Consider the following 101,061-nt stretch of genomic DNA (forward strand, 5'->3'; position numbering starts at 1 on the left):
CTGCGTGGCCAGCACCAGTGATTTCACCGGTCTCAATCTCCAGGTTAGGGATTGCGTCCGCGCGAGCGCCTTCGGTCAGAATCAGGTTGTTGTTGGTCTCGTAGGTATCTGTGCCCTGTGCATTAGAGCGGATCAGGACATCGCCGACCCAGCAAGTACGGGCCTCATTTTCCTTAGTACCCTGCAGTGCGCCCTTATATAGGACGTGGGAGCGGCAATTAGGAACGGAGTGATCCACCAGCATGCGGTTCTCAAAGTACTGGCCTTCGTCAGCGAAGTACACGCCCAGCAGCTCTGCGTCGCCACCTTGCTCGGTGAAGTTCACGCGAGGCACGATGCGTACCACCTCGCCGCCGAAGATGGCGGAGTTGTGGCGCAGCACAGAATCGCGGCCGAGCTGGGCAACGTGGTTGGACAGGTGAACCGCATCGTCTTCCCAGTCAACGTCAAGGACGACGTTCAAGTGAGCACCATCGCCCACGATGAACTCTACGTTATCTGCGTGGGTGCCGGAGCCTACGTACTTCAAAATAACGGTGGCTTCCGCGTGATGGCCTACCTCGATGGAGGTGGCTCCAAAGGAAGTTACGCCCTCGCCCTTGCCGGTATAAGTAATGACGACAGGCTCTTCCACCTGGGTCTCGGCGTCAATGGTGACGACCTGGCCTTCAGACATGGAGGTCCACGCCTGTGCCGCTACGCGATCAGATGGAGTGCCAACACGGCCCAGACGCTCGTCGTCGCGAGCGACGGTCTCAGAGCTTACGCCTGGGTGCTCGCTCACGGTGACATCCTGGGCTACTGCCTCTGCAAACTCTCCATTGTGCAGGCCACGGAGTTTGCGCAGGGAGACAAAGCGCCACACCTCATCACGTCCGTGTGGCACCGGGAAGTCCTCCACGTTGGTAGAGGTAAAGACGTCACCCTTGGTGATCTTATCCGGATTGAATTCGTTCGAAGCGACCATTTTCTTTAGCCGACCGATCCTTCCATTTGCAGTTCGATGAGGCGGTTGAGCTCGAGGGCGTACTCCATCGGCAACTCCTTGGCAATCGGCTCAACGAAGCCACGCACGATCATCGCCATTGCTTCTTCTTCCGCAATGCCGCGGGACATCAGGTAGAAAAGCTGCTCCTCAGAAACCTGGGAAACGGTTGCCTCATGGCCCAGGGTGACGTGGTCATTGCGGATGTCGTTATACGGGTATGTATCCGAACGCGAAATGTTGTCAACCAATAGCGCATCGCACTCGACGTTGGAGGTGGAATGGTGCGCATTCTGGTTGACCTGCACTAGGCCGCGGTAGGCAGCGCGGCCACCGGCGCGAGCCACCGACTTAGACACAATATTGGAAGAGGTGTGCGGGGCCATGTGGGTCATCTTGGCGCCGGTGTCTTGGAACTGGTTCTCACCAGCGAAGGCAACGGAGAGAACTTCGCCCTTGGCATATGGTCCGGTCATCCACACGGCTGGATATTTCATGGTGACTTTGGAGCCAATATTGCCGTCAACCCATTCCATGGTGCCACCCTCTTCTACCTTGGTGCGCTTGGTTACCAAGTTGTAGACGTTGCTGGACCAGTTCTGAATGGTGGTGTAGCGGCAGCGGCCGCCCTTCTTCACGATGATCTCCACTACCGCGGAGTGCAGGGAGTCGGACTTGTAGATAGGAGCGGTACAGCCCTCGACGTAGTGCACGTAGGCATCCTCATCAACGATGATGAGGGTGCGTTCAAATTGACCCATGTTCTCCGTGTTGATACGGAAATAAGCCTGTAGCGGAATATCCACGTGCACGCCCTTTGGCACGTAGATAAACGAGCCACCGGACCACACGGCAGAGTTCAAAGCGGAGAACTTATTATCGCCGGCAGGGATAACAGTGCCGAAGTATTCCTTGAAAAGCTCTGGGTAGTCACGCAGCGCGGTGTCGGTATCGACGAAGATGACGCCTTGGCTTTCTAGGTCTTCACGAATCTGGTGATAGACAACCTCAGACTCGTACTGAGCTGCCACACCGGCAACAAGGCGCTGCTTCTCGGCCTCCGGAATGCCCAACTTATCGTAGGTGGCCTTGATGTCATCCGGGAGGTCTTCCCACGTCTGGGCCTGCTCCTCGGTGGACTTCACATAGTACTTGATCTGGTCGAAGTCGATGCCAGACAAATCCGCACCCCAAGTGGGAACGGGCTTCTTATCAAAGATGTTGAGTGCCTTCAGGCGCTGATTGAGCATCCATTCCGGCTCGCCCTTCTTGGCAGAAATATCGCGTACTACATCTTCATTCAAGCCGCGGCGAGCAGAAGCACCAGCCGCGTCCGAGTCGTGCCAGCCGTACTCATATGCACCAATGGAATCAATGATTTCATCATCGGTCATCTTGTTCTCGGGTGCCGATTGTGCCTGGGTCATGACTCGCTCCTTTCAGTATTTGTATTAACGGGTGTCAAGGGGATGTTCGTGGTACAGATTCCGTGGCCCTCAGCGATGGATGCCAACGGCTGTACGTGCTTGCCTAATAGAGCAGAAAAGACTTCCTGTTCCGCCTCACATAGCTCCGGATGCTCGGCCGCCACGTGGGAGACCGGGCAATGATGTTGACAAATTTGCACTCCCTGACCAGCGCGGTCCACCGTGGCGGCATACCCGTGCTCGTCTAAGACCTCTGCCAGCTTACGCGCCACATCCTCGACGGATTCGCCCTCATCTACTAGGGGACGAACATCAGCAACGAGGCGCTCAAAGCGGACTTTGGCAAAGCGCTTTACAGCCTCAGATCCGCCGACGGCGCGCAACGCCGTCAGGGCCTCCGAGGCCAAGTCATCATAGGCGTGACCGAATTGTGCTCGGCCACGATCGGTGAGGCGGAAATGTTTGGCTGGTCGCCCGCGACCAGAACCGCTGCCCGTAGCGCCACGGGCGACAGGACGGCGGCGTACGACCTCCGTTAGTTCCTCTTCCACCAAGTTGTCTAAGTGCCGGCGAATTCCAGCAGCAGAAAGGCCAAGGCGTTCGCCCAAGTGAGAAGCAGTAACGGGCCCGTCCTTTAAGAGCAAAAGCATCACTTGGCGGCGAGTATCACCATCCGTTGTGCGAGATTCCTTAGCCGGTTTCGACGAAGTTACAACGCGCTGAGGTGTGCTCATGTCGGGACCTCCCTTCGTGCTTCACTCACTTATAGTCATCCTGCGACGTCTACCTTGTTTCCCAAGAGTCACGCCACACTACAACTAGGCCTTCTTTATTAGACAACACTAGTGTTCCTTAATTCATTCCGGAATGCCACCATTATCCGATCTTCGGCGTGGCACGGGGGTGGTCAGGACCCCACTTGGTCGTTCATATCCGTGCTGCGTGCACTCTACGGACGGGCCCACTGGGGCTAATAGGAAGGATTCGCGTAAGGTCTTATGCCATGACAGGCAAAATCCGCGGCTTCTTATCCGGCGTAAAAGCTGAGCTGCCGCAGTTGGGCACCGCTGGTTCTCGGTCTGCTCGCTTGCACGCCGAGGACACCGGAGCTGCGGAGCCTGATTTTCGTTTTGATTTTGTCCCCGCCAACGCGGATGGCCTGAAGCGCACCACCACCGCGCAGTGGCGAACTTTCTTCATCCTGCGCTGGGTCGGCACCGTAGGTTCCCTACTCATCGCTTTCGGCGCGTTAGGCGCCGGTGCGCTTCCGGTGGTGGGCAACCCTTATGACAACGTCCCTTTTGGCTCCCTTATGCCCCGCATGCTGCAGACCTCTTCAGCCATTGTCATGGTGGGAGTAGGCCTGTTGGTCTCTGCCTGGGTTTTCCTCGCCCCCTTTGCGGGAACTCCACTGCGCCAACCCCAGCAAGGAGCTGCCACCCCAACGCGCGCTCGTCGGCTTGTAACCACGCACCAACTGTGGCGCACGTGGGCCGGTTGGGTCATCCCGCTGATTTTTACCGCCCCTCTTTTTACCCAAGATATTTATTCCTACTTAGCTAACGGTTCCATCGTGGCGCAAGGCATGGATCCTTATTCGGCAGGCCCCGTACAACTACTCGGCGCCGGAAATGAGCTCGCGCGCTCGGTACCGTTTATCTGGGCCAATTCTCCCTCCCCCTATGGCCCGGTAGCGCTGGGGCTAGCGGGCATGGTGAGCGTAATTACCTCTAATTCCATTCTTTTGGGGGTTATCGCCCATCGGCTGCTTTCCATCGCCGGCATCATCGTCGCTGGGTGGGCCATCAGCCGTCTCGCGCGGAGGTGCCACGTATCTCCGGAGTCCGCGCTCTGGCTCGGCATCCTCAACCCGTTGACCATCTTGCATCTGGTTGGCGGAATCCATAATGAATCCATCATGCTAGGCCTGTTATTGGTGGGCATGGAGCTCGGACTTCGCGGCGTCGACAGTCTAGAAAAATCCAAGTCCAGCGCCTATCTAGCCTTGGCAGCCTCTGGTTTTTGTCTCTCGTGCGCTGGAATGGTCAAGGTTACCGGCTTTATTGGACTAGGTTTCGTCGGTATGGCCTACGCCCGTCACCTCATTGACAAAGAAGGCACATCACGCTGGAAGGCCTTGGCTTTCGCGATCACCCTTCAGCTTGTGGTTTTGGTGGCCTCCGTGGCGCTCATCAGTGCTTGCACCGGAATTAGCCTGGGATGGATTACCGGACAAGGCGGCGCGGCTTCTATCCGCTCATGGCTTTCTACCTCCACCGCCGTAGGTGTCGGCGCAGGATTTATCGGGATGCTACTCGGGCTTGGGGATCACACGGAAGCTATCCTCACCGTTACCCGCACCTTTGGTGTGCTCCTGGCAGTAGCCTTCATGGCCCGCATGCTCTTTGCTACGCTACGCGGCCGAATCCACCCCGTCGGCGGACTGGGCACCGCTTCCCTAGTGCTTGTCATCTTCTTCCCCGTAGTCCATCCGTGGTACATCCTGTGGGCGGTACTACCTTTGGCCGCATGGGCCAATCGGCTCATCTTCCGGTTTTGCGTCGTAGCCTATTCCGCAGCGATGAGCTTCTTTGTTTTGCCGCGCGGCCTCGGCCTTCCGCCAAGCACCATCATCGTCATCTATGTTTGTGCCGCCTGCACATTCGCTGTCATTGCCGCCCTGTGGTGGGTTGCAGCGCGCCGTAGCGGAATCCGTGTCCTAAACTAGTCCCACGTGAATTCGATTTCCGCCGACCGCCCAGCCCTCACCTTGAATAACGTGGTGAAAAAGTATGGCTCCACCACTGCCGTCAATGGACTGAGTCTTAGCGTTGCCACAGGTGAGGTCTTTTGTCTCCTCGGCCCCAATGGCGCTGGAAAGTCCACGACAATTGAGATGGCAGAGGGCTTTATCCATCCCACTAGCGGCACTATCGACGTCCTAGGGCTCGACCCAAGTAGCGAGCCAGATAGTGTGCGTGAAAAGGTCGGCATCATGTTGCAGGGCGGCGGCTCCTATTCCGGCATCCGCGTGCTAGAAATGTTGGAGCTTTCCGCCCGCTATAGCACCCACCCAATCTCCCCACAATGGCTATTAGAGACGTTGGGGCTTGAAGGCGTGGCTCGCACCCCGTATCGCAGACTTTCGGGTGGACAACAGCAACGCCTATCGCTCGCCCTGGCGATCATCGGCCGGCCCGAGTTGGTTTTTCTCGATGAACCCACCGCAGGTATGGACGCACAGTCCCGTCTGGCGGTCTGGGACTTAGTTCGAGCACTGCGCCGCGATGGCGTCACCATCATCCTTACCACCCACCTAATGGATGAAGCGGAGTCGCTGGCAGACCAAGTGGCCATCATGGATCATGGCCAGCTGGTAGCCCATGGCACCCCCGCAGAACTTACTGCACAGACGGACTCGGCAGGATTGAGTTTCAGCACCGATATCGACGTTGACATGGAGGCATTGGCCGCGGCCGGAATTAAAGCCACCAAATCCCGGCCGCTGCATTACCGGTTGTCCCAGACCGGCACGCCGGAGGCTATCGCCACACTCACCTCAGAGCTCGCCCGGCAAGGAGTCTTATTGCGGTACTTAGATGCGGCCCACCGCAACTTGGAAGAGGTATTCCTTGACCTCACCGGCCGCCACTTGCGCAGCTAGCTTCGACCCGCATCAGTTTCATTGTCCATCAACGGTGTCAAGGAAAGAAACCACTTATGAGCACTACCTTTACCCCGGGTACTTTTACCCCCGCCCCCAAACGGGCTAGCGCTGGGGCCATGCTGCTGGCCCAAGGAACGATGGAGGCAAAGCTCATGCTGCGCCACGGCGAGCAGCAATTGCTAAGCGTTATCATCCCGCTAGCCATCCTCATTGGTGCAGCCCAATTGGAGTCTTTCACAGGGCATGGCCTTCACGAAGTTTTTCCCATGGTGCTTGCAGTAGCGGCCACTTCCGCAGGCTTTACCGGCCAAGCCATTTCGCTTGCTTTTGACCGGCGCTACGGGGCCCTTAAACGCACCGGCGCGTCCGGAGTGCCGGCGTGGGCCATTATCGGCGGCAAGATTGTGGGAGTACTCACGATGGTGGTCTTCCAAATCCTCATCCTAGGCATAGCGGCTTATATTTTAGGTCTGCGGATCAGCGTGGGTGGAGTGCTACTGATGCTCCTTTCCCTTTTCTTTGGCGTTGCAGCCTTTACCGCCATGGGGCTGTTGCTCGGCGGCACCCTCAGCTCCGAGGTTGTGCTTGCGTTGGCCAACCTCATCTGGTTCTTCCTCCTCGGCGTGGTCGGGTGGACCCTCTACTCCCAGGGGCTTGGCGATAATGGGCCCCTCAACGTGGTCCCGACCGTGGCTCTAGCAGGCGCGCTTACCGACGCCTCCAATTCCGCCTTTCCCGGCCTCGAGCTCCTGTCCTTAGTGGGCTGGCTCGCCGTCGCGTCGTTCGCGGCGGTCCGTTGGTTCCGCTTTGATGGCTAAATGTGACTTTTGTCCGGTTCCTTTCGAAACCAGAGTAATTTTTATGTCCGAAATCTCCCGACTAGTAGGATGCTATGCGTGAATTACTGGACAAAAATCAAGCGCTTTTTTAAAGAAGCCGCCCCTACACTGCAGCAGCAGCGCCTCATTGCGCTCATCCTCCTCCTGTGTCAGGGAGGCATCACCGTGTCTGGTTCCATTGTCCGCGTGACCGGCTCGGGACTGGGTTGCCCCACCTGGCCGGAGTGCCAGCCTGGTTCCCTCGTCCCCATGGAAGGTGCCGCGCCAGCGCTGCACCAGGCTATCGAGTTTGGTAATCGCCTGCTGACTTTCGTCGTTACTGCGGCTGCGGTCGCCGCCGTCATTGCGATGCGAATGGCGCGACGCCGTGCAGAGCTCAAGGTGTACGCGTGGCTCAACGTCGCTGGCATCGTACTCCAAGCAGTCATTGGTGGAATCTCTGTCCATTTGGACCTGCGTTGGTGGTCTGTGGCTTTGCACTTCCTTCCTTCTATGCTCTTAGTATGGCTGGCAGCAATGCTCTATTCCCGCATCTTGGAGCCCGATGATGGAACACCACGGGCTCGATTCCCCCAAGCGATTCGCTTGCTTGCCGCGGTCGCTACCGTTGCCCTCAGCATTGTGCTCATCACCGGCACTATGGTTACCGGATCGGGCGTTCACTCCGGGGATTCCGGGGTAGGAATGGAAGGCCGACTACAGGTAGATACCGAGGCCATGGCCGTCACTCACGCTATGTGCATGTACGTCTACCTAGCACTCACCGTGGTTACCGTCTTCCTGCTCTATAAGAACCGCGCCCCACAGGACGCGAAGAAGGCGGGCTGGGTCCTCATTGCCTGCATCCTTATCCAATGGGCCGTAGGCGTCTATCAGTTCTATATGAGCATTCCGCGCTGGACGGTTCCTTTCCACATTGGACTATCCTCCTTCGTCACGGCCTATACCGCGCTACTGTGGGCGCACGGCGTACGCCGTACCGGTGGCACCACGGATCTCACCACCGGCTCTCCTAGCGGCGATGAAAAGTACGCGGCACGCCAAGCCTCCCTAGAAGCAGCGCGTGCGACCGTTTAACCCACAGCGCAACCAGCCGGCCGAAGTACTGCACTCGGCCGGCTTTTTGCGCTAGCCTGGCTATATGCACGCAATTCAGGTCACAGAAACCGGCGGACCAGAAGTACTTCGCTATACCGAAGTTCCCGCCCCCACCCCTAAAGACGATGAGGTATTAGTAGACGTCATCATGGCCGGCGTCAACTACATCGATACCTACTACCGGGAGGGCATCTACAACGCGGCTACTCCATTCATTCCGGGATTCGAAGGTACCGGGCGAGTCGTCCACGACCCGAAGGGAAAAATTGCTGAAGGCACAATGGTGGCGTGGAACCAAGCCTTCGGCTCCTACGCCGAGCAGGTCTGCGTCGCACGCGAGGGACTAGTGGCAGTACCGGATGATTTCCAACCTGAAGTTGCTGCATCCATGTTGCTCCAGGGAATTACCGCGCACTATCTGGCGCACGGGGTTTATCAATTGGGCGAAGGCGCTTCCTGCCTGATTACCGCTGGCGCCGGCGGCGTGGGGCAAATCCTCACCCAGATGGCGACGTCGCTAGGCGCTACCGTTTATACGGTGGTGTCCACAGATGAAAAGGAAGAACTATCCTACGCGGCTGGGGCGGATAAGGTTTTCCGCTACGGCGATGGACTCGCCGAGCAGGTCCGCCGATACAACGGTGACAAGGGCGTCGACGTGGTTTATGACGGCGTCGGCAAAGCCACCTTCCAGGAGTCACTCGAAGCAGTACGCCCGCGCGGCACCGTCGCGTTATTTGGCGCTGCCTCTGGTCCGGTTGAGCCTATCGACCCGCAGCTACTAAACAAGCATGGATCCATCTTCCTAACTCGGCCCTCCATCGGCGCATGGACGGCCCAAGAAGGCGAGTTCCAAATGCGTGCCCAAGCCGTTGTCCAAGCCGTCATTGATGGGGACCTGAGCTTTAATGTCACAGCCTCCTACCCATTGGCAGAAGCTGAAGCGGCCCACCGCGACTTGCAGGAGCGCAAGACTACCGGTTCCATCGTTTTGCGCGTGAAAGACGACAGCATCAGCTAAGACTAGACCCACCGCCTACAGCTAAGGCGCGAGAGAAGAGCTGCATTCCTTCTCTCGCGCCTTTTCTCCCCACCCCTTAGACGGGCGAGACGCCATTAGAATAGCGCGGCAGACCAGCCCAGCATCCGGCCTAGTGGTTCCCAGCCCAAGACCGCGTCGATGGACAAGCCAATAAAGAGGACCGAAAGGTAATTATTCGAGTAAATAAACAAGCGCATCGGCTTGACCTTAGCGCCGTTCTTTACTCCCTTATGCAGGCGGATAGCCATCCACAGGAATACTGCTCCAGAGACGACTGCTGCAACTAGGTAAATCCACGATGTAGCGGGAACAATAAGAAGGGTCACGATAACCGTGCCGACGGTGTACCAGACAATCTGACGAGTGACTTCCTCTTCGCCTGCCACCACGGGCAGCATCGGCACGCCGGCCTTGCGATAATCTTCCTTATACTTCATAGCCAGCGCCCACGTGTGCGGCGGAGTCCAGAAGAAAATAATGAGGAAGAGCACCACTGCCTGCCACCAGCGGTCAGGCTCTCCTTCCGGAGCGTTATCCCTGATAACCGCCCAGCCGACCATTGCCGGCATACAACCTGCAAGGCCTCCCCAAACAATGTTTTGGGCATTGCGCATCTTCAAAAACTTGGTGTAGACGAATACGTAAAAGATGTTCGTCAGCACCACGAAGAAGGCTGCTAGCCAAGAGTGGGCTAGGATTCCTAGCCATAGCACGGAGATAATGAGCATTACCCACGCAAAAATTGCCGCATTTCGTTTGGAAATCTTTGCCCTAACGAGTGGCCGCGCCCTAGTGCGCTGCATCTTTTGATCCAACTCGTAGTCCACAACGTTATTGAACGTGTGGGCGGCGGCAGCGCCCATCCAGCCGCCGAAAATGGTAGACACGATGAGCCAGATATTGTCTGAGACGGCCTCTACGCCGCGCTGGGCTTGGAGCATCGCCGGGATTGCGGCCACGAGGAGGAGCTCAATGATCCTCGGTTTCGTTAGCGCAAAATAGGCCTTGATGGTCTCCAAGGAATTCCTCCACTATCTGAACGTTGGTGAACTGTGCCTCGCGCATCTCCTGCGCGCGGTCACCCCTAGCGGTCGCACATGCCCGTGAAAAAGTTCCAGTTCTCTCACTCACATTTTTAGGCGCAGGCGCGAGAGGTTACAGACCTATGGCCGCTAGATTTGGCGCACGCTCTTGCGTGCTCGCGCGCACCGCTTAGCCATGCCAGCATACCGGTTATGCCTGGCTTTCTATAATTGCGCACCGCCGGTTAAAAAATTACTAGACTGAATAAAGTTGAGTACTTTTTGCCTAGACGTAAGCGAGGCTTTCCGTGTCGAAAGATAAGTTGTCCCCAGAGCTCCAATCTATGGTTAAGCGCCGTTATCCGGAGGATTGGTCGGAGTTTGACACCCGCGCCGTCGACACCGTTCGAGTACTAGCCGCTGATGCCGTGCAAAAATGCGGTTCCGGCCACCCGGGTACGGCGATGTCTCTCGCTCCCCTTGCCTACACCCTGTACCAGCGCGTCATTAACCATGATCCCGCTGACGTGCACTGGGCCGGCCGTGACCGGTTCGTCCTTTCTGTTGGACACTCTTCCCTTACGCAATACATTCAGCTCTACCTGGGCGGCTTTGGCCTAGAGTTGGAAGACCTCAAGCAGTTGCGTACGTGGGGTTCGCGCACCCCAGGCCATCCCGAGGTGCACCACACCGACGGCGTAGAAATCACCACTGGCCCTCTTGGCCAAGGCCTAGCTTCCTCCGTAGGCATGGCCATGGCGGCGCGTAAAGAGCGCGGCCTTTTTGACCCAGAGGCTCCCGCTAGCGAATCACCCTTCGACCATTACGTCTACACCATCGCCTCCGATGGCGACCTGCAAGAGGGAGTTACCGCCGAGGCCTCTTCCCTGGCTGGCACGCAAAAGCTCGGCAACCTCATCGTTTTCTGGGATGATAATCGCATTTCTATTGAAGACGATACGAATATTGCCTTCAATGAAGATGTGGTGGCCCGATATGAGGCCTACGGCTGGCACGTCCAAACGGTGGAATCCGGAGAGGATGTTGTAGCAATTGAGGAGGCTGTTAAGGCGGCTCAGGCTGAGACCGATCGTCCTTCCTTTATCCGCGTTAAGACCGTAATCGGCTACCCCGCACCGAATAAAATGAATACCGGCGGCGTCCACGGGGCTGCGCTGGGCGATGACGAGGTAGCCGCCACAAAGGAAGTCTTGGGCTTTGATCCGGAGCGCAGCTTCCATATCGATGAAGAAGTCATCGCGCATACCCGAAAGTTGCGTGAGCGCGGCGCAGAAAAGCACTCTGCGTGGCAAGAGAAGTTCGACGCATGGGCTGCGGCTAATCCGGAGAATAAGGCGCTATTCGACCGCATGAATGCGCGCGAACTGCCGCAGGATTTCGATGCAGATCTGCCGACGTGGGAACCTGGTGAGTCTTTGGCTACCCGTAAGGCTTCTGAAGCTACCATCCAGGCCTTGGCCGCATCCCTCCCAGAGATGTGGGGCGGATCTGCAGACCTTGCCGGTTCTAATAACACCGTGATTAAGGGCGCGGAATCCTTCGGCCCTGCAGCCATCACCACCGATATGTGGTCGGCTCAGCCCTATGGCCGCAACCTGCACTTCGGTATTCGCGAACACGCAATGTCCGCAATCATGAACGGAATTGCGTTACACGGCAATACCCGTGTCTATGGCGGCACCTTCCTCATCTTCTCCGAGTACCAGTACCCCGCTGTGCGCTTGGGTTCGCTGATGTCCACCGATACCTACTATGTATGGACCCATGACTCCATTGGTTTGGGAGAAGACGGCCCAACCCACCAGCCGGTCGAGACCCTTTCCGCTCTCCGCGCTATCCCGAACCTGTCCGTTATTCGCCCGGCAGATGCTAATGAAACCGCACAGGCATGGGCTGCTGCCCTCGAGTACAAGGCTGCCCCTAAGGGCCTCGCTTTGAGCCGCCAGGGTCTACCGGTGCTGGAAGGAACGAAGGAGAAGGCACGTGATGGCGTCCGCCGCGGCGCTTATGTTTTGGTGAAAGCGTCCAAGGACGCCCCAGACGTCATCCTCATTGCTACGGGCTCTGAGGTGCAGCTTGCCGTCGCCGCCGCCAAGGAACTAGAAGCAGCTGGAATCGCCACCCGCGTTGTCTCCGCACCGTGCCTCGAATGGTTCGATGAGCAAGATGACGCGTATCGCGAATCCGTGCTCCCGAGCGCCGTGCAGGCCCGTGTGTCTATCGAGGCCGGTATCGCGATGCCATGGCACAAATACACCGGTTCCTTCGGCCGCACCATCTCCATTGAGCACTACGGCGCGTCTGCCCCTGCGGGCGAACTCTTTGAGAAATTTGGGTTCACCACCGCCGCGGTCGTTGAAGCGGCGCAGGACTCCCTAGCCGCTGTGAAGAAGTAAATCTCCAAGCCTGGATAAGGATAAAGCATGAACCACATTTCCGAACTTGCCCAGCTGGGAACCTCAACCTGGCTCGATGATCTGTCTCGTGAGCGCCTAGTCTCGGGCAATCTCGAGGAGGTCATTTCCACCAAGTCTATCGTGGGAGTGACCACCAATCCCGCGATTTTCGCCGCGGCCATGACCAATGGCACCGCCTACGACGCTGAGCTTTCTACGTTGAAGGAAGCCAAAGCCTCCGCAGATGAAGCGGTGTACGCATTGGCTATCGAAGACGTCAAGAATGCTTGCGATCTCTTTGCGGATATTTACTCTTCTACCGATGGAGCAGATGGGCGTGTCTCCATCGAGGTTGACCCGCGAATTTCTGATGACGCTACGGCTACCCTCGAACAGGCGCGTGAGCTGTGGTCCAAGGTGGATCGCCCTAACGTGATGATTAAGATTCCGGCCACCACCGGCTCCCTACCTGCAATTGAGGATGCCTTGGCTGAAGGAATCAGCGTCAATGTCACCCTGATCTTCTCCGTGGATCGCTACCGCGCCGTCATCGAGGCCTTCCGTGCCGGCCTCAAGCGCGCCGCTGAATCCGGCAAAGATGTATCGTCTATCCATTCCGTTGCTTCTTTCTTCGTTTCCCGCTTGGATACCGAAGTGGACAAGCGCTTGGAGGCCATTGGCAGTGAGATTGCTCTGGCACTGCGCGGTAAGGCGGGCGTCGCCAATGCACAGCGCGCTTATGCACTCTTCCAGGACGCCCTGCTTGACGACGCCGACCTACCAGAAGGCGCCCACCTCCAGCGCCCATTGTGGGCTTCTACCGGAGTGAAGAACCCAGATTACCCAGCCACTATGTACGTTTCTGAGCTGGCCGGTCCGCATACCGTCAACACAATGCCGGAAAAGACCATTGATGCGGTTCTCTCGGAGGGCAATCTCCACGGCGATACGCTCTCCGATAGCCGCGAGGCAGCAGAGGGCGTCTTTGCCCAGCTAGAAGAGGTCGGCATTGATTTCGATGACGTCTTTGCGGTGCTGGAACGCGAGGGCGTGGATAAGTTTGTTGCCGCGTGGAATGAACTGCTTGCTTCCATTGAGCAACGACTAGCGTAAACTAGCCTTGTGACTTGTGCCCCGCCGAGAAATCGGCGGGGCATTCTGCCGCAAGAATATTAGCGAGCTAAAAGCCCCATAAACTCAGGAAGGATTCTTCGTGACCGACTCAGCCGCTTGGGTCAACCCCTTGCGCAGTGCCAGCGACAAGCGATTGCCGCGAATCGCAGGACCCGCGGGCATGGTCATCTTCGGTGTAACCGGTGACCTAGCATATAAAAAGCTTCTGCCCGCGATTTATGACCTAGCGAGCCGAGGTCTCCTACCCGCTGGCTTTACACTTGTGGGTTATGGTCGCCGTGACTGGGACAAGGTTGCATTCTGCGACTATGTTCGCTCGGCCGTTGTAGCAGGCTCGCGCACCGAGTTCAATGAGGATGTATGGCAGCATTTGTCTCAGGGCATCGAATTCGTTCAAGGTTCCTTTGATGATGCTGGCTTCGACCGCCTCTCTGCCCGCTTGGGCGAGCTAGATCGCGAGCGAGGCACCGGCAGTAACTGGGCGTACTACCTATCCGTTCCCCCAGAATTCTTCTCCAATATCTGCCACCAGCTTGAGCGCGTGGGCATGGCCAACTCCGTTGAAGACTCATGGCGCCGGGTCATCATTGAAAAGCCTTTCGGCCACGACCAAGAATCAGCGCGCAAACTCAATGAGATTGTCAACGCAGTCTTCCCTGAGTCCGCCGTGTTCCGCATTGATCATTATTTGGGCAAAGAGACGGTCCAAAACATCATGGCATTGCGCTTTGCCAATCAGATTTTTGAACCAATGTGGAACGCCCACTATATCGATCACGTCCAGATCACCATGGCCGAAGACATCGGCCTAGGCGGCCGCGCTGGTTACTATGACGGCATCGGCGCGGCACGAGACGTTATTCAAAACCACCTGCTTCAGCTTTTGGCACTTGTAGCGATGGAAGAACCATCCTCTTTCGAGCCGGAGGCGCTGCAAGCAGAAAAAGTGAAGGTACTGCGCGCTACCCACGCCGTTCACCCTCTCAACAAGACCACTGCTCGCGGCCAGTACTCCGCTGGTTGGCAGGGCTCCGAATTTGTCAAGGGTTTGCGCGAAGAAGAGGGTTTTGATCCAGAGTCAACTACGGAGACCTACGCCGCCTGCACCTTGGAAGTCAACTCCCGTCGCTGGGGAGGAGTACCTTTCTACCTGCGCACGGGCAAGCGCTTGGGACGCCGAGTGACCGAGATTGCGCTGGTTTTCAAAGCGGCGCCCAATCAGCCATTCGTCGATGGCCAGACCGATGCGCTGGGCAGGAACGCAGTTGTCATCCGCGTACAGCCTGATGAAGGCGTAACCATGCGCTTTGGCTCCAAGGTGCCCGGCTCCACAATGGAGGTTCGCGACGTCAACATGGACTTTGCCTATGCTGAGGCCTTTACTGAGGAGTCTCCAGAGGCCTATGAGCGATTGATTTTGGATGCGCTTTTGGACGAGTCTTCGCTCTTCCCCACCAACGAAGAGGTAGAACTTTCGTGGTCGATTTTGGACCCCATCATCGATTACTGGGCCGAGGCAGGACAGCCGGAAGAGTACCGTGCTGGCACCTGGGGGCCGGAATCCGCCGATAGAATGTTGCGCCGCCGGGGCCACTCCTGGCGCCGCCCATAGGAGGGACGCAGACAATGATTATCCCATTGCCCAACACCACAACGCGCGAGATCTCCAAAAAGCTCGTGGAGGCGCAGGAGCATTACACCCTCACTACTGGGCGCGTACTCACCCTAATCGTGGCGGCCCGCGAGGAGGATGACCTGGAAAACATTCTCGCCTCCGTACGCGATGCCTCCCACGAGCACCCATCGCGAGTATTGGTGGTTGTCACGGGAGACCCACAAGCAGAAACGCACCTCGACGCGCAGCTGCGGGTGGGCGGTGAAGCTGGTGCCTCCGAGATGGTCATCATGAAGCTCCATGGCGCTCTGGCAAACCAAGACGAGGCAGTGGTCACTCCGCTGCTTCTTCCTGATACTCCCCTGGTTGCCTGGTGGCCTACCCTGTGCCCACCCGACCCGGCCTCCAGCTCGGTGGGAAAGCTGGCTCAGCGCCGCATTACTAATGTAGCTTTTGACGGACGTGTCACCGGCGAAGATCTTCGCACGCTATCAGCCGGCTATACGCCCGGCGATTCCGATATGTCTTGGGCTGCCATTACCTTGTGGCGCGGTGTCGTCGCCTCCGCCCTAGACCGCCGTCCTCACGAACCTGTGAAGTCAGTCGAAGTGGCTGGACCCGCCGGGCATCCGGCTCCGGATTTCGCAGCCGGATGGCTCCTAGACCGTCTAGCAGTTCCCGTTCAGCGCACTGTGGCCGAATCCCAGGAGTCCTACTTCCCGGTGACCCATTTGCGGTTTAACCGCGAGACAAGCCACGTGGACGTAGACGTCGTCGATGAACGCACGGTACGTGTGTGCGTTCCGGGCTCCCCGGATTCCTTAGTGAGCCTAAGTAAGCGCTCCCAGGCGGAGGTTCTCTCAGAGGAATTGCGCCATTTGGATGCCGATAAGACATATGCCCAAGCGCTTCGCGGGCTTGCCCAGGTAGGCTACAGTAAGCACTAAAATGGCTTAACTCCGAATCTTTGCAAAGGATAGCGATACATAATGGTCACTCTTCACCGCGTAAGCGATGTGGATGAGCTTATTTCCCAGGCCGCATTGAAGTTCGTGGATACAGTAGCGCGTATCCAAGCAGCCGGAGGTGGACTCCACCACGATGGTGTAGCACGAGTCGTCCTCACCGGCGGTGGAGCCGGAATCGGCGTCCTCCACGAGCTCGCTCGTTTAGACTTCGCGGCGCAGCAACAGGGTGAAAACTTTCCCGCTCAGCGCATCGATTGGTCGCGCGTTCACGTCTTTTTCGGCGACGAGCGCAATGTCCCCGTCTCCGACCCAGATTCTAATGAGGGCCAAGCACGCAGTGCCCTGCTCAATCACGTAGATATCCCAGACCAGAATATTCATGGTTTTGATCTGGGCGCGGTATCCATGGAGGCGGCGGCGAGTGCGTACGAGCCAGAGCTGAAGGAATTCGCCCCTAATGGATTCGATCTACACCTACTAGGTATGGGTGAAGAGGGCCATATTAATTCCTTATTCCCCCATTCTGCTGCAGTCCGGGAACAGGAGGAGCTGGCTGTTCCCGTGCATGATTCTCCTAAGCCGCCAAGCGAGCGAATTACCCTTACTCTTCCCGCTATAAACAAGGCCGAGCGCATCTGGTTACTCGTGGCCGGCGAGGCCAAGGCAGAAGCGGCAAAGCACGTTGTTGAAGGCGCTGTAGCTGAGGAATGGCCGGCGGCCGGCGCGCAAGGCAGAGAGGAAACGATTCTGTTTCTTGCAGACGACGCCGCATCCCAGTTATAGGCAGAAAAATCGCAGTGTGCGCGCAGCCCCACGCCGCACCTAGCGCTTGACGCAAAAGCGCCGGTACTCCTTCCCCACTTCTAGTTCCCACAGGGAACTAGGCGGTAGGAAGGCGGTGCCGGCGCTTTCGTTATCCTAGTTCGAGGCTTAAGCGAATGCCTGGATTAGGTTTAGGCCCACGATGCACGCAAGCCAGATGATAACCATGACGATCGTGTAGCGGTCCAGGTTCTTTTCCACGACGGTCGAGCCGGAAAGGTTCGACTGCACGCCACCGCCAAAGAGACTGGACAGGCCGCCGCCTTTGCCCTTGTGCAATAGCACGAAGATGGACATCAAAATAGCAGCGATGACCAAGATGATTTCCAGTGCCAAGACCATGAGGATAATCCTTATTTCTAACGTGCGCCTGCGGTTGACTCTTGCCACCCGCTAGCGCGGATTCGTACTTTTCGCTTTGCGTCCAGCAAAGCAATCACACCGGCCCACTGTACACGATGGCGCGGGCTGGAACCATTCCAACCCGCGCCGCCGCGCGAACCTGTAACAGGTGATAACTCCTGTTAGCTCAGGGCATTGGCTGCATTGGCAGCCAACTTGGCAAACTCCTCGCCCACCAGGGAGGCGCCGCCAATAAGGCCGCCGTCTACGTCCGGCTTGCTGACGATTTCTGCAACAGAATCAACCTTGACGGAACCGCCGTAAAGAATGCGGATTCCTGCCGCAACCTCTTCTCCTGCAAGCTCCTTCACCAGCTCACGGATGGCTGCGCACACTTCCTGGGCGTCGTCTGCGGAGGCTACCTTGCCGGTACCAATGGCCCAGACTGGCTCATATGCGATGACGGTCTTGGCAATCTGCTCTGCGCTTAGACCAGCCAAGGAATTGCGGGTCTGGTTAACCACGTAGTCGACGTGGGTTCCTGCCTCGCGCACAGCCAGTGGCTCGCCTACGCACACGATGGGGCTGATGTCATTGTCCAAGGCTGCGGTAGCCTTTTCTGCGACCAGCTTATCGGTCTCGCCGTGGTACTGACGGCGCTCCGAATGGCCCACAACAACCCAGCTGCAGCCGAGCTTGGCCAGCATCTTGCCAGATACCTCGCCGGTGAATGCTCCGGATTCGTGCTTAGAGATATCCTGCGCGCCGTAGGTAATCTGCAGCTTATCGCCCTCTACTAGGGTCTGGATGGTGCGGATATCAGTAAACGGGACCATATAAGCCACGTCGACCTTTTCGTAGTAATCCTTGGGCAGGGAAAAGGCGAACTTCTGAACGGAGCCGATGGCCTCGACGTGGTCGAGGTTCATCTTCCAGTTACCTGCGATAAGTGGGGTACGTGCCATGGATTCTTCCTCTCTTTCTGGCAAGTTGATCAGGCGATTTTAGGACTCAAGGACGGATACACCCGGAAGCTCCTTGCCCTCAAGGTACTCCAGGGAGGCGCCGCCACCGGTGGAGATGTGGCTAAAGCCATCCTCATCCAAGCCGAGCATGCGCACAGACGCAGCAGAGTCGCCGCCACCGACTACAGAGAAGGATCCGTTATTTGCAGTGGCGTCGATAATAGCCTGCGCTACGCCAGCGGTGCCCTTGGAGAAAGCCTCCATCTCGAATACGCCCATTGGACCATTCCAGAAAACGGTCTTGGAAGATGCGAGAACCTCCGCAAAATTCTCCACGGACTTCGGTCCAATATCCAGGGACATCCACCCCTCTGGAATGCTATCGAGCTCGACCACCTGAGTTTCCGCATCTGCTGCGAACTTGCTTGCTGCAACGAGATCAACCGGGAGAACTAGCTTGTCGCCAAAGCGCTCGAGGAGGTCCTTGCAGTTATCAATCTGATCTTCCTGCAGGAGAGACTCCTGCACGTTGTAGCCCTTAGCGGCCAACAAGGTGTAGCACATGCCGCCGCCAATGATGACCTTGTCCGCCTTACCAGCCAGCGCTTCAATAACACCGAGCTTATCCGAGACCTTAGCGCCACCCAGAACAACGACGTACGGATGCTCTGGTTCCTTGGCCACGGTGGAAAGAACCGAAAGCTCCTTTTCCACTAGCTTGCCTGCGTAAGCGGGCAAGCGCTTTGCGACGTCGTACACGGATGCCTGTGCACGGTGGACAACACCAAAGCCATCAGAGACAAAGGCACCATTATCGGCCGCCAGCGCCACAAGCTCGTCGGCGAACTTGCCGCGTTCCGCCTCATCCTTGGAAGTCTCGCGCGCGTCGAAGCGGACGTTTTCCACCAGCATTACGTCGCCATCATTGAGGCCATTCGCCCGCTCATGAGCATCCTCCCCAGTGACATCGCCGGCCAAGGCAACGTACTGGTCAAGCGCCTCAGATAGGGCCTCTGCTACTGGAGCCAGGGAGTACTTGGCGTTTACCTCCCCCTTGGGGCGGCCCAGGTGGGCAGAGAGAATCACCTTGGCGCCGCCCTCTACCAGGGCCTTGATGGTAGGCAGAGAAGCATTGATGCGACCTGGATCAGTAATATTTCCCTCTTCATCAAGGGGAACATTGAAATCGGAGCGAACGAGGACGTGGCGAGATTCAACGCCTTCCTTGAGGAGATCGTCAAGAGTCTGGAAAGCCATTATTTACTCCTTAATAATATTGGATGGATTAAAGGCTATAGATATAAGAATACCGACCGCGACGCAACGCCGTTTAGGCTTGCATCGGGCCGGAATCTCACTGCTAGAGCTCTAGTTTAGAGCTTGTCTGCAACCAGGTTGGTCATGCGGACGAGCTGGGAGGTGTAACCCCACTCGTTGTCGTACCAGCCCAGGACCTTGACCAAGTTACCGTTGGAGACCTTGGTCATGCCGGAGTCGAAGATGCAGCCGTGCGGGGAGGTGACGATATCGGTGGAAACCAGCGGATCCTCGGTGTATGCGAGGGTGTCCTTGAGCTCGCCTTCGGCAGCTTCCTTCAGTGCGGCGTTGATTTCCTCGGCAGTGACGTCGCGAGAAGCGGTGAAGGTCAGGTCGGTTGCGGAGCCGGTGATAACCGGAACGCGCATAGCGTAACCATCCAACTTGCCGTCCAGCTCAGGCAGAACAAGGGATACAGCCTTAGCGGCGCCGGTGGAGGTAGGAACCATGTTTACAGCAGCGGCACGAGCGCGGCGTGGATCCTTGTGCGGAGCATCCTGAATACGCTGGTCACCGGTATAAGCGTGAACAGTGGTCATCAGGCCCTTTTCAATGCCGAACTTGTCATTGAGAACCTTTGCCATCGGCGCCAAGCAATTGGTGGTGCAGGATGCTGCAGAGATGACGTTGTGGTTTGCCGGGTCATAGGAGTCAGAGTTGACGCCGTAGACGAAGGTGGCGTCTACTTCCTTGCCCGGAGCGGAGATGATGACCTTCTTGGCGCCAGCCTCGAGGTGAGCCTTGGCATCATTGCCGTTGGTGAAGCGGCCGGTGGACTCAATAACGAGGTCGACGTTGTACTCGCTCCACTTCAGCTCCTTCGGATCCTTCTCTGCGGTTACTACGATGCGGTGCCCATTGACGGTAATGGATTCATCGTCGTGGGTGATCTCGCCATCGAAGCGCCCCAGTACGGAGTCGTACTTCAGCAGGTTAGCCAACGTACCGTTATCAGTCAGGTCGTTTACTGCAACAACTTCGAGGTTGTTGTCACCCTGAGCGACTGCACGGAAAAAGTTGCGGCCAATGCGGCCAAATCCATTGATACCTACGCGAATAGTCACTGTATTTCTCCTCAAAGAGTCGAGTAAATGTGTGTACGGGCATTTGCGCGGGTCCTTCGATGAATTTCTAATTTGAGAAGCGCCCGAGCGGTTTCCCTTACATTGCCGATACTACCGAGCCTTTTTGGTCAGTGCAGTCCCCCAGCACCCTTGAGAACTATTGGATGACAGAATATCCAAAAGGGCGTACACTCTTTCCGATTCTTTTGATTTCCAGCTAACATACCTGCTGGATAAGCCCGAACAGGTGGGATCATGTTTGATTAACAATGTTAACGTGAAATTTATCACTCGGACCGTCTGAGCGTTAGGGTCGCCCCTCCCCGGTCGCAAGGTTTCGTCCAGCCTTGCCGCTAGATATCAAAACGACCAAATTGTTTCTGTCACGCTCATCACACGATATGCTTTCTTTACTCACTGGTTCACATAAGCGTTTCGGGACATTAGACCTGTTCTAGCGCAGACGTTGGCCACCGTGAGAATGCTTCAGGTGCCCGTATCTCTTAATTCGGGCAAGACCACCGTAGAAACCAAGGACTTCTCTTGTTCGAAATAAATACCTCTGCTGTGGGTGACAGCCTCGGGCTTACCGCCCTGGTGGCGATTCTCCCCCTCATTGCATTCTTTATCATGCTGCTTGGCGTTAAAGCACGCGCACATACCTCAGGCGCCGTCGCCCTTGCAGTATCCCTCATTATTGCTATCGTCGGCTTCTCGATGCCAGTAGATATGGCTTTGTCCTCCGCCCTGCGTGGCGGGCTGTTCGGACTACTCCCCATCGTCTGGGTAATCATTACGGCGATCTGGTTTTATGAAATCACCGTTGCTTCCGGGCGTTTCGAAGACCTGCGAAAGACCTTTGACCTTCTGGGCGATGGCGATATTCGCATCCAAGCCATCCTTATCGCCTTCTGCTTCGGCGGTCTATTGGAAGCTCTCGCCGGCTTTGGCGCCCCCGTTGCCATTACTGCGACGATGATCATGGCGCTTGGCGTTAAGCCGCTGCGCGCAGCCACCGTAGTTCTAATTGCCAATACTGCCCCGGTTGCATTCGGAGCGGTCGGCATCCCAGTCACCACCGCTGGCGAGGTCGCCGGACGCAGCGCCGAGCAAACCCATGACATTGCAGCACTTATCTCCTTGCAGGTGCTGCTCATCGCCGCCATCGTTCCTTTCCTCATTGCCTTCATCTTGGACGGTATCCGCGGTGTTAAGGAAACCGCCCCGGCAGCCGCAGTAATCGGCGTTTCCTTCGCCCTGGCCCAGTGGCTGGCCGCAACCTTCTTTGCTTACCAGCTCACCAACGTCATCGCCTGCATCGTTTCCCTGGGCTGTGCCTTCGCTTTCCTCCGGGTATGGAAGCCTAAGGGTGTCAAGGAGTTGCGTGAGCGCCTCGAGCTGCCCGCAGCCGAGTCCACCACTGATCTCAACGGTCGCCGCATCTGGATGGCGCTGCTTCCGTACGCCGTTGTCACCGTCGTCTTTGCTGTGGCAACCGCCGCTCCAGCCATCTTTGGATTCCTCAAGCTCCACTTTGCTTGGCCGTTGCTGGATAACGCGATTGTCGACGCCGAAGGTAACCTCATGGACACCAGCTTCAGTTTCAATGTCTTTGGCAATCCTGGTACTCTCCTGCTGCTCTCGGGCATCATCGTTGCGGTTGTCTACCACTTCTTCAACGAAAATGGCCGCTACGACTTGAGCTTTGGGCAGCCGGTCCGCGCTTTCGGTGACGTCGTCAGCCGCATGAAATTCTCAGCACTCACGATCATCCTGGTGCTGGCCTTGGCTTATACCATGAACTACTCTGGCCAAACTATTGCTATTGGTGAGTTTGTCTCTTCTGCCGGCGGTATCTTCGCACTGTTTGCTCCAGTCTTGGGATGGATTGGCACCGCGGTTACTGGCTCCGATACCTCTGCCAATGCCCTATTTGCCAACCTGCAGGTAGCAGCCGCAGAACGCATTAACGTAAACCCAGACCTCATGCTGGCTGCCAATACCGCAGGCGGCGTCGTGGGCAAGATGATTTCCCCGCAGTCTCTTGCTATTGCGGCCACCGCCGTCAACATGGAAGGCAAGGAATCTGTCATCCTCAAAAACGTGGTGGGCTACTCTGTGGCCTTCTTGGCTGCGGTGTGCGTCATCGTATTCTTGATGACTAACGTCCTAGGATTCCTCGTGCCCTAGCTCGACCTAGCTGGCCCTCTGCCAGATAGCGGTCCGAGAGTAAAAGTATCCCCGCAGGCCGGCTACCGCTTCGGTACTCGGTCTGCGGGGAGCTTTGCGTTTTCGGGGTCTCGGAGTATTAGGACTCGTTGAACAGGTCGTCTGTGATCGCTTGGTTGGTATCGGGAATATCCAGCTCTTCTGCTCGCTTATCGGCCATAGAAAGCAAGCGTCGAATACGACCCGCTACCGCGTCCTTAGTCATGGGAGGCTCAGCCAAGCGACCCAACTCTTCTAGGGAAGCCTCGCGGTGCTGCACGCGCAAGCGTCCTGCATCTGCGAGGTGCTCGGGGACATCATCACCTAGGATCTCCATGGCGCGGTCAACGCGTGCTGCCGCTGTAACCGCGGCGCGAGCCGAGCGGCGAAGGTTCGCATCATCGAAATTGTCCAAACGCCTGGACGTATCGTGTGCCTCCCGCTTGACTCGCTTCTTTTCCCAGGCCAATCGAGTCTCCTGCGCGCCCATACGGGTAAGAAGCGCCCCAATGGCATCGCCATCTCTTATAACCACGCGGTCCTCGCCGCGAGTTTCCTTAGTTTTGGCGGAAATACCTAGGCGGCGGGCGCACCCTACCAACGCCAACGCAGCTTCCTGGCACGGGCAGGTTACTTCAAGCGCAGAGGAGCGACCTGGCTCCGTGAGGCTACCGTGTACCAAGAAAGCTCCACGCCATGCTGCCTCGCTATCGGCGACGGTACCGGAGATAACCTGCGGTGGGAGCCCTACCACCGCATGGCCGGAGCGAGTGATAAGGCCTAAACGACGCGTCAGCTCCTTCGCACCAGTGGAAATGCGCACCGTTACCCGGGTTTTCTTCGTGGTCCCTGCCGGACCGGCTACGTGACTATCAGCGGAAATGCCATAGAGATCATCTAGTGCAGTGATCACGCGCCGCGCAATCGCATGGCTTTCTAATTCCAGCTCATAAGACATACTGTCGCCGTATATATCCGGCTCGCCAGCAAAGCGCAGCATCGCTGCTAGTTCGGCAGCGCGAGCGGACTGGCGTGGCACAACGACAGCCGTCAATTCTTCTTTGACCTGATCGGTCAATGGTGTGGTCACCTAGTTCGCCCCATTTCTTTTCTCACAGTCACAAAGTATGCCTGCCGGCCCGAGCATCGCTCGAGGCCCAGTGCGGTGAAAGGATTTCTGACATCATACCGCGCGCGCTCGGTCACCGCGCAGTCGGCCAAGGGCGACTACACGCACGCTAGCAGAAAGAATCAGCGCCGATTCGTATCACTATTGCTGCGATATTCAGAGTAGAGCTCCAAAAGTGCCGCAGATAGCTTTTCAGGATCGTGTTTATTATTGCTGCGGCCACTGTCATCAACTTGGCTTACATCAGCGAACGTTGCGCGGGCCCCCAGGGACTGTGCGGCGCGCTGAATATATACGCGCTCACTATCAGTGGGCAACGCCGCCTCATCTACCAGAATGCGGTCAATCCGCAGTTTCGGGGCATGCTGAGCGAGGACATGCAGATGACGCTCTGCCGAAAAACCGTGTGTTTCACCCGGCTCGGCAGAAAGGTTCAATACAACTACGCGCAGCGCATCTGAAGCAGAGATTGCCTCCACGACCTGCGGCACGAGAGTATGCGGCAAGACCGAACTAAACCACGAACCCGGGCCGATAGTAATAAGGTCCGCGCGCTCAATGGCATCGAGGACATCCGGATTCGCACTAGGACGCTCCGGCACGATACGCACTCGTCGCACCTGCCCCGGTGTAGAAGCAACCGCAACCTGGCCGCGGACTTGGCGCATGACACGGGGGTCGTCGTCAAGCCCGGCCACCTCCGCCTCAATCTCTAAAGCTTGGTTGACCACGGGGAATACCCGCCCCTGGGAATTGGTAAGCTCTGCGATGGTATCCAACGCGGCCTGGTAATCACCGAGCACATCGGTCAAACCTGCAATCATTAGATTACCCACCGCATGCCCCGCCATTGCACCGCTGCCTTTAAAACGGTGTTGCAAGGTACGCGCCCAAAGATCACCCACCGGGTCACTATTAGCCAACGCAGCTAGCGCCATGCGTAGATCTCCAGGTGGAATTATTTCCAGTTCGCGGCGCAATCGGCCAGAGGAGCCACCATCATCTGCAACCGTAACAATGGCGGAAATATCGGCTGCTCCGCTCAATCGTGCGGACAGAAGGGTCTGATAAAGTCCATGGCCGCCGCCTAGGCAGACCATGTGTGAAGGTTTGGTCATAAAAGCGTTAAAACTCCTGTGCTCTAGCCTCGAGCAATATCCCTATGCAAGGTGCTGACGTCCAAAGTGTTATTGTCCCGCAACCGCGCCGCAATGGCCTCTGCAACGGCGACGGAACGGTGGTGGCCTCCCGTACAGCCCACACCCACCGTGATGAAATTCTTGCCCTCGTGCCGGTAGCCATCCAACATGGTGGAAAACATCTGCAAGAAATTATCAACGAATTCCTGTGCCGCTGGCTGTGAGAGCACATACTGGGCAACCGGCTCATCTGTGCCGCGGTATCCACGCAACTCAGGTACCCAATAAGGATTGGGCAGGAAGCGCACGTCTACCACCAAGTCTGCGTCGCGGGGTGAGCCGTTTTTGAATCCAAAGGACTCAACAGTCACATGCTGCTTTTCATTTTGCATCTCACCAAACGCTGCCTCGATAGCGCGGCGAAGATCATGAATGGATAGGTTGGTGGTGTCAATGATGATATCGGCCTGTGAACGCACATCTGCTACTGCTTGGCGTTCGCGTTGAATGCCTACTTTGAGGGTATCGCCCTCCTGCAACGGGTGGGTGCGCCGCACCGAATCAAAGCGGCGAATAAGCACATCATCACGGGCATCCAGAAAGAGCACAGTGGGCTTCATATTCAATTCCGTAAGCTCATCCATAATCTCTAGAAGAGACCCTGGAAACATGCGCGAGCGCACGTCCGTTACGGCTGCGACTTTGCTCACCGGAGTTGCCTCTTGGTTGCACAACTTGAGCAGATCCACTATGGCGCGGGGCGGAATATTGTGGGCCACATAGTAGCCCTTGTCCTCAAATACTTTGGCAGCGGAACTCAACCCGCCGCCGGACATGCCGGTTATCAAAATGGGCGGAGTTTCGAAATGCGTCATGCCCTTCAGTCTAGCGCTTTAAGATTCGCCTCTTCTAGAAGAATGCTACTTATTTGCCCGTGGAATCGTGCAAGCTCTCGTACACGGTTTGGGCTAGTTTCGGCCCGAATCCGTTTACCTCACAGATTTCCTCCACTGTGGCGGCCTTCAGCTTCTTCACCGAACCGAAATGCTTCACTAGATCCGTGCGCCGCTGCGGGCCCAGCCCAGGCACGGAGTCCAGCACGGAAGAACGCATCCGCTTAGAGCGCTGCTGGCGGTGGTACGTGATGGCAAAGCGGTGGGCTTCATCGCGAATTTGCTGCAGGAGGAAAAGCGCTTGCGAGTTTCGCGGCAAAATGACTGGCTCGTCATCGCCGGGAACCCAGATTTCCTCGAGTCGCTTGGCCAAGCCCACCAAGGTCACATCCACAATACCCAGCTCATCAAAGACTTCTTGGGCTGCGGCCACCTGGGGCGCGCCGCCATCCACGATGAAAAGCTGCGGTGGATAAGCAAAGCGGCGGCCCGCCTCAGCTGACTCTTCCGCGATTTTTTCTTCCGCAAACGAAGACTCTTCTACTTCCTCGTCCGGATGCGCCAGCTTATCTTGCTTATGGCGCTTAAACCGACGGCGAGTGATCTCTGCAATGGAGCCAACGTCATCCGAACGGCCGCCGCCAGCCGCTTCCTTGATGAGATAGCGCCGATAGTCCGATTTTTTGGGCAGGCCATCTTCAAAGACCACCAGGGAAGCAACCACATCCGTGCCTTGAATATGCGAAATGTCGGTACATTCAATGCGCAACGGAGCTTGCTCCATACCCAGAGCTTCTTGAATATCCTGCAATGCTGCCGAACGGGCGGTGAGATCGCCTACTCGCTTGAGCTTATGCTGTCGCAATTGCTCCTTGGCGTTTTTCTCCACCGTGGCCATCAGCTGCTTCTTATCGCCGCGCTGAGGAACCCGCAGGTCTACCTGTGCTCCGCGTAGCTCTTCTAAGAGTGCGACGACTTGCTCTGGTTCATCTGGCAAGGCCTGAACCAGAATTTGGCGTGGGATGACGTGCACGCGGCGGGATTTCATGTGGGATTCCTGATCCACCCCGCGCCGCTTTACGTCAGCGGCAAGAGCTGCGTCCTCGCGCGCTTCCTGCTGCTCGCGCTCTACTGCATCGGAATAGAACTGGATGAGGAAATTTTGCACCAATGCGGGAAGCGCCGGATCAGGCTGGCCTTCTTCCAAGGGCTCCGAGCTAGCTTGATCGCCTGCGCGTTCTACTACCCATCCGCGTTGACCGCGAATGCGCCCGTCACGCACATGGAAAATCTGCACCGCTGCTTCCAGCTCATCGGAGTTAAAAGCAATGAGATCGGCATCTGTATTGTCCGTAAAGACCACAGCCTGCTGTTCCATGATCTTGTCAATCGCGCCCAAGTCATCACGCAGGCGCGCTGCACGCTCGAATTCTAAATTCTCGGCGGCCTGCTCCATGTCCTGGGTGAGTTTGCGACGCACGGAGCCGGTATTGCCATTCATAAAGGACACCAGCTCATTGACTGTCTCGCGGTGGTCTTCTTTGCTCACGCGGCCGATGCAGGGGGCATCACACTTGCCGATATAGCCCAAAAGACACGGACGGCCAAGCCGCTCGTGCCGGTTATATACTCCCTTAGAACAGGTGCGCATGGGAAAGACCCGGGTGAGCAAGTCCAAGGTCTCGCGTACGGCCCAAGCATGGGAATAGGGACCAAAGTAGCGCACGCCTTTGCGGCGCGGACCACGGTAGAAAAACGCGCGAGGAACCATTTCCCCGACTGAAACCGCGAGCATAGGATAGGTTTTATCATCGCGGTACATGACGTTGAAGTGGGGATCAAAGCGCTTGATCCACGTGTACTCCAACTGTAGGGCTTCAACCTCGCTGGCTACTACCGTCCACTCCACCGAGTTGGCAGTGAGGACCATTTGGCGCGTGCGCGGGTGCAGCTGCGTAATGTCTTGAAAATAGTTTGATAGCCTAGCGCGCAGGTTTTTGGCTTTGCCCACGTAGATAACGCGGCGGTTTTCATCGCGGAACTTATAGACGCCCGGGTCGGTGGGAATTGTTCCCGGAGCCGGGCGGTAGGTAGTGGGGTCAGCCAATTGTTAATCCTGTGGCATGTACTTGGCTTCCACGTCGCGGAAGCGGCGGACATTGTCGATGACGGTGTCCTTATCGCCAGACTGCAGAGCCCAGATTGGGACAAACTCGAACTCGGGCAGTTCAAGGCGCGCCATCCGCTGGCCTACGGGGAAGGAAAGGCCGTAGACCACCTGCCACGGATAAAACCGGGTGCCCACGATATTGCGGACCTCTACCCCATCCTCATTGGCGCGCAACCGCGGCCGGTTGAGGGCAATCCAGGATAAAACGGAAATTAGAACACCGACGCCGGGGAAGGCGAATTTATCAATGGTGGTCACGTGCGCGCCGGTAAAGGACACATCCAGGGTGATTCCCATGAAGATATGGATGGCCATCACGAGGAGCACCCAGGCGATTGCCACTTTGCGCAAAAAGGGCGAGGTAGCCGTAAATTCCCACGGCTTAGACGTGGTCTGTGCGAAGGGATCGGCACTGGTATAGGCCAATACTTCGGCGTCGCTAAGCTGCGGGCTTCGCTGCGAATTCTTTGGGGCCTGCGCCTCATTCATGTGCATACTCCTCTGGGGCGCCCCGCCGTTCACCTTGGTGGGAATGCGCGGCGCGCTGACGGATCGCTAAAGGTTATTTTTCTGCTGCGTTAAGTCTACGCAACTGCAGCGCGGTATCTAAAGCCGCAATCATCGCCTCGGCACCTTTGTTTTCTACCGAGTCTGCGAATCCAGCGCGGTCAATGGCCTGCTTTTGGTCGTTGACGGTAAGGACGCCATTCGCCACGGGGGTGGATTCATCGAGTGCGATGCGGGTAAGCGCCTGGGTCACGGAATCGCAGACATAGTCAAAGTGAGGCGTTCCCCCACGGATAACGCAGCCTAGAGCCACCACGGCATCGTAGGCGCGGGCCGCTGCCTGGACCACAACGCCAAGTTCCAGCGCGCCGACTACTCGGTATTCGGCTACTTCGGCGCCATTATCGGTAGCGGTCTGCACCGCCTGGGCGTGGAGCTGATCACAGACCTCCGCGTTCCACGTAGCAGTAACCACGGCAACGCGCAGTCCACTGCCATCCACCTGGGCGATTTGGGGTAGGCCTTCTTTACTCATCGTTGTCCTCTCACCTATACGTCAACGTTCTACTTATGTTCAGCATCCCACCGGGCGACCTGCGGAAGATCGTGGCCCATGCGGTCGCGCTTTGTACGCAAGTAATCAATATTATCTGCGTGGGCTGGAGTTGCGAGTGGGGTGTGGTGGCTAGCATCCACCCCAAAACCACTCAGCCCCTCGCCCTTGTGCGGGTTATTAGTCAATAGGTTCGCAGATTCTATGCCGAGATCGCGGAGGATTTGGCCGGCTACGGAATATTCCCGCGCGTCCTCGGGCAACCCCTGTTCGAGGTTGGCATCGACGGTGTCCATACCCGCATCCTGTAGGCGATAGGCTTCCAACTTATGCAGCAGCCCAATGCCACGGCCTTCCTGGCCGCGTAGGTAAATAACCACACCACTGCCCTGCTGGCTGATAAGGCGCATGGACTCGTGCAGTTGCGGACCGCAATCGCAGCGCCGCGAGCCAAAGGCATCACCGGTAAGGCATTCCGAATGGACACGCACCATGACATCGCGAGCGCCGCGCAGTTGGGCAGGGTCCCCCGCTACCAACGCAACGTGCTCCTGGCCGTCGATGTCATGACGGTAACCAATTGCAGTGAAGTGGCCGTATTCGGTGGGAAGCTGGGTGCTTACCTGGCGGGTGACCTGAGTTTCATGATGGCGGCGCCACTCGATGAGCTGCGCAATAGAAATCATGGCCAGCCCATGCGTATCGGCAAAGCGGCGCAGTTCCGGCGAGCGAGCCATGTCCGTGGGATCATCTTCGGAAACGATCTCACACAGCACGCCCGCCGGGCGCAGGCCCGCCAAACGGGCCAGGTCAATGGAAGCCTCAGTATGGCCGTCGCGCTCCAGAACGCCGCCTGGACGAGCGCACAATGGCACCACGTGGCCCGGGCGGGTGAATTCGCCCGGAGTGGTGGTGGGGTCGGCCAAACGACGGATGGTTTCTGCGCGCGAGGTCGCAGAAATACCGGTGCTGCCCGTAGCTGCGTCTACGGTCACCGTGTAGGCAGTGCCCCGTACATCCTGGTTGACTGCCAACATCGGCGGCAGGTTCAGACGCTTGCAATCTTCTGGCAGCAATGGTGCACAGATATATCCAGAGGAATACCGCACCATGAAGGCCACGAGTTCCGGGGTTGCTAGCTCCGCGGCGAAAATCAGATCGCCTTCATTTTCGCGATCCTCGTCATCGATGACAACTACCGGCTTACCAGCGGCGATATCCGCGATGGCCTGGTCGATGGAATCAAGACGGATAGAATTATCACTCGCGCTCATAAGGTAGCAGTCTAGTCCTTAGCCCTAGGGGGTAGAGCTTCGGGGTGAAGCATCTTTTCTACATACTTAGCTAACACATCCACCTCGAGGTTCACCTCTCCTCCCACTGGCAACGAACCATGGATGGTATCGCGCAATGTGGTGGGGATTAGAGAAACCTCGAACCAGTCTGCGCCCACAGCGCTGACAGTCAGAGAGGTACCGCTGACGGCGATGGACCCCTTTTCCACAACGTAGCGATTAAGCTCGGCGGGCAGGCTAAACCTAAGAACATCCCAGTTCTCAGAGCTAGTCCTGCTCTGGAGAATAGCGGTGCCATCCACGTGGCCTTGCATGATGTGCCCGCCCAGCCTAGTGGTGGGAAGCACAGCCGGTTCCACGTTGACCGAGTCACCTTCTGCCAGGTGTGCCAGCGCGGTGCGGTCAAGGGACTCCTGCATCACGTCTGCGCAGAATACATCTGCAGAAAGTTCCGCCACGGTAAGGCATACGCCGTTGATGGCAATGGAATCGCCCAGTTCAGCCTCCGCGACGGTACGCGGGGCGAGAATACTCAAGCGCAGTGCGTCTTCCTGGGGTTCCACTGCTGCTACGGTGCCTAATTCTTGAACTAGCCCAGTAAACACTTCTAACCTTTCTAGTTATCTGCTCATCCGAGCGTCTAGCGCACGTATTCAATAAGAACATCATTACCCAACGCCTTCATTCGCACGCGTTGGAAACGGGTGGCCTCAGACAGCGTCTGGGTCACGGGGTGGGCAAGCACACCGCGGCCTTCACCTAGCAAAAGTGGCGCGATATAGGCGGAAATGGCATCGACCAAATCAGCCTTGAGAAAGCTACTGGCGAGCCCAGCGCCACCTTCTACGAGGACGTCGCGGGCCCCGCTGGCATAGAGCTCAAATAACGCTTTTTCGATACTGTCGTATTGCTCGTACCCCAACTCGCGCAGGTGGCTGGCTGCATCACCGGCCGATTCCAAATCACGCTTGCCAATAATCACGCGGCGCGGCTGATGCTCGCGCAGGCTCCCATCGCTAAAGCGCGCAGTAAGCGAGGGATTATCAGCCAGCGCCGTGCCGGTGCCTACCACGATGGCATCGCGATGAGCTCTATCGGAGTGCACCCAGTCGCGCGCTGACTCGCCTGTTATCCATTGGCTTGTTCCATCGGCCGCGGCCGTAAAGCCATCCAGCGTCTGCGCAAATTTCAAGGTGACATGCGGCCTGTGAGAGCGTACAGCAAAGAGCCAGGGCGCTAAGGCGTCATCGGCGTGCGGGGGCCGTTCTAGCTTGCCGACGCCCACTCCAGCCTCCGCCAATACCCGTGCTCCGCCGGCAGCGTGCGGGGTGGGGTCGGCGTGGAGGTAGTACACGTGCGCCACGCCGGCATCGATAAGCGCCTGCGCACACGGACCCGTACGGCCCGTATGCGCGCAAGGCTCCAAGGTGACCACAGCCGTGGCCCCGCGTGCCTTGTCTCCTGCCTCGCGCAGCGCCATGACCTCAGCATGTGCGCCACCTACGGGCTGAGTAGCGCCGACGCCCACTACCTCACCGGCCGCGGACACGATGACCGCGCCCACCGGTGGGTTCGGGCTCGTGGTTCCGCGAACCTCAGCGCCTGCGTCCATTGCGCGAGCAAGCGCTGCGGAAATGATGCTGTCCTGCAACTGCTCTCCCACTAGACACCCGCCGCCAAATTGCGCAATTGCTCTACCGTGCTGGTGGGATCTTCCGCCTTAAATACGGCCGAGCCTGCGACAAACGCATCGCATCCAGCCGCGGCGGCCGCCTCGATGGTCTCTGGGGAAATTCCGCCATCAATCTCGATGACGGTATTCAGCTTCTGCTCATCAATGCTGCGGCGCAGCAGACGAACTTTCTCCAACATCTCCGGCATGAACTTCTGCCCGCCGAAGCCAGGTTCCACGGACATGACGAGTACCTCATCGAAGTAGTGCAGCTTATCCAGCCATGGCTCAATAGCGGTGCCAGGCTTAATGGAAAAGGCCGCACGCACACCCAGCCCTCGGATGCTCTGAGCCAAGTCCACTGCCGCTTGCTCATCGGCAACAGCTTCTACGTGGAAGATAATGGTATGCGCGCCGGCCTTGGCATAAGTCTCCACCCACTTCTCGGGCTCCTCAATCATGAGGTGCACGTCCAATGGTTTATCAGTTAGCCGATGGACCGTAGCCGTGATATCTGGGCCGAAGGACAGGTTGGGCACAAAGTGCCCATCCATAATGTCCACGTGGACCCAGTCTGCGGTATCAATTGCCGTCAGTTCCTCGCCCAAACGAGAAAAATCAGCGGCCAGGATGGAAGGGGAAATAATCGGTGCGGACATGCCCACCAGTCTATCGCGATTAGTCAGCGGCGCGGCGCAATGCGGCAAAGAACATGGCATCCGTACCGTGCCGGTGCGGCCACATCTGCACGGATTTTTCGTGCCCCACATCGCCCATATCCGGAATGAGCGCGTGTGCGTCTAGCTCCGTCGCGCCGAGCTCTCGCACCGCGCGGTCCACGATGCCACGAGTCTCGCGCAAATCTGGCGAACACGTGGAATAAATGACCACACCGCCAGGACGCACCAAGTGCAACGCGGAGGACAAGAGCTCGAATTGCAGTTGATTGAGCTCGGCTATATCGGACTCAGACTTACGCCAGCGCGCCTCGGGCCGGCGACGCAGCGCGCCTAGTCCGGAACACGGGGCATCGACAAGCACGCGGTCAAACCCCTTACCCACGCCTGGATTGCGGCCATCTGCCACATGGACGTCTACAGGCAAATCGCTGACCGTTTTTTCAATCAGCGCCGCACGGTGCGGGGAGACCTCCACCGCATCAACATGCGCGGAGTCGATGCGGGCAAGCGCTCCCATCAAGGCTGCCTTTCCGCCCGGGCCAGCACATAGATCCAACCATCGGCCAGTGTCTTCGCCTTCCAGCGGCGCCTCGCATACCGCCCGGGCAATCAGCTGCGAGCCCTCATCTTGAACGGCCGCCAAACCCTGGCGCACCGGTTCCAATTGGCCGGGGTCTCCGGAGTCCATGTACACGGCATAAGGAGAATAGCGTCCCTCCTCGTTTCCGGTCATAAGCGCCAATTCCTCGGCCGAAATCTCTCCGGGACGCGCCACTAGGTGTACGGACGGCCGGTCAGAGTCCGCCGCAAGGGCGGCCTCCAGCTCCCCTAGGCCCAGCACTCGGCTAAAGGCTTCCGCAATCCAGGTGGGATGGGCATGTTTAAAAGCAATTCCAGCAATTTCCCCCTGTGGGGCGAGCTTATCCAGCCATACCTTGGCCGGCGTCCGCGTAATGGTGCGCATAATGCCATTGGCAAAGCCCTTGGCCTTAACCTCACCGGCGGCCTCCACCAAGCGAACGGTGGTATCAACGGCCGCATGGGGCTCCACGCGGGTATAGAGGACTTGATAGGTTCCCAAGCGCAGGGCATCAACCACAGCTGGCGATATCACCTCGAGACCACGCGAAGAACACTCTGCAATAACGGCATCTACGACACCAAGGGTGCGCAGCGTGCCGTAGGTGATCTCGGTGGCAAAGGCAGCGTCGCGCCCTTTGAGCTTCTGCTTACGCAGTGTCTTGGGCAAAATGAGGTTAGCGAAGGCATCGTCATCGCTTACCCTGCGCACCACGTCAAAGGCCACCGCGCGCGGCGCATCCACTCCTGCGGCTCGCGCCGCCTGAATCAGGCCGCCATCTTGGCGCTTAGCCGATCGGTGACCATGGGCATTGGCCTGACGCCCCCTCTTGTGGCTGCCACGGCCGCTTTGCTGCTGCCGCTGTGGACGGCCACCGCGGCCTTTCGAACCACCGGATTTTTGAGAGTCGTGCGGCTTGCCCTCTGGCGACTTATCGCTGGATTTGCTGCGCGAACGAAAACCACCACTCACTGGAACTTCACCTCGACATCCTTGCCCAGTCCGCGGGCCCAATCGGCCGCATTCATCATTTTCTTCCCCGGGGGCTGGATTTTACCCAATTGAACCGGCTGGGTCCCAGTACCGACGAACACGGCATTCTTGGCGATGTGCAACTGCCCGGGCTCCAGTTCCTGTGCAGCCGGGCTAGACTCATCTGGGTGGCGGACTGGACCAATTTTCACACGGGCTTCATCCCACATAGTCCATGCACCAGGCCCTGGGGTATATGCCCGAATATGCCGGTCGATGGCAAAAGCAGGTTGAGACCACTCCACGCGAGCCTGCGCGGTAGAGATTTTGTGGGCATAAGTCGCCTCGCCCTGCTGCGGCTGTGCCTCCAGCTGGCCTGCCGCCAGGCCATCCATCGTGGCGACAAGTAAATCGCCGCCAGAATAAGCAAGGCGGGTTAAAAGATCATCGGCGGTATCAGTATTCTTGATTTCCTCCGTCACGGTGCCTAGCACTGGGCCGGTATCTAGGCCTTCTTCAATGCGGAACGTCGATGCGCCGGTAATATCATCACCGGCGGCGATGGCAGCCTGCACAGGTGCCGCGCCGCGCCAGGCCGGAAGCAGGGAAAAGTGCAGGTTGACCCATCCATGTTGCGGAAGCTCTAGCAAGTCCTTGGTTACCAGATTGCCATAGGCCACCACCGGAATTGCTTCCGGTTTCAACTCCCTTAGGCGGGCACGCAGTGCCTGCCCATCCTCCGAGTCAGGCCGCAGGGTAGTTGGGGTCAGTACTTCAATGCCGTGTTCTTGGGCTAAGGCTTTCACCGGGCTGGGGTGAAGGGTGCGGCCGCGGCCCTTCTTAGCGTCTGGGCGAGTAATTACCGCCACCACCTCGTGCGACGAGGCAAGCAGCTTTTCCAAGGCCACAACGGCTGGCTCAGGGGTACCGGCAAAAATGATCCGCATGCGGGGAAACTCTCCTCTTAATGTCGTTCAGATTACTAGGCTACAACGCCGCGGCACTGCCGCCGCAGTAAGTGGGCTAAGAGGCGTTAAACCACTCAGCTGCACGGATGGCGCGCATAGCATCTTTTCTCACCGCAGCCTCGAGACGCTGCAAAAACAGCACCCCATCGAGGTGGTCCGTTTCATGCTGGATACACCGAGCCATCAGGCCTGATGCCACCATGGATACAGGGCGTCCCTCAATATCCTGGCCGGAGACAAAGACCTGGTTGAAGCGGGTGGTTTCCGCACTAATGCCGGGAATGGAAAGGCAACCTTCCGGTCCCATTTGCTGCTGTTCCCCAACCGGAGTCCAGATCGGATTAACTATGGCCCCACGCAAGCCAGATTGGGTATGCGAGCAGTCATAGACAAAAATTCGCTTGAGGATGCCTACCTGATTGGCAGCTAGCCCTACTCCCCCGGCATTTTCCATGGTCTCGAGCATATCGTTCGCCAAGGCCCGCAGGCCGGCATCAAATTTATTGATTTCCTCCGCGCGGCTGCTCAATACAGGGTCGCCGTAGACACGGATCTCTCGAAGGGACATAGCACTCACACCTTTCTGATGGCACCGAGACCAAGCCGGCCGACGATAGCTGGTTTCCTCAGTCGAGATTAGCGCATTGTCATTGTCTACCTTTTACGGCTATCCCACATGGATGGGGTCAACTACGATACGAAGTGGCAAGTCATCCTTGCGGGCGCTGCGCGCCGCATTGGCGCTGCGCAAAGCACGCCCCAGTTGAGCTCTGGGCCCCAGCGGGGTGCGGACTACCAACCGCTGTGGTGGACCAAAGCGCCCGCTATCATAGTCGCCGGGCAAACTATGCTCTGGTGGAAGGGGAACTGGGCCCAAGATCTCCGCATGCTCCGGCAGATCCACAAGCTCGGCAAAGCCATCCAAAGAGGCATCCGCGCCGTCAATGGCGGCGAAATGCACCGCAGGCGGAAAGCGTACTTCGCGTCGAGCAGCTAGCTCTGCTGCCGCGGCGCCCACCATATCCCAGCGCAGGAAATGCTGGACCACCGTGAGAGATTCATCAGCCGCCAGGATTACCCGTCCGCCTTTAAAATGCGGCTGCACCAGCGTAGCCGCTTGCGCCCACTTCGCTAGAGTATCCTCAGTGGCGCGCAGATCCTGCCGGTTAAGCAATGCCCCGGCGTCCAAAAGCAGTGCCGCACCATAGGCACCATCTTTTACTTTCGGCTCGGCGCCTGGGGTGGCAATGACTAGCCCTGGAGTATTCTCCACCTCATCGAGCACCTTGTTTCCACCCGAGACCACCACCCGGGTATGGGGAAAGGCACGGCCCAATTCCTCCGCGGTGCGCTCCGATCCCAAGACGATGGCACGCAGGCGCGGGGAACCACATTCTGTGCACCGATGCCGCGCTTCGATTCGGCCGCACCAGCGACAGGTAGGCATTCCCGCCTCTTCAGCGCCGCCTTCGCTTGCCGACGTCCCCTTAGGCGGCAACCCCAATGGCCCATTGCAATGCCGACAACGAGCCGGTGCACGGCACTGGCCACACGCCAATATGGGAGCGTATCCCTTACGCGGTACCTGGACCAGCACCGGTTCTCCCCTATCCAGCGCCTGGTGGGCTGCCTGAAAGGCCTGTGCCTGCACTTTTGTGGTGCCACCCTGTAGATCGCGGCCGATCGATAGCCCGTATGGCCCCACGGCTTCAATAGCCGGGCAACGCGCGCCGATGGTTTGCTCTTTGGCCACCACATCATGCGCCCAACCTGATTCTACGAGGAGCTGCGTTTCCGCCGTCCGCGAATGGTTTGCCAGGACCATACTGCAGCCTTCGAAAGCAGAGCGGGTGGTCAGCACTTCCCTGGCGTGAACATAAGGCTTGAGGTTATCGACTAAGTTATCGTTGCCATCATCCAGGATCACCACCAGTTGTAGGTCTTTGACGGGGGCAAAGGCGGCCGACCTAGTACCTACTACCACGCGCGCCTGGCCCACTAGCGCCGACAGGTAACGGCGGTAGCGAGCCTGCGGGCCCATACTATTGGTGAGCACCGTAATCTGCTTCGGTCCAAGCACGCGGCGAAGAGCGGAGTCTAAGGCATCAACATTCTTTTGGTCTGGGGCGACTAGGAGCACCCCGCCTCCCCCTAGCGCTACCTTGGCCGCGAGCGCGGCCAGCGCATGAGCCCAATCATCACCCGGGGCGATCTGCCAGCCGGCGCGAGCGAGCTTGCCGCCTAGAATCGAATCTACGAAGGCTTCGCCATGCTGATAGGCCGACCATCCCGAAAGGTCAGGCTCGCTCGTGGTGCCGAGTTCCTCCCAGGGGGTCTCTAAATCGGATTCCTCTGCTTTGGCGTGGCGCGGCGGAATAGCGGAGCGAATAATGTCCGAGCGCACTCCCCCATAGCGGTCTGCTAGGGCGTCGATAAGCCGGGCAATCTGCGGCGGATAAACCTGAAACGGTGAGATAATGCGCTCAATAAAGCGCAGGTTGCCGCCAAATTCAGAATCATGCAGGCGCTCTAGCACTATCGCATCAACCAAGCGGCCATTAAAGCGGATGCGAACCTTAACACCTGGCTGAACTTCCTGCGAATCGTCCTCTTCGACAAGGTAGTCAAAGCCCCGGTCCAGGTGAGCGACCCCCAAAAGTGGCAACACCCGCGCAACCGGTTTCCGGGTGGCGGGTGTTTTCTTAGGCATAGGCCTAGATTCTACAGACCGGCGGCAGCACGCAAAGCTTCCACTCGGTTCAATTGCTCCCACGGCAGCTCAACGTCGGTGCGGCCAAAGTGACCGTAGGCCGCAGTCTGCGCGTAGATGGGGCGCAGCAGGTCGAGCTCGCGAATAATCGCGGCCGGACGCAGGTCGAATACCTGATTTACCGCAGCCTGGATATTCGCATCGCTAAGGCCTTCCTTGGCAGTACCGAAGGTCTCCACGTACAGGCCCACCGGCTTAGCGCGGCCAATTGCATAGGCAACCTGGACTTCGGCACGATCTGCCAAACCAGCAGCGACAATATTCTTAGCCACCCAGCGCATGGCATAGGCAGCAGAGCGGTCCACCTTGCTCGGATCCTTGCCGGAGAAAGCACCGCCGCCGTGGCGAGCCATGCCACCGTAGGTGTCGACGATGATCTTTCGGCCAGTAAGGCCAGCATCGCCCATCGGCCCGCCAAGGATAAAGGAGCCGGAGGGGTTGACCAGCAGCGTCGTGTCTTCGGTGTAGAACTTGTCTAAGCCGGCGTCCTTGATAACCCACTCGAGGACCTCGCTGCGCAACGGGCCTTCCAACCAAGCGCTATCGACCGCGGCATCATGCTGTGTAGAGATAACGACGGTATCTAGATGGGAAGGCTCGTTGTCGTCGGTATAAGCAAAGGTCACCTGAGTCTTTCCATCCGGGCGCAGGTGATCGACAATGCCTTCCTTGCGCACCTGCGTCAGGCGGCGGGACAGGCGATGTGCCAAGGCAATGGGCAAGGGCATAAACTCGGCAGTTTCATTAGAGGCATAGCCGAACATCAGCCCCTGGTCACCAGCACCAGCGGTATCGTTTTCAGCGTCATAATCCTCATCATGAGCACGAGCCTCCGTAGAGTTATCCACGCCAGCACCGATTTCTTGGGACTGCTCGCCGATGGCGATATTCACGCCACAGGTATTGCCGTCAAAGCCCACCTCGGACGAAGTAAAGCCGATGGACTTGAGAGTATCGCGAACTAGCGCCGGGATTTCTACGTAGGCATCGGTGCGCACCTCACCCACTACGTGGACCTGGCCGGTGGTTACCAATGTTTCCACAGCGACGCGGGATGCTGGATCCTTTTCCAGCAGGGCATCAAGGATGGCGTCAGAAATGGCGTCACAAATCTTATCGGGATGACCTTCCGTAACGGACTCGCTGGTAAAAAGACGAGTTGCCACTGCAGCGTTATCAGTCACAAAAACTTCCTTCGTGCTCGCTATTGATTCAATGCTGTGGGGTTTTCTACGCCCAAGCCTAATACCCAACAAGCCTAGACCAAGCGGTCTATAAATGCAATTTTAGTTGTCTACCCGTGAAACATTTCATTCACAGCGGAAAGGATCTGTGCGGCCACAACCTGTTTAGAGCCATGCTCCACGCGTTGAGGCTCAGAATCGGGCCGCAAAATCCATCCTTCATTCGACTTTTGGCCAAAGGTCTTTGCCCGACCGACCTCATTAGCCATAAGCACATCACAGCCTTTGCGAATAAACTTTTCTTGGGCGTATTCCAAAGCCGACTTGTGGGCATCCCCCGTTTCGGCGGCAAACCCTACAATCACGCAGTCTGCGGGAAGCTCTGAGCGCTCGCGCGCGGCGACCAACCCTTTGAGTACATCCGGGTTTTCCACCAAATGAAGAGTCGACAGCGCCTCGTCCGCCTGTCCCTTCTTCATCTTTGATTCAGCTATCTCCGCGGGGCGGTAATCAGAAACAGCGGCGGCCATAATCACCACGTCCGCATCGCGTGCCTCCTCGTGCATCGCCTCCTCCAATTCACGCGTGGAGACAATTCGGCGCACCTTCGCGCCAGAAGGCACAGGAAGCTGTGCAATATTACCGGCAACGAGGGTGACATCTGCCCCCATTTGGGCCGCCCATTCTGCAAGCGCGAACCCCTGCCTGCCAGAAGAGCGATTGCCCAAGTATCGCACCGGATCCAGTTCTTCCTGGGTTCCACCGGCTGATATGACTACCTTCTTTCCCTGCCACGTATGTTGTACTCGGTAACCCGCTAGTTCTGTACGGATGATTTCTGCGATCTGCTCCGGCTCTGGAAGGCGACCTGGTCCAGAATCTTTGCCAGTCAAACGCCCATGGGCAGGCTCGATTACGGTAATACCGCGACGTCGCAAAGTAGCGACGTTGTCCTGTGTAGCCGGGTTGTGCCACATTTCCGTGTGCATGGCTGGGGCAACGATAACTGGGCACGTGGCTACCAACACGGTCGCTGTAAGCAGGTCATCGGCCCGCCCTGCAGCCAACCGTGCGATAAGGTCCGCAGTTGCCGGCGCAATAACCACCGCATCAGCATGCTGCCCCACATTGACGTGCTGGACCTCGTCCACGGCCGAAAAAACACTGGTGGAGACTGGATGACCAGAAAGGGCCTCAAAAGTAGCAGCACCCACGAAGTTCAAGGCGCTTTCTGTGGGGACGATGCGCACGTCATCGCCGGCTTCCTTAAGTTCGCGCACAAGGTGGCAAGCTTTGTAGGCAGCAATGCCGCCGGCGACGCCCAGGACAATATTGCGAGAAGTATCTTTATCAGTCACACCGCACGATGCTACCTGGCAGCATAGAGAAAGGCTCCACCCACCGCGACGGTAGGTACACCCTAAACCGGGATGCACGTCCGTCACGGCGCGTGGAGCCTTGCAGCTATTACACGCTTGCGCTAGTTACTTGCCTTCCTCATGGTCAAGCAGACCAGCGTCAATCTCGCGCAATGCGATGGACAAAGGCTTTTCGCCTGGCTCTGGAGTAACCAGCGGGCCTACGAACTCGAAGACACCTTCATCTTGCTCTTGGTAGTAGCTATTGATCTGGCGTGCGCGCTTAGCGGCAAAGATGACCAAAGCGTACTTAGAGGAAACCTTGTCCAAAAGCTCATCGATCGGGGGATCAGTAATACCGATCGGATCATCAAATACTGGCTCCGCCTTTGCGGCTTCAGTGTTAGAAGGGGTGGTCACGTTAGTCACATGCACCTTTACATTGATTGAAGATGGTCAAAAAGAAGGTCTATGCCTGCAGGATATCACTAATGGCAGCTACTGCCTCGTCCAGATCCTCGTTCACGACGACGTGATCGAACTCGTCCTGTGCGGCTAGTTCCTCATGCGCAGTTTGCAACCTACGGTCAATGACGTCTTGCGGCTCGGTACCGCGGCCGGTGAGCCGCTCCACAAGTACCTCCCATGACGGGGGCGCCAAAAAGACCAGGTCTGCCTCCGGCAGAGCTTTCTTAACACTCCTAGCACCCGCGAGATCAACCTCTACGAGTACCGGGCGGCCTGCGGCCAAAGCTTCCTCCACCGGCTGGGCGGGTGTTCCAGACCGCTGCAATCCACCGTGGATATCTGCCCATTCGAGCATCTCTCCGGCGTCGATTCGCTGCTGGAAGGTTTCTGGGGTGACGAAGAAATAGTCGACACCGTCCTGCTCCCCGGGGCGAGGCTGACGCGTGGTCATAGACACGCTGAAATAAAGCCCCTCGACGTCACTGCGCAGACGCGAAACTACGGTGGATTTTCCCACTGCGGATGGCCCCGCCAGAACGACGAGGCGACCGCGTGCAGTTGCGTCAGCCATGGTTGTGACTATTCGCCGTAGCCGAAACGCTCGAGCAGAGCACGACGCTGACGCTCACCCAAGCCGCGCAGACGACGGGTCTGAGCGATCTCTAGGTCTTCCATGATTTCCTTAGCCTTGACCTTGCCAACCTTCGGCAGAGCCTCGAGGAGTGCAGAAACCTTGGTCTTGCCGATGATCTCATCGGTCTCAGCCTTTTCGAGCACGTCCTTCAGGTCGGTCTCGCCACGCTTGAGTGCAGCCTTGAGCTCGGCGCGAGCCTTGCGGGCCTCAGCAGCCTTTGCGAGAGCTTCCTTGCGCTGCTCATCAGTCAACTTTGGAAGGGCCACGGGTTTCCTCCGATTCATTAGATTGATTCTGTTACGTCTAGTACTTAGTACCAGATTACGGTTGCCTTACGCAGTAAATACACTGCGGAAAGTCATCAATAACCTTCGGACAAACCGACTTCTGGCAATCCTAGCACTGCTCATTGAACGGTGACGATTAGCGGGTCCAAAAGCACGCCTATTTTAGCACGTCACCGCGCATGCTTTAAACAAAGTACCAGGTAAACGGCGCAGCCGTTAATCGGCCACGCCGTCTCATTTAGTCCCGGAACTCTTCTGCTACCCGAACGACCGATTTACGCAGGTCAGCTACATCAGGGCCCTGCTCCAGCACTGCGCGGGACACGTTCGCAAATCCCAGGGACGGACGAGCAGAAACAATACTGTGCACCTGCTCTGGACCAGCTCCTTGAGCACCAACGCCAGGCAGAAGTACCGGGCCATTGAGTGCATCGAGGCGCGGGGGATTGTCCAAGGTAGCGCCAACGACTACCCCGATATCTCCCGGACTACCGGTCTTGTGTGCCGCTACATTGTAGGAAGCGCATTCATCGACCACGCCCTGCGCGATTGTGCTCTCCTCGCCTACTGGCACCGCCTGGATTGCGCGCGCCTCTGGGTTGGAGGTAGCCGCCAGGACCAAAACTCCGCGGCCGGTCGCCTCGGCCTTAGCAAATACAGGCCCCAGCGCCCCGACGCCCAAATAGGGCGACACGGTAACGGAGTCCGCACGCAGGGGCGAAGCCTCGTCTAGCCACGCATCTGCGTAGCCGGCCATGGTGGAGCCAATATCGCCGCGCTTGGCATCTGCAACGGTCAGGCACCCCACTTCTCGCAGGGCCGTCAAGACGTCCTCGAGGACCGCGAAGCCCTGCGAACCAAAGCGCTCGAAGAAGGCAACCTGCGGCTTTACCAAGGCGGCGGTATCGCTAAAGGCTTCTACGCAGCGCATGCTGAAGGTCCGCAGACCATCAGCCGTGGGCTCCAGTCCCCACTTTTCCAGAAGGTACGGATGCGGATCTATACCCACACAGAGGCGACCACGCTCCTGGCCGGCTGCCTCAAGCAGCACGCCGAATCCTTTAGTTTTGTGGGCCATGCTCAAGCTCCTGAAGCGCGCGCACCTGCAGGTTGCCAATGCGCATAGCTTCGATGCCCTGGACTGCTGCGGTTACGCCTTGCACGGTGGTCACCAGCGGGATCTCCATGTGCACGGCCGCGGCGCGAATATCGTAACCGTCGTGGCGCGCACCTGCAGAGCCCGCTGGAGTGTTGAGAATCCAGTCGATTTCACCGTTGAAGATCTTATCCACGATGGACTCTTCGCCTTCTTTAGCCTCGGAGACCTTGGCGGCAACCTCGCACTCGATGCCATTGCGGCGCAGCATCTGCGCCGTACCGGCGGTAGCGACGATGTTGTAGCCCATGTGGGCCAAGCGCTGGATCGGGAAAATCAGGGTGCGCTTGTCGCGGTTGGCGACGGAGACGAAGATAGTGCCCTCCGTAGGCGGCACGGCAAAGGCAGCAATCTCGCCCTTGGCATAGGCCGCACCAAAGTTGGTCGCCAGGCCCATGACCTCACCAGTGGATTTCATTTCCGGCGACAGCAGCGTATCGAGCAAGCTGCCATCGGGGCGACGGAAGCGGTTAAATGGCAAGACCGCTTCCTTGACTGCAATCGGGTGCTCCAGCGGCAGGGAACCACCATCATATTCGGAAGGAATCATGCCCTCGGCGCGCAGCTCTGCGATGTTAGAGCCCATCATGACGCGAGAAGCTGCCTTAGCTAGAGGAACGCCGGTTGCCTTGGAAACGAACGGTACCGTACGGGAAGCACGTGGGTTGGCCTCGATGACGTAGAGAATATCGTCCTTCAAGGCGAACTGAACATTCATCAGGCCCTTGACTCCAATGCCCTCTGCTAGAAGCCGGGTGGAGGTGCGGACCTTTTCAATGTCCTCTGGTCCCAGCGTCATAGGCGGCAGAGCACAGGAAGAGTCACCCGAGTGGATGCCGGCTTCCTCGATGTGCTCCATCACACCGCCCAGGTAGACCTCGTTGCCGTCGCAGAGTGCGTCAACGTCGATCTCGATGGCGGAGTCTAGGAAGCGGTCCACCAAGACCGGGTGGTCCGGGGAAAGCTCGGTAGCACGCTCGATGTAGTCTTCCAGCGCCCTTTCGTCGTAGACGATCTCCATTCCGCGGCCACCCAAGACATAGGACGGGCGGACCAATACTGGGTAGCCGATGGAGGAGGCAACCTCGCGCGCCTCAGCAAAGGAGGTGGCAGTACCATACTCTGGCGCCGCCAATCCTGCCTCGTCGAGGACCTTGCCGAACTCGCCGCGGTCCTCAGCGGAATCAATAGCTGCAGGGCTGGTGCCAACAACGGGAACTCCTGCTTCCTCCAGACGCGCCGCAAGACCCAGCGGAGTCTGACCGCCGAGCTGGACGATGACGCCCGCGACATCACCGGAAGCAGCCTCCGCGTGGTAGACCTCCATAACATCCTCGAAGGTCAACGGCTCGAAGTAGAGACGGTCCGCGGTGTCATAGTCGGTAGAGACGGTCTCTGGGTTGCAGTTGACCATCACGGTCTCATAGCCCTGCTCGGATAGCTCGAGGGCGGCGTGTACGCAGGAATAGTCAAACTCGATACCTTGACCGATGCGGTTCGGGCCAGAGCCCAAAATGATGACCTTGCCCTTAGAGCCTTCCGGTGCCGGGCGGACCTCGGTCTCGGCATCCGGATCAAGCTCATAGGTGCTGTAGTGGTATGGGGTCTGTGCCTCAAACTCGCCGGCACAGGTGTCAACGGTCTTGTAGACAGGGCGAATGCCCATGCGCCAACGCAGGCTGCGTACGCCATCTTCACCGTTGAATTCGGGGCGGAGGGCGGCAATCTGGGCGTCGGAAAGCCCAAAGACCTTGGCTTCGCGCAGCAGTTCCTCGGTGAGCACTGGGGCATCGATAAGCTCCTGGCGGAAGGCCACCAAGGTGGACAGCTCAGCAATGAACCACGGGTCAACGCCAGAAGCCGCATGGACCTCGTCTACCGACGCCCCGAGGCGCAGAGCCAGTTCAATGTCGTACATGCGGCCTTCGGTCGGGCGCTCCAGATCCTTGAGCACGGCCTGCAGGTCAGTGGAGCGCTCACCGGCGAAGTACTCATCTGGCTTGGTCCAGAAGCCATTGGGCTTGTTTTCCAAAGAACGCATGACCTTGTTCAAGCCCGCGATGTAATTGCGGCCGATACCCATGGCCTCGCCCACCGACTTCATGGTGGTGGTCAAGGTGTCATCGGCGCCCGGGAACTTCTCAAAGGCAAAGCGTGGAGCCTTGACAATGACGTAGTCCAAAGTGGGCTCGAAGGCAGCTTTGGTCTCGCCGGTAATGTCGTTTTGTACTTCGTCCAAGGTGTAGCCGATGGCGAGCTTGGCAGCCAGCTTCGCAATCGGGAAACCGGTGGCCTTGGAGGCCAACGCGGAGGAACGAGACACGCGCGGGTTCATCTCGATGACGATGATCCGACCGTCTTCCGGATTTACTGCGAACTGGATATTGCAGCCGCCGGTATCGACGCCGACCTCGCGAATAATAGCGATGCCCAAGTCGCGCATCTTCTGGAACTCACGGTCAGTCAGGGTCAGTGCTGGGGCAACCGTAACGGAATCGCCGGTGTGCACGCCAAGGGCGTCAACGTTTTCGATGGAGGCAACAACCACGACATTGTCATCGCCATCACGCATGAGCTCGAGCTCGTATTCCTTCCAGCCAAGGATGGACTCCTCAATTAGGACATTGGCCTCGGGGGAGGCGGCCAGGCCGCCGCCGGCAATGCGGTCTAGGTCCTCATTATTGAAGGCCAGACCAGAGCCCAGACCACCCATGGTGAAAGAAGGGCGTACAACTACGGGCAGTCCGAGCTTGTCGACGGTCTCGTGGACCTCATCCATGTTGTGGCACACTGCGGAGCGGGCGGACTCGCCGCCGATGGAGGCAACGATATCCTTGAACTTCTGACGGTCCTCGCCACGCTCGATGGCGTCGATATCGGCACCGATGAGCTCAATGCCGTACTTGTCCAGGATTCCTTGACGGTCCAGCTGAACTGCAGCATTCAGGGCGGTCTGGCCACCCAGGGTGGCCAGCACGGCGTCGATGGGGTGTCCCTCTTCGCGCTCCTTGACCAAAATCTTCTCGATGTATTCCGGCTCAATGGGCTCGACGTAGGTGTGGTCTGCGAACTCGGGGTCCGTCATGATGGTGGCCGGGTTGGAGTTGACCAGGGTTACTCGCAGGCCTTCCTCCTTGAGCACGCGGCAGGCCTGGGTGCCGGAATAATCGAACTCGCAGGCCTGGCCAATGACGATCGGGCCGGAGCCGATGACCAGGACGTGGTTGATGTCGTTGCGCTTTGGCATAGTTATTCTTCCTCTTCCTGGTTGTCTACTTATTCGGGGTGTGGTTAGTCATCAGTTCTTCGAACTGATCAAAAAGTGGGTTGGCGTCGTGCGGACCCGCTGCAGATTCGGGGTGATATTGCACCGAGTAGGCCATGCCGTTCTTCAAAGCAACGCCCTCCACCGTGTCGTCATTGAGGCAGATGTGGGTAATCTGCGCGGGGCCAAAGTCCGTAGCGAACTCGGCGTCCTTATTGTCTAGGTCATAGCCCTCCGGCGCCTTGAGTGCGAAGCCGTGATTCTGGGAGGTGATGTCGATCTTGCCGGTCACGTTATTGCGCACCGGCACGTTGATGCCACGGTGGCCGAACTTCATCTTGTAGGTGTCCAGGCCAAGCGCGCGGCCCAGAAGCTGGTTGCCAAAGCAGATGCCGAAGAACGGGATCTTGGCTTCGAGCACCTGCTTGATGATGCCCACCATTTCGTCGGCCGTAGCTGGGTCGCCCGGGCCGTTGGAGACGAACACGCCATCCGGGTTATAGGACTGCACCTTGTCAAAAGAGGTATTTGCGGGCACGACGATGGTTTCGATGCCGCGTTGGGAGAAGTAGCGCGGGGTTGCGGTCTTAACACCCATGTCGAAGGCAACGACGGTGTATTTCTTCTCCCCTACGGCCTCAACCGTGTACGGCTCGTCGGTAGAAACCTCCGCGGCGAGATCGGCGCCCTCCATAGAGTCCTGGGACTTAACTTCCTCGAGCAGCTCCTCTACCGGGCGCTTCGCATCTGCTCCGGAGAAAAGGCCGGCGGCAATGGAGCCGTAGTTGCGCAGGTGGCGTACCAAGGTGCGGGTATCGATGCCGCGAATACCGATGACGCCCTGCTTTTCCATCTCTTCACTCAGGCTGCGCTCTGCGCGCCAGTTGGATACGCGCTGCGCGAGGTCACGGATAACGAGGCCAGCAACCCAAATACGGTTGCCGTGGGACTCATTATCCTCGTCATTCCACCCGGTATTGCCAATATGCGGCGCTGCGGAAACCACAATCTGGCGGTGGTAGGACGGGTCCGTCATGGTTTCCTGGTAGCCGGTCATCGCCGTGGTAAATACGGCCTCACCCAAGGTGGTGCCGGTGGCACCAAAGCCATAACCGCGGAAGGTGCGCCCGTCCGCGAGAACGAGGATTGCTGGGGTTCTATCAGTCACGTCGTGGCCTTTCTCTGCCATATAGGTGGTCTCAGTGTGCAAGGTTAGTCTTCTTCGGAGGCTGCCAAGTCAAAAGTGACGGCGCCACGCAAAATGGTGTGGGTAACGCGGGCGCCGAACTCTTCACCTGCATAAGGGTTGTTTTCGGACTTGGATGCCAGCTTGGAGGAATCAGAAACCCAGTGGTGGTCTGGGTCCACAATGGTCAAGTTAGCTGGCTCGCCTTCTGCGATGGGACGGCCATGCCCCGGCAGGCGGGTGATTTCTGCAGGGCGCTCGGACATGACGCGGGCGACAAAGCGCCAATCGGCCAGCCCGGTCTCGACGAAGATTTTGGCGATAACGGCCAGGGAAGATTCCAGGCCCAACATGCCTGGGCGGGCATTTTCAAACTCCACGCACTTGTCTTCGGAGCCGTGCGGGGCATGGTCAGTGGCCACGCAGTCGATGGTGCCGTCGAGCAGCGCCTGGCGCAGGGCTTCGGTATCGCGCTTCTCGCGCAACGGCGGGTTGACACGGAAGAGGCCATCGTAGGTGCGCAGCTTGTCGTCGGTCATCAACAGGTGGTGCGGGGTGACCTCAGCGGTCAGCGGGATGTCCTGCTCCTTGGCCCACTTGAGCAGCTCCACGGTGCCCAGGGTGGAAGCGTGACAAATGTGCACGCGATTGCCATAGTCGCGCGCCAAGAGTGCATCGCGGGCCACAATGGATTCTTCCGCCACGCGCGGCCAACCGCGCAGGCCTAGCTTGGCTGCGGTCTCGCCTTCGTGCGCTGAAGCACCGCCGGTCATGCGGTCGTCCTCGGCGTGCTGAGCCAGCAGCACATTCATACCCTTGGCGTATTCCAAAGCACGACGCATCAGCTGCGGATCCTGGACGCATTTGCCATCATCGGAGAACATGCGCACCTTGGCATCCGAGCGAGCCATCATGCCGAACTCTGTAAGGGTCTTGCCTTCCAGGCCCTTGGTAATGGAGCCCACTGGGTGGACGTCGCACAGCGCCAGTGCTTGGGACTTCGCCCACACGGATTCCGCGATGATTGGCTGATCGGTTACCGGGTTGGTATTGGCCATGGTGAATACGGCGGTAAAACCACCCTTGGCAGCCGCCTTCGAACCGGTCTCGATGGTTTCGGTGTCCTCACGGCCGGGCTCGCGCAGGTGCACGTGCATATCTACGAGCCCCGGTAGAAGAACGTTGCCGTCGCCATTGATGACCTTAGCGTCTTGTGCCTCCACGTCACCGCCAATGGCCGAAATAACGCCATCTTTAACCAGCACATTGGTGGGCTCGCCTTCACCGTACAAGCGCACATTCTTAATCACGAGTGGGGATTCCGCCGGCGCGGAAAGGCGACCGGTTTCCGGGTAAGTAGTCATTTTCTCTCCCTAAGGTTGATTGCGGGTCGCGGTATTAAAAGCCGGCGTTTTCGCCATTGGTCAGCAGGGTAAACAGCACCGCCATGCGGGCGTGCACACCGTTGTGTACCTGCTGTAGGACGGCGGTTTTATCCAAATCAGCCACGCCATAGTTGATCTCCATGCCGCGCAGCATAGGGCCAGGGTGCATGACAATGGCGTCTTTGTGCATTGCCGCCGCGCGGTCCTTGGACAAGCCAAAGAGGTTGGCGTATTCGCGGTGGGATGGGAAGAAGCCGCCATTCATTCGTTCTTGCTGCACGCGCAGCATCATCACGACATCGGCCTCGGCGATCTCTGCATCAAAGTCATAGGACACGCGCACTGGCCACTTATCTACCCCAAAGGGCATGAGGGTAGCTGGACCTACAAGGGTTACCTCAGCACCGAGCGTGGTGAGCAAATCCACGTTGGAGCGCACCACGCGCGAGTGCAGGCAATCGCCCACAATCTTTACTTTGAGACCAGCAAAGCCTTGCTCGCCGTGCAAGCCAAGTCGTTGGCGCATGGTTACCGCATCAAGCAGTGCCTGCGTTGGGTGCTGGTGGGCGCCGTCGCCCGCGTTAATAACGGATGGGCCCTTGCCCTCAGGGGCTACCCACTGAGCGAGCTGCTGCGGAGCGCCAGAAGAAGGGTGACGCATAATAATTGCGTCTGCTCCAATGGCGGCCAGGGTAAGGCCAGTATCTTTGAGGGACTCGCCCTTTTTCACTGAAGAATTAGAGGCAGACAGGTTAATTACGTCTGCAGACATCCATTTGCCGGCTGTTTCAAAGGAGGAACGGGTGCGAGTGGAGTTTTCATAAAAGAGCGTATAGATGGTGCGCCCGCGCAAGGTGGGAAGCTTTTTAACTTCGCGGCCTTCGAGGGCCTCGCGGAAGCGATCTGCTTCATCCATCAGGCCGATAATTTCAGACTTATCGAGCTCCGCCATATCGATGAGGTGCTTCATGGTTATGCCTCCCCCTTCTCAGTGCCTGCGGCATCGAGGTTGGCGGCGGCTCGGGTCAGCACGACCGCATCTCGACCGTCAATCTCACTATTATATACGGTGACGTCTTCTTCTCGCGCGGTAGGCAGGTTCTTGCCCACGTAATCTGCGCGGATGGGAACCTCGCGGTGGCCGCGGTCTACCAGGACTGCGAGCTGGATAATGTCGGGCCGGCCCACGTCGCTTAGCGCGTCAAGGGCGGCGCGAATGGTGCGGCCGGAATACAAAACATCATCAACCAGGATGACAATCGCGTTATCGATACCACCGGTAGGAATGGTGGTGGGTTGCAATGCGCGATGCGGCTTATTGAGCAAATCATCGCGGTAGAGGGTGATATCGAGGGAGCCCCATGGGACTTCTACCCCGGAAAATTCTGCGATCTTAAGTGCAAGACGCTGTGCTAGCGGCACGCCACCAGAGGGAATGCCAAGCAGAATGACCCGCGGGGCCTCCGCGGAATCGAGCGCCGTTTTTTCAATAATCTGGTGCGCGATGCGTGCAACGGTACGCGAGACATCATCGGAGCTTAAAAGCTCCAATTGTTTCGCGGTAGCGTTAGTTTCACTCATCGTGACCTCCTTCCCCGCCTCACGGTGCGGTCTTTAAAGGATGCCGGTAGATGGTCTCAAAAGTGTCTAGGGTGTTAGACACAAGATACTTTAGCACTCCACCCGCCATTCGGGTGCGGCAACCCAGAAAGGTACTTCGACGGTGAGTTTTTCCGCACAGCACGTCGTCCCTGCTCCGCGCACAGATGTCTGGGCCTGGCATACCCGCCCGGGTGCCCTCACCCGGCTCAACGCCCCGTTTGCCTTTATGACCCCAGTGCAACAGGCAAAGAACCTGGGGAATGGCACTTCCATTCTGCGCTTGCCGGGCGGCCTGCAGTGGAAGGCCCAGCATGTGTTGTCTCGTTACCAGGAGGGCTATTCCTTTAGTGATGAGTGCGTCAATTCCCCGCTGCGCCAGCTGATCCAGTGGCGCCATACGCACACTTTTGCCGAGGATCCGGCCGGTACCCGGGTAACGGATGAGGTGGACACGCGGGTTCCTTCCGCCGCATTGAAATCAGTCTTTGCTTATCGTCAGCATCAGCTGATTGAAGACTTTGCTTTCTTCAAGCGCCTGCGCGATGCGGGACTTAATATCCAACCATTGACCATTGCGATGACAGGTTCGCGCGGCAGTGTCGGCACGGCGCTTACTGCGCAGCTACGCACCGCCGGCCATACAGTGATCCAACTCGTGCGTGGTAAGGCGGGCAGTGGCCAACGCCATTGGAATACCAACTTCCCCGATCCGCACTTATTAGACGGCGTGGACGTCCTTGTCCATCTTGCTGGCGAGCCCATCTTCGGCCGGTTCAACGAGGAGCACAAGGCTGCTATCCTCGATTCCCGCGTGGGCCCCACCGAAAGCCTAGCCCGACTGGCGGGGGCTACGCCTTCCGTGCACACCATGGTCTGCGCCTCCGCCGTGGGTTTTTACGGCGCTGACCGGGGCGATGAGATTCTCACTGAGGACTCCGCGCCTGGCGACGGCTTCCTCGCTAATGTCGTGCGCCAGTGGGAGGGCGCCTGCGAACCCGCCCGCGCAGCGGGCACCCGCGTAATCAATATCCGCACCGGGATCGCTATGGCGGGCAACTCCGGGCTTTTGCCCCTCTTGCGCGCGCTCTTTTCGACGGGCCTGGGTGGCCCCTTTGGCGATGGCAATTTTTGGTTTAGCTGGGTTGCCATCGATGACCTCACGGATACCTATTTCCGCGCCATCGTGGTTGATTCGCTTTCCGGCCCGGTTAATGCGACCTCCCCCAATCCTGTACTCAATAAGGATTTTGTTGCTGCATTGGGCAAAGAGCTCCACCGACCAGCTATTGTGCCTGTACCTTCCTTTGGTCCTGCGCTTTTGCTCGGGCGCGAGGGCGCCCAGGAGTTAGCCTTGGCAGAGCAACGCGTAGCACCCACCGTGCTCACCCAGCTCGGTCATACCTTCCGCTACCCCACTATCGATGCCGCCTTGGCGCATGAATTGGGCGGCGAAAGCCTGGTGTAGTTGCGGTCAGCCGCCCCCCAGCAGGGAGCCGTGGAAAAAACGTTCCTAGGGGCGGACCACGCAGCCGTAATTCACTAAACCGGCAACAACTCTGATGCCTCCCCGACCACGCTGACTAGCAGCATGTCGCGCGCACGCGAAGCCGCAACATAAAGCAGCGCACGCTCGCGCTGCAGCGCTTCGTCGGCTTCGGCGGGGGCGAGCCCTTTAAATAGGTAGCGCTGAGGGAGGGCCTCGGCGCTGACGTCGAGGAGGATGACGTGCGTGAACTCTAAGCCTTTGGCATTGTGCATCGTCATGACTGCCACTGGGCGCTCCGTGGAGGTGCGGCGGCCAGCACTGACGGCTACGTCGTGCTCACCCAATTGGCGGGCAATTTCTTCACCACGCTGATTGGTGCGGGTAAGTACGCCGATGGAAACATCTTCTTCGCCTTGGGTCCAGTCCTTGATGTGCTCAGCCAACCTTGCTGCTTCCTCTGCTTTGGACGCCGAATGCAGCACAATAGGTGCAGGCCCCTGGCGCACTGAGTGGTACCCGGTGAGCTCATCCACGTCCTCTTCAGAGTCCACCCATTCGGTTCCCTCCAGAATCGCGGTGGCATAGCCTAAGTTCTGCGCGGTGGTGCGATAGTTCACGCGCAGCTTCGAGGAAGCGCGCCCGCGGGTTTCGATCCCATAGTTGCGCAGTACGAGGCGCTGGCCGTAGATGCGTTGGTGGGAGTCTTCGGCAATGAAGATGTCATTCGGGCCGCGCTTGGCCACCGCGCGTAGGAACTTCCAGTGGCCGGCATGGAAGTCCTGGGCTTCGTCGATAAGCACGTGATCAAACATGCCTTCCGTGCCGGTACGGTGTTCCACAATGTGCGCCGCCACCGCCGCTGCGGCAGGATAGGTCAGCCGGGAAATGGAGGCGCATCCGTCATGGAAGTACTCCACAATCGCCCACACTGCCTTGCGCTCAGCCCTGGTCAGTGGTGTACCCCGGCCAGTGCGGCGCGCACGCAAGTAGGATTTTTCATCCTTGATTCCCTGCGTCAGAATCACAGCGGAATACTCCTGGGAGAGGAATGTCGGGTGGGACTTCTCAGTCGGTAGCTTTCCGCCTTTGAGCTCTGCTGCTTCTTGCCATAGGCGCTTTTCCTCGACGCCATCTAAGCCACTGGGGAGGAAGTCCGCCTCAATGCCCAACGCATCCTTCAACGCTGCCGCGCGCTCGGTGGATTGTGCGTTCTTAAGCACGCTAAAGACCAGCGCATCGACACCGCTAATCCATAGCCCCGGCGCGCCATGCACGGGGGCCTCCAGGAAGGTGGGATAGAGCTCGTTCATCTGTGCCTTGAGCGCGGTGGCGAGCTCCCGTGTGTAGGTGGTGAGGAAGACTCGGGCCTTAGGATTCTTCTTGAGCAGGTGCTTCGTGCGGTGCACCACCACCACGGTCTTGCCGGTACCCGCACCACCGGTCACACGCGCGGAACCGGAGTGCTCCGCCTCTACGGCGCGGCGCTGGCTCGGGTGCAGGTACACGCGCCACTGTGCGAAGGAGCCTTGCAGGATGGCGTCGAGTTCTTCCTCCCCGGGGTCGGTGACAAAGTCGCGCTGCGCGGCTGGCGAGGTAATGCTTTCTACCAAGGCCTTATCGGAGTCAGTATCCTCCACCGTGATGCGCTCCAGGCCGAGGTCCTCGCGCACCTCCTCGATGCTCATTCCTGCCAGCAGGCCCACCACCGCGTCGAGTTCCCACGCCGCCACAGTCACCAGCGTGGCTTCCAGCTGCGCCACGGTGTCGGCGGTCTCGAGCAGCGCTACCGTGTCCGGTGATAGTCCGAGCTCATCGGTGAGCGCTCGCTTGTCGACGTCCACCATGTCCCACGGCCGCACCTTCTCCTGCTCCGCCGCGGGGGCTAACGGCGCGCCCTCAGTCTCCGCAGCATCAGCGCGCTCCGCGTTGGCAGAGGCTTCCTCCGCTTCTTGTTTAGCGCGCTGTTCTGCCACCATCTCCGCCGCGAGCTTCTTAGCGCGCGATTGAATTTCTTCCTCCGACAGGGCTCCCGTCTCCGCCTGCGAATCCGCATCCACCAATTGCGGCACACCGGAAACGCCGTTGACCACGAAGGTCTTCGAGGTCGCTAGTGCATATGCATCGTCGTGATTGAGGATGTCGATGATGACGAACTGCTGGAGGTTCTCGGAATGCAGCTCAAAAAGCACCGCTCGGTATTTTTGCGTCACCCGTGCTGTACGCACGCGCTTATCGGCGGCGCCTTGTACGGGTTCGACGTGCAGGGAAGGATTCGTGGGATCCTTGAGCAGCTTCTCATAAAACGCCAGGACCTGGCTACGGATGCTGGGATCGTAGGTAAACGTGCGGTAGAACGATACGCTCGTTGCCATCGCGTGTCCTTTCGTGGAGGTCAGTAAACGGGTGGAGGAAACGGATACGACAAGTCTAGGAAGGTTCCAGTGCTGCAGTTAGGGATTCGGGAACAGTACCCGCTGCACCAAAGTCCGCGCCGAATACCGCGAATCCTTCCGCCTCGAAGTCGGCCTGCAGGTCCTCGACATCCTCAGCAAAGAGCAACAACACCTTGGCCGCAGGCCACTGTGCGACCACAGGGATGCCGGAGACCTCACCACCGATAGATTCTGCATCGGGCTCTGGCATACCGGCTACAGCCATCGCTTGCAGCGACTCAAACACTTCCGGCTCGTCGCCAAAGGCTTCGAGGGCCTCTTCCCATCTAGGCGTTATGGCTTCCTGCGGCGCTGTTTCAGCAGGCTCTGCAGGGGCTTCCGGGTCTACAGCCGGGGTATCGGGGGCTACCTCGAGCGCGACTGCATCTTCCACTACGGACTCGGTGACTTCCACCCGCGCCAGAGTGGGGTCAAGGTAGGCCATGTTGCTCAAGCCCAAGAAGAGGCGCCACGCGCTGAGGTCTTCAGAAACACCGGTGGCATCGAAACGCACTCGGCGGTGTGCATCGCCCACTCCGGCTGTCACAGCACCCAGGTGAGTCTTTTCAAATCCGCCCGGTACCTGCGCTCCGCCAAAGGAGGCTTCCAGCAAAGCAGCCTTGCTGAGGCTGTCCCAATCCCTAGAGGGCTGCATGAGCAGGTTAAACAGCAGCGTTAGGGGATCACGCTCCAGAAGATAAAGCCGCTCCAACGAGGCATTGAGCTTGCTGGCCAACGCCGCGTGAAGATCCGGCCTGACCCACGCGGGCGGATCTTTAGGCTCATTGCGTACTGCGGCTTGGCGGGCATCAATGTCCTGCCAGGTCAGCGACCAAGGCAAGTAGCCTTTCTCATAGAGCCCATTGCGCTTATCAAAGTCATCCTTGACGCGGTTGTGCACCTCGCTCGCGTGGTAGGCCGCACCGTCGAGGTACACCGCGATGTCCCGGATCGCACTATCGCGGGTGGAGAAGACAAAGTCAGGGATGGTGCCACCAATCTGTTTTTGTTCCTCCATGACCCACTCGTGGCGGGAGCCTTCAAAGCTGATGGTCCACTGCGCGTGGTTGCCCTTCATCGATTCCACGACGGTAGCACCCAGTTGTTTAAAGTCCGCGCGCAGTTGTTCCACAAAGCGCAATTCCAACTTGGATTGCTCGCTGCGCTCTGGGCGCTCCTCGGTGAGGTGGCCCTCCCAGGTGAACTCAGACGGGTCGGAATCCGTGGGAACGTGGAGATCATCGGCCAAAATCTTGCGCAGGGCCACCACCGCGGCCTCCCGGGAGGTCTGCGGGATCTGGCTGCTGCGGGCAAACGGCAGCAAGCAGGACGGGCAGCACTGCCGCTCTTCCTCGGCACAGTGGCAGGAGGACAGCCGCTGATACGCCACGAGCAGCATCTGACGCACATGCGCCGGCTCGGTGAACTGCGCGAGATAGCCCGTGCCGCCCGGCACGGTGTCATGGATGAGCAGCATGTCTACCGGGCTGCCATCGGAATCCACGCGCACGGGCTCCACGTCGAGGTGATCCGGGTTTCCGCCCAGGTATTCCTTGAAACCCAACTTCAGCGCCGCCACTAATGAAGGCAGCGTGGTGGATTCCACCATGCCGAGCAGCGCCGGCAGGTGTACCAGCACTCCCTGCGTGCCTAGGCTGCGGCCCAACGCAAAGCTAATGGAGTGCTCCTCTGCTGCATTGCGGTACTCGCACCAGGGCGCGTGGTCCTGCCAGCGGTTGGCGCCCACATCAGAATCCAGGTGGCCACAGCGTTCACATACTCTAAACAGCGGGGTCTCACGGTCCACGGCAGCAAAGGTGCGCCTGCTTCCTCCACCATGGCGGCCAAGGTTCAGCCACCGCATCTCCACATGTGCGAGGTATTCCATACCGAAGCCGGAATCGGACAGGTACCAGGCCGTACCACGCCCGCCCTCAGGTACGTTGAAGCTCAGCTGCGTCTGGAAGCGCAACGAGGTGCGGTCATCGGTGATGTCACTAATGGCGGAGCGGGCAGCATCCACGGTGGCATAGACCTTGGTCATTTCCACCACGTCTACTAACTGTTCCCTATCCGCAAAGCCCTTGGCCCCACACTCTGGGCACGCACCAACCCGTGGCGCGGCCACGGCCACATCTTCATCGCTGGAGAGCACCGCACCGGTGGCTTCCGAATAGGAACACTCCGGGCACAAGCGCCACTGCGTTAGCGCGGAGTGGTGCTCACCCAGCTCCACCGAATCCACCTGGGCGCCCACGCCTTGGACGTAGAAAGTGTTACCCGGGGCAAGTTCAGTAAGCGCGGAGGACACACCACGGCTGTAGCTGTAGGTCTCCGTTTCAAACTTCTGGACCTCCTCATTGAAGGAGGACACAGCAAGGTCGAACTCCACGGCATCATCGAGCAGCGTAAAGTTCGGCAGCAGCCCAAAGCGCTCTAATGCACTAATCCAGTACTCATCGGCGTGGTCTGCCAGCTGCTTGCGCACGAACCGCTGGGAGGCCACCGTGGCATCATATTGGTTCTTCAGGTCCTCATCTTCCACCGCGGTGGTTTCCACACGCCCTTTAAGTTCGGTAACGCGCTTGCTTAAGACCTCAAGGCGCCCCAGCAGCAGCTGCTGCGTGGCACTCCAGCGCTCACGCGCGGCGTGCAAATCCATCTCCATTCCGGAAGACGCACCGGACGCCCCAGGAGAGCCAGCCGGACCAGAAGTCCCAGCATCGTCCGCCAAGCACCACTGCCGCAGCTCAGCTAATACTTCCGGAGACGCATGCGGTGCGACAGTTGCCGCGAAGCGCTCATAGGCCGCCGCCACCGTCTCAGCAGACAGCTCACTGAGAGCATCCACCACGGAGTAGCTCGCATGCGTGAACACATCGCGCGCGCTGCGCAGCTGCTCGACTGAGCTGGCCACATCAGTGCTGTCAATGAGATAGGCCACGAACTGGCGGTGCATAATATCGCGCGCGGAGAGATACGCCGCGGGTGCGGTGACCGAACCAGCAATGGTCTCCAGCGGATGCTCCAAGGTAGTCAGTGCTCGTCCACGGCCGCGCACGAGTGCGACGATGAGTGAGTTACCCGTCAAACGCCCGGCGCGGCCCACGCGCTGCACGTAGCTTGCCACCGTGTACGGCATGGAGGAGAGCATCACCGTGGAGAGGTCACCAATATCGATGCCCATCTCCAACGTCGGCGTGGCCACCAGCACGTTTGGTGCGGACGCGGATTGCTCTTCGAAAGGCCGCTTGAACTCATCTTCAAGTTCCTTGCGCCGCGGTGTAGGCACCAAGCCTGTGTGTTCTTCTGCCACCACGGTGCGGGTATTCGTGGTGCGGTAAAGCCGCTGGTAGTAGTTGTCCTCTACGTCCACCAACTCGAAGTGTCCGGTGCAGGACAACGTAAAACAGGCAACGCTATCCATGGCGGCACGCGCACCAGCGTCCACGCCGACGCGCAGGTGGCACACCGGGCATTCCAACAGCACCGGCTCGGCTTCCTCGCGCACCACGATGTTCTCTGGGGATAGCGCATACACGCGCCCGTTCGTGGCCGTGGGAACGGAGGTCACCACCTCTTCGAATTCGAGCTGCTTGAACAGTTCTGTCACCTGGTTGGCCGCGTCGAAGGCGCTGCTTGTCGAGGCCCCCAGCGCCGCCTTCGTCCACCTGGCGTACCAGCCCTTCTGCGAATCCAGCGGCATCGTGGCATTGTTGTCACGCTTGCCCAGCGCGCCCTTAAGAGCAGCACCCGCGCGCGGGAACTTCGGCGCACCACCGCGCACGAAGGCCGGAATTCCCTTCGCACGTGCCTGACGGCGGTTGAGCAACCACGGGTTGCAATCCTGGCGCAGGTATTCCTTAAGCCACGGGTGCGCAATACCGCCGGCAATGCGCATGTACTCCACCACGCCACGTGCCCAGGCCAGAAGCTCCGCATCCGTGGCCAGTGTGCCTGCCACCGAGCGGGCAGCCGATAGCAGCACCGCATCATCCACGTCTACCGCCACGGACAGCGTTCCGGTGGTCACCAACGAGCGTGGCAGGTCTACTCGGTCACCGAATTGCAGCGCCAAGTCTAAGTCCAAGCGCGACTGCAGCGCCGCCAGTGCCTTGCGCTGTTCTGCAGCACCAGCCCCTTTCTCCCACACCGCACGGAAGCGCGGTGACTCCTTTAGCTGCGGCGGTAGCAACTCATAGAGTGCACGTGAACGCACCGCCGGGTCAGCCTCCGAACGCGCCTGCTCCACCATCCGGGCAGCTACGTCTGACAACTGCACTGCCGGCGATGAGTCAGACAAGCCATCCGCATTCGAACCTGAATCCCAGGAGTCAGCAACGGATCGAACTGCACGCCAAATACGCGCACGCAAGGCAAAAGCTCGCGCACGGCTCTGCACGAAGCCGGCTCGGTGCGCGGCATCTTGGACAGAGTCAGCAAAGACCAGCGTCTTCTTCTCCGAGGAATCCAAGTCATCCATGCCGAACAGGTTGCTCAATGCAACGGAGAGCAGCGTGGCCACCGAGGAACCCAAAAAGCGCATCGCATCGTCTTCTCCACAGGATGGGCATTGCTGCGCCTTCGCACGGTCTTCCGCGCCCTCTCCGCTATAGACCAGCACCGGCACCACTGGGGACTCTTCCATGGTCTCCGCATCAGGTGCGTCCGAGCGAAGCTCTGGCACATCCAGGTTCAACCACGCCACACGCGAGTTCTCATCTTCGGCGCGCAGCACACCCTGCGCCACCTCACTCGTGGCATCAATGAGCGGGCGCTGACGCTCCGGCGCGCTGATAGCAATGCGGCGAATCTCCTGCGGTGCGGTGACATACGTGTCCCCACCTGGCTGCTCCGCCAGCATCCATCCGGAGCGCCCACAGTGGCGGCAATAGATAGCCGGCAGCCACGCCTTGCGCCCATCACTCACGCTTTGTGTTACATGCGCGCCCATCCCACCATCATCCGACCAACGGAAGACCGAATCGTGCGATTCGGAAGCCACTGCCCTATCGATGCGGGAGATCTCCCGCACCCACAGGTGCAGCTCCACGCCAGGAAGCTTCTTTCCATCCCAGCCCAGCGCCTCACCAACTGCTGCACGCACGTGTGCCATAAACGCCAACGTCAGGGATAGAAACTCTACTGCGAGCTCACGGTTGTTGCGCAGCACAGTAGCCTTGAATACACGCGCTACCAGCGGTTCCACTGCCGCAATATCAGTCCCCGACACACCAGCCTCGCCGTGCTCCAGCGGCACGGGCGTAGCTGCCTCTTTCAGAATCGCGCACACCAACTTGTTGCCGGCCATTGCCAACACCGAGGAAGCCAAATCCGTGGAGCATCCAAAGACGTGCTCGCACATCGCTGCATACGCCGCCGCATTAAACGACGCCGCGTCATCAGCAGAACCAGAAGCGGCAACGGCAACCCCAGAGCCAGAAACAGCTTCAGCTACCTCATCAACGACAGACTGCATCACTTCAACTGAAGGAGACGCAGAATGAGGCAGCGCAGACGCACGCGCAGCGGTATCGGTAGCAGTAGCAGTAGGAACACCCGCCACCGACGAAATCTCATCAGCACTACCTTCCCTAAGCTTCGAGGCCAATGGCCCCACCGTGGCCTGCCATTCCTCCACGCCCATGAGTGTCTCCCCCACGACCGCATCCGGCGGCATCTTCTCGCCAAAGACCGTGTACGCAAATGACAGCATATCGCCGTGTGATGCTTCCGCATCAGCCGCAGAAGGACCGCGTTGGGCGCTCCCGTCACCTTCAGCACTCTTGTCCCCCAACGTCGCGGAGGTCGCCACCGGCGTGACCTTGCCCAGGGGACGTTCCGCATCCTCAGCAGAAAGGAAACCTTCAGGCTGATATTTCTTGAGCATCAAACCCAAGCGGCGCAGCAGCATCGCCACATCCGTGCCCTGGGCGGCGTCATACGTGTGGAACTCATCCAGCACCAAGTACTGCAAGGACTGCGCGGACTTCTCCCACAGTTCATGGTCCTGTTCTCGCAAGAGAAGCTGGTCCAACATCTTGTAGTTAGTCAGCAGGATATCCGGTGGGGTATCCCGCAGCACCGAACGGTCAGAAATCAGGCCATCCTTTGAGACCTTCCTCCGGCCACCCGACACCACCTCACCGGTGTAGATACCCGCAGTTACCCCCGCAAGCTCCGCTTCCGCGTGCAACAACTTTGCCAAACGACGTTCCTGGTCAGCGGCGAGCGCATTCATCGGGTACAGAATCAGCGCCTTGATGCCACTCCCTGTGGAACGACGGCAGTGGTCCAGAATCGGATATAGGAAGGACTCCGTCTTACCGGACCCCGTACCCGTCACCACGAGCGTGGGCGAAGGCCGCCGTGCCTCACCCGTGACATAGTCAAAAGACGCCAGCCTAGAAAACGCCTCCGCCTGATGACGATAAGGCTTAAATCCCGACGGCAACCACCCCAGAATCCCATCCCACGACTGCGCCGGTGCGTACGGCAAGCGCGTGCGCACGTACGGCCCGTAGAACATGCCGCCCTTTGGGTCATTGAGGAACTCCCGCAGTTGCTGCGAAGTCAGATCCTCCGCCAGTGAGAACGTTGTGGTGAGGTACTCCGACAATCCATCAACAATGTGGTTTGAGGCGTAGGTAGGGATAAGACTCGACATAAGGTGCTACTTCAATACTTTCGGTCTTTTGCTTCGCTTCGCTTCTGGTTTCCGAATCTACTGCTGGTCCATCATCGCAGCATACTTTTCATACGCCGCCGCCAAGTCCGCTTCACGGTCCAGTGGCGCAAACGGATACTCAAAGACGTATTCCACGCCCGACTGCGGATGCGTCCACGTACGGTCCGCCTCCGAAAGCTGCTGCCCATCCTTCAGCTTCTTCTCCAGCTTCAGCACGTCCTTAGGCACCTTACGACCATTAGCGTCATACAAATCTTCCTGGTCATACCGCCTCATCACCGGGAACTGCGTGCGATAAATCATCAGCAGCTCATCCAACGTCACTCCCAACGACAATGCCACCATCGCATCAATCTCGTTTTGAGCATGGAAGCGGTCGCGGGCGTTGCGGAGTGGAGTATCCTTGGACCAATCAATTCCAAGGCAATCCTTCCAAAAGTCAGCATACTTCTCTGTCATGCAAGTTAGCTGAAGGTATCTTCCAACAAGTTCCTCTTGAAACCTTTGGGGATAAGGCAAACCATTCACGATGCTGGGGTGCAAATCAGACGGATTCAAACTGCGGACGAAAAAATCTACAGTGAACGATGACATTCCTGCCCCAGCTAAAGCCGTATTTTCCGCAGCAATTGAAGAACCTGCACTCTGGACTGGGTGTACATGCGCCGCTCCGGGCGGAATTATCGCAGGATAAAGAGTGCGAAATCCAGTAGTAGCTGCCATTCGACGCCACGCAACACGGTAGCTGTTCTTTACCTTCACTCTTTCACCATCGGCTTCCCACACTCCGTAATCAAGGTCGTAAGTCTCGAACGAGCGATTGGGTAGATACGCCGTCGCTGGAATGAATTCTTCCGAAATGGCTTCGAGATCAATCTCCGACCAATCCTGGTTGTGCTTCATTGTTGGGTTCGGCTGCTTGATCATCGGGGTGGAAACACCAAGGTGCGGTCCCTGGAGAATCACGTCATCCCAGGACTCCGGATGCTGCCACGAGGTATCAAAATAACCAGCCTTCTTATCTGCTGACTCGTGCCAGCCACTTGAGAACTGGAGTCCTAATTCCTTAATGCGTGGTGCCACAGCCAGCTTGGCCAAAACTGCGGCAGCTTCACTGTTCACCGAGTAAACGGTTCGTGTCTCAAGTAGCGGCGTACCGGGTTCCTCAATGATCGAATTCCATACCTTGAGGGTGTCTTCATTGACCGTGATGATGCGGTCCCGGTGCGGACGTAGATCCCAGTTGTCATTGTCGTCCTTAAAACCTGGCAGCTTTCCGCTTCCGTCGTGTTCCAAAGAATCAATAACGGTACGTGGGTGGTACAACGCCGATGCAGAAAGGAAGCTCGGTTCTTCTCGGCGGCTACTATAAACATGGATCCCGTACTTCACGAGATCATGCACATCAAAGAGGACAAGCTCGTTAATGAACTGCCAGTGACGACGAAGACGTCGATAAGCACCAGCCCTCAGCGGCGCTGCCTTCTTCTCCGTGAAGTGGGACTCGGGGTGAATGAGTGAAATAATGCCGTCCTCGGCGGCGTTGGCCCACGTGCGCTCCATGAAGCCGCGGTAGAGATCGGGCTGTTGGTTTTGCAGGTGGGGGTAGCGGGTGGCGTCGCCAAGCACTGCGGAGGTCACCACCGCCTCAGCAAGGCCCTTGGAGAGAGTCTCTAGGACGGCGTCGTTGCCGGCAAGGAGCTCACGGCGCTGTTTCTTCTCCGCCTGGGTGGGTTTGTTGGCAAGGCTGAACCACGGATCGTGCTCGGACAGCAACGCGTCCATATCGGTACGCGGACGCACCCACGGCGGGTTGCCCACCTGGAAGTCGAAGCCTCCTTTAGCCATGACCGTGGCGAAGTCGAGGTCCCAGTGGAAGAAGGCTTGTTCCTGGGCAATGGTGTTGACGGTCTTCAGCCAGGGGTGGACGTTGAGAACGTCCTCGTAGCGCTTTCGGCTGGAAGTTGAACGATCGAGTGATTCGACGTAGTCCAGCTCATCCCAGGTCATGTCGAAGCCGAAGGCGTATTGGTTGTCCTTGCGGTAGCGCTTCTGGCCTTCGTTCGGGACGCCGAGGAGGTCCTGCATGGTAGCGAGGTACTCGGTGATATCGGGAAGCTCATCGGTGGCTGTGACAGGCCAGTACCAGAGGGCATTCCATGCGTTCATGGCGGTGCGCAGGCGAAGGTAGGCGCCTTCATTGTTGTGGAGGAGTTCTTCCTCCACCTGGGCGCGGGTGACCACGTCCGCGCGCTTGGCGGTATTGGGCTCCTGGCCCCACAGGTCCAGGTCACGGCGGATTTGGTCCTCGGCAATGCGCAAGCGGACTAGGGAGAGCTCCCAGAGGCGTTCAACCTGGTTGGACAGTGCGGTGGCGAGCTTGGTCTGAGTCTTGTTCAGTGGCTTGCAGATGGATTTCTGCCAGGCCTTCATGGCCTTGATTTCCTCCGCCGCGAGGTTCTTCAATTCCTTGGCATCCACGGCACTTCCCCACCCGTGGCTGGGAACGAGGAAGTGGTGGATGCGACCCGTTGGGTGCTGGTCCGTCTCGTTGGCATCGATAGCCTCGGCTAATTCTTTGAGCGGATGGTGCTGCGGGGTCAGCGTGAGGTAGTTCTGGATTCCCTTCTTCTTCGATGCCGTGGTGGAAACTTCTTTGGCGCTGAAGGTAGAGCGGGTAGCACCCACCAGAGAGTTGCCGTGGCGCAGGTGCAGGCCGAACCACGGAGCCTTTAGCTCCTTGGTCATGGTGTTGAGCCACAGGGAGATTTCGGCAAGCTCGACCGCGGTCTTGTTGAGGTCCACGCCGTAGACCTGATGCAGCGCAATGGAGGCTTTGACCTTCTGCAGTTCCTGGGCGCGGTCCTCGCCAGGAAGTTCCTTGCCAAGTTCAGACTGTTTCTTGGTCAAGTACAGCTCTGCTAGCTGGTTGACGGCCTCCACGGCGAAGGCACCGGAGCCCATCGCAGGCTCACAAATGGTGAGGGTGAGGATGTCATCGGCTTGGTCGATGCGGCCGGTGGCTGTGAGTTCCTCGATGGCTTGGCCAACGGTGAACTCGGTGATGACGGGTGGTGAATAGAAGGACGCGGAGCGCTCACGGTCGCGGGAGGATTGGCGGTAGACAAAGCTGCCTCGGGCGTGGGTGCGTTGGACGCGCTCCACACCGCCATGCTCGCTTTCGCGGTCTTCGTAAACGATGGAATCCTGCGGAAGCGTATGCGCTTGTGCTTCGGGAACCACCCAGGAGCCCTTGGAAGGGTCACCGCGTTTGGCCACCTCAACGAGGTCTTCCTGGGCGATGAAGCCGGTATAGGACATCAGGCCCTCATAAACCTGGCCTAGCTCGGTCACGCCAAGGGTGGCGTAGGAGATGAAACCACGGTCACTCCCCCGCTTTTCCTTGGTAAGCAGGAGATTCTGCAGCACGCGGTGCAAGGCAAGGTTGGAGAGCTTGACCTCATCAATGTAGAACGTAGCCTCGGATTTGAAGAGGTCTGCGTCGAGGTTGCGGAACTCTAGGCCATCCTCGGTGGCGTTTTCATCAAAGAACTCATCGTTCTCATCGTGTGGATCGTGGCCGCGATTCACACGGTCGAACAGCAACTGCAGGCTCTCATAGAGGTGCGTGCCGTTTTGGGTGCGGTGCGTGGAAGGCTCGGTAAGGATGAGGTCCCGCAGGCGTGCAAGGCCATAGCCTTCGTCATAGTCATTGTCCCCAGTGGGCAGGATTTGCAGCTCCGGGGAAGACTCGGCGAAGAGAAGGAAAAGGATGCGGTAAAGGTATCGTAGAGCCTGATTGGCTAGTTCGTTGCCGTCGATGTCGTGGCTGGCGTGCTGTTGTTCGTTATTCAGGTGTTGCAACGCTCGACGTTGCAACACGTCGTTGCCGATGATTTCAATCGAGGCCTTGATAGCTCCGCGCAATTCCTCAGACACCTTGACGGAGTGTTCACGGGCTTGGGTCAGGGTATCGAGCCACCAGGTGGTGCCATCAGCCCCGCGCATGGTGTGTTCGGCGGCGAGAATAGCGACCACGCGGGTCAGCTCGCCCTTGGCCTTTTGGTCGTTGCGCTCGACGGCCAGGCCTAGATCCACGGCGAGGTAGCGGCCCAGCGGCCAGGTTTCCCTCTCAGCCAGGACTGCCCAGCGGCCGGCAAGGACCAGGATGAGGTCGGGTGCTTGCTCGGTGAGGAAGAGCTCCCCGACGAGCTTGGCAGCGGTGATGTCGAGGGGCTTGGCTTCACCATTGGAGTTCTGCTGTCCCAGCTCTGGGTCCGCGTCCAGTAGTGGAATGGTGGTGAGGTCCTCCACGGAATCCATCTGTCCAGCGCGAAGGACGACCAAGGAGTGGTTCTTATCCGCGGCTGCGGTCAGAGTCAGCGATTGGCCGTTGCGGGAGAACTCCAGGCGCTTGGGGGCTGGGTATCCGAAGGCCTCGGCGATGAGGTCGTAGACCTCGTGCAGCTTATCTGCGGAGGCCTCCATAGACAGTCCGGAAAGCTTGGTGTGCAGCGCTTCCCTGCGGGAAGTCAGACGCAACAGCGGGGATTGCGTGTGCTCATAGCCGGCGTTCTTTGCATCCTTGTCCGTCTTCTTCCACTCTTTGACAGCATCATCTGCTCGCTTGCCGAAGGAGCTGCCTTTGTCATCGGTAGTGAGGTAATAATCTGAGATCCATTCCTCGACGTTGATGATGGAATCGAAGTCTGCCATTAGCGTGCCTCTGCTTCGTTGGAATAGGTGTGTGCGGTGGCGGTGGTATCCGGAAGGATGAGTGCAAGCGGGCGTACGAGGGAACGCTCCGGCGCCATGGATTTCAGAAGCTCTTCATCCTGGTGGATAAGGCGCTTGGTGTCCTTAATCTTGACGGTCTGCTGGCCAGAGTTGGCCTGCTGCCAGGTATTCGCGCGGTGCTGCCATCCGGCGATCCGGCTTTGCGCCTGTTCGAGGTTGGTGTTTTTCACCATGGAGAGGTTGGTATGCGCAGCCTCCACCGCGGCAGCGATAAGCTGATCGGCGTCATCGGGAACAGCGAACTTACCGGGATTAATCGCGTTCGCCGTCAAACCGATGCGGCCCAGCCAGGCGTAGACGTCCTCGTGGAATTCAACATCCACGGCTTGGAGTCCAGCAGGGACGTCGAAGCCGAAAGGGCCCTCCGTAGCGGTGAGGAAAGTGCGCGAGAGCACCTGACCGCGGGAGTTGGTGAGCGTTCCCATGAGGAGAAGCGTGGGCTTGTCCACCGCACCGAGTGCCGCGGGGATTTCGCTCTGAGGCATGTTGATTAACGCTCGATCAGCAGCCCACTCGGATACGGGATGCAGCGGGCCAAGGTAGTGGGCGCGCGGCCAGGACTTCTCCGAATCACCTTCACGTGCGGCCTTGAGGTGCTGATTGCCGCGGCGCTGCGAGGTTGCCAGCATAAGGCGTTCGGTGACCTTACGGTAGGAGACGTAATCTTGCGGGAGGTAATCAAAGCGCCGGCGCAGATCCCGCGGTGGGGTGAGCTCCACGATGTCATTATCGTGTGACTCATAAGCCACGCCGCCGGCGTTTAAAGACTTATCGGCTTCATCGTGGAAGGCTTCCACGAGGGCGTCGTCCAAGTAGTCTTTCTCCGCGCGGTAGAGGCTGTGGTGAGCAGACCGTTGTGTGGGTTCGGAAGGTAAGGATTCCGTCTCCACTGCGCCTCCGGTGTCCTCAACAGCGGCTGCTACCAGCAGCTGCCAGATGTCATCGCCGAGGCCGGAGGTGGGGGTTTCCGCGGGGATGTCGACAAGTGCGGGCTTCGCATGCGCCCCGGTGAGTACCTCCTCAGGGGAAGCAACGACCTCATCGAAGTCACGGTCATGCATGAGCACTGCGCGGATCTCATCCTCCTCTGCCTTGGGATTGTGCTTGCCCATAAGCGGGGCAGCATCACCGAGGAGTTGGTTAGCGGAATACTCGCGGTCAATGAGGCGGGTAAGAACGCGCAGCTCACCAATGGAATCAGCGACCTCAGCATCCTTCGGGTCCAGCAGCAGGGAGGTAATCTCCGGCTCGTGTTCCTGGCCATAGCGATCGATGCGGCCATTGCGCTGCTGGATGCGAATGAGCGACCATGGGATGTCATAGTGCACCAGGTGGTGGCACTGGGCGTGCAAGTTCACGCCCTCGGAGGCGACGTCACCGGTGATAAGGACACGCAGAGGAGTGTCGGTGCGCTTGAATTCATCAATAAGCGCCAGCTGATCCGAATCCGACAGGCCGCCGTGCATAACCTTCACGGCGCCCTTGGGCAGCTTTAGGTGCTTAGCGATATTTTCTTGCAGCCACTGCAAGGTTGCCACGCGCTCAGAGAAGATAACGACGCGACGCTCCGAGCCCTTCTTCACCCCGATGTCCATGAGGTAATCAATGAGGGCGGCGAACTTGTTGGAGTTTTCCTCCGTGACCTTGCTGTTGAGCTCCTTAAGCCGATCCAGCTTGTCCTGTTCCTTGGGCTTTTCAAGCTTCTGTCGCGCCGTAATGGATTCCTCCAAGGCCGCCGGGGAAGATAGGAAGGCCTTAACCAAGGTCCAGGGGAAGAGGCGATCATTCGCCGTCGTTGCAGGGGTATTTACCCAGTCTTCCGCGATAGCACGCGCCACGGCATTTTCCTCCGGGGAAGCGTCCACCAAAATGTTGCGGGGCTCACCGCGCTTGGCCCACTTCTCTCCTACTACCGAAGCCACTTCGGGTGAATTGCGATGGCGGCGAATGATGAGCTTCTTCGCGGCTTCCATATCGATGGAGCCATCAGGCAGGACTGACAGCGGGTCAAGCAAACGCAGGATTTCCTTAAAGGAATCCTCGCGGCCATTGTGTGGGGTGGCCGAGGCCAGGATGAGCGACTCGGTGGTCGGTGCCAAGGTACGGGCCAGCTCATTGTTCTGGGAGCCGGCGTTCGTCGCATTGTGGATCTCATCAATGACCACTGCATCCCAACGCACCTTCTCCAACTGCGCGCGGTACTTGGGTGCCTTGAGCGTATCCATGGACACGATAACACGCGGGAAATAGGTAAACGGATTCTTCGATGCCGGCAGCTTCTGGCGCACTTTCTGAATACCCTGGCTGTCCAAGCGAACCAGCGGGATGGCAAAACGCGTCCACAGCTCCTGCTGGAACTGCTCCATAACGTGCTTCGGCGTGACTACAAGTATGCGCTCTCCCCTACCGCGGCGGATGAGCTCCGCTAGGATCATGCCGATCTCCAGCGTCTTACCCAAGCCCACGGCGTCTGCGAGCAGCACGCGCGGGCGGATGCGCTCGTCTGAAAGCGCCGACTTCACCGCGGAGAGCTGGTAATCTAGCGGGTCCGCCAACATGTCCGTGGCTACCTCCAGCTGCTTTTGGTACAGCGGCACCGGCGTGCGGCGCAACGTCGACTCCAACCACAAACGAGTATGCCGAAAGTGCGAAGACTCATCCGGGGTCACGGTGACATTGGCCGGGTCGAAGACCTCAATGCCATCAAGCGCCGTGAAGAAGGTCGCGGTGGTGTCCCGCACGTAATCACTCACTCCACGGGCCCGAATGCGGAACCCATCAGTGGTGCGGGTGACGTTGCTCACCAGCCAGTGCTCGTCGCGGCAAGAGATAGTGACGCCGGGGGCGAGCTGAGAGAAATCGGAGGCACTCATGAAGACCAAGTTAGCAGCCGAGACGGACTCCATCGTGGATTGCGTGGTTCAATAGTTCGAGCCAAGCCTTTCTGAATAATTGCTGCCCCGTTGTGTGGTTTAGCTAGGCGGTTGCCCTAGCCTTTGGCTGACGCTTTGCTATCGCCTTTCGCTGTAGACAGCGCTTAACGCCTGCACCCCGTGGGTCGAATGGTGACCATGACGCCCCTAGACTCTTGGCATGCCAGAAAGCACGGGTGTAGTTAGGTAAGCTGGCAAGGGTTGAACTTTATCCCCGATTAGTACATGGATTGAGACTACTTAAGTGTCTGAAGAACCAACCCTGTATCCCGATACGTCGGTAGAGCCTGTAACTCTAGAGCGCATCGGTGAGATCTTTTCCTCCGAAAACTTGGAATATCGCCTCGAAGAACAGCCAGTGAGCGAGGAAGAAACTGTGCAGATCCTGCGCACCGGTTTCTCCAATGTCGCCATCGCTATGCAGGTGCGCGATGATGTGCTCGTCGCGGATTCCGTCTGGCGCGGCAACGTGCCTTCTTCTGAAGGACCTAGCCTATTGATGGTTCTCAACCAGTGGAACCAGCAGCACTTTGCCCCCACCCTCCGCTTCTTCGAGTCTGCCGAGAATAACCTCGCAGTCTCCGGAGTGCGCGAGATCAACATTGCTCACGGTTTGTCCCGTAACCAGATCGGTGCCTTCGTGATGTCCACGCTGGACTCTATGCTGCAGTCCTTCGCTTTCGTGGAAGAACACTACCCGCAGCTCGTGACCTGGGAGGAGCACAACCATGACTAATGCCTCTACCGAAAACAATCTGCCGGAGATCACCCTGGACCGCGTTGTCGAAGCTATGCGCTCCTTCGACATCGAATTGACCAAGATGGACAGCGATATAGAGGCAGCCACCGCTAACCTCAATGGCCTGCCCACCATGTTCGCGGTCCTTGATTCTGTGGTCATTGTCCGCTGTGATGTCCCTACCGACGCCGCCTATTCCAAGGCTGATGCCGGCCTTTTCCTCGCGGCTAACCAGATCAATTCCGTGGCCTTTGGCGCGCGAGCTGTTATTTCCGAGCACGATGACATGCTCGTTGTGCGCACCGAGCGCGATATCCCCGCTGCCGCTGGTATGAATGATGAGCAGCTGCAGGCAGCCTTAAAATCTGCAGTGGACGGCGTAATCCGTGGCCAGGACGCCATGGTCTCTGCTGCAGAAGAAATGGCCAAGCTGGGCTCTGAAACTGCTGGCAAGGCCGGCGCGGAAGGCAATAACTCGGGCACTGAAGATGCCACGAGTTAACTAAGTCCGCCAAAGAATTAAGCTCCCTTAACCTTCCATTCCTCATGTGGGAATGGTCGGCAGAAAGGGAGCTTTTCTTGTAGACGGTTACTCTGCGTCGAGAATGCGTTGGCGTTCCCCTTCCGGATCAAAATCCGGTGCGGGCCACGACAGCTCTAGGTGGCGCAACGCGTCGACGATGAGGAACTTCAATGCCATGCGGGCGTACTTCTTATTATCTGTGGGGATGACGTACCACGGCGCCCAGATCTCATCCGTTCGGCGAATGGCGTCTTCATATGCCGCCATGTACTGGTCCCAATATCCGCGTTCCTCAATATCGGATTGGTCATACTTCCAATACTTGTCCTCGCGCTCGGTGCGCTCTAGTAGATTTTCTTTTTGGAATTGCGGAGAGATATGCAGAAATATCTTTAGGATCTTGGTGTTTTGGCCGGCGAGTTCCTGCTCATAATCTCGGATAGCTGCAAAACGGCGGTCAACTTCGTCTTCGTCTACCCACTTGTGAACCCGCTGGATGAGCACATCTTCATAATGAGAACGGTCGAAAGCCACGACTTGCCCCGGCACGGGATCGTGCTTGCGAATGCGCCACAAAAATTCGTGCTCCAGCTCCTCCTCCGTCGGTTTACCAAAACCCACTGTCTTAGTGCCTTGGGGATCGAAAACCGAGAAGACATTACGAATGGCCCCTCCCTTTCCTGATGTGTCCATCCCCTGTAACACTACAAGCAAAGACGGTGCGCCTTCTTCATGGGCGCGGCCATTGGCAAAAAGACGCTCTTGCAGGTCATAAAGCTCTTCGTCGTAATGCGCAAAACGATCAGCCAGGTCGGATTTGGAGCCATTGAAACCCGGTGTAGAGGTGGGGTCCACATCAGCGAGTCGGAAATTCTTCCCCGCTCTTAGGCTCAGCGCATCATTAATCTTGAATTTGCCCATGGCTACCATCGTACAAAATACTGCCCGCCGCCAGCCTGGTATTTTCAACCAAGCCAGCCGCGGGCGGAAGCAGGCACCCTGGAGGGCACGGGACCTAGGAGAAAATGCTACTGCGCAGAGTTTTCCTCCGATTCGGAAGCCTCATTAGGTGCGGCTGGGTGGCTCGAAGTCTCTTCCGACTCGGCTGACGTAGCGGTATCCGTTTCGCTCTCGGCCTCGGCAGTATCCTGCCCATCTTCATCTAGGCCCTGGTGTTCTGCAGACATTGGGCTTTCGGCGGAGCGAGACTGCGCTACATCGTCCAATACCGCGTGGATATACGGGGCTGCCTGCTCATTGGAGTATTGAGAGGCGATTTCCACGCCTTCCACCACAGCGGTGGCAGTAGGAATATCCGGATTAAAAAGCAGCTCCCAGACCGAAACGCGCAGGATGGCGCGGTCTACAGCAGGGATACGATGCAGTTCCCAATCCTCGGAAAGGTAGCGAGAGATGGTGTCATCGATGACATCGAGCTCTTCGGCTGCACCCTTGATAATAACCTGGGTGTACTCGGCAATCGGCGCTACCGCATTGCGATCTTCGCGCGCCAAAGCGATGCGGTCCTCCACGATGGCTACGGGATCTACGTCCCTGTTTTCGGCCTCGTACAGAATATCCGCAGCACGGCGGCGTGCGCGGTACCGCGCTGTGTGCCGCTTGTAGTTAATATCGCGCTTCGGGGTGTTATCAGACACAGTCAGATGCCCTAGTTATTAACGCGGGAGAGGTACTCGCCGGTGCGGGTATCGATCTTGAGAACGTTGCCGATCTCAATGAACAGTGGGACCTGGATCTCTGCACCGGTCTCCAGGGTGGCAGGCTTGGTGCCACCAGAAGAACGGTCACCCTGCAGACCAGGCTCGGTGTGCTCGACCTTGAGGTCTACGGAAATAGGAAGCTCAGCAAATAGTGCTTCATCCTCGTAGAAGGAAACCTGCACGCGCATGTTCTCCAGCAGGAAGCGAGCGGCATCACCGAACTTCTCCGGCGGGAGCTCGAACTGCTCAAAGGTCTTCTCATCCATAACCACGTAGCTGGTGCCATCGTTGTACAGGTAGGTCATATCACGGCGGTCCACGGTAGCGGTCTCCACCTTAACGCCAGCATTCCAAGTCTTATCCACGGTCTTACCGGAGACAACATCTTTGAGCTTGGTGCGCACGAAGGCTGGACCCTTGCCCGGCTTCACGTGCTGGAACTCCACGATCTGCATCAGTTTGTTGTCGATCTTCAGAACGAGGCCGTTCTTGAAATCAGTAGTATCAGCCATTGCGGTTAAACTCCCGAAAATTGTGGACTAAAGGTTGAAAACAATGTTTAAGCCTACCGGACAACTGCCCCATGGGGTATTACCGGTCCCCCATTCCTTCCCCACTTTTGACTTTGGAGTGGATTTCGAGACTATTTACCAGTACATAGCGGCCGGTTACTCGGATATTCGATGTTTTTATCCTGCAATAACTCCCTGTACCATAAGGCCTTGCTAAATTGATATCCCACATATTTATCAAGAATTTTTACGATGGCTGTCAAGGATTTTTATGCCCTGGCCGCTGCTACTGGCGCGGCAGTAGCAGCACTCTCCGCCCCGCAGGCCGTAGCAGCGGGCGCCCAGACCGTAATGTTCGGCGATTCCGTCTTCGCCAATCCCACCTATGGCCAGGTAGGGACTACTTCTAGCGTTTCTCCTTCGGCAAGCACTACGCTTTCTTCCGCTACCCATGGCATCGAAGACACCCCAGGTGCGCCTTCCCCACAGAGCTGCCCGCAAGGCAGAGCAATGTCGGCCGCGAACTAGGGCGCCTTTCTGGCCAGCACGTAGCCAACTACGCCTGTTCTGCGGCCAAGGCAGCCAGCCAATCACACCGCAAGGACTTCGGGGAGCAGATCAACGGAGCCATTGCCAATGGTGACCTCAATGACATAACTAAAAATGTACTGATCCAGTTCGGCGCCAATGATCTCCCGGAAATCGTCCGACCATCACTATCTTCCTCGAACCCCTACTTTGATGGCATGAAACATTCGATCCAGCGGGTGCACCAGGCCGCGCCAAATGCGCAGATTACTGTCGTAGGATATCCGGCAATCTCCGCCCGCAACGGCGCCGTATGCCCGCTACGCACGTCCGCGCCGGGCTCCACCGACGTTGGTTTTAATCTGGACTATGCGGGCCTAGTGCGCACCGGCGAGGACCAAGTCAATAGCGCGATGTATAAGGCAGCACGTGCAAACGGTGTGCAGTACTACGACCTACGTGCCGATTCCATCAACCATGGCAGGTGCGCGCCGGATAGCACCCGCTGGGTGTCTGGCAAGTGGGAGTACTCGGTACCGCACAACCTCTTCAACCACCTCACGCACCTGGGCACCCGCAACGTCGCCCAGCTGCCCAATTCCAAGGTGCTGGCCCACTAGGCGGGCACTTCAGTAAATTCCTTCGTCGCGGCGGTGATGATCTTCGGCGCACCCTCAGTGATGATGAGGGTATCTTCGATGCGCACGCCGCCCTTGCCTGGCACATAGATGCCCGGTTCAATGGTCAGGGTCATTCCGGCGGCGAGTTCGCCTTTGCCGGTCTGAGCCGCGAACGGAGCCTCATGAACGTCTAGGCCCACACCATGGCCCGTCGAGTGCACGAAATAGTCACCATAGCCGGCGGCAGAAATGATGTCGCGGCAAGCGGCATCGACGTCGGCAAGCTTAGCGCCCGGTACCGACGCTGCCACGCCTGCCTCTTGGGCGCGCAGCACCACATCATAAATTTCCTTGGCAAAATCATTCGCAGTACCCACCACGTAGGTGCGGGTGCAATCGGAATTAAAACCACGCAGATGCGCGCCGAAGTCGATGGTCACCAAGTCACCGTCCGCAATAATTCGGTCATCAGCGCCATGGTGCGGCAACGCCGAATTCGGGCCGGAAGCGACGATGGTATCGAAGCTCACCCGCTCCGAGCCGAGCATGCGCATCCGGTATTCCAAATCAGCAGCCACCTGGCGCTCAGTGCGGCCGGCACGCAGCTCGCCTGCGGCGAGGAGGTCTTCCAGAGCCTTATTGGCCAGCGCGGCAATTTCTTCCAGCTTTGCTAGCTCCAGCGGGTCCTTGACCAAGCGGATATCTTCAATCACGCCAGAGACAGGGACCAAGGTAACCGCCTCCGGGGACGATTCCTCCAGCTCCTTCAGCTCAGAAACCGTCAGATAGTCTGCTTCGAAGCCCACCCGAACCGGCCCCTGTACATCGGCAAACTGCTGCAGGAGCACTTTTCCTACTGCACGGCCCTGGATAGCCTCTAGATCAGGAACCTCCTGGGCGATCTGCGTGGTGTAGCGACCATCGGTAGCAACCTGAGCAGTAAGGTCCTTGCGCAAAAGCAGCCCACCATTCGAGCCAGAGAAGCCCGAAAGATAGCGCACGTGGGTGAGGTGGGTGACCAGAACGGCATCGATGCGCTGGCCGGCCAGCTGCGCGGCAAGCTTGCGACGCCGGTCACTGAAACGAGTATCTGCCAAAGCCATGATTTCATCCTTCTGGGTTGACTACGGAGTGGAAAGTATCCACCCAGTATATCGACGCAGCCTTAGCAGTTGGGCAGATTTCTATCTTCCTTGCTGCCGCCCAGCCCTATCTCGTTCGTGGGTGCCTATTGGCAGAGGTAGTCTACTGCCGCCACGTAGCCGAATACCCCTAATCCGGCGATAACACCGCGGGCGATAGGGCTGAGATAGGAATGATGGCGGAAGGGCTCGCGCGCGTGCACATTAGAGATATGCACCTCTACGAATCCGGCGCCATCCGCCACCTCTGCTAAGGCGTCCCGCAGGGCCACCGACGTATGGGTAAACCCGCCGGGATTGATAATCACCGGCTGTCCCGCATCGGCGGCGGCATGCACTTTCTCAATCAACTCGCCTTCATGATTGGACTGGAAAAACTCTACTTCGACCCCGTGCTCGGTAGCACGAGTTGAAATCATCCGTTCGACATCTGCCAAGGTAGTGGAGCCATAGATATCCGGTTGCCGCTTTCCCAAGCGGTTCAAATTCGGACCGTTAAGGACAATAATCTTCATTTCTACTCCGAAATCGCGGCGTAGGCCGCCTCTAGCTCTTGCGTGCTGGGGCCCTCCAAGCGGGTAGTCTCTCCCACCCCAGTCAAGGCTACAAAGCGGATCTTGCCGTCTCGATTCTTCTTATCATGGGTCATTGCCTCGTATAGATCTGCAAAGTGGCCTGCTTTATAGGAGGTCGGCAGCCCCACGCTGTGCAGGATCCGGCGGTGCTTTTCCACGAGTTCAGCGTCAATTAGGCCACGTGCCTGCGCCAGGTGGGCGATAAACATCATGCCCACTGCCACAGCTTTACCATGGCGCCACGCATAATTTTCGTGGCGCTCTACGGCATGGCCAAAGGTATGGCCGTAGTTCAGCGTTTCCCGCAAACCTGATTCTTTCAGGTCCTCGCCTACTACAGCGGCTTTTACCGCAATGGAGCGCTCAATCAATTCTGGCAATAAGCCTTCCGGGTCCAAGCACGCTCTCGGGTCGCATTCATAGCGCTCTAGGATTACCGGGTCATGGATGAAACCAGTTTTGATGATTTCCGCGGAACCGGCAACGATTTCCGCCTCGGGCAGGGTTTCGAGCCGCTCGAGATCCACAAACACAGAATCTGGCTCATGAAAGGCGCCAACCAGGTTCTTTCCGGCTGCCGTGTTGATGCCAGTTTTACCGCCGACGGCGGCATCTACCATGGCCAAAAGGGTGGTAGGAACCTGAATGACCTTGATGCCGCGCATCCATCCGGCCGCTGCGAACCCCGCCATATCGGTGGTGGCACCCCCGCCTAGGCCGATGATGACGTCACGGCGGCTAAAGCCCCTCTCCCCCAGCTGATCCCATACTTCACCGATGACCCTGAGCTGCTTGGCGGCCTCTGCATCGGGGATGTCGATAAGCGTGGGCGTTATGCCCTGCGCGGCAACGAGTTCCGCTAGATCCGCGGCGGCAGCGCGCAGGGGCGGCTGGAAGACAATGCCCGCCTGGGCGGCTCCGCTTTCCGCACAGCGCCGCGCTATGTCCTGGTTTAGACCGGCGCCAATGCGGACTTCATAAGGCTGTGGTCCATTAACGGCAATGGTGGGCATGGTGGTCCTTTCGGTTCGCCGCCGCGGCAGGGCGGCGAGAAACAAATGCTAGCGCGGTGGGCATCTACAAGGTATCGAGGAAGCCGAGAATATCGCCTACTACCTGCTGCGGGGTCCGAACATCTGTGCGTACTCGGTAATCGGCCACTTCCTGGTAAAAGGGGCGTCGAGTATCCACCAAGTTACGGTAGTGCTCGAGAGGATCGGCGGCCGCGAGAACCGGACGATTGCTGTCCCCAGAGGTACGCCGTGCGCCTTCTTCAGGAGAAATATCCAAAAAGATTACGGTGTGGCGCTCCAGCAGCTCGCGCGTGGAGTCTGTGAGCACTGCCCCGCCGCCAAGGCTGACTACCCCCGTAGTGCGCAATGCAGCCGCAACATGCTCGGCTTCGAGGGTGCGGAAGTCAGGTTCCCCGAGCTCGCTAAAGACCTCCCCGCAAGGCTTGTTCTTTGCCTGCTCAATAAGGTGATCCGAATCCACCAATTCGCAGCTTAGGGCATTGGAAAGGCGGCGGCCAATAGTGGATTTACCCGCACCTGGCGGGCCCACCAAAACAACGCGTGGACGAGGTTGGCCCGTAACGGCAGTTGGGGTGGTCATAACTTACTCCTGGTCAAAAGCAAGGCGGTCCGAAACGTATTCATCATACGCGGCGATAGCCTGCGAGGTTTCTTCGAGGCTATCCCCACCGAATTTCTCCAGCACGGCGCGTGCAAGGACAAGGGCAACCATGGCTTCTGCCACTACGCCGGCCGCCGGAACCGCGCAGACATCGGAGCGCTGATGAATGGCGGTAGCATCGGCACCGGATTCCATATCGATGGTGCGCAAGGCACGCGGGACCGTGGAGATCGGCTTCATCGCCGCCCGCACACGCAGCTGCTGCCCATTAGTCATACCGCCCTCGAGTCCGCCGGCACGGTTGGTGAGACGGCTAACGCCGTCGGCGGTACGCACCATTTCATCGTGAGCGGCGGAACCGCGACGGCGGGCCTCCGCAAAACCATCACCAATTTCCACGCCCTTAATGGCCTGAATTCCCATCAAGGCGCCTGCCAATTGCGCGTCCAGGCGATCATCGCCGGAAATGTGCGAGCCCAAGCCAATGGGCAGACCATCCACCACCACTTCGACGACTCCGCCCAAGGTATCGCCCTGCTTCTTTGCGGCTTCGATCTCCGCGATCATGGCGGTCTCTGCGTCCTTATCGAAGGCGCGAACGGGCGAATCATCGATGGCCGCGATGTCTGCGAACGCTGGCGCTGGCCCTTCATAAGGTGCAGCGGCGCCAATAGAAATGACGTGGGAGAGGACCTCGATGCCAAGGGTCTCGCGCAGGAAATTGCGCGCCACGGTAGCGGCAGCCACGCGCGCTGCAGTCTCGCGCGCGGAGGAACGCTCCAAAATGGGGCGCGCTTCACCATGGCGGTATTTCACCATGCCGGCAAAATCCGCGTGCCCTGGGCGTGGCCTAGTCAAAGCGGCACCGCGTCCAGAGTTCATAGCCTTGATATTGTCTTCATCGTCCATATCCAGCGGATCAGCCGACATGATGGTGGTCCACTTGGGCCACTCCGCATTGCCAATCATGATGGCAATGGGGCTGCCCAAAGTCAGCCCATGGCGCACTCCACCCAGCAGGGTGACCTCATCAGCTTCAAACTTCATGCGGGCACCACGGCCGTAGCCTAGGCGGCGCCGGGAAAGCTGATGAGAAATATCGGCGCGGGTAATAGGGACCCCAGCGGGCATGTGCTCCAGCAGAGAAATAAGAGCCTGGCCGTGGGATTCACCTGCAGTAGTCCAACGAAGCATGCGGGTATTATCGCACGGCGCGGCCCATCCGGTACCAACTTGGTCCGGCAATATATTCTTCCACCCCCTCAAAGAGGGTGCACGCACACCACTACCCCGGCCGCTGCTAGCAGCATCGCGGGCCCATGCGGACTCTTCTTCTGCCCTGTACAAACAGACCAACCGAGCGTGAGCAGGCAGGCACAGCCGCTGGCTGCCACCACCCCCATAAACCCGGCGACATGCCCCACCAGCATTCCCAACGGCAGGGCCAGCTTGATGTCCCCGCCGCCTACTCCTGCATGGGCCCGCCCAAGTACCAGATACATCCCTGGCCACCACGCCCCACCCCAGTTGGCCACTGCAAGCGACAGTACTGCGGCCGGAAGCGTCAGCCAATCCGGCAATCGGCGCTGCCGAATATCCCACCAGGATAAGGCTGCTGCCCATAGACAATAAATTATTCCCCCGAAAATCAGCACGGCGCTTAGATTAGAGCAAACCGCCGTCTAAGCGCTTCCCATAGCCACCCATAGGGCGAAATTCGCAGCGCTTATTGCACGCGGTAGCCGCCCGCGCTTGGCGAAGTCCCCTTCTATTTAACCGTCTGCGAGCGTCGCTGTAGTTCCTGGTTCAAAGCCTGCAGCATTTCTTCCCGGGGAGCAGCCACCCCGGTAAATTGCTCGAATTGGCTAAATGCTTGGTATGCGAGCATGACCTGCCCGCCGACGGACTTGTAGCCGTTAGCCGCTGCGCACGTGGTCAACGGGGTGGGCCACGGATCGTAGATGACGTCTAGCACCGGCGCGTGGGCTATGTCGAAGACGTAGTCTTCCAACGCGGCGGCTGGAACCGTAGACACAATGACATCGGCTGCGCGAGAAATTGCTGTTAAGTCACCGGAGAAGCCAGTAAAGGAAAGCTCTAACTCTAATTTCTGGGCAAGTGGCTGTAACTCTGCGCTACGGTCCGAACGATTGAGGACCGTAACGGTAGTAATTCCGCGCTCGGCGAGCGCCCACAAGGCAGGACGCGCGGTTCCCCCGGCTCCAATGAGCAGCGCGTGACGTGCCGGAGAATCTCCCAAAAGCTCTGCTAGTGCACCACGCACGCCTTCGGTGTCGGTATTATCTGCAAACCAACCCTCTGCTCTGCGCACTAGGGTATTCGCTGAACCAATCAGCTGTGCGCGGTCACTTGTGATGTCCGCGAAGCGGAGGGCCGCAAATTTGCCCGGCATGGTTACGGAAAAACCAGCAAACTCGGGAGCACTCGCGCCCACCACCTCCGGCAGACTCTCCGCTGTCACCTCGAAGCGAGTGTAGTCCCAGCCGCTCAGCCCGGCGGCCTCGTAGCCGGCATTGTGGAGCACTGGAGACAACGAGTGCTCGATGGGACTACCTAAGACTGCCGCACGTGGCATCGGGTTCTACCTCTTCGTGGTTTTCGCGACTTTATTGGGCGGGTTGATCGGCAGCGGCATCGCCGTTTCCGGAACCGGCGCCCTCCCCTTCGCGTTTGGAGTCAAGCACGCCGGAGCGGATGGCGTCATCAACGCGGCCCAAGTGCTCATCGTAGGTATCGGAGAAGACAGTGGTGCCTTCTTCGTCCACGGTGACAAAGAACTTCCAATTGCCCTCAGCAGGCTGCTCCATGGCCTTGATTGCATCATCCGAAGGAGAAGCAATCGGGGTATCTGGCAGACCCTCCTTTGCGTAGGTATTCCACGGAGTCTTCTCCTCACGGGCCTCATCGGTGGTGGCCAGCTCAACGTCTTCCAAGCCATAGTTCACAGTGGAGTCAAACTCCAAGCGCATCGGCTCGTCCAGACGGTTAAGGATAACGCGGGCGACCTTGTCGAATTCACCGGCGGGCGCCTCGCGCTCCACCAAGGAAGCGGAAGTGAGCAGCTCATAAGGGCTCAGGCCGATAGCCTGGGCGCGTTCTTCGATCTTGGTCTCGTTGTAGCGCTTGGTAGAGCGCGTGATGAGGTCCTTCAGAATATCTTTGGCCTCCATATTGGGGTCCAGGACGTACTGGCCGGGAGCGATAAGACCCTCGATGCGCATGGGGTCATTGCCGCGCTTGTTGATGGCTTCAAGTGCCCACTGTGGAGCGCCCAGTTCAGCCGGGTCGGTTTCCGCCGCAACCTTTTCTAGGTCTTCCTTCTTCAGGCAATTGCCATCATTGCAGCTGACTTCGGAAATCAGGGAGTAGATGCCGTAGCGCACGTCTCCGCCAACAACCTTGACGTCCTCCAAGGTTGCGCCGCCTTGCACCTCAAGCATGTCGACGCGGTTTTTCTCATCCAGCAGCGCCTCGACCGCGGAGTCCGCGCTCATCTCTTCCTGCAGGCGGTAGAAACCGGGCTGGATCTGGCTCGCACTGTGATTCATAGAAGCGGCAGAGTCGAAGGCGTCCTGGGTCTTGACCACATTCTTCTCCACCAATGCGGGACCGAGCTCGGACATGGACGAGCCCTCCGGTACCTCCACTAGCTGCGTGGTACCGTTGCCGGTTCCTTCATAGTCGGCGGAGGTATTGCCAAGGCGGAATCCAATATAAATAAGGGCACCAAGGATAACGATGATCGACGCGATAATAACGGCAATGCCGCGCTGGCGACGCTTGACGTATTTCGGCTCCATCGATCGGCCGAGGCGTTCTTGGTTACGGCTCACGTGTTTTAGTCTCCTGAGTCTGAAGGCTGGTCAATTGCATCAACTGAGCGAAGAGCGCTCGCGCGCCCATCCAACCAAGTCTGCAAAATCTCCACCGCTGCTGCTTGGTCGATGACTTTACGGCCCTTCTTCTCGGACACGCCGGACGCACGCAGCGCGGTAGTTGCCGCAACGGTGGTCAAACGCTCATCAGCCAAACGTACTGGTGGTGGAACTTTATCTATATTTGCATTTCGATTCAACCGACGGCGGATCCGAAACGCGATTTCCTTAGCGTGTTTTACGCTTTTCGAACCATTTCCCTGCAAATCCCGTGGCAGCCCCACGACGATTTCGACCGCATCGTATAAATCAATTAATTCCAGGATCCGGTCAATATCGCCCTTATCGCGGTCCTTGAAGCCGGTTTCTCGGTGCACGGTTTCCACAGGGGTAGCTAGCGTTGCTTCCCTATTGGACACGGCCACGCCGATGCGCACCGTACCGACGTCCAAGGCGAGCCGGCGCCCCAGCCCTGGATCATCTCCCCCGGGGGTATCTGGTTCCACTTTTGCCACGGTCGAACTCCTAGAGGGACTCGAGCATGTCCTCGACGGCTGCAAAGCCGCGCTCTGCTCCGGCAGCGGAAGAGCCAGAGCCTTGGGCCATATCCGGCTTACCGCCACCGCGGCCATCGACATACTGACCAAAGGTCTTGACAATGTCGCCGGACTTCACACCTCGTCCGACGGCCTTTTCGGTGGCTGCCGCGATGAACGGGAACTTGCCCTTATCTTGGGCACCCAAGACAATAACGGCCTCTTCCTCGCGCAGGCGGTTGCGCAGGTCGGTAGCGACGGTGCGCAGATCCCCGCCGGTCGTGCCCTCCGGCAACGTCAGCGCAATAACCTTGAACCCATTGATGTCCTTGGCGGCGCCGACAAACTCGGCAGCACGCGCAGCCAATTGCTGTGTGCGGAGAGTCTCGATTTCCTTCTCCGCCGCCTTGAGCTTCTCAGAAAGTTGAGCAATACGCTCCGGCAGATCCTCGGTCTGTACCTTAAGCTCGCGGGAAACGCCTTCTACCAAGGCGGTTTCCTTCGAGTAGTAGCGGAAGGCATCCAGACCGGAGTAGGCCTCGATGCGGCGAGCACCAGAGCCAACGGATGATTCACCCAGTACGGAAACCGGTCCGATTTCAGAAGAGGATCCAACGTGGGTACCGCCGCATAACTCGATGGAGAAAGGTCCACCGATTTCTACTACGCGGACTTCTTTGCCGTAGTTTTCACCGAATAGGGCCATAGCGCCCATGGCCTTAGCCTCTTCCAAAGAGGTCTCAATAGTGTTGACCGCAAAGTTGGAGTCAATTGCCTGGTTGGTAATCAAGGCAATCTCTTCCAGCTGGGCCTGGCTAAGCTGCTCGGTGTAGTTGAAGTCAAAGCGCAGGTAGCCTGGCCGGTTCATAGAACCTGCCTGGACAGCGGTCGGGCCAAGCACCTGGCGCAGTGCAGCATGAATCAGGTGAGTTGCAGAGTGCGCCTGGGTAGCACCATGGCGCCACTGCTTGTCGACGGCCGCCTCAACAGACATTCCCAAGTCCAGACCGCCAGCCGTAACCGTAGCCTTGTGGACCCACAGCTTCTTGCCAATCTTTTGGACGTCATTGACCTCCAGCAAAGATTCGCCGGCCACGATGCGCCCGCGGTCCGCCATCTGCCCGCCTGCCTCGGCATAAAGCGGGGTGTGGTCCAGGATGACCTCTACCTCTTCGCCCTCGTGTACTTCATCAACCTTTTCGCCGCTGCGGACTAGGCCGATGACGCGGGCGTCGGAAGTAAGCTCCTCAAAGCCGGTGAAGACGGTGGGGTTATTGTCTACCCAGTCGCGGTAGAGGGAAAGGTCAGTATGCCCGTGCTTCTTGGCCTGATTATCAGCCTTGGCGCGGCGGCGCTGCTCACCCATGGCATCGTTAAAGCCGTCCATGTCCACCTCAAGGCCGGCTTCTTGAGCCATCTCCAACGTCAGGTCGATGGGGAAACCGTAGGTGTCGTGCAGCTCAAAGGCCTTCTCACCCGGCAGAACCTTTGCGGTCTTCGCGCGGGAGGTGGACTTGAGTTCTTGGACAGCGTCATCGAAGAGACGGGTACCGGACTCTAGGGTCTTGAGGAAGGCCTTTTCCTCGTTGACGGCCACGCGCAGAATGCGCTCGCGGTTGTCCGCGATCTCCGGGTAGGACGGGGTCATGGTGTCCATGACCGTATTCATAAAGCGCTCCATGGGAGCGCCCTGAGCGCCAAGCAACTTAGCGGAACGGATGATGCGGCGCAGCAAGCGGCGCAGGATGTATCCGCGGCCTTCATTGCCCGGGGTCACGCCGTCCAAGATAAGCATCATGCCGGTACGGGAGTGGTCCGCTACCACGCGGAAGCGGATATTGTCCTCGTGGGAGGCCTTATCACCATAGGTAGCACCAGTCAGTTCCTCGGCGACGTCGATCACCGGGCGCAAAAGGTCTGTTTCATAGACGTTATCTACGCCTTGCAGGATGCAGGCTACGCGCTCAATGCCGAGGCCGGTATCGATGTTCTTCTTGGGCAGCTCGCCAACGATTTCAAAGTTGCCCTTGCCAATGCCCTCGCCGCGCTCGTTTTGCATGAAGACCAGGTTCCAGATCTCCATGTAGCGATTATCATCGGCAATCGGACCGCCGTCGTTGCCGTATTCCGGGCCACGGTCGTAATAGATTTCGGAGCAGGGACCGCATGGTCCGGGGATGCCCATGGACCAGTAGTTATCCTCCATGCCGAGTCGCTGAATGCGCTCTTCCGGGACGCCGATCTTATCGCGCCAAATCTCGGCGGCCTCATCATCATCGAGGTACACCGTGACCCACAAACGCTCAGGGTCCAGGCCAAATCCACCCTCGTCCACGGCGCCGGTAAGCAAGGTCCAGGCGTTGGTGATGGCGCCTTCCTTGAAGTACTGACCAAAGGAGAAGTTGCCTGCCATCTGGAAGAAGGTGTTGTGGCGGGTGGTAATGCCAACCTCATCGATGTCTAGAGTGCGGACGCACTTCTGGATGGAGGTGGCCAGCCCCTTAGCAAAAGGCGGGTTCTGTTGTCCCAGGAAATAGGGCTTGAACGGAACCATACCCGCGTTGACGAAAAGCAGGTTAGGGTCATCCAGGATCAGCGAGGCGCTTGGCACTGCCTCGTGACCAGAATTGACGAAGTGCTGGGTAAACCGTTCCCGGATCTCATGAGTCTTCACGAGCAACAATCCTAACTGTATGAGCTTTCATCTTCTATCGAGAAGTTTCTAACCCGCCCAACTTTACCCTTCGCTACACCGCAATTTCCCTTGGGTAGGTATCAGCACGGCCGGCGAGCGTTTTTACCGGCTGAACGCTTGCCGCGAATTATGCTGCGCAGGCGGCCTATATAGTCATAAACGCGCTTTTCAGCCCCATGATCGGTGGGTTCATAATAAACGGAACCCTCCAGCTCATCGGGCAGGTATTGCTGTTCTACTACGCCACGGGGATCATCGTGGGGGTAGACATAGCCCACGGCATTTCCCATTCGCTTTGCACCCTCGTAGTGCCCATCGCGCAGATGCGCTGGCACATGGCCCACCTTCCCGGCGGCCACATCTGCTTGGGCCTGCGTAATAGCGGAAATGACCGATGGCGACTTCGGCGCGGTGGCCAGGTGGATGGTGGCCTGCGCCAAGGGGATTCTCGCCTCCGGCATTCCGATGAGCTGTGCGGCCTCGGCCGCCGCCACAGCCACTTGAAGCGCGGTGGGATCAGCCATACCAATGTCCTCGGAGGCGTGCACTATGAGCCGCCGAGCAATAAAGCGCGGATCCTCCCCTGCCTCCACCATGCGGGCCAAATAATGCAGCGCAGCATCGACATCGGAGCCACGAATGGATTTAATAAACGCGGAGACCACATCATAGTGTTGGTCGCCGTCGCGGTCATAGCGCACCACCGCTTTATTAACGTTGTCCGTGACCGTCTGTGGGGTAATTTCCCCACCGTCGTCCACCGCTTCGGCGGCCGCCTCCAGATAGGTCAGCGTGCGGCGCGCATCGCCGCCGGCTAGGAGAACCAACTGGTCCAACGCCTCGTCGCTTATCCGAATTCGGCGCTCGCCCAAGCCACGATCGCTATCTAGCGCGCGCTTGGCGACGCCTCTTAGGTCGTCGTCGCTTAGCGAGTGCAACTGCAATAGCAGCGAGCGAGACAATAGCGGCGCAACGACGGAAAACGAAGGGTTTTCCGTGGTCGCCGCCACGAGCAACACCGTACGGTTTTCTACGGCCGCAAGCAGCGCATCCTGCTGGGTTTTGGAAAAGCGGTGTACCTCATCGATAAAGAGGACAGTCCGCCGTCCGTGAATGAGCTCCTGCCGAGCGTGGGTGATGACCTCGCGGACCTGCTTTACACCCGAATCAAGCGCTGAAAGGCCCACAAAATTCTGTCCCATCTGGCTGGCGATGAGTGAGGCAATCGTGGTCTTGCCGGTGCCCGGCGGCCCGTACAAAATCACAGATGCCTCCCCAGAGCCTTCTACTAGGCGGCGCAACGGTTTTCCTGGGGCCAGAAGATGGTCTTGACCTACCACTTCATCCAAGCTCTGCGGACGCATCCGCGCCGCCAGTGGAGACCCTGCATGGGTGGCGAAAAGATTCTTACCAGGCAATGACGAGGCGCCATTGTCCGGAGCGGGCCCGCCAAATAACGAGTCTTGAGACACTAAAAAGCTACCTCCTACATGGGTGCGGGCACGTCGTGTTCAACTATTCATCATCCAAGCGGCGCGCAATGGCGCTGCCGAATTCCGCGATGGGTGCGCAGGAGGGGCCATCGCAGCGCGCGGCATAGCGCGACAGTGCCTCGAAGGTTTCGTATAGATCGCGGCGAACAAGCAACTCATCTTCCGTAAACGGACCGTGGTCAGCCGGACGCAAGATAGAGCGCTGCGGATCATGGAAGACCTCCGCTTCTCCCCTGGCAAGCGCGACCAGCCCTTCGATACCGCCGGCATGCATCGTGGTCACGCTCGACAGGGCCCATCCGATAAGTGACGCCACGATAAGGCCATGAATCTCATCCGTATTAGAAAATAGCGGCCACACCTCTGCAACAGCACGAGACCAAGCAGAGATAAAAATATCTGCCTCTTCATCCGTAATCGGTTTAGAAAAGAGGAACTGCGGGAAACCGGCGATAACGCAAGCCACGTCGAAGCCAACGTTGCGGAATCCTGCCCATTCATAATCCAGGAAATGCAGACGCTGAGAAACGATAATGTTATCCGGTGAAAGGTCAAAGGGAGTAAACGCCCGGTCCTTGCCGGAGGCCAACGACTGGGAGGCTTGGCCGGCAAGCTCCCGAAAGCTTGCTGGTGCTTCGAGTCCTGCTTTATCCAGCAAATTGAGGCCAATGCCGATGGAGCGCTCCAGCGCCTCATCGCGCACGGACTGATGCGGGGCCAATTCCGGATTCTTGCGCAGCATGCGATTGAGCAGGGTTGCATAATCTTGCTCATGGCCGGCGGTTCCCGCGTGCATATGGCCCAGTGCGCTACCCAACGAGCGCAGCACCCGCACGCGATCGGCATCGGAGGACTGCACTAGGACGTCGGCAAGCGTTTCGCCCTCACCCAAGTCCGTCAACACGATAATGCGCTGCTCCAAGTCGTGTGCGAGAAGCACTGGGCCGGGGCGCACGTCCTCAGATAACGCGGTAGTGAATTGATAAGCCACAACCTCGCGCAACATCGCGGCATCATCGACGCCATAACCTGTAACCGGGTTGTACTTAATGACTACCGAGCGGTGTGGCAAAAATGCGCTGGGGGCGATCCTGGCGCGCAGGACCAGTGCATTGCCGGAACCGTCCAAGCGCTCCACGCTCGACATTTCTGGGGTGCCACCAAAACGACGCGACAACATCTCCGAGGCGGCCTTGATGACGTCCTCGGGCGATAGCACAGTTTCGTTTTCATCCATAGTTCTATCCAGTATGCCCCCGCACACCAAAGCGGGGTCACAAATTCGCCCACAGCGAAATCGCCGCGGCCTACAATGCGCCCCGCACGGTGTGCCTTGCTGGCTGAGGATTAAGCTACCTGCCTACTTCTCCTCAGCGGTCTCAACCGCAGTGGAACCAGCCTTGTCCTGTTCCTTCTTCTTTTCCGGCTTGTAGTCTACGCCGGTTTCCTTGCGCTGTGCGGCAGGGATTGGCGCAGGGGCGTCGGTAAGCGGGTCTACGCCGCCGCCGGACTTCGGGAACGCAATGACGTCGCGGATGGAGTCGAAGCCGCCCAGCAGGGAGACAATGCGGTCCCAGCCAAAGGCGATGCCGCCGTGTGGCGGGGCGCCATAAGAGAAGGCGTCGAGCAGGAAGCCAAACTTCTCCTGAGCTTCCTCGTCCCCAATTCCCATCACGTCGAAGACGCGCTTCTGGACGTCCTCCTGGTGGATACGGATAGAACCGCCGCCGATTTCATTGCCGTTGCAAACAATGTCATAAGCATAAGCAGTAGCCTCGCCTGGATTCTGGTCGAAGGAGTCGAGCCATTCCGGCTTCGGGGAGGTAAAGGCGTGGTGAACCGCGGTCCACTTGGAGTGACCCAAAGCGACGTCGCCAGAAGCGGTTGCATCGGCAGAAGGCTCGAAGAGCGGGGCATCAACAACCCAGGTAAATGCCCAATCGCCTTCCTTGATAAGGTCCAGCTTCTTTGCAATCTCGCCGCGCGCAGCACCCAGCAGGGCACGTGAAGACTTGGTGTCGCCAGCGGCAAAGAAGATAGCATCGCCTGGCTTAGCGCCGACGTGCTCTGCGATGCCCTCGCGCTCGGCGTCGGTAATGTTCTTGGCGACCGGGCCGCCCAATGTGCCGTCCTCACCCACGGTGATATAAGCCAAGCCCTTCGCACCGCGCTGCTTAGCCCACTCCTGCCAAGCATCGAACTGACGGCGCGGCTGAGAAGCGCCGCCCTCCATTACTACAGCGCCTACGTATTCATTCTGGAAGACGCGGAAGGTGGTGTCCTTGAAGAACTCGGTACACTCCACAATCTTGATGTCGAAGCGCAGGTCCGGCTTATCAGAGCCGTAGTACTTCATCGCATCAGCGTAAGTCATGCGCGGGATGGGAGTTTTGATCTCGTAGCCAATGAGCTTCCACAGCTCAGTGACAATCTCCTCCGCCAAGGCGATGACATCGTCCTGGTCCACGAAGGACATCTCCACGTCGAGCTGGGTAAACTCCGGCTGACGGTCAGCGCGGAAATCTTCATCGCGGTAGCAACGAGCAATCTGGTAATAGCGCTCCATGCCAGCAACCATGAGCAGCTGCTTGAAAAGCTGCGGGGACTGTGGCAATGCGTACCACGTGCCTGGCTTCAAACGCGCTGGAACTAGGAAGTCGCGTGCACCCTCTGGGGTGGAACGAGTCAGAGTCGGGGTCTCGATCTCTGCAAAGTCATGGGAATCCAGTACCTTGCGGGCGGCACGGTTAGCCGCAGAACGCAGCCGCAGCGCCTTAGCCTGGCGCTCGCGGCGCAGGTCCAGGTAACGGTACTTCAAGCGGGTCTCCTCGCCTACCTCACCAGAGGTGGAAGGATCATCAATCTGGAAGGGCAGCGCTGCGGACTTGTTGAGCACCTCTAAATCCGCGACGTTGACCTCAATCTCACCGGACGGCAGGTTGGGGTTTTCGGAGCCCTCAGGGCGAGGCTCTACGGTGCCGGTGACCTTAACGCAGTATTCAGAACGCAGGTCGTGGGCGCGCTCAGCCACATCGGATTCGCGAAAGACGACCTGGGCGATGCCGGAGCGGTCACGCAGGTCAATGAAGATCACACCACCGTGATCGCGGCGGCGGGAGACCCAACCGGTTAGGGTGACGGTCTCTCCTGCGAGTTCTTTGCGGAGCTCACCAGCTAAGTGGGTACGCAACACTGTTGTTCAATCCCTTCTGAAAATTGTGTCACTTGCGGGTCCCGCCACGCGTAAACAGCGCGCGCCAAACCAAGCACAAGACTAGGAACGGGCACGATTCTACATCCCTACCGGTACACAGAGCGCAGTAAGGTAGACGCAACCCAAACGTTGAAGGCTGAAGATGAGGAACGCTCCATCTCCTTGGCCCCTATGCGCCTATCTTCATCCTGTACTGAGTGGGTCCATGTGGCACTATTTAGACATGACTTTTAGATCTGGTGCCGATTTCGGCGGCAAAGAAGCTCGCTCTGGTGGCGGTGGCGGCGGCATCGCCATCGGCGGTGGTGTCGGCTCGATCGTATTGGTTGGCCTTTTCCTACTGCTCGGCGGTAACCCCTCCGACTTGGGCTCAATCCTCGGCAGCGAGCAGACCCAATCCGACGGCGCTGCACAGGGAAATAGCCCGGAATGCGAAACTGCAGAAGACGGCAATACTAAAGACGAATGTCTCGTAGAGTTCACCGGCCGCAGCGTGGACAACGTCTGGTCCAAGGTTCTGCCAGAACAAGCAGATATCCAATACACCGAACCGGAGCGTGTGGTCTTCCACGGCGGAGTTAATACCGGATGTGGCGCGGCGTCTTCTTCCACCGGCCCCTTCTACTGCCCGCGAGATGAGTCCGCCTATTTCGACACCGCGTTCTTTGAGTCCTTGCGCGACTTCGGCGCGGATAATACCCCTTTGGCTCGCATGTACATCGTGGCCCACGAGTTTGGTCATCACATTCAAAACCTTGAGGGCACCCTCGGCCTGTCGGATTATAACGACCCAGGCGCTGATTCGAATGCCGTGAAAATTGAGCTGCAGGCGGACTGCTACGCCGGCCTGTGGGCTTCCTACGCCGACAAGGGTGACAACCCGTTGCTAGAACCAATCACCAATGAACAGGTCTCCAACGCAGTCGCGGCCGCCCAAGCGGTAGGCGATGACAATATTCAACGTCGGTCCGGCGGCCAGGTGCAGCCCGATTCTTGGACGCATGGTTCCTCTGAACAACGTGAGAAGGCATTCCTTGCGGGATATAACTCCGGCAAGATGGCCGAGTGCGACACCCTGGGTCGTGGCGCCTACCGTGACTAAACTTTGAACGTGGCCGCCACCCGGAATGGCGGTCATTATGTTAGTCAATAGCCACATTGCTTTAACGGGATCCACACCTTTAGTTCACCTTCCGGTCACCTAGACCTTTTAGTCTGGGCGTGCATTCTCTACATAAGAATTCCCTTTGAGAATCTCCCTCACCCCGCTGAGAAACGCGGCTGTATCTTTTGTGCACGCTTTCCCGAAAGGTTCTTCCTGTGTCTACCCCCACCACCCAGATGACGGATATCGAGGCCGTCAATGGCAAGGGCAACGATTGGATTTGGCACGCCATCTTCGGCAGCCTTACCGCCGTTACCCTCATTGGCTTTATGATTTGGGGCCACGATTATGTCGATGGCTCTAGGCCTATTCTCCTTGGTACCGCCATTCTCTTCGCTCTTTTCATGGCCTTCAATATTGGCGGCAATGACGTTGCCAATTCCTTCGGCACCTCCGTGGGCGCCGGAACGCTGTCTATGAAGCAGGCCCTCGTTGTTGCTGCTATCTTCGAGGTCTCCGGCGCTATCCTCGCCGGCGGCGAGGTCACCGATACCGTGCGTTCGGGCATCGTTGACCTTGACGCCATCGATGGACTAGCCCCCATGGAATTCGTCTACATCATGATGGCTTCCCTTTTGGGTGCGGCCATTTGGCTACTTGTGGCCACGCGTATGGGCTGGCCAGTATCTACCACCCACTCCATCGTCGGAGGCATCGTCGGCGCGGCGCTCACCGTCGGCTTCGTTACCGGCAAGGGCGGCTGGAGCATGGTTCAGTGGGGAGAAATTGGCACCATTGCCATCTCGTGGGTGCTCTCCCCTGTCCTAGGCGGTATCGCTGCTTTCATCCTATTTAAGTGGATTAAGTCCTCTATCTTGGTCTACAACGAGGAAGCGGACCAGAAACTACGCGAAATCAAAACCCGTCGCGCAGAACTGCGCCAAGAGCATAAGACTCGCTTTTCTCGCTTGAATGAGATCCAGCAGATTAGCTACACCAATGCCATGGCCCGCGACGCGGCTTTGGTTGCAGAAGAAGACTTTGATCCGGAGCAGCTGGAGTCTGAGTACTACCGAGATCTATATGACCTCAACAAGGACATGGACGATGTCAAAGCCCACCGCGCCCTAGAGAGCTGGGTACCGGTACTTGCCGCCATTGGTGCCATCATCATTTCCGCCATGGTCATGTTTAAGGGTCTCAAGCACACCGGACTCGATTTCAGCGTACTGCAAAACCTGCTGGTTATGGGCATGGTGGGCGCAGTGGTATGGATGGCCGTATTTATCTTCGCCCGTTCCCTCAAGAAGAAGTCACTGGCTAAATCAACTTTCCTCCTCTTTTCTTGGATGCAGGTTTTTACAGCCTCCGCCTTCGCTTTTTCCCACGGTTCCAATGATATTGCCAACGCCATTGGCCCCTTCGCTGCCGTTATTGACGTTCTGAAAACGGATCAAGTAAACGATGAGGCTGCCGTGCCTGTTGCGGTCATGATTGCCATGGGTGTCGCACTTATTTCCGGGCTGTGGTTCATTGGCCGTTTCGTGATTCAAACGGTGGGCTCAGGTCTGACGCAAATGCACCCTTCCTCCGGCTTCGCTGCTGAGCTTGCCGCTGCCGGTGTAGTCATGGGCTCGTCCATATTGGGCCTTCCGGTTTCTTCCACCCACATCCTCATCGGCGCCGTGCTAGGCGTGGGCATCGTCAATAAAGCAGCTAACTGGAACCTGATGAAGCCTATCGCCTTGGCATGGGTCATCACCCTTCCCGCCGCCGCAGTTATCGCTGCGGTGACCGTGTCTGTGCTGCGCGTAGCCTTTTAGAGGCGTCTCGGCGCCGAACTTGCTCACTAAGCTCTCCGCATCCGCTAGCTCCACCGGCCGTACTACCGGGACTAGCGGATATTTCATTTTCTAAATGGAGGTTATCCGGGCACTTCGCTTGGCGACGTCTCCCTTTCTTGTCACTTACACTGGCCCTTATGACCGCGCACCGAGCTACCACATTCCTTGCCGCATTCAATGACATAGAACAACACTTGCGTTCCACCCTTAATGCAAAGAACTCGGATTCCTTTTGGTGGCTAGTAGACAGGGCACGAGACAAGCACTTTCTTTCTGGCAAGCAGGCTGAGGCGCTGAAAGATTTTTCTAACCTTCGCAACGCTATCGCCCACGGTCGCTATTTCGATTCCGAACCTATCGCTGAACCACACGAGGCAGTACTAAGACAGATTTCCGCTCTCCGGGACATTTTGCTTACCCCTCCCGATACCCTCCGCATTTTGCAGCCGCGACCGGTGTTTACCTTGCCGTCTTCCACATCTATTTTGGATGCCTTTAACGTCATTAAGGACGAAGACTTTTCCCAAATTCCCATCTATGACGAGGGCAGCTACACCGCTTTGCTGACCACCAACACCATTGCGCGTTGGGTTGCCGCAGATTTAAGTGATAATCACCTACTCGATGCTGCAGACATCGCGGACATTGTGAAATTCAAAGAACCCAGCGATCGCGCCATCTTTCTTGCCCGTAGCGTAAGCGTGCAGGAAACGATGGACCGCCTATCGGAACCCGATAGCCAAGGGCACCGACCATGCGCAGCTATCATCACAGAACACGGCAAGCCCAATGAGAAGCCCCTGCGCTTGGTTACACCGGCCGACTTACCGGCACTTTTTGATGCCTTAGAATGGGAATGATTCGCTCGTCGTTTGGCACTACGGCTATTTTTGCTCCAGCGCACGGCATAGAAAGGTAATCATGCAATTCGGCATCTTCAGTATCGGGGACTTAACCGCTGACCCCATCTCAGGGAAAACCCCCAATGAGTCTGAGCGCATCCGCAACTTAACGGAGATTGCGCTCAAGGCCGAGGAAGTTGGACTTGACGTTTTTGCCACCGGCGAGCACCACAACCCACCCTTCGTGCCGTCCTCACCCACCACGCACCTAGCTTATATCGCCGCCCAGACGAAGCGCTTACAACTATCGACAGCAACCACCCTCATCACCACTAATGACCCAGTCAAGATCGCAGAGGATTACGCCTTCCTCCAGCACCTTGCTAACGGACGCGTAGACCTCATGCTGGGCCGCGGAAATACCGGCCCGGTCTATCCGTGGTTTGGCAAGGATATTCAGCAGGGCATTCCTCTTGCCATTGAGAACTATCACCTTCTTCGCAGGCTCTGGCGCGAGCCGGTAGTTAATTGGCATGGCAAGTTTCGCGCAGGGCTGGAAGGATTTACCGCTACTCCGGCACCACTGGATGGAATTCCGCCCTTTGTCTGGCACGGCTCCATTCGTTCGCCACAGATTGCCGAGCAAGCTGCTTATTACGGCGATGGTTTCTTCCACAACAATATTTTCTGGAATAAAGAGCACACTGCTCAGCTGGTAGATCTCTACCGCCGGCGATTTGCAGCCTACGGCCATGGTCAAGCCGACCAAGCAATTGTAGGCCTTGGCGGCCAAGTCTTTATCGGCGATACCGAGCAAGCGGCTAAGGATTTCTTCCGTCCCTACTTCGACAACGCTCCAGTATATGGTCACGGTCCGAGCCTTGAGGACTTCACTGCACAGACTCCACTGACTGTCGGTACCGTGGAACAGGTAGTTGAAAAGACCCTCAGCTTTGCTGATTGGGCGGGTGACTACCAACGCCAGCTATTCCTCATCGATCACGCCGGCCTTCCCCAGGAAGTAGTTCTGGAGCAGATAGAAATCCTGGGCACACAGGTTGTGCCCGAGCTGCGGCGCCGCTTTGAACAGCGCCGTCCAAGCCACGTGCCCTCTGACCCGCCAACGCACGCTAGCTTGCTCACTAAGCGCTACTCCTCACACCTGCAGGTCAGCCCAGGAAAGGAGAACTAATTAGCTATGCGCTCCCTACTCGTTATCTCAGCTGGTCTTTCACAGCCTTCCTCCTCTCGCAGACTGGCAGACATGCTCGCAGAAGCCACCCGCGCCAAGATTTCCGCGCGCGGTGAAGGAGCCCAGATCGACGTCATTGAGATTCGCGACTTAGCCTACGAACTCGCTACTGCCATGACTGATCGGACCGCGCCGACGCCATTGCTTACGCAAGCCAAGCAGCGAGTTGCCGAGGCTGATGGCCTCATCGCCGTCACCCCTGTATTCCAGGGCAGCTATTCAGGTCTATTCAAGATGTTCTTTGACACTTTGGAGCCCCATGCCCTAGACGGGCTTCCCACAATCATCGCGGCTACGGCTGGCTCCTCGCGCCATGCGCTGATTCTGGACTACGCGCTCCGTCCGCTGTTTAATCAACTCCACGCGAGCGTGGTGCCGACGGGCGTTTTTCAAGCGGCAGAAGATTTAGGCACTCCTGAAGGAGAGCGTTTTACCGCCCGTATTGAGCGCTCTGCCATTCAGCTAGCTGATCAGATGGTTACCCCTCGCGACAGAGTGGCAGGAATTGCCGGCGATTTCAGCGGCCGGGGAGGAAGACCTACCATCCGGTTATCCAAGGAGAACTTCATTCCCCTTGAAAACCTCTTAGATGGATACGGAAAATAGAGCACAAGGCCAGCATCAATACGCATAGGCCCCGATTGATAGAAGGTGTGACTTTCGCTACACTGGTCACATAAAATCTGCCTTCCCCTTCCGTTCCGGTTTCTTCCGACGTAGGAAGACCTATGCACCCGACAGCAATCTCTCCAGAAAGGTTCGGCACAGCTTAACTATGACAATTAGTGTCACGGACATATTCTCCATCGGCATTGGCCCCTCCTCTTCGCACACCGTCGGGCCCATGCGTGCGGCTAAGCAATTCCTCGATTCCCTCGAGAAGCACCCGGCAAAGGTGTATACCGAGTTGCGAGGTTCTCTTTCTGCCACTGGCCGCGGGCATGCCTCCGACCGCGCTGTTATCCTCGGGCTCGCTGGCTGGGATCCGCTAAGTGTGCCTATCGACGCCGAGCCACACGCAGGTGGATTTATCCCCAGTGAGGGAACCATCTCTGGCCCCCGCGGCACGGTGGACTATGAGATCGTTTTTGATAACGAGCCACTTCCCCAACACCCCAATGGCATGATTTTTAGCGCTTGGGATGATAGCGGCAATCTCATCGCAGAAAAGGAAGAGTACTTTTCTGTCGGCGGCGGCTTTATTCTCTCTCGCTCCGAGCTCGATGCGGAAGTAGCCGAAAGCAACGAGGTTCCAGCTGGTGTAGCCGCAGCACAGGTTGATGACTCCGTTCCTTATCATTTCACCACGGGCGAAGAATTGCTCAATCTGTGTGAGGCTCATGACAAGGCGATTTGGGAGATCGTGCTCGCCAATGAGGAAGCCTTGCACCGTGACGAAGGCGGCGCCGAATTCGCTTTGCGGCACCTCGATCTGGTCTGGGACATTATGCGAGAGTGTGTGACCGAGGGCATTTCCACCAAAGGCCTGCTACCCGGTGGGCTGCGCGTGCCACGCCGCGCCCCGAAGATGTACGCTCAATTGCTGGAAAACCAGGATGACGACAGCTGTGGTTTTTCTGCCATGGAGTGGGTTAACCTCTACGCCCTAGCGGTCAATGAGCAAAACGCAGCCGGCGGACGCGTCATCACCGCGCCTACCAATGGCGCGTGTGGCATTATTCCGGCGGTACTGCATTATGCACGCGATTTCCGCGCGGACTTTACTCGGTCGACTGCTCGCCGTTACCTTTTGACCGCCGGTGCTATCGGCATGATTATCAAGGAAAATGCGTCCATTTCCGGAGCTGAGGTCGGCTGCCAAGGCGAAGTGGGCTCTGCCTCCGCTATGGCCGCCGCGGGCATGGCAGAGCTACTGGGTGCTGCTCCAGCCCAGGTGGAAAACGCTGCGGAGATCGCGTTGGAACATAATTTAGGTCTGACCTGCGACCCAGTTGGCGGCTTGGTGCAAATTCCATGCATTGAGCGCAATGCGATTGGCGCAGTGAAATCCATCAATGCCGCACGCATGGCCAAAATGGGCGAAGGAACCCACCATGTGACACTGGATAATGCGGTGCAAACCATGGCCGAGACCGGCCGCGATATGCTCTCTCAATACAAGGAAACCTCCCTGGGCGGATTGGCCAAGACCATGGGCTTTAGTGTTTCCCAGGTGGAGTGCTAAAAAGAGACTCCATGCGCGCAGATGCCCTTCACCGCCGCACAGCCATTGTGGCCGCGGCGTGTCAGCTCTTTCGTACCCACGGCGATAATGTCGCTCTAGATAAGGTAGCCACTCAAGCCGGGGTGAGTGTGGCCACGGTTTATCGCAACTTCCCCAACCGCGCGAGCCTGATTCGTGCTTGTGCGGAGTATATGGGTGAAGCGTTTGCGAAGTTCCAACAGCGCCTTATCACGGACTTCGAGCATCCCACGCACTCTGGGGAGGACTACGTTCGTACCTACGCCAGCCATATCCTGACCATGGGGCTAAACACTCTCATTCCCGCCTTTGTCCCGCAGGATTTAGATTCTTTAAGCCCCGAATTGACCGCGCAGCGAAACCTCTTAGAGCGCAACGGACGGCGGTTTATTGAGCTTGGGCAACAGCAAGGCGAGATTGGCCCTGGCGTCACCCACCTCGAGTTCATCGTGGGCCTGCTGAGCTTGGCTCGCCCCCGCGAGGTTAATGTCGAGGCTTACCAGCCGGATATTCAAGAAAAAATCATTGATCTCTATTTGGCAGGTATTAAAAGAGGGCACCGCACTTAAGCGCGATGCCCCCGGCTAGAGATTTTTAATCCTCGTCATGCATTTGCCGTGCAAGGGTCGAAACTAGGTCAGCGACGTTGACGTCGTGCTGCTCGTGAGCGGCTAGGTCCTTGAGTGCGACGGTGCCGTTTTCTAGCTCCTGTTCGCCGAGGACGAGCGCGAATCGAGCGCCGGCGCGGTCAGCTCCCTTCATCGCCCCCTTGAGTCCACGGTCTCCAAAGGACATATCCGCCGAAATTCCCGCCTTGCGGAGGTCATTGATAAGAGTGGTCATGGTGCGTTTTGCGGCTGAGCCCAAAGCCACACCGAAAACATCCACGCGGGAATCAACGCCATCGAGAGTGATGCCCTCTGCCTCCAGTGCCAAAAGGGCGCGATCTACGCCCAAGCCGTATCCGATGCCGGACAGGTCTTGACCGCCCAGCTGGGCCATCAGGCCGTCGTAGCGGCCACCGCCGCCGATTCCGGACTGCGCACCAAGGCCATCGTGAACGAACTCGAAGCAGGTCTTGGTGTAATAATCCAAACCGCGAACCATACGCGGGTTAATCTCGTAGGCCACGCCCATATCATCCAGCATGCCGGTGACGGTTTCGAAGTGCTCCCGGCACTCATCATTGAGGTGGTCAAGCATCAAGGGGGCATCAGCAAGCTGCTCTTGCACCTCTGGACGCTTATCATCGAGCACGCGCAGCGGGTTAATCTCTGCACGATGGCGGGTCTCTTCATCCAAGTCGAGCTTGAAGAGAAACTCCTGCAGCTTCTCCCGGTAAGCCGGGCGGCAATTACGATCACCCAAGCTGGTGAGCTCTAGGCGGAAGCCAGTAAGTCCTAGCGCGCGGAAAGAACGATCTGCCAAAGCGATAACTTCGGCGTCTAGCGCGGGATCGTCGACGCCAATAGCTTCTACGCCTACCTGCTGCAGCTGACGGTAGCGACCAGCCTGGGGGCGCTCATACCGGAAGAACGGACCAAAATAGTTGAGCTTAACCGGCAACTGGCCTCGGTCCAGATTGTGCTCAATGACCGAGCGCATCACGCCGGCGGTCCCCTCCGGTCGCAACGTCACGGAGCGCTCGCCTCGATCGGCGAAGGTATACATCTCCTTAGACACCACGTCGGTGGACTCTCCGACGCCACGAGCAAAGAGCGCAGTGTCTTCGAAGATAGGCAGCTCAATGTGCTGGAAGCCGGAGAGATGTGCCTGCTCCACCATGGTCTGGCGCACCTTATAGAAAGCGGCCGACTGCGGCGGGAAATAGTCTGGGACACCTTTGGGGGCGGACAGGGCTTGGAACTGCTTCTTTTTACTCACGGCTATTACAGTACCTCCCTCAATGTTGCGAAGAAGGGATTGGTCGCCCTCTCCTTTCGCATCGTGGTGGTGGGGCCGTGCCCGGGCAAAAGGTCTAAGTTGTCTGCCAAGCTCCATACTGGGCCGGCGAGCGACTTTTGCATGGCATCGGGGTCCGAGTGAGGCAGGTCAGTGCGCCCAATGGCACCGGCAAATAACACATCCCCAGTTAGTGCAAAGTCCTGCGAGACGATCATGACGCACCCCGGCGAATGCCCAGGCGCGTGTTTAAGGGTGAATTCATGACCGAGCAGCTCTAGAATTTCCCCATCGCACAGCTCGCGGACGGTTTCGATGGGGGTCATGTGCGCGGCGTCGAAAAGCTCTTGCGCTTGCGCCGAAACACCTTCGCCACGATCCAGCATGAATTTATCAGCGGGATGAATATAGACAGGGATATCAAGCTTTTTCGCTAGGGTGCCGGCGTCTCGGGTGTGGTCAATGTGGCCGTGGGTAAGCACGATAGCCTCATAGTCCAAGTCATGCTCTAGGACTTTTTCCATCGCATCCATGCCGGGATCAACAATGAAGGCGCGACGGCCCTCTGAAATCACATAAGTATTGGTGTGAAAGGGGCCGGCAGTAAAACCGTAGATTTCCATACCCACCACCCTAGCTGCCGCCATAAAAAAGAGCCGGCCTCCCCCATCTTCTCAATGAGCGGAGACCCGAACCATCGGAATGATTAACGCAATACGTCCCATACCTTTTCATAGTCCAGCTAGGTAACAACACCTAGCACCATTTCAGTGTGGATGATTTTATGGTTTTCATCAGCCACCACCACGGACCGGGCAAGAAGACCTTCCAAGACGGAATCGCGTACGGTCACGCCGAACTTCTCGCCAAAGTCCGATCGAAATGCGGAGGCAGCGATGACATCGTTAATACCCTTAGTCGCACAAAAGCGCTTGAGGGTAAAGGGCAAGTCACGAGAAACGCAAAGAAGCCTAGTATTGTCTAGCTGCGAGACTTGTTCATGGAAGCGACGCAGTTGCTCCTGGCAGGCAGGGGTTCAATAGAGGGAAACATAGAGATAATAAGGCGCGTGCCCGCAAAGGTCTCATTGGTAATCTGACTCAGGTCGGTACCGATGAGTTCAAATTCGGGCAGCGGATCTCCCACTGCGGGAAGTTCACCTACGGTGGGCGTTGGTGGATCGGTAAATTCTGGTTCAACCACGGAAAACTAGGGTACTTATGATTGAGTTGAAAAGCCATTAACTTGCCCTAATTCCGGTGCCTACGCTTTCCCCGCAGTATAGAACCGCTAAACTCGGTCAGGTTGAATCATGCCACCGAAAATCGCTAGAAAGGTTGACTCCCGGTGCCAAATAATCAAAAACGCGGCGAAGAGGCGTTGAGCAAGCTCGAGCGCGAACTAAAATCCCGCGAACGCAAGCAGAAGGCACGCCCGCTAGGCGTTGTTGCCGCTTCCCTCGTAGTAATCCTCGCTCTCGTGGGCGGCATCTACTTCCTGTCCACCCACGAAGGTGACGATGAGAACGTACAGGCTGAGGAGTCTTCTGCAGCTGAGACCTCGCAGGAAACCCCACAGGCAGAGCCCATCGCAGATAAGCGCGCAAAGGCCCTGCCGGATACCGTGACCTGTACGTACGAAGATAACGGTCAGGATGCCAACGGCGCGAAGAAGCCAGCGGGCAAGGACATTTCCACCAAGGGCACTGTCACTGTCTCCTTTGAGACCAATCAGGGCACCATTGAGATGGAGATGGACCGTGCCAAGGCACCGTGTACCACCAATGCGATTTCTGAGCTGGCTAAATCCGGCTACTACGATGACACCGTCTGTCACCGCATGACTTCGGGCGAACTCAACGTTTTGCAGTGCGGCGACCCAACCGGTTCCGGCTCCGGCGGCCCTGGCTTTAGCTTCGCTGATGAGTACCCCACCGACGAAGTAGATGAGAAGGACGCTCAGAACCCCGTTATCTACCCGCGCGGCTCCGTTGCGATGGCCAACAGCGGCCCAGATACCAATGGTTCCCAGTTCTTCCTCAACTACGACGATTCCGAGCTGGCCCCGAGCTACACCTACTTCGCTACCATTACCGATAAAGGTATGGAGACGATGGACAAGATTGCCAAGAACGGCGTCGAAGGCGGCCAGCCGGATGGCAAGCCAGCCAAGGAAGTCAAGATCACGAAGGCAACCGTCAAGGCCTAAGGGCTTTAAAAGCCCTGCTTGACGACGCTCCCTATTCCCACTACTACCCAGACCCCTTACCAGGGGTAGAGAAGAAGCCTCGGCCGTTCCCCACATTTACTGTGGACGGATGCGCCGGGGTCTATTCTTTCCTTAAATTAAGCTGAGCCTACTTATGAGGTTTAAGCTGCAGGAACAATAGAGCACTAAAAATCTCCTAGATCACATTAGCAACAAGAGTGAACAAGCAGAACACAGCGGGCTCTCAGCTAGTTCAGTGAGCAAATAACATCCTGCCAATACCGTTGCGGAAGCTTGTCAGTCTGTCTATTATTGGCACTGTCTTTCAATACCGAGCTTGTTAGGAATCAAAAAATGAAGCTTTTCTTCCGCAAGGCACTCGTTGCCGGCGCAACCGCTCTGTCCGTCGCTTTCGCAGGCACCACCGTTGCCAACGCTGAGGACACCACCAACGGCTCTTCTTCCGAGGTAGCCGGCGTAGCTAAGGAACTGTTCAACTCCTCCTCCGCCGGCAACGACTACGCTTCTGACAAGGACGGCGAGTCCAACTCCAACACTGACGACTCCAAGAAGAAGGAAGACACCCGTACTTCCAAGGAGAAGGCAGACGACATCAAGGCTTGGATCGGCGTCTTCACCGCTGTCATCGGCGCCTTGGGCACCCTGTTTGCTTTCGCTAACAAGTACTTCGACCTGCCTTTCGGCACCAAGTAAGATAAGCGCTTCATAGCGATTCTTAAGCCGCTCCATTCCAT

80 protein-coding genes and 1 pseudogene (1 of these 81 only partly in view) are annotated in these 101,061 nt (G+C 58.1%); 25 read left to right on the top strand and 56 right to left on the bottom strand.

Translation table 11 applies throughout. The annotated features are described in order from the left end of the window. The 3 genes in view from sufD to L8V22_RS00580 are tightly spaced (at most 5 nt apart) and all read right to left on the bottom strand, a layout consistent with a single transcriptional unit that may run on beyond the window. A protein-coding gene (gene sufD, locus L8V22_RS00570; protein ID WP_238800883.1) for a Fe-S cluster assembly protein SufD crosses the window boundary here: on the bottom strand, positions 1 to 967 show its 5' portion. It extends 188 nt beyond the left edge of the window; the window shows 967 of its 1,155 coding nt (coding positions 1–967); the start codon lies at positions 965 to 967; its stop codon lies beyond the left edge, outside the window. 5 nt (positions 968 to 972) lie between these two features. Next, entirely contained in the window at positions 973 to 2,412 is a 1,440-nt protein-coding gene (sufB, locus tag L8V22_RS00575) for a Fe-S cluster assembly protein SufB (RefSeq protein WP_005324837.1), read from the bottom strand. Then, positions 2,409 to 3,146: a helix-turn-helix transcriptional regulator gene (locus L8V22_RS00580; RefSeq protein ID WP_238800882.1), complete on the bottom strand. Its 738-nt coding sequence runs from the start codon at positions 3,144 to 3,146 to the stop codon at positions 2,409 to 2,411. The genes sufB and L8V22_RS00580 overlap by 4 nt, the downstream gene beginning before the upstream one ends. Before the next feature lie 269 nt (positions 3,147 to 3,415). On the opposite strand from L8V22_RS00580, the gene mptB reads away from it, so the two are divergent. The 5 genes from mptB (at position 3,416) to L8V22_RS00605 (ending at position 9,037) form a co-directional block, all read left to right on the top strand. Beyond that, positions 3,416 to 5,140: a polyprenol phosphomannose-dependent alpha 1,6 mannosyltransferase MptB gene (mptB, locus tag L8V22_RS00585; RefSeq protein WP_238800881.1), complete on the top strand. Its 1,725-nt coding sequence runs from the start codon at positions 3,416 to 3,418 to the stop codon at positions 5,138 to 5,140. Between the two features lie 6 nt (positions 5,141 to 5,146). Further along, positions 5,147 to 6,076, top strand: coding sequence for an ABC transporter ATP-binding protein (locus L8V22_RS00590; protein WP_238800880.1), 930 nt, complete (start codon positions 5,147 to 5,149; stop codon positions 6,074 to 6,076). 56 nt (positions 6,077 to 6,132) lie between these two features. Further along, on the top strand, positions 6,133 to 6,897 hold the full coding sequence (locus L8V22_RS00595) for an ABC transporter permease (RefSeq protein ID WP_238800879.1): 765 nt from the start codon (positions 6,133 to 6,135) through the stop codon (positions 6,895 to 6,897). Between the two features lie 69 nt (positions 6,898 to 6,966). Beyond that, positions 6,967 to 7,995, top strand: a complete 1,029-nt coding sequence (locus tag L8V22_RS00600) for a COX15/CtaA family protein (protein ID WP_238800878.1) — start codon at positions 6,967 to 6,969, stop codon at positions 7,993 to 7,995. Positions 7,996 to 8,059: 64 nt separating this feature from the next. Beyond that, a complete protein-coding gene (locus L8V22_RS00605; protein ID WP_238800877.1) occupies positions 8,060 to 9,037 on the top strand; it encodes a quinone oxidoreductase family protein in 978 nt (325 codons plus the stop codon). Positions 9,038 to 9,132: 95 nt separating this feature from the next. Here the strand turns inward: L8V22_RS00605 and L8V22_RS00610 are convergent, their stop codons facing one another. Then, positions 9,133 to 10,077 carry a heme o synthase gene (locus L8V22_RS00610; protein ID WP_238800876.1) on the bottom strand — a complete coding sequence of 315 codons (945 nt, stop codon included), beginning with the start codon at positions 10,075 to 10,077 and terminating at the stop codon, positions 9,133 to 9,135. Between the two features lie 347 nt (positions 10,078 to 10,424). On the opposite strand from L8V22_RS00610, the gene tkt reads away from it, so the two are divergent. The 5 genes from tkt to pgl all read left to right on the top strand — a co-directional run bounded on the left by tkt (position 10,425) and on the right by pgl (position 16,997). Beyond that, positions 10,425 to 12,497, top strand: coding sequence for a transketolase (tkt, locus tag L8V22_RS00615; protein ID WP_238800962.1), 2,073 nt, complete (start codon positions 10,425 to 10,427; stop codon positions 12,495 to 12,497). Positions 12,498 to 12,524: 27 nt separating this feature from the next. Beyond that, positions 12,525 to 13,610 (top strand): transaldolase, encoded by a 1,086-nt coding sequence (gene tal / locus L8V22_RS00620; protein ID WP_238800875.1) that lies wholly within the window; start codon positions 12,525 to 12,527, stop codon positions 13,608 to 13,610. Positions 13,611 to 13,710: 100 nt separating this feature from the next. Further along, positions 13,711 to 15,243: a glucose-6-phosphate dehydrogenase gene (zwf, locus tag L8V22_RS00625; RefSeq protein WP_238800874.1), complete on the top strand. Its 1,533-nt coding sequence runs from the start codon at positions 13,711 to 13,713 to the stop codon at positions 15,241 to 15,243. A 14-nt stretch (positions 15,244 to 15,257) separates the two neighbouring features. Continuing rightward, entirely contained in the window at positions 15,258 to 16,193 is a 936-nt protein-coding gene (locus tag L8V22_RS00630; RefSeq protein WP_238800873.1) for a glucose-6-phosphate dehydrogenase assembly protein OpcA, read from the top strand. 42 nt (positions 16,194 to 16,235) lie between these two features. Continuing rightward, positions 16,236 to 16,997, top strand: a complete 762-nt coding sequence (gene pgl, locus L8V22_RS00635; protein WP_238800872.1) for a 6-phosphogluconolactonase — start codon at positions 16,236 to 16,238, stop codon at positions 16,995 to 16,997. Between the two features lie 147 nt (positions 16,998 to 17,144). Here pgl and secG read toward each other — a convergent pair whose 3' ends face one another. The 4 genes from secG to gap all read right to left on the bottom strand — a co-directional run bounded on the left by secG (position 17,145) and on the right by gap (position 20,724). After that, positions 17,145 to 17,378, bottom strand: a complete 234-nt coding sequence (gene secG / locus L8V22_RS00640; protein WP_238800871.1) for a preprotein translocase subunit SecG — start codon at positions 17,376 to 17,378, stop codon at positions 17,145 to 17,147. Positions 17,379 to 17,560: 182 nt separating this feature from the next. Continuing rightward, on the bottom strand, positions 17,561 to 18,343 hold the full coding sequence (tpiA, locus tag L8V22_RS00645; protein ID WP_238800870.1) for a triose-phosphate isomerase: 783 nt from the start codon (positions 18,341 to 18,343) through the stop codon (positions 17,561 to 17,563). 39 nt (positions 18,344 to 18,382) lie between these two features. After that, positions 18,383 to 19,600, bottom strand: coding sequence for a phosphoglycerate kinase (locus L8V22_RS00650; protein ID WP_238800869.1), 1,218 nt, complete (start codon positions 19,598 to 19,600; stop codon positions 18,383 to 18,385). A 116-nt stretch (positions 19,601 to 19,716) separates the two neighbouring features. Further along, on the bottom strand, positions 19,717 to 20,724 hold the full coding sequence (gene gap, locus L8V22_RS00655) for a type I glyceraldehyde-3-phosphate dehydrogenase (RefSeq protein WP_238800868.1): 1,008 nt from the start codon (positions 20,722 to 20,724) through the stop codon (positions 19,717 to 19,719). 543 nt (positions 20,725 to 21,267) lie between these two features. Between gap and L8V22_RS00660 the strand changes: the two genes are divergently transcribed. Beyond that, a complete protein-coding gene (locus L8V22_RS00660; RefSeq protein WP_238800867.1) occupies positions 21,268 to 22,914 on the top strand; it encodes an L-lactate permease in 1,647 nt (548 codons plus the stop codon). A gap of 118 nt (positions 22,915 to 23,032) precedes the next feature. Here the strand turns inward: L8V22_RS00660 and whiA are convergent, their stop codons facing one another. The 25 genes from whiA to pyrR form a co-directional block, all read right to left on the bottom strand. After that, positions 23,033 to 24,022 (bottom strand): DNA-binding protein WhiA, encoded by a 990-nt coding sequence (gene whiA, locus L8V22_RS00665; protein ID WP_238800866.1) that lies wholly within the window; start codon positions 24,020 to 24,022, stop codon positions 23,033 to 23,035. 161 nt (positions 24,023 to 24,183) lie between these two features. Continuing rightward, positions 24,184 to 25,179: a gluconeogenesis factor YvcK family protein gene (locus L8V22_RS00670; RefSeq protein WP_238800865.1), complete on the bottom strand. Its 996-nt coding sequence runs from the start codon at positions 25,177 to 25,179 to the stop codon at positions 24,184 to 24,186. A 23-nt stretch (positions 25,180 to 25,202) separates the two neighbouring features. Beyond that, positions 25,203 to 26,084 carry an RNase adapter RapZ gene (gene rapZ / locus L8V22_RS00675; protein WP_238800961.1) on the bottom strand — a complete coding sequence of 294 codons (882 nt, stop codon included), beginning with the start codon at positions 26,082 to 26,084 and terminating at the stop codon, positions 25,203 to 25,205. A 40-nt stretch (positions 26,085 to 26,124) separates the two neighbouring features. After that, the gene (gene uvrC / locus L8V22_RS00680) at positions 26,125 to 28,200 is read right to left on the bottom strand and encodes an excinuclease ABC subunit UvrC (RefSeq protein ID WP_238800864.1); all 2,076 of its coding nucleotides are present in this window, start codon (positions 28,198 to 28,200) and stop codon (positions 26,125 to 26,127) included. Between the two features lie 3 nt (positions 28,201 to 28,203). Further along, positions 28,204 to 28,752 (bottom strand): PH domain-containing protein, encoded by a 549-nt coding sequence (locus tag L8V22_RS00685; RefSeq protein ID WP_238800863.1) that lies wholly within the window; start codon positions 28,750 to 28,752, stop codon positions 28,204 to 28,206. A gap of 73 nt (positions 28,753 to 28,825) precedes the next feature. Further along, the gene (ribH, locus tag L8V22_RS00690; RefSeq protein ID WP_238800861.1) at positions 28,826 to 29,305 is read right to left on the bottom strand and encodes a 6,7-dimethyl-8-ribityllumazine synthase; all 480 of its coding nucleotides are present in this window, start codon (positions 29,303 to 29,305) and stop codon (positions 28,826 to 28,828) included. A gap of 29 nt (positions 29,306 to 29,334) precedes the next feature. Beyond that, positions 29,335 to 30,597, bottom strand: a complete 1,263-nt coding sequence (locus L8V22_RS00695; protein WP_238800860.1) for a bifunctional 3,4-dihydroxy-2-butanone-4-phosphate synthase/GTP cyclohydrolase II — start codon at positions 30,595 to 30,597, stop codon at positions 29,335 to 29,337. 11 nt (positions 30,598 to 30,608) lie between these two features. Then, positions 30,609 to 31,223 carry a riboflavin synthase gene (locus tag L8V22_RS00700; RefSeq protein ID WP_238800858.1) on the bottom strand — a complete coding sequence of 205 codons (615 nt, stop codon included), beginning with the start codon at positions 31,221 to 31,223 and terminating at the stop codon, positions 30,609 to 30,611. A gap of 35 nt (positions 31,224 to 31,258) precedes the next feature. After that, positions 31,259 to 32,281 (bottom strand): bifunctional diaminohydroxyphosphoribosylaminopyrimidine deaminase/5-amino-6-(5-phosphoribosylamino)uracil reductase RibD, encoded by a 1,023-nt coding sequence (ribD, locus tag L8V22_RS00705; protein ID WP_238800856.1) that lies wholly within the window; start codon positions 32,279 to 32,281, stop codon positions 31,259 to 31,261. Further along, positions 32,281 to 32,949, bottom strand: coding sequence for a ribulose-phosphate 3-epimerase (gene rpe, locus L8V22_RS00710; protein WP_238800854.1), 669 nt, complete (start codon positions 32,947 to 32,949; stop codon positions 32,281 to 32,283). Before rpe ends, ribD begins: the two co-directional genes overlap by 1 nt. A 19-nt stretch (positions 32,950 to 32,968) precedes the next feature. Next, positions 32,969 to 34,522, bottom strand: a complete 1,554-nt coding sequence (locus L8V22_RS00715) for an RsmB/NOP family class I SAM-dependent RNA methyltransferase (RefSeq protein WP_238800852.1) — start codon at positions 34,520 to 34,522, stop codon at positions 32,969 to 32,971. Further along, the gene (gene fmt, locus L8V22_RS00720) at positions 34,519 to 35,469 is read right to left on the bottom strand and encodes a methionyl-tRNA formyltransferase (protein ID WP_238800850.1); all 951 of its coding nucleotides are present in this window, start codon (positions 35,467 to 35,469) and stop codon (positions 34,519 to 34,521) included. The genes L8V22_RS00715 and fmt overlap by 4 nt, the downstream gene beginning before the upstream one ends. Before the next feature lie 76 nt (positions 35,470 to 35,545). Further along, positions 35,546 to 36,058 (bottom strand): peptide deformylase, encoded by a 513-nt coding sequence (gene def / locus L8V22_RS00725; RefSeq protein ID WP_238800842.1) that lies wholly within the window; start codon positions 36,056 to 36,058, stop codon positions 35,546 to 35,548. Between the two features lie 99 nt (positions 36,059 to 36,157). Further along, positions 36,158 to 38,200, bottom strand: coding sequence for a primosomal protein N' (locus tag L8V22_RS00730; protein WP_238800840.1), 2,043 nt, complete (start codon positions 38,198 to 38,200; stop codon positions 36,158 to 36,160). Between the two features lie 11 nt (positions 38,201 to 38,211). After that, a complete protein-coding gene (gene metK / locus L8V22_RS00735) occupies positions 38,212 to 39,444 on the bottom strand; it encodes a methionine adenosyltransferase (RefSeq protein WP_238800838.1) in 1,233 nt (410 codons plus the stop codon). A gap of 110 nt (positions 39,445 to 39,554) precedes the next feature. Next, a complete protein-coding gene (coaBC, locus tag L8V22_RS00740) occupies positions 39,555 to 40,802 on the bottom strand; it encodes a bifunctional phosphopantothenoylcysteine decarboxylase/phosphopantothenate--cysteine ligase CoaBC (protein WP_238800836.1) in 1,248 nt (415 codons plus the stop codon). 126 nt (positions 40,803 to 40,928) lie between these two features. Next, a complete protein-coding gene (rpoZ, locus tag L8V22_RS00745) occupies positions 40,929 to 41,231 on the bottom strand; it encodes a DNA-directed RNA polymerase subunit omega (protein ID WP_005324891.1) in 303 nt (100 codons plus the stop codon). Between the two features lie 40 nt (positions 41,232 to 41,271). Further along, the gene (gene gmk / locus L8V22_RS00750; protein WP_238800833.1) at positions 41,272 to 41,841 is read right to left on the bottom strand and encodes a guanylate kinase; all 570 of its coding nucleotides are present in this window, start codon (positions 41,839 to 41,841) and stop codon (positions 41,272 to 41,274) included. 8 nt (positions 41,842 to 41,849) lie between these two features. After that, on the bottom strand, positions 41,850 to 42,170 hold the full coding sequence (gene mihF / locus L8V22_RS00755; protein WP_005328460.1) for an integration host factor, actinobacterial type: 321 nt from the start codon (positions 42,168 to 42,170) through the stop codon (positions 41,850 to 41,852). 259 nt (positions 42,171 to 42,429) lie between these two features. Continuing rightward, a complete protein-coding gene (pyrF, locus tag L8V22_RS00760) occupies positions 42,430 to 43,269 on the bottom strand; it encodes an orotidine-5'-phosphate decarboxylase (RefSeq protein ID WP_238800831.1) in 840 nt (279 codons plus the stop codon). After that, the gene (carB, locus tag L8V22_RS00765) at positions 43,253 to 46,594 is read right to left on the bottom strand and encodes a carbamoyl-phosphate synthase large subunit (protein WP_238800829.1); all 3,342 of its coding nucleotides are present in this window, start codon (positions 46,592 to 46,594) and stop codon (positions 43,253 to 43,255) included. The genes pyrF and carB overlap by 17 nt, the downstream gene beginning before the upstream one ends. A 25-nt stretch (positions 46,595 to 46,619) precedes the next feature. Next, positions 46,620 to 47,801, bottom strand: coding sequence for a glutamine-hydrolyzing carbamoyl-phosphate synthase small subunit (gene carA / locus L8V22_RS00770; RefSeq protein WP_238800960.1), 1,182 nt, complete (start codon positions 47,799 to 47,801; stop codon positions 46,620 to 46,622). 23 nt (positions 47,802 to 47,824) lie between these two features. Beyond that, the gene (locus L8V22_RS00775) at positions 47,825 to 49,162 is read right to left on the bottom strand and encodes a dihydroorotase (RefSeq protein WP_238800827.1); all 1,338 of its coding nucleotides are present in this window, start codon (positions 49,160 to 49,162) and stop codon (positions 47,825 to 47,827) included. A gap of 34 nt (positions 49,163 to 49,196) precedes the next feature. Further along, positions 49,197 to 50,153 (bottom strand): aspartate carbamoyltransferase catalytic subunit, encoded by a 957-nt coding sequence (locus L8V22_RS00780; RefSeq protein WP_238800824.1) that lies wholly within the window; start codon positions 50,151 to 50,153, stop codon positions 49,197 to 49,199. 2 nt (positions 50,154 to 50,155) lie between these two features. Then, positions 50,156 to 50,764: a bifunctional pyr operon transcriptional regulator/uracil phosphoribosyltransferase PyrR gene (gene pyrR, locus L8V22_RS00785; RefSeq protein WP_238800821.1), complete on the bottom strand. Its 609-nt coding sequence runs from the start codon at positions 50,762 to 50,764 to the stop codon at positions 50,156 to 50,158. 142 nt (positions 50,765 to 50,906) lie between these two features. On the opposite strand from pyrR, the gene L8V22_RS00790 reads away from it, so the two are divergent. Next, positions 50,907 to 52,250, top strand: coding sequence for a TIGR01777 family oxidoreductase (locus L8V22_RS00790; RefSeq protein ID WP_238800819.1), 1,344 nt, complete (start codon positions 50,907 to 50,909; stop codon positions 52,248 to 52,250). 74 nt (positions 52,251 to 52,324) lie between these two features. On the opposite strand, the gene L8V22_RS00795 is transcribed toward L8V22_RS00790, so the two are convergent. Genes L8V22_RS00795 through L8V22_RS00810 form a run of 4 tightly spaced genes read right to left on the bottom strand, consistent with a single transcriptional unit; the run spans position 52,325 to position 69,061 of the window. Next, entirely contained in the window at positions 52,325 to 54,643 is a 2,319-nt protein-coding gene (locus tag L8V22_RS00795; protein ID WP_238800818.1) for a 3'-5' exonuclease, read from the bottom strand. Between the two features lie 55 nt (positions 54,644 to 54,698). Beyond that, positions 54,699 to 61,370, bottom strand: a complete 6,672-nt coding sequence (locus L8V22_RS00800) for a DEAD/DEAH box helicase (RefSeq protein WP_238800815.1) — start codon at positions 61,368 to 61,370, stop codon at positions 54,699 to 54,701. Between the two features lie 57 nt (positions 61,371 to 61,427). Continuing rightward, positions 61,428 to 66,107, bottom strand: a complete 4,680-nt coding sequence (locus L8V22_RS00805) for an Eco57I restriction-modification methylase domain-containing protein (protein ID WP_238800813.1) — start codon at positions 66,105 to 66,107, stop codon at positions 61,428 to 61,430. Next, positions 66,107 to 69,061 (bottom strand): DEAD/DEAH box helicase, encoded by a 2,955-nt coding sequence (locus L8V22_RS00810; protein WP_238800811.1) that lies wholly within the window; start codon positions 69,059 to 69,061, stop codon positions 66,107 to 66,109. The genes L8V22_RS00805 and L8V22_RS00810 overlap by 1 nt, the downstream gene beginning before the upstream one ends. Positions 69,062 to 69,365: 304 nt before the next feature. On the opposite strand from L8V22_RS00810, the gene L8V22_RS00815 reads away from it, so the two are divergent. Both L8V22_RS00815 and L8V22_RS00820 read left to right on the top strand, forming a co-directional pair. Further along, positions 69,366 to 69,857 (top strand): YbjN domain-containing protein, encoded by a 492-nt coding sequence (locus tag L8V22_RS00815; RefSeq protein WP_238800808.1) that lies wholly within the window; start codon positions 69,366 to 69,368, stop codon positions 69,855 to 69,857. Further along, a complete protein-coding gene (locus tag L8V22_RS00820; protein WP_238800805.1) occupies positions 69,850 to 70,362 on the top strand; it encodes a YbjN domain-containing protein in 513 nt (170 codons plus the stop codon). The genes L8V22_RS00815 and L8V22_RS00820 overlap by 8 nt, the downstream gene beginning before the upstream one ends. A gap of 87 nt (positions 70,363 to 70,449) precedes the next feature. Here the strand turns inward: L8V22_RS00820 and L8V22_RS00825 are convergent, their stop codons facing one another. From L8V22_RS00825 to efp, 3 genes are all read right to left on the bottom strand, one after another. After that, entirely contained in the window at positions 70,450 to 71,304 is an 855-nt protein-coding gene (locus L8V22_RS00825; RefSeq protein ID WP_238800803.1) for a PPK2 family polyphosphate kinase, read from the bottom strand. A gap of 107 nt (positions 71,305 to 71,411) precedes the next feature. After that, a complete protein-coding gene (gene nusB, locus L8V22_RS00830) occupies positions 71,412 to 72,041 on the bottom strand; it encodes a transcription antitermination factor NusB (RefSeq protein ID WP_238800801.1) in 630 nt (209 codons plus the stop codon). 11 nt (positions 72,042 to 72,052) lie between these two features. Continuing rightward, positions 72,053 to 72,616: an elongation factor P gene (gene efp / locus L8V22_RS00835; protein WP_023021466.1), complete on the bottom strand. Its 564-nt coding sequence runs from the start codon at positions 72,614 to 72,616 to the stop codon at positions 72,053 to 72,055. A 252-nt stretch (positions 72,617 to 72,868) separates the two neighbouring features. Here efp and L8V22_RS00840 point away from each other — a divergent pair, with 252 nt between their 5' ends. Both L8V22_RS00840 and L8V22_RS00845 read left to right on the top strand, forming a co-directional pair. Further along, positions 72,869 to 73,144: a hypothetical protein gene (locus L8V22_RS00840; RefSeq protein ID WP_238800799.1), complete on the top strand. Its 276-nt coding sequence runs from the start codon at positions 72,869 to 72,871 to the stop codon at positions 73,142 to 73,144. After that, entirely contained in the window at positions 73,108 to 73,764 is a 657-nt protein-coding gene (locus L8V22_RS00845) for a GDSL-type esterase/lipase family protein (protein WP_238800959.1), read from the top strand. Before L8V22_RS00840 ends, L8V22_RS00845 begins: the two co-directional genes overlap by 37 nt. On the opposite strand, the gene L8V22_RS00850 is transcribed toward L8V22_RS00845, so the two are convergent. The 13 genes from L8V22_RS00850 to aspS form a co-directional block, all read right to left on the bottom strand. Beyond that, a complete protein-coding gene (locus tag L8V22_RS00850) occupies positions 73,761 to 74,867 on the bottom strand; it encodes a M24 family metallopeptidase (RefSeq protein WP_238800798.1) in 1,107 nt (368 codons plus the stop codon). The genes L8V22_RS00845 and L8V22_RS00850 overlap by 4 nt on opposite strands. Positions 74,868 to 74,992: 125 nt before the next feature. Next, positions 74,993 to 75,421, bottom strand: a complete 429-nt coding sequence (gene aroQ, locus L8V22_RS00855) for a type II 3-dehydroquinate dehydratase (RefSeq protein ID WP_238800796.1) — start codon at positions 75,419 to 75,421, stop codon at positions 74,993 to 74,995. Positions 75,422 to 75,423: 2 nt separating this feature from the next. Then, a complete protein-coding gene (aroB, locus tag L8V22_RS00860; protein WP_238800794.1) occupies positions 75,424 to 76,494 on the bottom strand; it encodes a 3-dehydroquinate synthase in 1,071 nt (356 codons plus the stop codon). A 64-nt stretch (positions 76,495 to 76,558) separates the two neighbouring features. Beyond that, the gene (locus L8V22_RS00865) at positions 76,559 to 77,095 is read right to left on the bottom strand and encodes a shikimate kinase (protein WP_238800792.1); all 537 of its coding nucleotides are present in this window, start codon (positions 77,093 to 77,095) and stop codon (positions 76,559 to 76,561) included. Between the two features lie 3 nt (positions 77,096 to 77,098). Next, on the bottom strand, positions 77,099 to 78,310 hold the full coding sequence (aroC, locus tag L8V22_RS00870) for a chorismate synthase (RefSeq protein ID WP_238800790.1): 1,212 nt from the start codon (positions 78,308 to 78,310) through the stop codon (positions 77,099 to 77,101). Positions 78,311 to 78,378: 68 nt separating this feature from the next. Beyond that, positions 78,379 to 78,771: an A24 family peptidase gene (locus L8V22_RS00875; protein ID WP_238800788.1), complete on the bottom strand. Its 393-nt coding sequence runs from the start codon at positions 78,769 to 78,771 to the stop codon at positions 78,379 to 78,381. Between the two features lie 113 nt (positions 78,772 to 78,884). Beyond that, positions 78,885 to 79,712, bottom strand: a complete 828-nt coding sequence (locus L8V22_RS00880) for a shikimate dehydrogenase (RefSeq protein WP_238800786.1) — start codon at positions 79,710 to 79,712, stop codon at positions 78,885 to 78,887. Positions 79,713 to 79,743: 31 nt separating this feature from the next. Next, a complete protein-coding gene (gene mltG / locus L8V22_RS00885; protein ID WP_238800958.1) occupies positions 79,744 to 80,937 on the bottom strand; it encodes an endolytic transglycosylase MltG in 1,194 nt (397 codons plus the stop codon). Positions 80,938 to 80,975: 38 nt separating this feature from the next. After that, positions 80,976 to 81,527, bottom strand: a complete 552-nt coding sequence (gene ruvX / locus L8V22_RS00890; protein WP_238800784.1) for a Holliday junction resolvase RuvX — start codon at positions 81,525 to 81,527, stop codon at positions 80,976 to 80,978. 10 nt (positions 81,528 to 81,537) lie between these two features. After that, positions 81,538 to 84,222: an alanine--tRNA ligase gene (gene alaS, locus L8V22_RS00895; RefSeq protein WP_238800782.1), complete on the bottom strand. Its 2,685-nt coding sequence runs from the start codon at positions 84,220 to 84,222 to the stop codon at positions 81,538 to 81,540. A 101-nt stretch (positions 84,223 to 84,323) separates the two neighbouring features. Continuing rightward, positions 84,324 to 85,715: a replication-associated recombination protein A gene (locus L8V22_RS00900; protein WP_420839922.1), complete on the bottom strand. Its 1,392-nt coding sequence runs from the start codon at positions 85,713 to 85,715 to the stop codon at positions 84,324 to 84,326. A gap of 43 nt (positions 85,716 to 85,758) precedes the next feature. Next, positions 85,759 to 86,973: a phosphotransferase gene (locus L8V22_RS00905; RefSeq protein WP_238800780.1), complete on the bottom strand. Its 1,215-nt coding sequence runs from the start codon at positions 86,971 to 86,973 to the stop codon at positions 85,759 to 85,761. Between the two features lie 123 nt (positions 86,974 to 87,096). Continuing rightward, positions 87,097 to 88,929 (bottom strand): aspartate--tRNA ligase, encoded by a 1,833-nt coding sequence (aspS, locus tag L8V22_RS00910; protein ID WP_238800772.1) that lies wholly within the window; start codon positions 88,927 to 88,929, stop codon positions 87,097 to 87,099. 244 nt (positions 88,930 to 89,173) lie between these two features. On the opposite strand from aspS, the gene ypfJ reads away from it, so the two are divergent. The 7 genes from ypfJ to L8V22_RS00945 all read left to right on the top strand — a co-directional run bounded on the left by ypfJ (position 89,174) and on the right by L8V22_RS00945 (position 96,765). After that, positions 89,174 to 90,052 carry a KPN_02809 family neutral zinc metallopeptidase gene (gene ypfJ / locus L8V22_RS00915; RefSeq protein ID WP_238800770.1) on the top strand — a complete coding sequence of 293 codons (879 nt, stop codon included), beginning with the start codon at positions 89,174 to 89,176 and terminating at the stop codon, positions 90,050 to 90,052. A gap of 239 nt (positions 90,053 to 90,291) precedes the next feature. Further along, on the top strand, positions 90,292 to 91,878 hold the full coding sequence (locus L8V22_RS00920) for an inorganic phosphate transporter (RefSeq protein WP_238800956.1): 1,587 nt from the start codon (positions 90,292 to 90,294) through the stop codon (positions 91,876 to 91,878). Positions 91,879 to 92,036: 158 nt separating this feature from the next. After that, a complete protein-coding gene (locus L8V22_RS00925; protein ID WP_238800768.1) occupies positions 92,037 to 92,759 on the top strand; it encodes a CBS domain-containing protein in 723 nt (240 codons plus the stop codon). A 61-nt stretch (positions 92,760 to 92,820) separates the two neighbouring features. Beyond that, positions 92,821 to 93,933, top strand: coding sequence for an LLM class flavin-dependent oxidoreductase (locus L8V22_RS00930; RefSeq protein ID WP_238800766.1), 1,113 nt, complete (start codon positions 92,821 to 92,823; stop codon positions 93,931 to 93,933). A gap of 6 nt (positions 93,934 to 93,939) precedes the next feature. Next, positions 93,940 to 94,599, top strand: coding sequence for an FMN reductase (locus L8V22_RS00935; RefSeq protein ID WP_238800764.1), 660 nt, complete (start codon positions 93,940 to 93,942; stop codon positions 94,597 to 94,599). A gap of 169 nt (positions 94,600 to 94,768) precedes the next feature. Next, on the top strand, positions 94,769 to 96,178 hold the full coding sequence (locus L8V22_RS00940; RefSeq protein ID WP_238800762.1) for an L-serine ammonia-lyase: 1,410 nt from the start codon (positions 94,769 to 94,771) through the stop codon (positions 96,176 to 96,178). Between the two features lie 11 nt (positions 96,179 to 96,189). Further along, a complete protein-coding gene (locus L8V22_RS00945; RefSeq protein WP_238800760.1) occupies positions 96,190 to 96,765 on the top strand; it encodes a TetR/AcrR family transcriptional regulator in 576 nt (191 codons plus the stop codon). Between the two features lie 25 nt (positions 96,766 to 96,790). Here L8V22_RS00945 and hisS read toward each other — a convergent pair whose 3' ends face one another. The 3 genes and pseudogenes from hisS to tpx all read right to left on the bottom strand — a co-directional run bounded on the left by hisS (position 96,791) and on the right by tpx (position 99,301). After that, complete coding sequence (gene hisS / locus L8V22_RS00950) at positions 96,791 to 98,080, bottom strand: histidine--tRNA ligase (RefSeq protein WP_238800758.1); 1,290 nt, start codon at positions 98,078 to 98,080, stop codon at positions 96,791 to 96,793. A gap of 5 nt (positions 98,081 to 98,085) precedes the next feature. Then, positions 98,086 to 98,721, bottom strand: a complete 636-nt coding sequence (locus tag L8V22_RS00955) for an MBL fold metallo-hydrolase (protein WP_238800955.1) — start codon at positions 98,719 to 98,721, stop codon at positions 98,086 to 98,088. Between the two features lie 119 nt (positions 98,722 to 98,840). Then, positions 98,841 to 99,301: pseudogene (gene tpx / locus L8V22_RS00960) on the bottom strand (thiol peroxidase). 144 nt (positions 99,302 to 99,445) lie between these two features. Between tpx and L8V22_RS00965 the strand changes: the two are divergent. Beyond that, positions 99,446 to 100,306, top strand: a complete 861-nt coding sequence (locus L8V22_RS00965; RefSeq protein WP_238800756.1) for a peptidylprolyl isomerase — start codon at positions 99,446 to 99,448, stop codon at positions 100,304 to 100,306. A 354-nt stretch (positions 100,307 to 100,660) separates the two neighbouring features. Then, positions 100,661 to 101,020, top strand: coding sequence for a hypothetical protein (locus tag L8V22_RS00970; protein WP_238800754.1), 360 nt, complete (start codon positions 100,661 to 100,663; stop codon positions 101,018 to 101,020). Positions 101,021 to 101,061: the final 41 nt, after the last annotated feature.

It is taken from the genome of Corynebacterium yonathiae, assembly GCF_027570195.1.
GTDB classification, from domain to species: Bacteria; Actinomycetota; Actinomycetes; order Mycobacteriales; family Mycobacteriaceae; genus Corynebacterium; species Corynebacterium yonathiae.

Bases quoted from the DNA above. Each gene is read 5' to 3' on its own strand.
- pyrF (WP_238800831.1), bottom strand. From the start codon at position 43,269: ATGGCCCACAAAACTAAAGGATTCGGCGTGCTGCTTGAGGCAGCCGGC.
- L8V22_RS00955 (WP_238800955.1), bottom strand. From the start codon at position 98,721: ATGGAAATCTACGGTTTTACTGCCGGCCCCTTTCACACCAATACTTAT.
- L8V22_RS00945 (WP_238800760.1), top strand. From the start codon at position 96,190: ATGCGCGCAGATGCCCTTCACCGCCGCACAGCCATTGTGGCCGCGGCG.
- tal (WP_238800875.1), top strand. From the start codon at position 12,525: ATGAACCACATTTCCGAACTTGCCCAGCTGGGAACCTCAACCTGGCTC.
- sufB (WP_005324837.1), bottom strand. From the start codon at position 2,412: ATGACCCAGGCACAATCGGCACCCGAGAACAAGATGACCGATGATGAA.
- L8V22_RS00810 (WP_238800811.1), bottom strand. From the start codon at position 69,061: ATGAGTGCCTCCGATTTCTCTCAGCTCGCCCCCGGCGTCACTATCTCT.
- L8V22_RS00940 (WP_238800762.1), top strand. From the start codon at position 94,769: ATGACAATTAGTGTCACGGACATATTCTCCATCGGCATTGGCCCCTCC.
- tkt (WP_238800962.1), top strand. From the start codon at position 10,425: ATGGTTAAGCGCCGTTATCCGGAGGATTGGTCGGAGTTTGACACCCGC.
- carB (WP_238800829.1), bottom strand. From the start codon at position 46,594: ATGCCAAAGCGCAACGACATCAACCACGTCCTGGTCATCGGCTCCGGC.
- L8V22_RS00920 (WP_238800956.1), top strand. From the start codon at position 90,292: ATGACGGATATCGAGGCCGTCAATGGCAAGGGCAACGATTGGATTTGG.
- aroC (WP_238800790.1), bottom strand. From the start codon at position 78,310: ATGCTTCGTTGGACTACTGCAGGTGAATCCCACGGCCAGGCTCTTATT.
- L8V22_RS00865 (WP_238800792.1), bottom strand. From the start codon at position 77,095: ATGACCACCCCAACTGCCGTTACGGGCCAACCTCGTCCACGCGTTGTT.
- pgl (WP_238800872.1), top strand. From the start codon at position 16,236: ATGGTCACTCTTCACCGCGTAAGCGATGTGGATGAGCTTATTTCCCAG.
- secG (WP_238800871.1), bottom strand. From the start codon at position 17,378: ATGGTCTTGGCACTGGAAATCATCTTGGTCATCGCTGCTATTTTGATG.
- L8V22_RS00775 (WP_238800827.1), bottom strand. From the start codon at position 49,162: ATGACTACTTACCCGGAAACCGGTCGCCTTTCCGCGCCGGCGGAATCC.
- L8V22_RS00600 (WP_238800878.1), top strand. From the start codon at position 6,967: ATGCTATGCGTGAATTACTGGACAAAAATCAAGCGCTTTTTTAAAGAA.
- L8V22_RS00800 (WP_238800815.1), bottom strand. From the start codon at position 61,370: ATGTCGAGTCTTATCCCTACCTACGCCTCAAACCACATTGTTGATGGA.
- L8V22_RS00670 (WP_238800865.1), bottom strand. From the start codon at position 25,179: ATGACCAAACCTTCACACATGGTCTGCCTAGGCGGCGGCCATGGACTT.
- L8V22_RS00695 (WP_238800860.1), bottom strand. From the start codon at position 30,597: ATGAGCGCGAGTGATAATTCTATCCGTCTTGATTCCATCGACCAGGCC.
- L8V22_RS00820 (WP_238800805.1), top strand. From the start codon at position 69,850: ATGACTAATGCCTCTACCGAAAACAATCTGCCGGAGATCACCCTGGAC.
- L8V22_RS00650 (WP_238800869.1), bottom strand. From the start codon at position 19,600: ATGGCTTTCCAGACTCTTGACGATCTCCTCAAGGAAGGCGTTGAATCT.
- L8V22_RS00805 (WP_238800813.1), bottom strand. From the start codon at position 66,107: ATGGCAGACTTCGATTCCATCATCAACGTCGAGGAATGGATCTCAGAT.
- L8V22_RS00905 (WP_238800780.1), bottom strand. From the start codon at position 86,973: ATGGATGAAAACGAAACTGTGCTATCGCCCGAGGACGTCATCAAGGCC.
- def (WP_238800842.1), bottom strand. From the start codon at position 36,058: ATGTCCCTTCGAGAGATCCGTGTCTACGGCGACCCTGTATTGAGCAGC.
- L8V22_RS00850 (WP_238800798.1), bottom strand. From the start codon at position 74,867: ATGGCTTTGGCAGATACTCGTTTCAGTGACCGGCGTCGCAAGCTTGCC.
- ypfJ (WP_238800770.1), top strand. From the start codon at position 89,174: ATGACTTTTAGATCTGGTGCCGATTTCGGCGGCAAAGAAGCTCGCTCT.
- gmk (WP_238800833.1), bottom strand. From the start codon at position 41,841: ATGGCTGACGCAACTGCACGCGGTCGCCTCGTCGTTCTGGCGGGGCCA.
- L8V22_RS00595 (WP_238800879.1), top strand. From the start codon at position 6,133: ATGAGCACTACCTTTACCCCGGGTACTTTTACCCCCGCCCCCAAACGG.
- L8V22_RS00880 (WP_238800786.1), bottom strand. From the start codon at position 79,712: ATGCCACGTGCGGCAGTCTTAGGTAGTCCCATCGAGCACTCGTTGTCT.
- carA (WP_238800960.1), bottom strand. From the start codon at position 47,801: ATGGCAGAGAAAGGCCACGACGTGACTGATAGAACCCCAGCAATCCTC.
- aroB (WP_238800794.1), bottom strand. From the start codon at position 76,494: ATGCCCACCATTGCCGTTAATGGACCACAGCCTTATGAAGTCCGCATT.
- mptB (WP_238800881.1), top strand. From the start codon at position 3,416: ATGACAGGCAAAATCCGCGGCTTCTTATCCGGCGTAAAAGCTGAGCTG.
- L8V22_RS00605 (WP_238800877.1), top strand. From the start codon at position 8,060: ATGCACGCAATTCAGGTCACAGAAACCGGCGGACCAGAAGTACTTCGC.
- rpe (WP_238800854.1), bottom strand. From the start codon at position 32,949: ATGTCCGCACCGATTATTTCCCCTTCCATCCTGGCCGCTGATTTTTCT.
- L8V22_RS00825 (WP_238800803.1), bottom strand. From the start codon at position 71,304: ATGGGCAAATTCAAGATTAATGATGCGCTGAGCCTAAGAGCGGGGAAG.
- L8V22_RS00630 (WP_238800873.1), top strand. From the start codon at position 15,258: ATGATTATCCCATTGCCCAACACCACAACGCGCGAGATCTCCAAAAAG.
- L8V22_RS00730 (WP_238800840.1), bottom strand. From the start codon at position 38,200: ATGCCTAAGAAAACACCCGCCACCCGGAAACCGGTTGCGCGGGTGTTG.
- aroQ (WP_238800796.1), bottom strand. From the start codon at position 75,421: ATGAAGATTATTGTCCTTAACGGTCCGAATTTGAACCGCTTGGGAAAG.
- tpiA (WP_238800870.1), bottom strand. From the start codon at position 18,343: ATGGCACGTACCCCACTTATCGCAGGTAACTGGAAGATGAACCTCGAC.
- L8V22_RS00840 (WP_238800799.1), top strand. From the start codon at position 72,869: ATGGCTGTCAAGGATTTTTATGCCCTGGCCGCTGCTACTGGCGCGGCA.
- L8V22_RS00685 (WP_238800863.1), bottom strand. From the start codon at position 28,752: ATGAATGAGGCGCAGGCCCCAAAGAATTCGCAGCGAAGCCCGCAGCTT.
- L8V22_RS00930 (WP_238800766.1), top strand. From the start codon at position 92,821: ATGCAATTCGGCATCTTCAGTATCGGGGACTTAACCGCTGACCCCATC.
- efp (WP_023021466.1), bottom strand. From the start codon at position 72,616: ATGGCTGATACTACTGATTTCAAGAACGGCCTCGTTCTGAAGATCGAC.
- L8V22_RS00580 (WP_238800882.1), bottom strand. From the start codon at position 3,146: ATGAGCACACCTCAGCGCGTTGTAACTTCGTCGAAACCGGCTAAGGAA.
- ribH (WP_238800861.1), bottom strand. From the start codon at position 29,305: ATGAGTAAAGAAGGCCTACCCCAAATCGCCCAGGTGGATGGCAGTGGA.
- mltG (WP_238800958.1), bottom strand. From the start codon at position 80,937: ATGGAGCCGAAATACGTCAAGCGTCGCCAGCGCGGCATTGCCGTTATT.
- fmt (WP_238800850.1), bottom strand. From the start codon at position 35,469: ATGCGGATCATTTTTGCCGGTACCCCTGAGCCAGCCGTTGTGGCCTTG.
- L8V22_RS00795 (WP_238800818.1), bottom strand. From the start codon at position 54,643: ATGGCAACGAGCGTATCGTTCTACCGCACGTTTACCTACGATCCCAGC.
- L8V22_RS00935 (WP_238800764.1), top strand. From the start codon at position 93,940: ATGCGCTCCCTACTCGTTATCTCAGCTGGTCTTTCACAGCCTTCCTCC.
- L8V22_RS00970 (WP_238800754.1), top strand. From the start codon at position 100,661: ATGAAGCTTTTCTTCCGCAAGGCACTCGTTGCCGGCGCAACCGCTCTG.
- pyrR (WP_238800821.1), bottom strand. From the start codon at position 50,764: ATGAGTGAAACTAACGCTACCGCGAAACAATTGGAGCTTTTAAGCTCC.
- L8V22_RS00925 (WP_238800768.1), top strand. From the start codon at position 92,037: ATGACCGCGCACCGAGCTACCACATTCCTTGCCGCATTCAATGACATA.
- L8V22_RS00780 (WP_238800824.1), bottom strand. From the start codon at position 50,153: ATGAAGCACCTCATCGATATGGCGGAGCTCGATAAGTCTGAAATTATC.